At 56.2% G+C, this 115,343-nt stretch carries 96 protein-coding genes and 1 pseudogene (1 of these 97 running past the window's edge); 61 read left to right on the top strand and 36 right to left on the bottom strand.

Annotation, left to right across the window (positions count from 1 at the left end):
* From dgcA to etfB, 4 genes are all read left to right on the top strand, one after another.
* A protein-coding gene (gene dgcA, locus HALA3H3_RS10255; RefSeq protein WP_022521468.1) for a dimethylglycine demethylation protein DgcA crosses the window boundary here: on the top strand, positions 1 to 31 show its 3' portion. Its footprint begins 2,042 nt before the window's first position; the window shows 31 of its 2,073 coding nt (coding positions 2,043–2,073); the start codon falls outside the window, past its left edge; it ends in the stop codon at positions 29 to 31.
* A gap of 83 nt (positions 32 to 114) precedes the next feature.
* The gene (locus tag HALA3H3_RS10260; RefSeq protein WP_022521469.1) at positions 115 to 2,133 is read left to right on the top strand and encodes a (Fe-S)-binding protein; all 2,019 of its coding nucleotides are present in this window, start codon (positions 115 to 117) and stop codon (positions 2,131 to 2,133) included.
* Complete coding sequence (gene etfA, locus HALA3H3_RS10265) at positions 2,130 to 3,434, top strand: electron transfer flavoprotein subunit alpha (RefSeq protein ID WP_022521470.1); 1,305 nt, start codon at positions 2,130 to 2,132, stop codon at positions 3,432 to 3,434. Before HALA3H3_RS10260 ends, etfA begins: the two co-directional genes overlap by 4 nt.
* Positions 3,424 to 4,248 carry an electron transfer flavoprotein subunit beta gene (etfB, locus tag HALA3H3_RS10270; RefSeq protein ID WP_022521471.1) on the top strand — a complete coding sequence of 275 codons (825 nt, stop codon included), beginning with the start codon at positions 3,424 to 3,426 and terminating at the stop codon, positions 4,246 to 4,248. The genes etfA and etfB overlap by 11 nt, the downstream gene beginning before the upstream one ends.
* Positions 4,249 to 4,329: 81 nt before the next feature.
* Here etfB and HALA3H3_RS10275 read toward each other — a convergent pair whose 3' ends face one another.
* Both HALA3H3_RS10275 and HALA3H3_RS10280 read right to left on the bottom strand, forming a co-directional pair.
* Complete coding sequence (locus HALA3H3_RS10275) at positions 4,330 to 5,217, bottom strand: DMT family transporter (RefSeq protein ID WP_022521472.1); 888 nt, start codon at positions 5,215 to 5,217, stop codon at positions 4,330 to 4,332.
* 65 nt (positions 5,218 to 5,282) lie between these two features.
* Positions 5,283 to 6,863, bottom strand: a complete 1,581-nt coding sequence (locus HALA3H3_RS10280) for a BCCT family transporter (protein WP_022521473.1) — start codon at positions 6,861 to 6,863, stop codon at positions 5,283 to 5,285.
* Between the two features lie 386 nt (positions 6,864 to 7,249).
* On the opposite strand from HALA3H3_RS10280, the gene fdhA reads away from it, so the two are divergent.
* The 3 genes from fdhA (at position 7,250) to fdhF (ending at position 13,184) form a co-directional block, all read left to right on the top strand.
* Positions 7,250 to 8,440 (top strand): formaldehyde dehydrogenase, glutathione-independent, encoded by a 1,191-nt coding sequence (fdhA, locus tag HALA3H3_RS10285; protein WP_022521474.1) that lies wholly within the window; start codon positions 7,250 to 7,252, stop codon positions 8,438 to 8,440.
* A 129-nt stretch (positions 8,441 to 8,569) separates the two neighbouring features.
* Complete coding sequence (locus HALA3H3_RS10290; protein WP_022521475.1) at positions 8,570 to 10,288, top strand: NAD(P)H-dependent oxidoreductase subunit E; 1,719 nt, start codon at positions 8,570 to 8,572, stop codon at positions 10,286 to 10,288.
* 10 nt (positions 10,289 to 10,298) lie between these two features.
* Positions 10,299 to 13,184 carry a formate dehydrogenase subunit alpha gene (gene fdhF / locus HALA3H3_RS10295; RefSeq protein WP_238326080.1) on the top strand — a complete coding sequence of 962 codons (2,886 nt, stop codon included), beginning with the start codon at positions 10,299 to 10,301 and terminating at the stop codon, positions 13,182 to 13,184.
* On the opposite strand, the gene HALA3H3_RS10300 is transcribed toward fdhF, so the two are convergent.
* The 3 genes from HALA3H3_RS10300 to HALA3H3_RS10310 form a co-directional block, all read right to left on the bottom strand.
* Positions 13,181 to 15,217, bottom strand: a complete 2,037-nt coding sequence (locus HALA3H3_RS10300) for an NADH:flavin oxidoreductase (protein WP_022521477.1) — start codon at positions 15,215 to 15,217, stop codon at positions 13,181 to 13,183. The genes fdhF and HALA3H3_RS10300 overlap by 4 nt on opposite strands.
* A gap of 157 nt (positions 15,218 to 15,374) precedes the next feature.
* Positions 15,375 to 16,010 (bottom strand): TetR/AcrR family transcriptional regulator, encoded by a 636-nt coding sequence (locus HALA3H3_RS10305; protein ID WP_022521478.1) that lies wholly within the window; start codon positions 16,008 to 16,010, stop codon positions 15,375 to 15,377.
* 133 nt (positions 16,011 to 16,143) lie between these two features.
* Positions 16,144 to 17,430, bottom strand: a complete 1,287-nt coding sequence (locus tag HALA3H3_RS10310) for an aromatic ring-hydroxylating oxygenase subunit alpha (RefSeq protein WP_053856948.1) — start codon at positions 17,428 to 17,430, stop codon at positions 16,144 to 16,146.
* 362 nt (positions 17,431 to 17,792) lie between these two features.
* Here HALA3H3_RS10310 and HALA3H3_RS10315 point away from each other — a divergent pair, with 362 nt between their 5' ends.
* The 8 genes from HALA3H3_RS10315 (at position 17,793) to HALA3H3_RS10350 (ending at position 28,441) form a co-directional block, all read left to right on the top strand.
* Positions 17,793 to 18,899: an FAD-binding oxidoreductase gene (locus HALA3H3_RS10315; RefSeq protein WP_053857164.1), complete on the top strand. Its 1,107-nt coding sequence runs from the start codon at positions 17,793 to 17,795 to the stop codon at positions 18,897 to 18,899.
* Between the two features lie 282 nt (positions 18,900 to 19,181).
* On the top strand, positions 19,182 to 20,495 hold the full coding sequence (gene glyA / locus HALA3H3_RS10320) for a serine hydroxymethyltransferase (RefSeq protein ID WP_022521481.1): 1,314 nt from the start codon (positions 19,182 to 19,184) through the stop codon (positions 20,493 to 20,495).
* A gap of 47 nt (positions 20,496 to 20,542) precedes the next feature.
* Positions 20,543 to 21,793 carry a sarcosine oxidase subunit beta family protein gene (locus HALA3H3_RS10325; protein WP_022521482.1) on the top strand — a complete coding sequence of 417 codons (1,251 nt, stop codon included), beginning with the start codon at positions 20,543 to 20,545 and terminating at the stop codon, positions 21,791 to 21,793.
* A gap of 24 nt (positions 21,794 to 21,817) precedes the next feature.
* On the top strand, positions 21,818 to 22,159 hold the full coding sequence (locus HALA3H3_RS10330; RefSeq protein WP_022521483.1) for a sarcosine oxidase subunit delta: 342 nt from the start codon (positions 21,818 to 21,820) through the stop codon (positions 22,157 to 22,159).
* Positions 22,156 to 25,206, top strand: a complete 3,051-nt coding sequence (locus tag HALA3H3_RS10335) for a sarcosine oxidase subunit alpha family protein (RefSeq protein WP_022521484.1) — start codon at positions 22,156 to 22,158, stop codon at positions 25,204 to 25,206. The genes HALA3H3_RS10330 and HALA3H3_RS10335 overlap by 4 nt, the downstream gene beginning before the upstream one ends.
* Positions 25,199 to 25,828 carry a sarcosine oxidase subunit gamma gene (locus HALA3H3_RS10340; protein WP_022521485.1) on the top strand — a complete coding sequence of 210 codons (630 nt, stop codon included), beginning with the start codon at positions 25,199 to 25,201 and terminating at the stop codon, positions 25,826 to 25,828. Before HALA3H3_RS10335 ends, HALA3H3_RS10340 begins: the two co-directional genes overlap by 8 nt.
* Before the next feature lie 81 nt (positions 25,829 to 25,909).
* Positions 25,910 to 26,776, top strand: coding sequence for a formyltetrahydrofolate deformylase (gene purU / locus HALA3H3_RS10345; RefSeq protein WP_022521486.1), 867 nt, complete (start codon positions 25,910 to 25,912; stop codon positions 26,774 to 26,776).
* 282 nt (positions 26,777 to 27,058) lie between these two features.
* A complete protein-coding gene (locus HALA3H3_RS10350) occupies positions 27,059 to 28,441 on the top strand; it encodes an L-serine ammonia-lyase (protein WP_022521487.1) in 1,383 nt (460 codons plus the stop codon).
* 91 nt (positions 28,442 to 28,532) lie between these two features.
* On the opposite strand, the gene HALA3H3_RS26105 is transcribed toward HALA3H3_RS10350, so the two are convergent.
* From HALA3H3_RS26105 to mapR, 4 genes are all read right to left on the bottom strand, one after another.
* Positions 28,533 to 28,655: a DUF2474 family protein gene (locus tag HALA3H3_RS26105; RefSeq protein ID WP_082116842.1), complete on the bottom strand. Its 123-nt coding sequence runs from the start codon at positions 28,653 to 28,655 to the stop codon at positions 28,533 to 28,535.
* A gap of 36 nt (positions 28,656 to 28,691) precedes the next feature.
* On the bottom strand, positions 28,692 to 29,699 hold the full coding sequence (cydB, locus tag HALA3H3_RS10355) for a cytochrome d ubiquinol oxidase subunit II (RefSeq protein ID WP_022521488.1): 1,008 nt from the start codon (positions 29,697 to 29,699) through the stop codon (positions 28,692 to 28,694).
* Between the two features lie 17 nt (positions 29,700 to 29,716).
* Positions 29,717 to 31,123, bottom strand: a complete 1,407-nt coding sequence (locus HALA3H3_RS10360; RefSeq protein ID WP_022521489.1) for a cytochrome ubiquinol oxidase subunit I — start codon at positions 31,121 to 31,123, stop codon at positions 29,717 to 29,719.
* Between the two features lie 164 nt (positions 31,124 to 31,287).
* Positions 31,288 to 32,697 (bottom strand): GntR family transcriptional regulator MpaR, encoded by a 1,410-nt coding sequence (gene mapR, locus HALA3H3_RS10365; RefSeq protein ID WP_041159115.1) that lies wholly within the window; start codon positions 32,695 to 32,697, stop codon positions 31,288 to 31,290.
* 345 nt (positions 32,698 to 33,042) lie between these two features.
* Between mapR and ccoG the strand changes: the two genes are divergently transcribed.
* Entirely contained in the window at positions 33,043 to 34,491 is a 1,449-nt protein-coding gene (gene ccoG, locus HALA3H3_RS10370) for a cytochrome c oxidase accessory protein CcoG (protein WP_022521491.1), read from the top strand.
* A 104-nt stretch (positions 34,492 to 34,595) separates the two neighbouring features.
* Here the strand turns inward: ccoG and HALA3H3_RS10375 are convergent, their stop codons facing one another.
* From HALA3H3_RS10375 to HALA3H3_RS10405, 7 genes are read right to left on the bottom strand one after another with little or no spacing between them, the layout of a single operon-like run.
* Positions 34,596 to 35,879: an MSMEG_0569 family flavin-dependent oxidoreductase gene (locus HALA3H3_RS10375; RefSeq protein ID WP_022521492.1), complete on the bottom strand. Its 1,284-nt coding sequence runs from the start codon at positions 35,877 to 35,879 to the stop codon at positions 34,596 to 34,598.
* Positions 35,880 to 35,920: 41 nt separating this feature from the next.
* Positions 35,921 to 36,205 carry an MSMEG_0570 family nitrogen starvation response protein gene (locus HALA3H3_RS10380; protein WP_022521493.1) on the bottom strand — a complete coding sequence of 95 codons (285 nt, stop codon included), beginning with the start codon at positions 36,203 to 36,205 and terminating at the stop codon, positions 35,921 to 35,923.
* 2 nt (positions 36,206 to 36,207) lie between these two features.
* A complete protein-coding gene (locus tag HALA3H3_RS10385; protein WP_022521494.1) occupies positions 36,208 to 37,209 on the bottom strand; it encodes a sll0787 family AIR synthase-like protein in 1,002 nt (333 codons plus the stop codon).
* Positions 37,206 to 37,814, bottom strand: coding sequence for an MSMEG_0567/Sll0786 family nitrogen starvation N-acetyltransferase (locus HALA3H3_RS10390; protein ID WP_022521495.1), 609 nt, complete (start codon positions 37,812 to 37,814; stop codon positions 37,206 to 37,208). The genes HALA3H3_RS10385 and HALA3H3_RS10390 overlap by 4 nt, the downstream gene beginning before the upstream one ends.
* Before the next feature lie 33 nt (positions 37,815 to 37,847).
* Positions 37,848 to 38,942, bottom strand: coding sequence for an MSMEG_0568 family radical SAM protein (locus HALA3H3_RS10395; protein ID WP_022521496.1), 1,095 nt, complete (start codon positions 38,940 to 38,942; stop codon positions 37,848 to 37,850).
* The gene (locus HALA3H3_RS10400; RefSeq protein WP_022521497.1) at positions 38,935 to 39,927 is read right to left on the bottom strand and encodes a Nit6803 family nitrilase; all 993 of its coding nucleotides are present in this window, start codon (positions 39,925 to 39,927) and stop codon (positions 38,935 to 38,937) included. Before HALA3H3_RS10400 ends, HALA3H3_RS10395 begins: the two co-directional genes overlap by 8 nt.
* Before the next feature lie 14 nt (positions 39,928 to 39,941).
* On the bottom strand, positions 39,942 to 40,424 hold the full coding sequence (locus HALA3H3_RS10405; protein WP_022521498.1) for an MSMEG_0572/Sll0783 family nitrogen starvation response protein: 483 nt from the start codon (positions 40,422 to 40,424) through the stop codon (positions 39,942 to 39,944).
* Between the two features lie 359 nt (positions 40,425 to 40,783).
* Between HALA3H3_RS10405 and HALA3H3_RS10410 the strand changes: the two genes are divergently transcribed.
* Both HALA3H3_RS10410 and HALA3H3_RS10415 read left to right on the top strand, forming a co-directional pair.
* On the top strand, positions 40,784 to 42,181 hold the full coding sequence (locus HALA3H3_RS10410) for an aminotransferase-like domain-containing protein (RefSeq protein ID WP_022521499.1): 1,398 nt from the start codon (positions 40,784 to 40,786) through the stop codon (positions 42,179 to 42,181).
* Between the two features lie 295 nt (positions 42,182 to 42,476).
* On the top strand, positions 42,477 to 43,118 hold the full coding sequence (locus HALA3H3_RS10415; RefSeq protein ID WP_022521500.1) for a hypothetical protein: 642 nt from the start codon (positions 42,477 to 42,479) through the stop codon (positions 43,116 to 43,118).
* On the opposite strand, the gene HALA3H3_RS10420 is transcribed toward HALA3H3_RS10415, so the two are convergent.
* Positions 43,115 to 44,146 (bottom strand): zinc ABC transporter substrate-binding protein, encoded by a 1,032-nt coding sequence (locus tag HALA3H3_RS10420; RefSeq protein ID WP_022521501.1) that lies wholly within the window; start codon positions 44,144 to 44,146, stop codon positions 43,115 to 43,117. The genes HALA3H3_RS10415 and HALA3H3_RS10420 overlap by 4 nt on opposite strands.
* 118 nt (positions 44,147 to 44,264) lie before the next feature.
* Here HALA3H3_RS10420 and HALA3H3_RS10425 point away from each other — a divergent pair, with 118 nt between their 5' ends.
* The 6 genes from HALA3H3_RS10425 (at position 44,265) to folE2 (ending at position 49,194) form a co-directional block, all read left to right on the top strand.
* A complete protein-coding gene (locus HALA3H3_RS10425) occupies positions 44,265 to 45,011 on the top strand; it encodes a metal ABC transporter ATP-binding protein (protein WP_022521502.1) in 747 nt (248 codons plus the stop codon).
* Positions 45,001 to 45,834, top strand: a complete 834-nt coding sequence (locus HALA3H3_RS10430; protein ID WP_022521503.1) for a metal ABC transporter permease — start codon at positions 45,001 to 45,003, stop codon at positions 45,832 to 45,834. Before HALA3H3_RS10425 ends, HALA3H3_RS10430 begins: the two co-directional genes overlap by 11 nt.
* Before the next feature lie 73 nt (positions 45,835 to 45,907).
* Positions 45,908 to 46,570 carry a DUF1826 domain-containing protein gene (locus tag HALA3H3_RS10435; protein ID WP_022521504.1) on the top strand — a complete coding sequence of 221 codons (663 nt, stop codon included), beginning with the start codon at positions 45,908 to 45,910 and terminating at the stop codon, positions 46,568 to 46,570.
* A 123-nt stretch (positions 46,571 to 46,693) separates the two neighbouring features.
* A complete protein-coding gene (gene dksA, locus HALA3H3_RS10440; protein ID WP_082116916.1) occupies positions 46,694 to 47,173 on the top strand; it encodes an RNA polymerase-binding protein DksA in 480 nt (159 codons plus the stop codon).
* A gap of 6 nt (positions 47,174 to 47,179) precedes the next feature.
* Positions 47,180 to 48,295 carry a CobW family GTP-binding protein gene (locus HALA3H3_RS10445; RefSeq protein ID WP_022521506.1) on the top strand — a complete coding sequence of 372 codons (1,116 nt, stop codon included), beginning with the start codon at positions 47,180 to 47,182 and terminating at the stop codon, positions 48,293 to 48,295.
* Positions 48,292 to 49,194, top strand: coding sequence for a GTP cyclohydrolase FolE2 (folE2, locus tag HALA3H3_RS10450; RefSeq protein ID WP_022521507.1), 903 nt, complete (start codon positions 48,292 to 48,294; stop codon positions 49,192 to 49,194). The genes HALA3H3_RS10445 and folE2 overlap by 4 nt, the downstream gene beginning before the upstream one ends.
* A gap of 92 nt (positions 49,195 to 49,286) precedes the next feature.
* Here the strand turns inward: folE2 and HALA3H3_RS10455 are convergent, their stop codons facing one another.
* Both HALA3H3_RS10455 and HALA3H3_RS10460 read right to left on the bottom strand, forming a co-directional pair.
* The gene (locus tag HALA3H3_RS10455; RefSeq protein WP_022521508.1) at positions 49,287 to 50,027 is read right to left on the bottom strand and encodes an HIRAN domain-containing protein; all 741 of its coding nucleotides are present in this window, start codon (positions 50,025 to 50,027) and stop codon (positions 49,287 to 49,289) included.
* A 1-nt stretch (position 50,028) separates the two neighbouring features.
* Entirely contained in the window at positions 50,029 to 51,018 is a 990-nt protein-coding gene (locus HALA3H3_RS10460; protein ID WP_022521509.1) for a HipA domain-containing protein, read from the bottom strand.
* A 382-nt stretch (positions 51,019 to 51,400) separates the two neighbouring features.
* On the opposite strand from HALA3H3_RS10460, the gene HALA3H3_RS10465 reads away from it, so the two are divergent.
* Positions 51,401 to 52,675 carry an O-acetylhomoserine aminocarboxypropyltransferase/cysteine synthase family protein gene (locus HALA3H3_RS10465; protein ID WP_022521510.1) on the top strand — a complete coding sequence of 425 codons (1,275 nt, stop codon included), beginning with the start codon at positions 51,401 to 51,403 and terminating at the stop codon, positions 52,673 to 52,675.
* 57 nt (positions 52,676 to 52,732) lie between these two features.
* On the opposite strand, the gene speB is transcribed toward HALA3H3_RS10465, so the two are convergent.
* Positions 52,733 to 53,650 carry an agmatinase gene (speB, locus tag HALA3H3_RS10470; protein ID WP_258955968.1) on the bottom strand — a complete coding sequence of 306 codons (918 nt, stop codon included), beginning with the start codon at positions 53,648 to 53,650 and terminating at the stop codon, positions 52,733 to 52,735.
* Between the two features lie 173 nt (positions 53,651 to 53,823).
* Between speB and HALA3H3_RS10475 the strand changes: the two genes are divergently transcribed.
* From HALA3H3_RS10475 to HALA3H3_RS10485, 3 genes are all read left to right on the top strand, one after another.
* Positions 53,824 to 54,747: a LysR family transcriptional regulator gene (locus HALA3H3_RS10475; protein WP_022521512.1), complete on the top strand. Its 924-nt coding sequence runs from the start codon at positions 53,824 to 53,826 to the stop codon at positions 54,745 to 54,747.
* Positions 54,748 to 54,937: 190 nt separating this feature from the next.
* Entirely contained in the window at positions 54,938 to 56,509 is a 1,572-nt protein-coding gene (locus HALA3H3_RS10480) for a Re/Si-specific NAD(P)(+) transhydrogenase subunit alpha (protein WP_022521513.1), read from the top strand.
* Between the two features lie 16 nt (positions 56,510 to 56,525).
* On the top strand, positions 56,526 to 57,968 hold the full coding sequence (locus HALA3H3_RS10485; protein ID WP_022521514.1) for an NAD(P)(+) transhydrogenase (Re/Si-specific) subunit beta: 1,443 nt from the start codon (positions 56,526 to 56,528) through the stop codon (positions 57,966 to 57,968).
* Positions 57,969 to 58,164: 196 nt separating this feature from the next.
* Here the strand turns inward: HALA3H3_RS10485 and HALA3H3_RS10490 are convergent, their stop codons facing one another.
* Positions 58,165 to 59,667 carry a sensor histidine kinase gene (locus HALA3H3_RS10490; RefSeq protein WP_022521515.1) on the bottom strand — a complete coding sequence of 501 codons (1,503 nt, stop codon included), beginning with the start codon at positions 59,665 to 59,667 and terminating at the stop codon, positions 58,165 to 58,167.
* 56 nt (positions 59,668 to 59,723) lie between these two features.
* Entirely contained in the window at positions 59,724 to 60,380 is a 657-nt protein-coding gene (locus tag HALA3H3_RS10495) for a response regulator transcription factor (RefSeq protein ID WP_022521516.1), read from the bottom strand.
* 175 nt (positions 60,381 to 60,555) lie between these two features.
* Here HALA3H3_RS10495 and HALA3H3_RS10500 point away from each other — a divergent pair, with 175 nt between their 5' ends.
* The 13 genes from HALA3H3_RS10500 (at position 60,556) to HALA3H3_RS10560 (ending at position 76,053) form a co-directional block, all read left to right on the top strand.
* Positions 60,556 to 60,876, top strand: a complete 321-nt coding sequence (locus tag HALA3H3_RS10500; RefSeq protein ID WP_022521517.1) for a hypothetical protein — start codon at positions 60,556 to 60,558, stop codon at positions 60,874 to 60,876.
* Positions 60,877 to 60,941: 65 nt separating this feature from the next.
* Complete coding sequence (locus HALA3H3_RS10505) at positions 60,942 to 61,823, top strand: cytochrome b/b6 domain-containing protein (protein ID WP_022521518.1); 882 nt, start codon at positions 60,942 to 60,944, stop codon at positions 61,821 to 61,823.
* Positions 61,816 to 62,616: a molybdopterin-binding protein gene (locus HALA3H3_RS10510; RefSeq protein WP_053856949.1), complete on the top strand. Its 801-nt coding sequence runs from the start codon at positions 61,816 to 61,818 to the stop codon at positions 62,614 to 62,616. The genes HALA3H3_RS10505 and HALA3H3_RS10510 overlap by 8 nt, the downstream gene beginning before the upstream one ends.
* Positions 62,617 to 62,813: 197 nt before the next feature.
* Positions 62,814 to 64,580, top strand: coding sequence for an ABC transporter transmembrane domain-containing protein (locus HALA3H3_RS10515; RefSeq protein WP_022521520.1), 1,767 nt, complete (start codon positions 62,814 to 62,816; stop codon positions 64,578 to 64,580).
* 28 nt (positions 64,581 to 64,608) lie between these two features.
* The gene (locus tag HALA3H3_RS10520; protein WP_022521521.1) at positions 64,609 to 65,607 is read left to right on the top strand and encodes an aldo/keto reductase; all 999 of its coding nucleotides are present in this window, start codon (positions 64,609 to 64,611) and stop codon (positions 65,605 to 65,607) included.
* Positions 65,608 to 65,874: 267 nt separating this feature from the next.
* A complete protein-coding gene (gene katG / locus HALA3H3_RS10525; RefSeq protein WP_022521522.1) occupies positions 65,875 to 68,028 on the top strand; it encodes a catalase/peroxidase HPI in 2,154 nt (717 codons plus the stop codon).
* Between the two features lie 365 nt (positions 68,029 to 68,393).
* Complete coding sequence (locus HALA3H3_RS10530; protein ID WP_022521523.1) at positions 68,394 to 70,358, top strand: type VI secretion system Vgr family protein; 1,965 nt, start codon at positions 68,394 to 68,396, stop codon at positions 70,356 to 70,358.
* 3 nt (positions 70,359 to 70,361) lie between these two features.
* Positions 70,362 to 71,720, top strand: coding sequence for a DUF4123 domain-containing protein (locus HALA3H3_RS10535; protein ID WP_022521524.1), 1,359 nt, complete (start codon positions 70,362 to 70,364; stop codon positions 71,718 to 71,720).
* A complete protein-coding gene (locus HALA3H3_RS10540; RefSeq protein ID WP_022521525.1) occupies positions 71,717 to 73,651 on the top strand; it encodes a hypothetical protein in 1,935 nt (644 codons plus the stop codon). The genes HALA3H3_RS10535 and HALA3H3_RS10540 overlap by 4 nt, the downstream gene beginning before the upstream one ends.
* Before the next feature lie 15 nt (positions 73,652 to 73,666).
* Entirely contained in the window at positions 73,667 to 74,578 is a 912-nt protein-coding gene (locus HALA3H3_RS10545; protein ID WP_022521526.1) for a hypothetical protein, read from the top strand.
* Positions 74,575 to 74,838 (top strand): PAAR domain-containing protein, encoded by a 264-nt coding sequence (locus tag HALA3H3_RS10550; RefSeq protein ID WP_022521527.1) that lies wholly within the window; start codon positions 74,575 to 74,577, stop codon positions 74,836 to 74,838. The genes HALA3H3_RS10545 and HALA3H3_RS10550 overlap by 4 nt, the downstream gene beginning before the upstream one ends.
* Before the next feature lie 43 nt (positions 74,839 to 74,881).
* A complete protein-coding gene (locus HALA3H3_RS10555) occupies positions 74,882 to 75,793 on the top strand; it encodes a hypothetical protein (protein WP_022521528.1) in 912 nt (303 codons plus the stop codon).
* Complete coding sequence (locus tag HALA3H3_RS10560; RefSeq protein ID WP_022521529.1) at positions 75,790 to 76,053, top strand: PAAR domain-containing protein; 264 nt, start codon at positions 75,790 to 75,792, stop codon at positions 76,051 to 76,053. Before HALA3H3_RS10555 ends, HALA3H3_RS10560 begins: the two co-directional genes overlap by 4 nt.
* Before the next feature lie 73 nt (positions 76,054 to 76,126).
* On the opposite strand, the gene htc1 is transcribed toward HALA3H3_RS10560, so the two are convergent.
* The 4 genes from htc1 to HALA3H3_RS10580 form a co-directional block, all read right to left on the bottom strand.
* Positions 76,127 to 78,118, bottom strand: a complete 1,992-nt coding sequence (htc1, locus tag HALA3H3_RS10565) for a methyl-accepting chemotaxis protein Htc1 (RefSeq protein WP_053856950.1) — start codon at positions 78,116 to 78,118, stop codon at positions 76,127 to 76,129.
* 181 nt (positions 78,119 to 78,299) lie between these two features.
* The gene (locus HALA3H3_RS10570) at positions 78,300 to 78,965 is read right to left on the bottom strand and encodes a nucleotidyltransferase family protein (protein WP_022521531.1); all 666 of its coding nucleotides are present in this window, start codon (positions 78,963 to 78,965) and stop codon (positions 78,300 to 78,302) included.
* Positions 78,955 to 79,923 carry an XdhC family protein gene (locus HALA3H3_RS10575; RefSeq protein ID WP_022521532.1) on the bottom strand — a complete coding sequence of 323 codons (969 nt, stop codon included), beginning with the start codon at positions 79,921 to 79,923 and terminating at the stop codon, positions 78,955 to 78,957. The genes HALA3H3_RS10570 and HALA3H3_RS10575 overlap by 11 nt, the downstream gene beginning before the upstream one ends.
* Positions 79,923 to 82,193, bottom strand: a complete 2,271-nt coding sequence (locus HALA3H3_RS10580) for a xanthine dehydrogenase family protein molybdopterin-binding subunit (RefSeq protein ID WP_022521533.1) — start codon at positions 82,191 to 82,193, stop codon at positions 79,923 to 79,925. The genes HALA3H3_RS10575 and HALA3H3_RS10580 overlap by 1 nt, the downstream gene beginning before the upstream one ends.
* A 209-nt stretch (positions 82,194 to 82,402) precedes the next feature.
* Between HALA3H3_RS10580 and HALA3H3_RS10585 the strand changes: the two genes are divergently transcribed.
* Complete coding sequence (locus HALA3H3_RS10585; RefSeq protein WP_022521534.1) at positions 82,403 to 82,882, top strand: MarR family winged helix-turn-helix transcriptional regulator; 480 nt, start codon at positions 82,403 to 82,405, stop codon at positions 82,880 to 82,882.
* A gap of 44 nt (positions 82,883 to 82,926) precedes the next feature.
* Here the strand turns inward: HALA3H3_RS10585 and HALA3H3_RS10590 are convergent, their stop codons facing one another.
* The 4 genes from HALA3H3_RS10590 to HALA3H3_RS10605 are packed head-to-tail and all read right to left on the bottom strand — an operon-like array spanning position 82,927 to position 86,410.
* Positions 82,927 to 83,592 (bottom strand): N-carbamoylsarcosine amidohydrolase, encoded by a 666-nt coding sequence (locus HALA3H3_RS10590; protein ID WP_022521535.1) that lies wholly within the window; start codon positions 83,590 to 83,592, stop codon positions 82,927 to 82,929.
* Positions 83,593 to 83,642: 50 nt separating this feature from the next.
* Positions 83,643 to 84,392 (bottom strand): maleate cis-trans isomerase family protein, encoded by a 750-nt coding sequence (locus tag HALA3H3_RS10595; protein ID WP_445533562.1) that lies wholly within the window; start codon positions 84,390 to 84,392, stop codon positions 83,643 to 83,645.
* A gap of 42 nt (positions 84,393 to 84,434) precedes the next feature.
* Positions 84,435 to 85,253 carry an alpha/beta fold hydrolase gene (locus HALA3H3_RS10600; protein WP_022521536.1) on the bottom strand — a complete coding sequence of 273 codons (819 nt, stop codon included), beginning with the start codon at positions 85,251 to 85,253 and terminating at the stop codon, positions 84,435 to 84,437.
* Positions 85,250 to 86,410, bottom strand: a complete 1,161-nt coding sequence (locus tag HALA3H3_RS10605; protein ID WP_009286019.1) for an FAD-dependent monooxygenase — start codon at positions 86,408 to 86,410, stop codon at positions 85,250 to 85,252. Before HALA3H3_RS10605 ends, HALA3H3_RS10600 begins: the two co-directional genes overlap by 4 nt.
* Positions 86,411 to 86,873: 463 nt before the next feature.
* On the opposite strand from HALA3H3_RS10605, the gene HALA3H3_RS10610 reads away from it, so the two are divergent.
* The 5 genes from HALA3H3_RS10610 to HALA3H3_RS10630 all read left to right on the top strand — a co-directional run bounded on the left by HALA3H3_RS10610 (position 86,874) and on the right by HALA3H3_RS10630 (position 93,238).
* The gene (locus tag HALA3H3_RS10610; protein ID WP_022521538.1) at positions 86,874 to 87,362 is read left to right on the top strand and encodes a (2Fe-2S)-binding protein; all 489 of its coding nucleotides are present in this window, start codon (positions 86,874 to 86,876) and stop codon (positions 87,360 to 87,362) included.
* Complete coding sequence (locus HALA3H3_RS10615; protein WP_022521539.1) at positions 87,355 to 90,366, top strand: c-type cytochrome; 3,012 nt, start codon at positions 87,355 to 87,357, stop codon at positions 90,364 to 90,366. The genes HALA3H3_RS10610 and HALA3H3_RS10615 overlap by 8 nt, the downstream gene beginning before the upstream one ends.
* A gap of 21 nt (positions 90,367 to 90,387) precedes the next feature.
* Complete coding sequence (locus tag HALA3H3_RS10620) at positions 90,388 to 90,576, top strand: hypothetical protein (protein WP_022521540.1); 189 nt, start codon at positions 90,388 to 90,390, stop codon at positions 90,574 to 90,576.
* Complete coding sequence (locus HALA3H3_RS10625) at positions 90,569 to 92,077, top strand: sodium:solute symporter family protein (protein WP_022521541.1); 1,509 nt, start codon at positions 90,569 to 90,571, stop codon at positions 92,075 to 92,077. The genes HALA3H3_RS10620 and HALA3H3_RS10625 overlap by 8 nt, the downstream gene beginning before the upstream one ends.
* Positions 92,078 to 92,206: 129 nt before the next feature.
* Positions 92,207 to 93,238, top strand: a complete 1,032-nt coding sequence (locus tag HALA3H3_RS10630; protein WP_022521542.1) for a M29 family metallopeptidase — start codon at positions 92,207 to 92,209, stop codon at positions 93,236 to 93,238.
* A 53-nt stretch (positions 93,239 to 93,291) separates the two neighbouring features.
* On the opposite strand, the gene HALA3H3_RS10635 is transcribed toward HALA3H3_RS10630, so the two are convergent.
* Genes HALA3H3_RS10635 through HALA3H3_RS10645 form a run of 3 tightly spaced genes read right to left on the bottom strand, consistent with a single transcriptional unit; the run spans position 93,292 to position 95,704 of the window.
* Entirely contained in the window at positions 93,292 to 94,242 is a 951-nt protein-coding gene (locus tag HALA3H3_RS10635) for a 5-oxoprolinase subunit C family protein (protein ID WP_022521543.1), read from the bottom strand.
* Entirely contained in the window at positions 94,239 to 94,946 is a 708-nt protein-coding gene (gene pxpB, locus HALA3H3_RS10640; protein WP_370657679.1) for a 5-oxoprolinase subunit PxpB, read from the bottom strand. The genes HALA3H3_RS10635 and pxpB overlap by 4 nt, the downstream gene beginning before the upstream one ends.
* A 5-nt stretch (positions 94,947 to 94,951) precedes the next feature.
* Entirely contained in the window at positions 94,952 to 95,704 is a 753-nt protein-coding gene (locus HALA3H3_RS10645) for a 5-oxoprolinase subunit PxpA (protein WP_022521545.1), read from the bottom strand.
* Positions 95,705 to 96,115: 411 nt separating this feature from the next.
* Here HALA3H3_RS10645 and HALA3H3_RS10650 point away from each other — a divergent pair, with 411 nt between their 5' ends.
* From HALA3H3_RS10650 to HALA3H3_RS10665, 4 genes are all read left to right on the top strand, one after another.
* Positions 96,116 to 97,099, top strand: a complete 984-nt coding sequence (locus HALA3H3_RS10650; RefSeq protein WP_009286012.1) for a LysR family transcriptional regulator — start codon at positions 96,116 to 96,118, stop codon at positions 97,097 to 97,099.
* 36 nt (positions 97,100 to 97,135) lie between these two features.
* Positions 97,136 to 98,119 (top strand): TRAP transporter substrate-binding protein, encoded by a 984-nt coding sequence (locus HALA3H3_RS10655; RefSeq protein ID WP_027957166.1) that lies wholly within the window; start codon positions 97,136 to 97,138, stop codon positions 98,117 to 98,119.
* A 167-nt stretch (positions 98,120 to 98,286) separates the two neighbouring features.
* Positions 98,287 to 98,850, top strand: coding sequence for a TRAP transporter small permease (locus HALA3H3_RS10660; protein ID WP_022521547.1), 564 nt, complete (start codon positions 98,287 to 98,289; stop codon positions 98,848 to 98,850).
* A 113-nt stretch (positions 98,851 to 98,963) separates the two neighbouring features.
* A complete protein-coding gene (locus HALA3H3_RS10665; RefSeq protein ID WP_009286009.1) occupies positions 98,964 to 100,268 on the top strand; it encodes a TRAP transporter large permease in 1,305 nt (434 codons plus the stop codon).
* Between the two features lie 234 nt (positions 100,269 to 100,502).
* On the opposite strand, the gene HALA3H3_RS10670 is transcribed toward HALA3H3_RS10665, so the two are convergent.
* Positions 100,503 to 101,585: an HDOD domain-containing protein gene (locus HALA3H3_RS10670; RefSeq protein WP_022521548.1), complete on the bottom strand. Its 1,083-nt coding sequence runs from the start codon at positions 101,583 to 101,585 to the stop codon at positions 100,503 to 100,505.
* A gap of 195 nt (positions 101,586 to 101,780) precedes the next feature.
* Here HALA3H3_RS10670 and HALA3H3_RS10675 point away from each other — a divergent pair, with 195 nt between their 5' ends.
* From HALA3H3_RS10675 to HALA3H3_RS10715, 9 genes are all read left to right on the top strand, one after another.
* Positions 101,781 to 104,456, top strand: a complete 2,676-nt coding sequence (locus HALA3H3_RS10675; protein WP_022521549.1) for a bifunctional diguanylate cyclase/phosphodiesterase — start codon at positions 101,781 to 101,783, stop codon at positions 104,454 to 104,456.
* A gap of 102 nt (positions 104,457 to 104,558) precedes the next feature.
* Entirely contained in the window at positions 104,559 to 105,284 is a 726-nt protein-coding gene (locus HALA3H3_RS10680) for an HAD family hydrolase (protein ID WP_022521550.1), read from the top strand.
* Positions 105,277 to 105,987 (top strand): UTRA domain-containing protein, encoded by a 711-nt coding sequence (locus tag HALA3H3_RS10685; protein ID WP_022521551.1) that lies wholly within the window; start codon positions 105,277 to 105,279, stop codon positions 105,985 to 105,987. Before HALA3H3_RS10680 ends, HALA3H3_RS10685 begins: the two co-directional genes overlap by 8 nt.
* A gap of 119 nt (positions 105,988 to 106,106) precedes the next feature.
* Positions 106,107 to 107,141, top strand: coding sequence for a putative 2-aminoethylphosphonate ABC transporter substrate-binding protein (locus tag HALA3H3_RS10690; RefSeq protein WP_022521552.1), 1,035 nt, complete (start codon positions 106,107 to 106,109; stop codon positions 107,139 to 107,141).
* 46 nt (positions 107,142 to 107,187) lie between these two features.
* The gene (locus HALA3H3_RS10695; RefSeq protein ID WP_022521553.1) at positions 107,188 to 108,312 is read left to right on the top strand and encodes a putative 2-aminoethylphosphonate ABC transporter ATP-binding protein; all 1,125 of its coding nucleotides are present in this window, start codon (positions 107,188 to 107,190) and stop codon (positions 108,310 to 108,312) included.
* Positions 108,309 to 110,003, top strand: a complete 1,695-nt coding sequence (locus tag HALA3H3_RS10700; protein WP_022521554.1) for a putative 2-aminoethylphosphonate ABC transporter permease subunit — start codon at positions 108,309 to 108,311, stop codon at positions 110,001 to 110,003. The genes HALA3H3_RS10695 and HALA3H3_RS10700 overlap by 4 nt, the downstream gene beginning before the upstream one ends.
* Positions 110,004 to 110,066: 63 nt before the next feature.
* Positions 110,067 to 111,227, top strand: a complete 1,161-nt coding sequence (locus HALA3H3_RS10705) for a 2-aminoethylphosphonate--pyruvate transaminase (protein ID WP_022521555.1) — start codon at positions 110,067 to 110,069, stop codon at positions 111,225 to 111,227.
* A complete protein-coding gene (gene phnX / locus HALA3H3_RS10710) occupies positions 111,227 to 112,045 on the top strand; it encodes a phosphonoacetaldehyde hydrolase (RefSeq protein ID WP_022521556.1) in 819 nt (272 codons plus the stop codon). Before HALA3H3_RS10705 ends, phnX begins: the two co-directional genes overlap by 1 nt.
* Complete coding sequence (locus tag HALA3H3_RS10715) at positions 112,042 to 112,935, top strand: EamA family transporter (protein ID WP_022521557.1); 894 nt, start codon at positions 112,042 to 112,044, stop codon at positions 112,933 to 112,935. The genes phnX and HALA3H3_RS10715 overlap by 4 nt, the downstream gene beginning before the upstream one ends.
* 495 nt (positions 112,936 to 113,430) lie before the next feature.
* On the opposite strand, the gene HALA3H3_RS10725 is transcribed toward HALA3H3_RS10715, so the two are convergent.
* Positions 113,431 to 113,796, bottom strand: coding sequence for a hypothetical protein (locus tag HALA3H3_RS10725; protein WP_022521560.1), 366 nt, complete (start codon positions 113,794 to 113,796; stop codon positions 113,431 to 113,433).
* A gap of 36 nt (positions 113,797 to 113,832) precedes the next feature.
* Here HALA3H3_RS10725 and HALA3H3_RS26650 point away from each other — a divergent pair.
* Positions 113,833 to 114,121, top strand: a pseudogene (locus HALA3H3_RS26650) (IS30 family transposase); the annotation flags it as partial.
* A 67-nt stretch (positions 114,122 to 114,188) separates the two neighbouring features.
* Here the strand turns inward: HALA3H3_RS26650 and HALA3H3_RS10730 are convergent.
* On the bottom strand, positions 114,189 to 115,187 hold the full coding sequence (locus tag HALA3H3_RS10730; RefSeq protein ID WP_022521562.1) for a tetratricopeptide repeat protein: 999 nt from the start codon (positions 115,185 to 115,187) through the stop codon (positions 114,189 to 114,191).
* Between the last annotated feature and the right edge of the window lie 156 nt (positions 115,188 to 115,343).

Raw genomic sequence — 115,343 nt, forward strand, 5'->3', positions numbered from 1 at the left:
CGACGCCCTGCGAATCTGCAAGGACTTTTGACTTAGGCGAAAGCCAACAATAATGCGGGGCGCCAGAGCAGCCCCGCCGCCGAAGCCAATGGCACCAAAGATGAGGTGAGCACCATGCTCGAAACGCTCTTGCCGATACTGATTTTTACTGCCCTGGCCCTGGCAGTAATCGGCGCTGTACGCCGTATACGCCTGTGGCGTCAGGGGCGCCCCTCGCGGGTGAGCCTGTTCAAGGGGTTGGTGGCCCTGCCGCGCCGCTATTTGGTGGATCTGCACCATGTAGTGGGGCGTGACAAAATGATCTCCAACACTCACGTGGCCACCGCCGGTGGCTTCGTGGCCGCTGCCGTGTTGATGATCCTGGTGCACGGTCTGGGGATCGCCAATCCACTGCTAGGCGGATTACTGCTACTGGCTAGCGCCTCCATGTTCGTCGGTAGCCTCTTCGTGGCGCGGCGACGGCTTAACCCGCCCGCTCGGCTCTCCAAGGGGTCCTGGATGCGCCTGCCCAAGAGTTTGATGGCGTTTTCGCTAGGCGTTTTCCTGATCACCCTACCCACGGTGGGCCTACTGCCCGAAGGCCTGCTTGAAGGCAGTGGTAGCTGGCTTTTGGCGCTGGTATTAGCGGGCGTCGTGGCCTGGGGCCTGGGGGAGATGTTCTTCGGCATGACCTGGGGCGGGCCCATGAAGCACGCCTTCGCCGGTGCCTTGCACCTGGCCTTCCATCGTCGCGCCGAACGCTTTTCCACCAAGAAAGGGGGCGCTGGCCGATCAACGGGCCTTAAGGCGCTAAACCTGGAGGATGAAGCGGCGCCCCTCGGGGTAGAAAAGCCTGCCGACTTTACCTGGAACCAGCTGTTGGGCTTCGACGCCTGCGTGCAGTGCGGTCGCTGCGAAGCGGTCTGCCCCGCGTTTGCCGCCGGTCAGCCGCTCAATCCCAAGAAGCTGATCCAGGACATGGTGGTGGGTATGGCGGGGGGCAGTGATGCTGCCTATGCTGGCTCCCCGCACCCTTCACAAGGGCTTGGGGGCAAGCCGGTAGGTGAACACGCAGGCTCTCCTCATGGGCCCATTGTGGCGCTGCAGGGGAAGGCTCTGGTCGACGCTGATACCCTATGGTCGTGTACGACCTGCCGTGCCTGCGTGGAAGAGTGTCCGATGATGATCGAGCACGTGGATGCGATTGTCGATATGCGCCGCCACCTGACCCTGGAGCGTGGCAAAACGCCCAACAAAGGCGCCGAGGTGCTCGACAATTTGATCGCCACCGACAATCCCGGCGGTTTCGATCCTGGCTCGCGGCTCAACTGGGCGGCGGATCTTAGCCTACCGCTCATGGCAGATCTTAAGCAGGTCGATGTGCTGTTGTGGCTAGGGGATGGCGCCTTTGATATGCGCAACCAGCGCACCTTGCGTGCACTGGTCAAAGTGCTGCGCGCCGCTGAAGTCGATTTCGCGGTGTTGGGTACCGAAGAGCGCGATAGCGGCGACGTGGCCCGGCGCCTGGGCGATGAGGCGACGTTCCAATCCCTGGCGAAGCGCAATATTGCCACCCTGGCTCAGTATCGCTTCTTGCAGATTGTTACCTGCGATCCCCACAGCTTTCATGTGCTGGGCAATGAGTATGGAGAGCTAGGCGGGCATTACGAGGTACGTCACCATAGTACCTTTATCGCCGAACTGTTTGATGCTGGTCGGTTGACCTTTGCCTCTTGGAAAGGCGGCAGCGTCACCTATCACGACCCGTGTTACCTGGGGCGCTATAACGGTGAATACGAAGCACCACGCAACGTGCTTAAGGCGCTGGGCATCGAGGTCAAGGAGATGGAACGCTCCAGTTACCGCTCGCGCTGCTGCGGCGGCGGCGGCGGGGCACCGATTACCGATATTCCCGGCAAGCAGCGGATTCCCGATATGCGCATGAATGACGTCAAAGAGAGCGGCGCCGAGCTAGTCGCAGTGGGCTGCCCTCAATGTACCGCCATGCTGGAAGGGGTGGTGGATGCCAGCGCCGAAGTGCGCGATATCGCCGAGCTGGTGGCCGATGCCCTGGTAGAGCGTCCCGCAGGTGATGCGTCTGATGGGCCCCGCCGACCTGCTGCAACGACGACGGCTGAAGAGGTGACCGTATGAGCGAGATTATTCGCCGCGACCCACGTCGTGAGTGGATCGCCCGAAATCGTCTGCACCCCGACAACGCCGCGGTGCTGGCCTCCCTGGGTGTAAACAGGGGCGGCGGAGCGGTCAGCGAATGGATGGGCCCCAACGGCGTGGTGCGCAAGGATCCTCGTGCCATCGGCTTTATCGGCCCCAATGGCGTCAAACGGATTGACCGCAGTGGCCTCCAGCAAGGGGGGCAGGCCACCGCGACCACCACGGCGGCCCGCGATAGCCGCCGCACGGTGACCATTGATCAGCCCGCCTTCCTGGTGGCCGTGGTGCCCGACCTGACCGGCGGGCGTCTCTCCGGACATGACAAGGATCTGCTGGGCCTGGCCCGGCGTGTGGCGGATGCCGACGCCGAACAGCCCGGCGCTGTGGTGGCGATCCTATTTGGTGAGTATAAGGGCGAGGGTGGCGGCGAGCTTAAGGAGCAGACGCTGGGCGAAGCCGGGATCGATCGCGTCGTGCATCTTGATGATGAGTTTTACGCGGGGTTTGCGCCAGAAGCGCGTCTGGCGGCTTTAAGCGCCGTTGAGCGGGAGATGACGCCGCGCTTCTGGCTGTTTCCGGACTCACCCCTGGGCGGAGCCGATCTGGGGCGGCGGCTTGCCTTACGCCTGGGTGAACGCGCTGCCACGGGGGTGTGGCAGGTGGAGGCTGATAATGAGGCCTCTTTGGGTTGGCGCTGCACGGCCCGTGGCGCCGCTGGGAGCCTGGATATCCAGCGCCCTCTGCCGCGGGTTGCCCTGGCGCTGGCCGAGTGCGCCGAACCGGTGGACGAGACGCGGCATGCGGCCGAGCACCTGACCCTAGCAGCGTCAATTCCCACCACTCTATCGCGTATTGAAGATCTGGGGCAGGTGGCAGTGGATCCCGCCGGCGTGGCGCTGGCCGAGGCTGAGTTCATCCTATCCGGCGGCAACGGCGTCAAGCAGTGGGATGCCTTCCACCATGCCGCGAAAGTCCTCGGCGCTACCGAAGGGGCCTCGCGTGTCGCGGTGGACGACGGCTTTATGGCCCGCGATCGTCAGGTGGGCGCGACCGGCACCTGGGTAACCGCCCGAGTCTATATGGCGGTGGGTATTTCAGGCGCTATCCAGCACCTGCAGGGCATTCAGCGCTGCGACAAGGTAGTGGCGATCAATCTCGATCCGGGGTGCGACATCATCAAGCGCGCCGACCTGGCGGTGATTGGCGACAGCACGCAAATTCTGGCCGCGCTAGTGGCCATGGTGGAACAGCAGCGGGGAGGGCAGCGCAATGCAGCCTGATCTACACCAGAAGCAACAACAACAGGGAATCGATGTGGCGGTGCTGGTTTCCATCGGGCGTCACCCCACTACCGGACGCGCACGGCGCGCCGAACAGGATGCTCGAGGCCTGGAGCTGGCGCTGGCCATGGAAGCAGAACTGCCGGGCACCCGGATTAACGTCCTTCACGCTGGCCCCCAAAGTGATGATGGAGAGGTGGCCCTGCGTGGCTACCTGGGAATGGGGCTGGAGTCTATGACCCTGCTGGAGCAGCCTGAGGGCAGCGATGCCATTCTGGCCCTGGTGGAACATTTAGCCGCAACCTCACCGCAACTGGTGATCACCGGAGCACGGGCAGAGCGCGGTGAAGGTTCTGGGCTTTTGCCCTACGCGTTGGCAGAACATCTCGGCTGGCCATTGGTGAATAGCTTGGCATCGATAGAAAAGGTGGAAAATGGTGTGGTAACGCTGCTTCAGGCGTTGCCAAGGGGCCAGCGTCGCCGTCTCAAGGTGCGCCTACCTGCCATCATCAGCGTGGACGAAGCGGCGCCAGCAGCGCGTCAAAGCGCCTTTGGCCCGGCGCGGCGCGCGACGTTGGCGGTCACGCCTGGAAGCCCTGGAGCCGATAGCGAGTTGGCGCAGTGGCACCTGGCTCCCGCCCGTAAACGTCCCAAGCGCCTGAAAATCGTCAAGGCCGCTTCGGCCCGGGATCGCTTCAAGGCGGCGGCATCCAAGTCCGAGGGCAAAGGCGGGCAGGTGCTCACCGACGTGACCCCCGAGCAGGGCGCCGAGGCGATCTACAAGTTGCTTAAGGAGGAAGAAGTGCTGCGCTGAAACGCATCACGCCTCTAACCATCGTTCAAGCCCGCTTCCCTGCGGGCTTTTTATTGGACGAGGGCCCACACGACGAATTGGCTATTTGCCAACAAAACCCGGATAAAGCTGAAGGCGCTGTCTCTCCAGACGCAAGCCTATCCAGGCATGCAGTACCAGCACTAGGATAACCACACCACCGCCGAGTAGCGTCGAGGTCGTGGGTGTCTCACCTAATAACCACCACACCCACAGCGTGCCCAGTGCGGTTTCGACCAGATAGAACAGTGCCACTTCAGTAGAGGGTAGATAGCGGGTGGCGCTGTTGATCAGCACCGTCGCCAAGGGCATCTGCACCAGCCCCATCAGTGCCAGTACGCCATAGCGCTGGGCATCCAGATCCAGCGGCGAGGCCATGGGCAGGGCAACCGCCGCCGAGAGCAGCCCGCCACCAGCAATCACCGTCATAGGATCAATCGCTGGATAGCGGCGCAGCAGGGTCAGGTTGCCGCCGATAGCTGCCGCGGCTGCCAAGGCATAAAGATTACCTACCAGCATCCCCATGGCCCCCTCGCCCATGAATATCGGGCCCATGCCCAGCATACAGACAGCAATGGCCACTAGTGTTCGCAGCGCGACTTTTTCACCCAGGAAAACCCGTGAAAACAGCGCAGCAAACAGCGGCGCGGTACTCAGGATCACCACCACATTGGCCACATTGGCGTTCATGACCGCCAGCACAAACAGGCTGGATATCAGGCCCAGCAGCAAGGCCGAGGCTAGCGAGGAAAAGGGGGTGTTTCTCAGTGTTGCCAACCGTTTGCCAGCACTACACAACAGCCCGAGCACGCAGAACATCAATAAACCGCGCCAGAATACGATGGTCCAGCCATCGGTATCGGCCAGGCGTATCAACAGACCGTCGAAGCTGAGAAACAACACGCCCAGGATGACTATAAGCAGACCGCGCTGGTAAGGGGTTGCCTGCATTCTTGTGACTCCCTGCTGGCAAAAAAGAAAACCGCCCGCCGGATAGGCGGGCGGTTTAGAGATGATTAACTAGCGGTTTTTGGCACCGCGTTAAGTTCACGCCACTCCTTGTGAAGCCCCATATAGAGACTAAAGCACATCAGCAAGAGAACCAGCGTAAAGGGGAGCCCCGTGGCCACCGCGCCCGCCTGAAGTGCGCTGAGGGCGGTATTTCCCCCACCATAGAGCAGCGCACCGGCAATCACACCTTCCAGGGCGGCCCAGAATACCCGCTGACCCTTGGGCGCATCGGTCTTGCCACCTGCGGTGATATTGTCGATGACCAGCGAGCCTGAGTCTGATGAGGTAATGAAGAACACCAGCACCAGAATAATCGCCAGCGTCGACGTTATGCTGGTCAGGGGCAACTGCTCCAGCATATGGAACATGGCCAGAGAGACATCGCTAATGCCGTTGGCCAGTTCACCCACGCCATTTTCAGCTTGATAAAGCGCCGTGCCGCCAAAGGCGCTCATCCAGACCAGTGTGACCAGCGTTGGTACCAGCAGTACGGCGATAAGAAACTCACGAACCGTGCGCCCCCGGGATACGCGGGCAATGAACATGCCGACAAACGGAGACCAGGAGATCCACCACGCCCAGTAAAAGATCGTCCAGCCGTGGTACCAGGTATCGTCCTCGCGGCCAATCCAGTTCGACAGCGGCAGAAGGTGGCCCACGTAGTCCAGCGCCGTGGTGCCAATGCCTGTCAGAATCATCAAGGTAGGCCCCGCTATAACCACAAACAGCAGCAGCGCCGCCGCAATGACCATGTTGATATTCGAGAACAACTTAACGCCACCGTCGATTCCCCGCCATACCGAGAACAGCGCGATCACCGTGACCACTAGGATGATCGCCAGCTGTGTGCCAATGGTATTGGGAATGTCGAACAAATAGGCGAGGCCTCCAGCTGCTTGGGTAGCGCCAAAGCCTAGCGAGGTGGCCAGGCCAAAGATGGTGGCCAGCACGGCAAGAATATCGATGATATGGCCTGCCCAGCCGCGGGTTCGCTCGCCAAGGATCGGGTAAAAGGCGGAGCGAAGCGTCAGTGGCAGGCCTTTGTTATAAGCAAAGAAAGCGAGTGAGAGTGCCACCACGCCATAAATGGCCCAGGGGTGCAGTCCCCAGTGGAACATGGTTGCCCCCATGGCGGCGCTGGCGCCTTCCGGCGTTCCCGCTGGCGTATTCAATGGGGTCCCATACCAGTCGGTATAATAGGCTACTGGTTCAGCAACGCTCCAGAACATCAAACCGATGCCCATACCCGCCGCAAACAGCATGGCGAACCAGGAGGTGCGCGAGTATTCCGGCTTGGCATCTTTGCCGCCTAGCCGAATCCGCCCGAGTGGCAGGCAGATCAGTACAAGACAAAACACCACAAAAATATTGCCAGCAATCATAAATAGCCAGTCGAAGTGTTCAATCGACCAGTTCTTGGCAAGCCCTAAGTGAGTATTAGCAGCATCTGGATAGACCAGTGCGTAGATAATAAACAGTAGGATGGCTAGAGCAGAAAGCGGAAAGACGGGGTTATGAAAGTCCAACCCCAAGATCTGTGTATTGTCCTGTCCGGGCGACAGAACCGGGTCGTCGTTGTTCTTCATCGGGTTTCCTTGGTGGCTCTTGTTAGATGTCGGGTATGCATCACATCGCCGACTCTAGGCTTTGTACGAAAACTGCTTGCGCTCGCCCATACGTTGTTAAAAGTCGGCTCAAAATACTCATTTACACTCCGTAAACTCCGTTTTTTCGCCGATTTTTGCCTAGCCTGGCCTTCGCTCAGCGACTTTTCGTGCAAACCCTAGGAATTGTTGAGCCTGTTGCAAAGGAGGAGTGTCGTGAAAGCGACCTCTATCTATCCATCTTGGTTAGGATGTCTTGAATAGATACGTGAGTGCCTTTTTGGGGTAAGTCTCCAGGCGCGGAGGGGATAGGGTGGGATAGCGCAATCAACCATCATGAACAGAACAATAAGCCACAGGAGCCAGCCATGAATGCAGCCAACCGCGGAGTGGTCTACAAGGGGCCGGGAGAGGTCGCCGTTGAGTCCATTGCCTATCCTGAACTCGCCCTCGGCAATCGCAAGTGCGATCACGGCGTGATTCTCAAGGTAGTTACCACCAACATCTGTGGCAGCGACCAGCATATGGTACGCGGCCGCACCACCGCACCATCGGGCCTGGTGCTTGGCCACGAAATCACTGGCCTGGTCGTCGAGTGCGGGCGCGACGTCGAGTTTATTCAACCCGGCGACCTGGTTTCTGTGCCGTTCAACATTGCCTGTGGTCGCTGCCGCAACTGTAAAGAAGGCCGCACCGGTATCTGCCTCAACGTTAATCCAGCTCGTCCTGGCGCCGCCTACGGCTATGTGGATATGGGCGGCTGGGTCGGCGGCCAGACTGAATATGTCATGGTTCCCTATGCTGACTTTAACCTGCTGAAGTTTCCGGATGCCGATCAGGCCATGGAGAAGATCAAAGATCTGACCCTGCTCTCTGATATCTTCCCCACGGGGTTCCACGGCTGTGTCACTGCCGGTGTCGGCCCTGGCAGCACTGTCTATATTGCCGGTGCTGGCCCCGTAGGCCTGGCGGCTGCGGTTTCCGCTCAGCTGCTGGGCGCGGCCTGCGTGATCGTCGGTGATATGGTCGAAGAGCGTCTGGCCCAAGCACGTAGCTTTGGTTGCGAGACCATCGACCTGACTCAGGACGGCGACATGGCCGATAAGATCGAGGTGATCCTCGGTGAGCGTGAGGTCGACGCCTTTGTCGACTGTGTCGGCTTCGAAGCCCACGCCTGTGGCTGCAACCACGGCAAAGAAGCACCCGCGACCGTGCTCAACTCGGCGATGTCGTTGACCCGTGCAGGTGGCCAGATCGGCATTCCGGGGCTATACGTGACGGAAGACCCCGGCGCGGCTGACGATGCCGCCAAGCAGGGGGCTCTGAGCATGCGTTTTGGTCTTGGTTGGGCCAAGTCCCACAGTTTCCATACTGGACAGTGTCCGGTGATGAAGTACCATCGCCCACTGATGCAGGCTATTCTGTTCGGCAAGGTCAATATTGCCGATGCGGTCAATGTCCAGATGATCACTCTGGATCAGGCACCCCAGGGCTATGCCGACTTCGATGGCGGCGCTGCTAAGAAATTCGTCATTGACCCCCATGGCAGCGTAGCTTAATAGTGTATTAACTCAATAAAGACCCTGCCCCAAAAGAAGGGCAGGTCAGTGCGACCCTAGACGGCGCCCCGCGGGGTGCCGTCTTCGTTCATTCGGCCTAAAGCTGATCAAGATAATAATGAGTACCCCATGACCGTCCAGACCGTGATCCCCAAACGCCGCTTCCGCGGCAAGCCCCGCGGCCGTGAACTCGACCCCCGTCTTCTAGAGGAGTTGCGTGAGCTGCTGGGCGACGAACGCCAGGACGCCTCGCTGCGCCGCCGCGACCTACTGATTGAACACCTGCATGCCATCCAGGATAACCGCGGCCATCTGCTGTTGGCGGAACTGCGTGCCCTGGCGGCTTACATGAACCTGCCCATGGCGGCCGTTTACGAAACCGCCACCTTTTATGCCCACTTCGATGTCATTCACGACGACCAGTTGCCGCCGCCCGCGGTGACCATTCGCGTTTGCGACTCCCTCACCTGCCAGTTGGCCGGTGCTGAGACGCTTAAGGCACAGCTGGAAGCGAATGTGGATATCGAGCAGGTGCGAGTGCTGCGCGCTCCTTGCATGGGGCGCTGCGACACGGCGCCGGTGGCGGAAGTGGGGCACTATCATGTGCCGTTCGCTACTCAGGAGCGTATCGCGTCGGTGATCGAGGAAGCACACTTTCATCCTGACCCCGTCGATTGGCAGCGACTGGACGACTATCGCCGCGAGGGCGGTTTCGCGTTACTGCAAGCCTGCCGCGAGGGAGAGGTCACGGTGGAAGCGCTGATGGAAGCGATGCAGCAGGCCAATCTGCGCGGCCTGGGTGGCGCGGGTTTCCCTACCTTCAAAAAATGGACGTTCGTGCGCCAGGAGGCCGGCCCCCGTTACTGCGCTATCAATGCCGACGAGGGCGAGCCCGGTACCTTCAAGGATCGCTATTACCTGGAAAATTCGCCCCACCAGTTCCTTGAAGGCGCCTTGGTCAGCGCCTGGGCGGTAGAGGCCGAGGCGCTGTATATCTATCTGCGCGATGAGTATCCGGCGTTACACGGCGTGCTGCGCGAGGCCATTGGCGAACTGGAGGCTGCTGGTCTGGTGGCGCCGGGTTACATTGTGCTGCGTCGTGGTGCGGGGGCTTATATCTGCGGCGAAGAGTCGGCGATGATCGAATCGTTGGAAGGCAAACCGGGCAAACCCCGCCACCGCCCGCCGTTTGTGGCTCAGAAGGGGCTCTTTGATCGGCCGACGCTGGTCAATAACGTCGAGACCGTCTACTGGATCCCCATGATCTGGCAGCGTGGCGCGGAGGCTTTCTCCAGCCAGGGTCGCCATGGCCGCGTAGGGTTACGCAGTTTCTCTGTCTCGGGTCGGGTCAAGCAGCCCGGTGTGTATTTGGCGCCCGCAGGGATAACCCTTCATGAATTAATTGACGAGTATTGCGACGGCATGGCCGACGGCCACCGCCTGGCGGCCTACCTGCCCGGCGGCGCCTCCGGCGGCATTCTGCCCGCTGCCAAGGCCGATATTCCCCTCGATTTCGACACCCTTCAGGAGCACGGCTGTTTTATCGGTTCCGCAGCGGTGATAGTACTCTCCGATCAGGACGATCTGCGCGGGGTGGCTACCAACCTATTGGCCTTTTTTGCCGATGAGTCCTGTGGCCAATGCACGCCCTGCCGGGTGGGCACGGAAAAAATGCTCACCCTGCTCGAGCGGAATGAGTGGGACGCCGGGCTGATGACGCAGCTCTCCCAGGTCATGATCGATGCCTCTATTTGCGGACTCGGCCAAGCGGCACCTAATCCGGTGCTGGGGCTGTTGAAGGATTTCCGCGGCGAGCTGGCCGCCCAGAACGTAATCGTCAAGGGGTAGGGGGATGAACATGAGCATGAGCGAACAAAACCCAGGCAAAAGCTTTACCTTGACGCTGGATGGCGTTGAGGTGAGTGCAACCCCCGGTGAAAGCCTCTGGCAGGTGGCCAAGCGCGCCGGCGAGACCATTCCCCATCTCTGTTTTAAGGACACAAGCGGTTACCGCGCCGACGGCAATTGCCGCGCCTGTATGGTGGAAATCGAGGGCGAGCGCACCCTGGCCGCCAGCTGTCTCCGTGAGGCAGCCCCTGGCATGGTGGTCAAGAGCGCCAACTCCGAACGGGCGCATACTGCCCGCAAGATGGTCATGGAGATGCTGCTGGTCGACCAGCCTGAGCGGGAAGAGAGCCCCGACAGCTCAAGCCACTTTTGGGCCATGGCTGACCAGTTGGCCATTGATGCCACGGCGGTGCTCCGTAAACTGCCCAGGCGCGAAGAGCGCGAGGCGCCCACCGTACATCATGTGGCGTCCCGGGTGGAAAGCCTGGAACAAGACAGCAGCCACTCCGCCATGCGCGTCAATCTTGACGCCTGCATCGAGTGCAACCTGTGTGTGCGCGCCTGTCGCGAAGTACAGGTTAACGACGTGATCGGCCTGGCCCACCGCGGTGCGGCATCCAAAATCGTGTTTGATTTCGACGATCCCATGGGGGATAGCACCTGCGTAGCCTGTGGAGAGTGCGTTCAGGCCTGCCCCACCGGCGCCCTGATGCCCGCTACCCTGGTCGATCAGGCGGGCCGCGGCGATTCTGCGGTGGCTGACCGCAAGGTCGATTCGGTATGCCCCTACTGCGGGGTGGGTTGCCAGCTTACCTACCATATCAAGGATGATGAGATCCTTTATGTGGAGGGTCGCGACGGCCCCTCTAACGAGAACCGGCTATGTGTCAAAGGCCGCTTCGGCTATGACTATCCGCGCCATCCATCCCGGCTTGTTACTCCGCTGATTCGTCGCGAGGGTGTCGCCAAGGGGCTCGACCCGGACTTCGATCCCGCCAAGCCGCTGACGCATTTCCGCGAGGCGAGCTGGGACGAAGCCCTTGAGGTTGCCGCCAGCGGGCTTGTGAACCTTAAAGCGGCCCATGGCCCTGATGCCCTGGCGGGATTCGGTAGCGCCAAGTGCTCCAACGAAGAGGCGTGGCTATTCCAGAAACTGGTGCGTACCGGCTTCGGCTCCAACCATGTGGATCACTGCACCCGCTTGTGCCATGCAAGCTCCGTGGCGGCACTCATGGAGTGTATTGGCTCAGGCTCGGTCACCGCCTCCTTTATGCAGGCAAGCCAGGCCGATGTGGTGATTCTTACCGGCTGCAACCCGGCTGTGAATCACCCGGTGGCGGCCACTTTCTTCAAGCAGGCCGCCAAGCGTGGCACCAAGATCGTGATCCTCGACCCCCGTGGCCAGTCGCTGGATGCCTATGCCCACCTGAGCGTACGTTTTTCGCCGGGCGCCGACGTGGCGCTGTTCAATGCCATCCTCAATGTGGTCATCAGCGAAGAACTGTATGACACGGCCTATATCGCCGAGCATACCGAGGGCTTTGAGGCCCTTAAATTGCACACGGTGGATATGACCCCCGAAGCGATGAGCGGCCTATGCGGTGTTGAGCCCGAGACCATCCGCGACGTGGCAAGGCTGTATGCCAACGCTGAGCGGGCGATGATTTTCTGGGGCATGGGCATTTCCCAGCACACCCACGGCACCGATAACGCCCGCTGTCTGATCTCGCTGGCGTTGGCCTGCGGCCAGACCGGTCGCCCCGGCACCGGCCTGCACCCTTTGCGGGGGCAGAACAACGTTCAGGGGGCTTCTGATGCCGGGCTGATACCCATGGTCATGCCCGACTACCAGCCGGTCAATGATGATCAGGTTCGTGCGGCGTTCGAAGAACTGTGGAATACCAAACTGGATCCCACGCCCGGCCTCACCGTGGTGGAAATTATGGACGCTATCACCGCGGGCACCATTCGCGGCATGTATATCCAGGGTGAAAACCCGGCGATGTCCGACCCGGATCTCGCTCATGCCCGGGCCGCCCTGGCCAAGCTGGAGCACCTGGTGGTGCAGGATCTGTTTGTCACCGAGACTGCCCAGTTTGCCGATGTCATTCTGCCTGCCTCCGCCTGGCCTGAGAAAAATGGCACCGTCACCAACACCAATCGGCAAGTGCAGATGGGGCGCGCGGCGTTGCCGCTACCGGGCCAGGCCAAGCCGGACTGGTGGATTATCCAGGAAATCGCCAAACGCTTTGGCCTGGACTGGGATTACCAGCATCCGCGGGACGTCTTCTCCGAGATGAAGCAAGGCATGGCCTCTCTCGACCATATTTCCTGGGAGCGTTTGGAGCGCGAGCAGTCGGTGACCTACCCCTGCCCAGCGGAGGACGCGCCAGGGCAAGACGTGGTCTTCAGCGATGCTTTTCCCACCGCCAGCGGTCGGGCGAAGTTCGCCCCCACGCGCCCGCTGCCACCGGATGAGCCGGTCGATAACGACTACCCAACGGTACTGACCACCGGGCGTCAGTTAGAGCACTGGCATACCGGTTCGATGACCCGGCGCGCCAAAGTGCTTGATGACCTGGAGCCGGAAGCCGTAGCCAGCCTGGCCCCCGCTGAGTTTATTCGATTGGGAATGGCGCCGGGCGATGATCTGACGATCGCCACCCGGCGGGGTTCCATCACTCTCAAAGCGAGGACGGATCCGGGAATGCCGGAGGGGATGGTTTTCGTGCCCTTCTGTTACGGGGAAGCAGCGGCGAACTTGTTAACCAACCCTGCACTGGATCCTTATGGCAAGATTCCGGAGTTCAAGTATGCCGCCTGTCGCCTTGTTTCTGCCGGAAAAGAGCCCGTCGATGGAGGAGCAATGGAGGTGGAAAGTAGGACGCTGTATTAAATGTCCTTGACCAACCTGAGCGCGTCGTAGATGGCCGCGTGGGTGTTCCGGGACTCGACGGCATCGCCGATCCGGAACAGCTGGAAATGGCCATCCGGATTGTTGATGACGCGCTGAGGGTTGCCCACGATCAGGTCATCGTAGTTCACCTCGCCGCCATTGCTGGCGTGCGGTTTGAGCTCGAAATAGATGTCGGCCATGGGCGTGATGCCGTAGTTGACCACTACCTGGTCGATGCGCCGTTCGTGCTCCAGATCCATGTAGTCGCTGGTGATCTTGGCCAGTAGCTCGCTTCCATTACGCTGCACGGACTTCAGCCGGTAAGTGGTTGTGAAGGTGACGTTGGGGCGCTGTAGGGCACGCATGTAGGGCACCAGGTTCATGGCCATGATCTCTGCGGAGAAGGTGCGATCCGGCGTCATGATCTCCACTTCGCCCCCCGCGGCGGCAATGATCTCGGCCGCCTGCAGGGCGGCATGGTCGCCTGCATCGTCGAACAGCAATACCCGTTTGCCAGGCGGCACATGCCCTGAGAGGATATCCCAAGTGTTGACCACCAGATCGTGCCCGACCTCAGGCTGATCTTCCATGGGATAGCCGCCGGTGGCCACGATCACCACGTCCGGCAGCTCGGCGAGCACGTCCTCCACCTCGGCCCAGACGTTGTAGCGGATCTCGACACCCAGCGCGTCGCACTGCGCTAAGCGCCAATCGATGATGCCCAGCATCTCGCGTCGCCGCTCGCTCAGGGCTGAGAGTCGCACCTGCCCGCCTGCATCGCTGGCAGCTTCCAGTACCACCACCGAATGGCCCCGCTCGCCGGCGACCCGGGCGGCTTCGAGCCCCGCTGGCCCGGCGCCAATGATCACCACCCGACGTTGCTGCGCTGCCCTAGGGATAGTGTGGGGCATGCTGGTTTCGCGCCCGGTGGCGGCGTTGTGGATGCAGTAGGCGGCGCCACCCTGATAGATACGGTCCAGACAGTAGTTGGCACCGACACAGGGGCGAATATCTTCTTCGCGGCCTTCTATGATCTTGCGCACGATGTGCGGGTCGGCCATGTGGGCGCGAGTCATGCCGATCATGTCGACCTTGCCTGAGGCGATGGCATAACGGGCAGTGGCGACATCCTGGATCTTGGCGCCATGGAAGGTGGGAAAGTCGATCTCGCGACGTATTTTACCGGCGAAATCCAGGTGCGGGGCGCTGGGCATGCCCTGGATGGGAATCACGTCGGTGAGCCCCGCATCTGTGTCGATGTGGCCACGAACCACGTTGAGAAAGTCGACCAGACCGCTGTCCTTTAAGCGCCGTGAGATCTCCATCCCGTCGCCGGACGTCAGCCCACCCGGCAGCATCTCGTCGCCGGTGTAGCGCACGCCCACGATGAACGCCTCGCCAACCCGCTGGCGAATGGCGCGCAGCACCTCGAAGGTGAAACGCAGCCGATTATCGAGATCCCCTCCATAAGGCCCCTCAAGGGTATTGGTCAGTGGCGACCAGAACTGATCCATCAGGTGGCCATAGGCCTGCAGCTCGATGCCATCGAGGCCGGCGGCGTGCATGCGTTCGGCGGCATCGGCGTAGTCGCGGATCAGGCGCTCGATATCCCACTCCTCGACCTGCTTGGGAAAAGCGCGGTGGGACGCCTCGCGACGATGCGAAGACGATACCGCTGGCAGCCAATCGCCCTTGTCCCAACGGGTGCGCCGGCCCAGGTGGGTCAACTGGATCATCACTGCGGTGCCGTGCTCGTGGCAGGCGTCGGTCAGCTCGCGCATCCACGGCACCACTTCATCCTTATAGGCGAGGATGTTGTTGAACACGGGAGGGCTGTCCTTGGCCACCGCCGCGGATCCAGCGGTCATGGTCAGGCCAAGGCCTGCCTTGGCGCGCTCGACGTGGTAGGCACGGTAGAGTGCCTTGGGCATCCCGTCCTCAGGATAAGCGGGCTCATGGGCTGTCACCATAAGCCTGTTTTTCAGGGTCAGGTGCTTTAGCTGAAAGGGCTGCAGTAGCGGATCGTTAAACATGGACAGGACGCCATTTTGTTGTGTATTTGATAAATCTAGGCGCTAGTGTTCATTGATGTCAATATAATGTTCATCAATGTACATTGAGGGGCGAGCATGTTCGACCGTTAAGACGGCGGCGGGGTGGGTGGCGTTAGCCGATTAGGCTTGCCGTGGGCTAGCCGGTGCCGGTTGGAGAATATCCATGGCGGGCATAGAAGCGTTGCAATTCCCTGGAACCGGGCGGCTGGCCGGTGAAAATTTCGACATAGGCGGGGATGCGCTGCATGCGCACTTCGAGCGGTTCCTGGGTCTTCATCGAGATATAGCCGATCTGGGTTAGGTAGATGGTGCGGCCCCGAACGTTGGCCGCCAGCGGATCATAGCCGTAACGCTGGAACATCCGCGCCAGTGCTTCGATACGGGTGGCATCAGCCGTATCGATTTCACTCACTACTGATGCTGACTGTAGCGCCCAACTACGCATGGCGAACTCTAGCGGGGAGTCGAACAGCTTAGGATCCAGCCAACAGTCGAAGACATTGAGCATCGCCTCGACGATATTCTCGGCATAGGCTTCGGTCTGATTTACTAGCCCCTGGGTATTCTTTTCACGCCAGCGTGCGATCAGTGCCTCCAGTAGTGCCTCGCGATCCTTGAAGAACCAGTAGAAGCTGGTGCGAGAAAGCTTTAGTCGCTTGGCCAGGGGAAGAATGCGCACGCTGTCGACGCCCGATTCGAGTAGCAGCTCAAACGCCGCGTCGAGCCAGACGTCTTGAGAACCCTTGGCAGCGGGAATATCGGTGGATGGCATTGAGCAGGTCTCTAAGAATAGTCCAGGAATAGCGTGGCAAAGTGTACACAGGTGTCTCTTATGTGTACACGTTGCCAGCTACTCTGGCTAAGTCCTAGTGGCGGTAAACGTCGCTGCCTGGATCCTTCAAGTTTTAACCTTGGGCTAAGTGCAACGTCGGAGCCTCATATCCTAGGTTCTCAAGCACCCGGTTGGCGTACCAGTCGACAAAATCGATAACCCCGAACTCATAGGTTTCAGAGTAAGGGCCGGGTTGGTAGGCCTTGGAGTTGATGCCGCGCTGGTTCTCTTCGGCCAGTTGGCGATCCTGGTCGTTGGTGGCATCCCAGACGCGGCGCAGCTGTTCGGGGTCGTAGTCAACGCCTTCTACCGCATCCTTGTGAACCAGCCACTTGGTGGTCACCACGGTTTGCTGCGGGCCAAGGGGAAGTACGCGGAACACCACCGCGTGATCACCCATGAAGTGATTCCATGAATTGGGCAGATGCAGGATGCGCAGAGAACCCATGTCGGGACTTTTCAGGCGACCCATCAGCTTCTTGCAGCCGGGTTTACCGTCCATTGTCATGGAGACAATGCCATCCAACAGCGGCGTGCGGGTCAGACGGTTCTGATGGCCAAGCCGCGTCAGTTGGTAGGGCACCCGCTCCTGATCCCAATCTGCCTGCTTGCGGGCCACCAGCTCCTTGTAGGCAGGCGTTGCCCGCGGATCCTCGGTGTCATCAAACTCTTGCAATGAATTCAGCAGCTCAGGGTGTGCGCCGTTGCAGTGATAGCACTCGCGGTTATTTTCGATGACCAGCTTCCAGTTGGCTTGCTCGACGATACTGGACTCGGTGGCGACCTTAACGTTGTCCATCTGGTAGGGCTCAAGATAGTGCTCAAGCGTTTCCAGAAAGTCATCCATGGGAGGCGGGTTGTCGCTTAAGTTGATAAAGATGAAGCCGCCGGCGGTGCAAATGCTGACCGGCTTGAGGCCAAACTGATCCAGGTTGAAATCAGTGCCCATATCGCTGCCGGCAAACAGCAAGCGACCATCAAGCTCGTAAGTCCACTGGTGATAGGGGCAAACAAGTTTTGCCACTTTGCCTTTATCCTTTACGCAAAGGCGCGAACCGCGGTGGCGGCAGACATTGTGAAAGGCATGAATGGTACCTTCACCACCGCGTACGATGACAACGGGGTTGTCACCGATATCCAATGTCATGAAGTTACCCTTGGTGGGGATCTCGCATGTCATTCCTGCGAATAGCCACTCTTTCTCGAAAACCTCTTGCATATCAATCGCAAACAGGCGGGCATCGTTATAAAACGGCTGCGGAAGTGAAAAGGTGCGCTCCCTCGTTTGCAGCATATTGGCCGTTGACTCACGGGCCGCGACGAGCGGGTCATCCATTGTGTTTAACACGTACTTTTGCATACCAGTATCCTCGTAAACCACCGCTTTCCCCTCTAGGACTGCGAGTCGGCCGTTAGTCAAGATTGTTTATCTTGTTGTTCTGTTGCGTAACCTGGCGTTTTATTCAAATGTGGTCTGACGTCAGGGACAGATTGTGTTGCAGGCTACTCCCTGCCAGTTATCTGCCCGCGACATTAGGTGGCGTAGTGGCGACGAAAAAAGAGGTTTCTAAGCGATAAAGAGTGGCACGAGGTAAGTGCGAGTCGCTGTCAGGTAAGTCGGTCGGCAGGCGCGTCCCCAAAATGCAGCTCAAAGGTGCTGACCGTATCGCAAATACGGTTCGGCGATGCATGGTGATGAAGGCTGGTCAGGCAGAGGCGACAATGACAACTAATTTTTTCAATCCGGTCACGACCCAAACCTGGACCAACGGCCGCCACCAGGTGCGTTGCGTCAAGGTGATTCAAGAAACCCAGGATGTGCGCACGTTCTGCTTCATGGCCGAGCAGCCTGTACTGTTCTTCTTCAAGCCCGGTCAGTTCGTGACGCTGGAGCTGGAGATTGATAATCAGCCGATCATGCGCTCCTATACCATTTCCAGCTCTCCCTCCATCCCTTACAGCTTTTCAATCACCGTTAAACAAGTGCCAGGGGGCAAGGTATCCAACTGGCTGCATGCGAACCTAAAAGTGGGCGACGAGCTGGTCGTGCATGGCCCGGTAGGCAACTTCAATTCCATTGATTTTCCTGCCGAAAAAGTGTTGTTTCTCTCTGGCGGGGTGGGCATTACCCCATTGATGTCCATGACGCGCTGGCTGTTTGATACCAACGCCGCTGTTGACGTTGAATTTATACACAGCGCCCGTGCCCCTCGCGATGTGATTTATCATCGTGAACTGGTGCATATGTTTTCGCGTATTCCCGAGTTCAAGCTGCATATTATTTGCGAGAACAAAGAGGATATCGGCGAGGCCTGGGCCGGCTACCGTGGCTACCTTACCCAGCCGCTGTTCGAACTCATTGTGCCGGACTTTATGGAGCGGGAGATATTCTGCTGCGGCCCGACCCCTTACATGAACGCCATCAAAAATATTCTTCGTGCCAACAACTTCAACATGGATCACTACCATGAGGAGTCGTTTGGCGCTACGCCGGTTGAGGTACGTGAAGATGTCCTTGAGCTGGCCGAACAGGCAGAGGTTGATGCCGAAAATGTCGACACCAGCGACTTGTTTAGTATCGAGTTTGCCTCTTCAGGGAAAAGTGTGCGTATTCAGCCGGGGGAGACGGTTCATGCGGCGGCGGCCAAGCTGGGTCTGCATATCCCCAAAGCTTGTGGCATGGGGATTTGCGGTACTTGCCGAGTGGAGCTCAAGTCGGGAGAAGTGGAAATGGAGCATAACGGCGGCATTACCGATGAGGATGCCGAAGAAGGCTATATCCTGTCGTGCTGCAGTCGGCCGAAGGGGGATTTAATCGTCGATTTTTAGCCCCGGCAAGCACCTTGCTGCCTAGTTTTAAGCGCCCTAAACGGTTAATTCCCGTCTAGGGCGCTTTGCTTTTTGGGCGGCGTCAGCCGTGTTATTGGCTAAATCTTGCCGATGTCGCAAATACATCGCGTGGTGACGTCGGCAAGCATCTTGGGCCCGGACTCCAACGATAGTATCGCGGTAAGAACGCGTTGATAGGGACTTTGGTTAGCGGCCGGGGTTTATCAGCATTAAAGAGTATATCCAGCACTTAATAAAAAAGTGACTAATGAGGAGGCGGTAATGCTTCAGAATAATTTTTCCCCCAATGCACGTTTGGCCAGTTACGACACGTTGCTTGCTGAAGCAATTGCTGAAGAAACGGTTCGCCAAGAAGCGCATATTGAATTAATCGCCTCCGAAAATTATACCAGCAAACTTGTCATGGAAGCGCAAGGTACACAGCTGACCAACAAGTATGCAGAAGGCTATCCAGGTCGCCGTTACTACGGTGGCTGTGAGTTCGTTGACAAGGTTGAAGCCTTGGCAATTGAGCGGGCTTGCCACCTTTTTAGTGCCAATTATGCCAATGTGCAGCCGCACTCCGGCGCCCAGGCCAATGCCGCTGTGTTCATGGCACTGGTATCGCCGGGCGATACGGTATTGGGTATGAGTCTGGCCCACGGCGGCCACTTAACCCATGGTGCTGCACCCAACTTTTCGGGTAAGCATTACAACGCCGTGCAGTATGGCCTCAAGCCGGAAACCGGCGAGATCGATTACGAAGAAGTCGAGCGCTTAGCTCGCGAGCACCAGCCGAAGATGATCATCGCGGGTTTCTCCGCTTACTCTCGCGTGGTGGATTGGCGGCGTTTTCGCGCCATCGCCGATGAGGTAGGCGCCTGGTTGATGGTCGATATGGCCCACGTCGCTGGCCTGGTAGCCGCTGGCCTCTATCCGAGCCCGCTCCCTTACGCTCATGTGGTAACTACCACCACCCATAAAACGCTGCGCGGCCCCCGCGGCGGCTTGATTCTCTCCGCCGATGGCGACGAAGCGCTGTATAAAAAGCTTAATGGCGCGGTTTTCCCAGGCCAGCAGGGCGGCCCGCTGATGCATGTTATTGCCGCTAAGGCGGTGGCGTTTAAGGAAGCCATGAACCAGGAGTTTGTGCGCTACCAGCAGCAGGTGATCGATAACGCTCAGGCCATGGCCAAGGTGTTTATGGAGCGTGGCTACGACGTGGTGTCCGGCGGCACCGACGACCACCTCTTTTTGGTTTCGCTTATCCGCCAGGGCATTACCGGTAAAGATGCGGATGCAGCCCTTGGCCGCGCGCATATCACCGTTAATAAGAATACGGTGCCTAATGATCCCCAAAGCCCCTTCGTGACTTCCGGCCTGCGTATCGGCACCCCTGCGGTCACCACGCGCGGCTTCGATGCTGAGGAGTGTAGCGAACTAGCGGACTGGATTTGCGACATCCTGGACGAGCTGGCTGCAGGCAAAGACACGGCTTCCATTGAAGCCGAGGTGCAAGCCAAAGTGACCGACGTGTGTGCCCAGCATCCTGTCTACGCTGAGTCCGCCGCTGAAGCCGTCGAATCCATTGCTTGAATCGGCTTGCCGGCAGGGCCCGGCGCGGCTGAACTGAGGAGACCACTATGCAACGCTATTCCGGCTTCGGCCTGGTCAAGCACGCGCTGAGCCACCACGAGAACTGGGAGCGCCAGTGGCGCAACCCCACACCCAAGAAGCAGTACGATGTAATCATCGTCGGTGGTGGCGGTCACGGCTTGGCCACGGCCTACTATTTGGCGAAAGAGTTCGGCGTCAAGAACGTGGTGGTGATTGAGAAAGGCTGGCTGGGCGGTGGTAATACCGCCCGTAATACCACCATTGTGCGTTCCAACTACTTATGGGACGAATCCGCTGCGCTTTACGAACACGCCATGAAACTGTGGGAAGGGCTTTCCCAAGACCTTAACTACAACGTCATGTTCTCCCAGCGGGGGGTGCTCAACCTGGGGCATACCCTGCAGGACATGCGCGATATCCAGCGTCGGGTGAATGCCAATCGGCTGAATGGCATTGACGGTGAAGTTTTAGACGCCAAAGGAGTGCAGGAGCTAGTGCCGATTATGGACTGCTCCAAAAGCGCGCGTTACCCGGTAATGGGTGCCTCCTGGCAGCCGCGCGCGGGGGTGGCTCGCCACGATGCCGTGGCCTGGGGCTATGCTCGCGGTGCCGATGCCCACGGCGTGGATATTCTCCAGCAGACCGAAGTCACCGGCTTCAAAATTCGTGATGGCCAGATCTACGGTGTACACACCAACCGTGGCGATATTGAAGCCAAAACCGTCGGTTGTGTGACTGCCGGTAACTCCTCCGTGCTGGCCAAAATGGGCGGCTTTAACTTGCCGTTGGAGTCCCATCCGCTGCAAGCCTTAGTCTCTGAGCCGATCAAACCTATTCTCGATACGGTGGTGATGTCGAACCAGGTGCATGGCTACATCAGCCAGTCCGACAAGGGCGACCTGGTGATTGGCGCAGGCATCGACGGTTATAACGGCTATGGTCAACGCGGCAGTTATCCCACCGTGGAGCACACGCTCCAGGCGATCGTTGAAATGTTCCCGATCTTCTCTCGGGTACGCATGAACCGTCAGTGGGGCGGTATCGTCGATACTTGCCCGGATGCCTGTCCGATTATCTCTAAAACGCCGGTGAAGGGTCTGTACTTCAACTGCGGCTGGGGTACCGGCGGCTTCAAAGCCACACCAGGGTCGGGGCATGTATTCGCTGCCAGCCTGGCCAAGGGGGAAATGCACCCCATCGCCGAGCCGTTCTCCATGTTCCGCTTCCATAGCGGTGCGCTGATCGACGAACACGGCGCTGCCGGCGTGGCCCACTAGGGTTCATACGAGAGGAGTATTCGCATGTTCTATATCTACTGCCCCTACTGCGGCGAACACCGTGAGGAAGAGGAATTCCACCCCAAGGGCCAGGCGCATATCGAGCGCCCCAAGGAGCCCGAGGCGTGTAGTGACGAAGAGTGGGGGGATTACCTGTTCTTCCGTGACAACCCCCGTGGCGTTCACCATGAAATGTGGGTGCATGCGGTGGGTTGCCGCAAGTTTTTCAACGTGACGCGTCACACCGTGAGCTACGAGATTCTCGAGACTTACAAAATGGGCGAGCAGCCGTCGATTACCGCTGATAGCCAGAGCCAGGCCCGCGAGGGCGCTGCGGTAAGCCAACAAGAAGGAGTGCGGGCATGAGCCAGTCCAAGCAACAAGTGTACCGCCTTAACACGGGTGGCCGTATCGATCGCTCCCGCACGTTGAGCTTTACCTTTAACGGCCAGCGATACCAAGGGCATCCCGGGGATACTCTGGCCTCGGCGCTGTTGGCTAACGGTGTGGATATCGTTAACCGCAGCTTTAAATACTCGCGGCCCCGCGGCATTGTCGCTGCGGGCGCCGAGGAGCCCAATGCCATCGTACAGTTAGGCAGCAGTGAAGCGGCCCAGGTGCCCAATGTACGCGCCACCCAGCAGGCGCTATATGACGGCCTGACCGCCAGCAGTACCAATGGCTGGCCGAACGTACAGCGCGACCTGATGGGCCTGTTCGGCAAGCTGGGCGGGCAGTTCATGCCGCCGGGCTTCTACTACAAGACCTTTATGGCGCCGGCCTCGATGTGGCTGACCTACGAGAAGTACATCCGCAAGGCGGCGGGGCTGGGTCGCAGCCCCATGGAAGCCGATCCGGATAACTATGATCACTTCAATCAGCACTGCGATGTGCTGGTCGTCGGCGCAGGCGCCGCGGGTCTGGCGGCAGCGCTGGCCGCCGCGCGCAGCGGCGCTCGGGTGATGGTGGCCGATGAGCAGGAAGAAATGGGCGGATCGCTGCTGGCCAGTCGTGAAACCCTGGAAGGCAAACCGGCGGATCAGTGGGTTGCCCGGGTGATGGACGAATTGGCGGGCTGCGAGAACGTCACGCTGCTGCCGCGTACCACGGCCAACGGTTATCACGATCACAATTTCGTTACCCTGCATGAGCGGCGCACCGAACACCTGGGCGATACGGCGCCGGTGGAAAATGGCCACCGTCAGGTACGTGCGCGCCTGCACCGGGTACGCGCTGGTCAGGTGATCCTGTCCACGGGCGCCCACGAGCGTCCGCTGGTCTACGCGGGCAATGACGTGCCGGGCAACCTGCTGGCTGGCGCTGTGTCGACCTACATCCGACGCTATGGCGTGGCACCGGGCCGCAAGCTGGTACTCTCCACCAGCAACGACTACGGCTACCGCGCTGCCCTGGACTGGAAAGAGGCTGGCTGTGAGGTCGTCGCTATCGTGGACGCCCGCGAGGCGCCGGCGGGCGATTGGGTCGATGCCGCTCGCGCCCAGGGCATCAAGATTATTACGGGCAGCGCCGTTATCGAGGCGAAGGGCAGCAATAGGGTTACTGCAGCCCGGGTCGCCAAGATTGATATTGGCGCTTTCAAAGTGACCGGCCCGGTTCAGGAGTTGGCCTGCGACACCATCGCCAGCTCCGGCGGCTACAGCCCGGTGATTCACTTGGCATCCCACACTGGCGCGCGGCCTACCTGGCGCGACGATATTCTCGGCTTCGTGCCGGGGTTGGTGAAGGGCGTTCAGGCCTGTGGCGGTGCCAACGGCTGCTATGCCCTGGGTGACGTGCTGGCGGAAGGTGTCGAGGCGGGCATCAAGGCAGCGGCCGCCATGGGCCATGCCGTTCAGACGGTTACTCTGCCGAGCGCTGAACGTCTGCAGCAAGGGCCTGCGGTGGCGCTCTTCCAGGTGCCTCACGAGAAGCCCACGCTGCGCGGCCCCAAGCAGTTCGTCGACCTGCAGAACGACGTCACCGCGGCGGGCATCGAGCTTGCGACCCGGGAAGGCTTCGAGTCCATCGAGCACATCAAGCGCTATACCGCGATGGGCTTCGGTACGGATCAGGGCAAGCTGGGCAACATCAACGGCATGGCGATTGCCGCCCGTTGCTTGAATCGCTCCATTCCCGAGGTGGGCACCACGGTGTTTCGCCCCAACTATACCCCGGTGACCTTCGGCGCCATCGTCGGTCGCCACTGCCGTGATTTGTTCGATCCCGAACGCTACACCGCGCTTCACCAGTGGCACGTGGAGCGTGGCGCCGAGTTCGAGGACGTCGGCCAGTGGAAGCGCCCCTGGTACTACCCACAGAAGGTGAATGGCAAAACCGAGACGATGCACGAGGCAGTGGCTCGCGAGTGTCTGGCAGTGCGCGAGAAGGTCGGTATTCTCGATGCCTCGACGCTTGGCAAGATCGATATTCAAGGGCCAGATGCGCGTGAGTTTCTGGCGCGGATTTATACCAACAAGTGGGAGAAGCTGGCAGTCGGCAAGTGCCGCTACGGCCTGATGTGCAAAGACGATGGCATGGTCACCGACGACGGTGTGACCAGCTGTCTGGCTGAAAATCACTTTTTGATGACCACCACCACCGGTGGCGCGGCGGCCATCCTCGAGTGGCTGGAGTTGTGGCATCAGACCGAATGGCCGGAACTGGATGTCTACTTCTCTTCAGTGACTGACCACTGGGCCACCATGACGATCACCGGCCCGGAAGCGCGCAAGCTGCTCGCTGAGATCAGTGATCTCGATCTTGACCGCGATAGCTTTAAGTTTATGGATTGGCGATCTGGGAAAGTGGCGGGGGTGCCTGCACGGGTCTTTCGCATCTCCTTTACCGGCGAGCTGACCTTCGAGATCAACGTTCAGGCAAACTACGCCATGCATGTGTGGCAGACCCTGTTCAAGCATGGCGAGAAGTATGGCTTGACGCCCTATGGCACCGAAACCATGCACGTTCTGCGCGCTGAAAAGGGCTTCATCATCGTGGGTCAGGAAACCGACGGCTCCGTTACGCCGGAAGACTTAGGCATGCAGTGGTGCGTTGGCTACGACAAACCCTACTCATGGATTGGTAAGCGGGCCCTGACGCGCAGTGACACCAAACGCGAAAACCGCAAGCAGTTGGTGGGGCTCCGGCCCAAGGATCCGAAGGTGATCCTCGAAGAGGGCGCTCAGATCGTGCTTGATCCTAAGCATGCGATTCCTATGCCCATGGTGGGGCATGTTACCTCCAGCTACTACAGCCCGATTCTGGATTCAGGGTTTGCGCTAGCGGTGGTTAAGGGTGGCCATCAGAAGTTGGGTGAAACGGTTTACCTGCCCATGGCGGATGGGCAAACCCATGAGGCTGAAATCGTCAGCACCATTTTCTACGACCCCAAGGGAGAGCGCCAGCATGTCTAACGCGGCCACTTTCGACACCCGTACTGATACCGCTATCCCGGTAGAATCCCCGTTAGCCTATAGCTATCGTCGCAGCGGTGCGCCCCAGACCGGCGGCCCAAGCCGGCTTCAGCTGCGCGAGCGGGCAATGCTTGGGCATTTGATCCTGCGGGGTGGTGCCATCGTGCTCGACGAGGCGGTGCGCGACGTGCTGGGAATCAGCTTGCCTGGGCAACCCCAGGCGTTGGTACAAGATGCCAGCGGTGAACGTTCTATCCAGTGGCTCTCCCCGGACGAGTGGCTGGTCATCGTGCCAGGTGGCGAAGAGTTTCCACTGGAGACCAAGCTGCGCGAGCAATTGGGCAGTGCCCACTTCGCGATTAGCGACGTCAGCGGCGGCCAGACGCTATTAGAGCTTTCCGGCGAAGCAGCCCGAGAGCTGTTGATGAAAACGGTGATCTACGATGTTCATCCCAGCAATTTCCCGGTGGGGAAAGGTGTCACTACCGTCTTCGCTAAGGCGACCACTATTCTTCGTCGTCCCAGTGAAGAGCGCTGGGAGTTAGTGGTGCGGCGCAGCTTTGCCGACTACTGCTACCGCTGGTTGCTGGATGCCGGGGCAGAATTCGGCATTAACGTATAACAATAAGCGGGCAGGCCGGAGCGCTGTTCCGGCCGTTATGATCTTCCGCAACGGTCTGCCGCTAACTGAGAAGCATGCACTATGAGCCGAATGAGCGATACCTGGATACTTGCCGCCCAATGCCCTAGTCGCTTGGGAACGGTGGACGTCGTCACCCGCTTTCTAAAAGAGCAGCAGTGCTACATCACTGAACTCAACTCTTTCGATGATCGGCTCGGCGGGCGCTTTTTCATTCGCGCCGAGTTTCGCCCAGAGCAAGATGAGTTTCATGAAGAGCGCTTTCATACCGATTTTTCAGCGCGGGCAAGCGAATTCGATATGCAGTTCGAATTGACGGCCCCTGGCAAACGCACCGGCACCGTGATTATGGTCTCCAAGGCCGATCACTGCTTGAATGATCTGCTCTACCGTTATCGGACAGGGCAGCTTCCTCTGGATATCAAAGCGGTGATTTCCAATCATCCTGATCTGGAGCCATTGGCAGCATGGCACGATTTGCCCTACCACTACCTGCCGATCACGCCCGAGACGAAATTGCAGCAGGAAGCCCAGGTACGCGAAATCATCGCGGATACCGATGCTGAATTGGTGGTGCTAGCAAGGTATATGCAGGTGCTTTCCCCCTCTATGTGTGAACTATTAGCCGGACGGGCGATCAATATTCACCACTCGCTCCTGCCCGGTTTTAAAGGCGCCAAGCCTTATCATCAGGCATATGAGAAAGGGGTTAAGCTGGTCGGCGCAACGGCGCACTACATTAATAATGACCTTGATGAAGGGCCGATTATTGCCCAAGGTGTCGAGCCTGTGGATCACACCCACTACCCGGAGGATCTGGTTGCCAAGGGGCGTGATATCGAGTGCCTCACCCTGGCTAGAGCGATTAGCTATCACTTAGAACGCCGCGTGTTCTTTTATTCAGGGCGCACAGTCGTTTTTGGCAACTAGTTTTTTGGTAACCAATGCTTTTTGCCTAATGCTGTTGTTAATAAACGCAAACAGTTTGAGCGCGCTTTTATAACTGGGTTGCTGTCGTTGCTAAGCTTTTGCCAGAGCGATACGTAACCATTTGTTATTTTTGATAAATCGTGCCTAAAAGTATCATTTTATAAATATAAAAATATCATCAATAAAAGATAGATTAGTTTTATTTATCATCACGTCAATAACTTATTGAAATTGTCAGGCACCGCCTGATTTTCCCCTGTTTATACGTCAAGAGGTGCTCCAATGCCTATCAGTGTTTTCGACCTTTTTAAGATTGGAGTAGGCCCCTCCAGTTCTCATACCGTCGGGCCCATGCAGGCGGCTTTTAAGTATGTCACAACCCTGCGCGAAAACAGCCAGCTCGATGAGGTAGGGCATCTTGAAGTCCATCTTTATGGCTCGTTATCTGCCACGGGTATCGGACATGCTACCGATAACGCAATTATTATGGGATTGATGGGTGAACGCCCTAGCACAATAGATCCCTCGATTATTGAGCCAGCCATTCAGGCGCTTAAAGAGAGTCAGTCATTACAGCTTGGTCGACAAAAAGAAGTGAAGTTTGTTTGGGAGAGTGACCTGTATTTTCATGAAGAGAGCTTGCCACATCACCCTAATGCCATGAATCTGGCGGCTTTTACGCATCAGGGCGACTTGGTGTATGAAAATACCTATTACTCGGTGGGCGGCGGCTTCGTGGTTGAACAGGCCCAGGTGGATATGCCACTGGACGATTTGGGTGGCGTTACCATTCCTTACAACTTCGATACGGCAGACGAGCTCTTGGCGCTATGTAAAAAAGAGCAGCTAAGTGTCAGCCGGCTGATGCTGGAAAATGAGAAAGTCTGGCGGACGGAGGAGGAGGTCAGAAACGAACTGTGGCGTATCTGGAAAGTGATGTGTGAATGCATCGACAATGGATTAACCCACGAAGGGGTATTGCCGGGGGGGTTAAACGTTAAGCGCAGGGCTAAGCTGCTTCACCAGCATCTTCAAGCGGCAGAGCAGAACGATTGCCTGATCGCCTCAACGTTCTCAGCGATGGAGTGGGTGAACATTTTTGCCCTCGCCGTTAACGAAGAGAATGCCGCAGGGGGGCGCATGGTCACGGCGCCCACCAACGGCGCCGCAGGCATCATCCCCGCCGTCTTACACTACTATATGAAGTTTCAGCCCAATGCCTGTGAGAAAAACGTGGTGGATTTTTTGCTGGCGGCAGGCGCCATTGGCATTCTGTGTAAGAAAAATGCCTCAATCTCCGGCGCCGAAGTGGGCTGCCAGGGGGAGGTTGGATCAGCTTGTGCCATGGCAGCCGCTGGCTTGGCTGATGTGATGGGGGGCACTCCCGAACAAGTAGAGCATGCGGCCGAAATCGGCTTGGAGCACAATTTAGGATTAACCTGTGACCCTGTGGGTGGGTTAGTTCAGATTCCCTGTATCGAGCGCAATGCCATCGCAACGGTAAAGGCGATCAATGCCGCTCAGATGGCATTACGCGGCGATGGCACTCACTTTATATCGTTAGATAAAGTGATTCGTACCATGCGTGATACAGGGAAAGACATGTTGGATAAGTATAAAGAAACATCTAAAGGTGGATTAGCGGTTAATGCTATTGAGTGTTAACAAGCCGCTGTTGAAGTAGATGTAAATGCTGGATCCTTGCTGAGAAAGGATTCAGCATTTTCTTTTTGAGCTATGGGTGCAAAAGAGGTCGTTAGCTGGTCAATCCCGCCATTCCCATCACAAACTTAAGTCCCAATGAAATCAGCAATAGAACACCCACACTCGAAAGCCAGATGGTGACTAACCAGCCCAGGCGCTTGGCGAGAGGCTTCATTGTCTTACTCCTCAATGCAACAGGGGATAGGGGGGGTTAATGATAAGCGTCGCCAGGTTTTACCTTGCCGCGAAAGACGTAGTAACTCCAGGCGGTGTACATCAAGATAATCGGCAGAATAAACAGCGTGCCTACTAAGGCAAAGCCTTGGCTTTGGGCGGGGGCGGCGACCTGCCAGATAGACGCATCGGGCGGTATAATCGTTGGCCACAGGCTAATGCCCAGACCGCTGTAGCCTAAAAATACCAGCGCTAAGACCAACACAAAGGGCGGGGCGGTGTCTTGAAAGGCGATAGCACGCCATAGCCACCAACCTACCAGCATGACTAACAGCGGTACCGGTAAAAACCACAGCAGGTTGGGTAGCGAAAACCAGCGGGCGGCAATGTTCGGGTAGGCCAGTGGCGTCCATATGCTGACTAGGGCGATCATCACGAGTAGCCCAAGTATCAACGGCTTGGTGATCTGGTACATCCGCTGTTGTAGGGCACCTTCGGTTTTCATAATCAGCCAGGTGCTGCCCAGTAGCGCATAGGCAAACAGCAGGCCAACGCCGCAAAACAGCGAAAAAGGGGTGAGCCAGTCCAGCGCACCACCGCTGAAATGAAGGCCATCGAAGGCAATGCCCTGAATATAGCCGCCCAAGGCAACCCCTTGTGCAGCGGTCGCCAGCAGCGAGCCGCCAATAAAGGCTTTATCCCATACGTGGCGCCGCTCGGGGGATGCTTTGAAGCGAAACTCAAAGGCGACGCCACGAAAAATCAGCCCCAGCAGCATCACGATTAGCGGAATGGCCAACGCTTCCAATACCACTGCGTAAGCGAGGGGAAAGGCAGCGAATAATCCCGCCCCGCCAAGCACCAGCCAGGTTTCGTTGCCGTCCCACACGGGGGCAACCGTATTCATCATAATGTCGCGTTCCTGTTCGTCATGCACGCGCAGAAACAGCAGACCAATACCCAGGTCAAAACCGTCCATGACCACATACATCATCAAACCAAACAGGATGATAACGGCCCAGGTGAGCGATAGATCAATTCCCATAGTGCACCCCGTATACTTTAATGAGTCGACAATGTTTCGTTAGCCGCCGAGAGAGGCCGGGCGGGTGTGCGGTGATGGCCTGGGCCACCTAAGGCGGGCGCAGAGGGATCGCCTGGGCCTTTGTTCACCAGGTGCATCATGTAGATAACGCCGGTACCGAAGACCGCCAGATAAACCACCACAAAGGCGGTTAAGCTAATGCTGAGGTGGAGGGCGCTGTGTGCTGAAGCGGCATCGGCGGTTCTTAATAACCCATAAACCACCCAGGGCTGGCGGCCCACTTCGGTGGTAAACCAGCCCGCCAGCAGTGCCACTAGCCCTGCTGGCCCCATGCATAAAGTAAAGAGTAGAAAGCGGCGAGACTCAAATAGCCGCCTTTTGACGCGCAGAGTATTGCCCACGATGGCAAGCACAATCATCAACACCCCCAGCCCCACCATCAGCCGGAAGCTCCAGAACACGATGGTCGAGTTGGGGCGATCTTCTGGGGCGAACTCCTTAAGGGCGGGAATTTGTTCGGTCAAACTGTGCTTTAACAGCAGGCTGCCCAGCACAGGTATTTCCAGCTTAAAGCGGGTCTCTTCACCCGCCATATCGGGCCAGCCGAACAGAATGAGCGGAGTGGGTTCGCCGCTGCTGTTATCCCAATGCCCTTCGATAGCGGCGATCTTGGCGGGCTGATGCTCCAAGGTATTAAGGCCATGAAAGTCACCCACCACGGCCTGCAGTGGTGCGGTAATCGCCAGCATGACCAGCGCCATGGAGAGCATGGTGCGCACTTCAGGCGATTGTCGGCCTCTTAGCAACAGCCACGCGGCAGAGGCCGCGACAAACAGCGCCGTGCTTAAAAAAGCTGCTAGCGCCATATGGGCCAGGCGGTATGGGAAAGACGGATTGAAGACAATCTTCATCCAATCAACGGGGATCACCACACCGTTGACGATGTCGTGGCCTTGCGGGGTTTGCATCCAGCTATTGGAAGAGAGAATCCAAAACATCGACACGAGGGTGCCGAGTGCGACCATGCAGGTCGCAAAAAAGTGCAGGCCCCGGCCGACGCGCTCCCAGCCAAAGAGCATGACGCCCAGAAAACCGGCTTCCAAAAAGAAGGCCGTGAGCACTTCGTAGGTGAGCAGAGGCCCCGTGACGCTGCCCGCAAAGGCGGAAAAGCCACTCCAGTGAGTACCGAACTGGTACGCCATCACAATGCCCGAGACCACGCCCATGGCAAAATTGACGGCAAATATTTTTGACCAGAAGTGGTAAAGGTGACGATAGGTATCCCGCTGGGTCTTTAACCATAGCCCTTCCAACACGGCCAGGTAGCTGGCTAAACCGATGGTGATGGCGGGAAAAATAATATGAAAGGAGATGGTAAAGGCAAACTGCACCCTGGCCAGATCAATGGCCGCGATTCCGAACATGGCGCTTCCTCCGCTGACAGCCACTGTCTTAACTAAATAGTGGGCCGGTATAGCCGCTGTGTGGCTTCATCGGAACAGTCTATCTTTCGCTGTGTTTCATAACAGACTCAGTTTTTCACTAAAAAACCGGATCAGTCGAAAGGAGATGGCGTTTGGAGTACCCGCTAAAAGAGGCTTAATAACCTGCCTAGTGTTTCCATGCCGCGCTCACTGTTAGGTGTCCAGGGGTGGCCGTAACTCAGGCGCACGCAGTGGCGAAACTGCTGGGTCGCGGAAAAGATTGGGCCCGGCGCTAAGCTAACGCCATGGTCGAGCGCCGTATTGAATAGCCGCAACGAATCTACCTGCTCGGGAAACTCCACCCATAAAAAGTAGCCGCCCGCCGGACGGGTGATGCGAGTATTGGCAGGAAAGTAGCGATCTGCTGCTGCCAGCATGCTGCCTTGTTGGGCTTCCAGGGCATGGCGGAGCTTGCGCAAATGGCGGTCATAACCGCCATGCTGCAAGTAGTCAGCGATGGCTGCCTGAGCGGGCACGGAAGGCGAAATCGTCGTCATTAGCTTTAGCCGCGAGATGGCCTGAGCATAGCGACCGCCCGCTACCCAGCCTACCCGGTAGCCCGGCGCTAAGCACTTTGAGAAAGAGCTGCAGTGGATGACCAAACCCTCATCATCGAAGGCTTTGACTGGCACGGGCGGCGTGCTGCCAAAATACAGCTCGGCATACACATCATCCTCTAGCATCGGCACTTGGTGCTGTTTTAGCAGCTGATAAAGCACTTGTTTGCGCTCTTTACTCAGGCTGGCGCCGATTGGGTTTTGCAGATGGCTCATAAACCAGCAGGCTTTGATCGGAAGCGTCTCTAGCCGCTCTGCCAGTACCTCTAGGTCGATGCCCTCCCGTGGGTGAACGGGTATCTCCACCGCACGAAGTTTTAGCCGCTCCAACACCTGCAGGCTGGCATAAAACGCTGGGGACTCGATTGCCACCAAGTCGCCCGGCTCGGTAACGCACTGTAGGGCTAGATTAAGGCCCTCCATCGCGCCGTTGGTAATCACCAGCTCTTCCATCGGCAGTTGAATGCCGCCCAGCATGTAGCGCAGGGCAATCTGCCGACACAGATCGGTATGCCCGGTGGTCATGTCAGCCACCACCTGTTGGGGCGAAAGCGCCCGTAACCCCCGCGTCATACTGATACTCAAGCGCGAAAGCGGAAACAGCTCAGGACTGGGAAAGGCCGATCCAAAGGGCACCGTGCGGTCATCCTGAAGCGAGCCAAGCACCGAGAACACCAACTCGCTGACTTCTACCTCTGCTGGGTCGGTGGGCTGCAGCGTTACACGCGGTTCGTCCAGCAGACGCCGGGCGTGTTCACGCACAAAATACCCCGAGCGTGCCCTGGCAGTGATAAGCCCACGGTTCTCAAGTAAATAGTAAGCCTGGAACACCGTAGAAGGGCTAATGCCGTGATGGCGGCTAGCCTGGCGCACCGATGGGATTCGTTCCCCTGGGCCAAGCACACCTTGGCGAATCAGCGTCGCTATCTCATCGGCAAACTGTTCGTAGCGTTTCATGGGATAAACCGTCGGTGCATTGAGTAAAACGCCCGAATGCTCCATCACAGTGTTAGCTGGCACAGCGCGCCTCTCTGCTGATAGAAAGCACCACTGTGCCGCATGTGCGAAGCGTAAAACAGGCTCAAATATAGTAATAAACAGCATATCAGAAAGCAGCTGTATGAGAGGCTAGTGCTAACTGATACGCCTTATTTCTCTAAAACTGCATCTGTTTGTGCCATCCCTGTATGAGCATAGTAGCGGCTAACTTAAAAGTCGCGCCTTCTAACAAATGCTTAATCATCTACCTCGCGACGCCCCTCGACCGCATAAACCTCCATTCTCTCTTTTTTGGATATCGGTATGACGCAACGCATTCCACTGCAAGACCTGACTACCGAGGCGGCGGTTGAACACCATACGCCTCCGTCTAAGTCGCCCAACTCTCGTCCTCCCAGTAGCAAGCCACCGAAGCTCGGGCATATTTATGTGCGAGAAATAAGCGGCTTTTTTCAGCGTATCCGGCGCTTTTCTAACTGGCTGTTGATGGCGCTCTATTTCGGCTTACCGTGGATCAATTGGGGTGATCGGCCGCTAGTGTGGTTTGACCTCTCAGCCCAGGAATTTCACCTGTTTGCGGCGACGTTTTACCCACAGGACTTTATCTTGCTCACCTGGATTCTGGTGCTGTGCGCCTTTGGTCTGTTTTTGATCACGGTGGTGGCTGGGCGAGTGTGGTGTGGCTACAGCTGCCCGCAAAGCGTGTGGACGTTTCTGTTTATCTGGTTCGAGCATCGCCTGGAGGGGCCACGGCACTGGCGCATTCGGCTTGATAAAGCACCGCGTAGTTTGGATACGCTATGGCGAAAAACCGCCAAACATGCGGCTTGGCTGCTGATTGCGTTGGCAACGGGAATAGCCTTCGTTGGTTACTTCACGCCGATAAGAGCGTTAGTGGTGGATATGTTTACCCTGGACATGCACCCTTTAGAGCTGTTCTGGATCGGTTTCTTTACCCTGTTTACCTACTTGAATGCCGGTTGGCTCCGCCATCAGGTATGCCTGCATATGTGTCCCTATGCGCGCTTTCAGTCAGCGATGTTCGATGCTAATACGCTGATTGTTTCCTACGACGCTGCCCGTGGTGAGCCGCGCCGTCACCATTCTCAAAAGGGTGTTGAGGCAACTCGAATCGGTGACTGTATCGACTGTGAACTCTGCGTTCAGGTATGCCCCACCGGTATCGATATTCGTGACGGGCTGCAATACGAGTGTATTGGCTGTGCGGCGTGTATCGATGCCTGCGACAGCGTTATGGCGCGGATTGATAAACCGCTGGGCCTGATTCGTTACACCACCGAGCGTGTTCTGGAAGGTAAAGCGACCCGTTTTTGGCGCCCCCAGCTGTTGGCTTATACGGCGGCGTTATTCTCCATGGTGGTACTGTTAGTCGGTTTCTTGAACGCCCGGGTGCCCATTGATGTAGAGATTGCCCGCGACCGTCAGGCATTGTTTGAAAGCACGGTAGAGGGTCGCATTATCAATTACTACAACGTGACGCTGCGCAATCAAGATGGCCAAACCCATCATTACGCGGTATCAGCCTCGGGGTTGCCAGGGCTTCGTCTGCAGGGAGTGGATACCTTAGAGGTGGCGGCGTTTGAAACACGCAGCCTGCGTCTAGCACTCACCGCCGATGCGGACAATCTTTCACAACCTAGCCATCCCATCGAACTGCGCTTTATCGCATTAGATAACCCTTCCATCACGAAGGTCAGTGAAACACGTTTCCTGGGGCCTTCAGGGGAGTAGTGGGTACGGGTAGCCACGATCTAAAAAGCGAAAAAACCTGCGATCAAAGCGAGTAACGATGCAGTAACACTCTGATAGCAGCCCAATGGCTAGTGTGAACCGCGTCAGGCTGACGCTTGCTCCGAGAGCGGTTGTAACGCCGCATCCTGTTGTCGCTGATAAGCTTTGATGCGTTCAACCAAGTATTCAGCGTCAGCCGCCACCCCAGAGAACCTCCCAGAGCCCCAGGTATGCAGCCATGGCAGGCCAATAAAGTAGAGGCCGGGCTGTTGGGTGACACCGCGTTTGTGTATGGGATGGCCCTGACCATTGAATACCGAAGCATCAAGCCAGTGAAAGTCAGGGCGAAAGCCGATGCACCAGATAACGGCGCTAATCCCTGCGTCGACCAGATTTAGCTCGGAACGCTCTTGGTTCGGTTCCCAGCATGGCGTGTACTCGGACGCTGGTGGGGCCTCGATACCCTGGGAGGCGATATAGGCATCAATTCGCTGGTTTATGTTGCAGTAAACACTGTCGGCATGATCGAGGTTGGCTTGCAAATTATCGCGAAAGATAAAGTCCCCATTGCGGTACTCTTCTAATAGCCCGAATAGCTCCATACCTTCGAGAGCGAACTTGCGCAGGTCGATCTCCCGGCCCCCGTCACGTCCTGTGACATAGTGGTTGGTGTTATCTCTTACTCCCTCACGTAATGGGTGCTGATCGACCAACATCTCGTAGTAGCCCATTTCATCAAGCCATTCGACAACATCTTTGCCGCGATATTGACGCGCCACGCGCGGGGCATCACCAGTGGCGAGGAAGACTTTTCGCCCAGCAATGTGCAGGTCTTCGGCAATCTGGGCGCCAGATTGGCCGGAGCCCACCACCAACACCGCCCCCTCGGGTAACTGTTCAGGGCTTCGGTATTCCGCGGAATGTAGCTGGAACAACCGATCGGGCAATCGCTCTGCCATACGTGGAATGATAGGGAGATGATAACCGCCGGAGGCCACCACGATCTGATCCGCGCTAAACTCACCCGCGGAACTCTTCACTGCGTACTTCCCGTTGCTATTCAGACTGACGCGATTAACGGCAACGCCTTCGAGGGCGGGAGGCTGAACCTTGGTGGCAAAGCGGTCAAGGTAAGCGACGACGTCGTCTCGTTTCATAAAGCCTTTAGGATCATCCCCGTCGTAGGGATGATCGGGTAGCTGGCACTGCCAATTCGGCGTCACTAAGGTGAATGAATCCCAACGCGCTGTCTGCCAGCTATGCATTAAGCTGTGTTTCTCTATAACGAGATGGCCGATTGCCTGTTGTTGAAGGTAGTGGCTGACGGATAGCCCCGCCTGACCGCCACCGATGATAATGGCAGAATAGTGCTTACGTAGGTCTTTCATATCGCTCTCTCTTTGCAACGATTGATGAGATGTTTGATGGGCTAGTCGATGCGGATAATTTCGACCATGTCCTGCGGATTATTGCCAAACTGCTGGGCTTTGGCCTTGATAGCCGTCGACTGATCCATGGCACTGGAGCAGAAGAAGCCGAATTTTTGTTCGACGCGCTGGCTGGCCGCCTCTAGGGCTATGTCGGCGCGTTCCACAAAAGCATCGACGCTGAGACGCTCGCCGACCTGGAAGTACTCCTTTAAAACGGTGGAGGGTGAGTAACACTGGTCTTCGCTGCCGTCTGGCCAGCGAACGTGGAAGTGTATGGCTGGCATGCTCAAAGCTCCTGTTGGGGAATGGGCATTTGGGGACGACTCAGACCGGTTAATGGAGTCGTTGAAAGGTCATGGAACAACTGGCGATCATTGTCGGTTTCTACCCAGAGCTGCGGTGAGGAAACGATCTCGCCGACCTGCGCGGCGGCGATGCCACGGGCATGGAAGCGCTCCAGCAGCATGGGGAGGTGTTCATGATCCGTGGTGAGCAGGTAACCGAAGCTAGGAAAGGTGCAAAGCCAGTCCTGCCAAGTGACTTTCTCGGGTTTCGGGATGGCGTCAAGGTTAATGCTCACGCCTACATCAGCGCTCTCCATGAGCATTAAGGTGGTACCGAGGAGACCGGCCTGGCTGATATCTTTGGCTGCGATAGCCAAGCCCGCTTCAGCAATACAGGGAAGCAGTTCGATGTCGTCACGCAAACGCTCAGCGGGCGCCGTTGTGGCCGCGTTCCAATTCAGATAGGGCGCTTGATAGGCGCCGCGCAGGTCGATAGCCGCCACTAATAGCTGCCCAGGCCGCGCCGCAAAACTGCTCAGCAGGCATTGGGCTCGACCCAGGATGCCGACCGCCAATTGCGGCTGATTGGAGCGAAGGTTGGTGTGGCCACCGACGATGGGAATGCGGAAGGTGTCGGCGGCCTCACGCATGCCTTTGGCAATTAGTTCAGCGCTTTCTGGGTCATGGCTCCATAGAGCATTGACGATTGCCTGGGGCCGCCCGCCCATTGCGGCGATATCACTGACGTTAACCATCACCGAACACCAGCCAGCAAACCAAGGATCCTCGGCGACGAAGGCGGTAAGTAGCCCTTCCATCGCCAACAGTGTGTAGCCTTCGCCGCTGGGAATGGCCGCGGTATCGTCGCCGTTGGGATGCCAGCCATCGGGCAGTGCTGTCAGGTTGGGAGCGATCCGCGCGATATCGGCCTTATGGGCAAGACCACTATAATCGTGCACTTTCTGGAGCAGTTCTGTTAGGTCGAGTCGTTGCTTTTGGCTCATGATGCTTGTCTCAGTGCGGGGGCTGAAAGGATCTTAAGCAGCCCAGGCGCCAGCTCAGCGAGAGGTTGGCGTTGACGCCCAGGCACAACAAAGCCGCTAAGAGGAGAGTGGCAAGGGGGGTAGTGGGTAAGGTCGGCCTCCATGACGACATGAGGTCGATCAAGGATTAACTCCTCTCCAATGCTTCGCCAGTGCAACTGTTGGAAAAGAGCCTCATTCTGGGCCTGTACCCGGGCCAAAAAGCGTTGGCAGCCCAATGCATGAGCGCTGGAGACGGCCAGCCGAATCAGCGTGGAGCCTAGGCGGCCTTGGGCGCGGAAGGCTGGGTCAACAGCAAGACGCGAACCATGCCAGAGTCCAGGTTCTGATTCGTGAATACGCACTGTCCCCACCACTTGCTCATACCATCCTCCTGTGCACCCTAAAGCGACGAGTAGGTGGGCTGATTCATCGATGGCATCTCGGTCGTCCTGATCAAATATTGCCTGCTCATCGCAGAAAACGCGCCGCCGCAATGCCATTGCTTCATCGGTTTCCCAAGGCAGGCTCGCCCACTTGATCCGGTAGTTGGAATAGGCCGAATAGGCGTCGGATGTTGACATCATCGGGCACTCCTCTATTAAGCGTTTCGCGTGCTGTTAGCGCTCGTACTCAGACAACGTTGAACAGGCACCGCAACGCCCGCAGCCCGCTTTGATATCGCTAGAGCGCAACGCTGCGAGCTTGAGACGTCTGCCCAACGGCGCCAGGATCGACTCCATAAAGTCGGCGCTGGGCGGCTTATGATCTTCTAATGGCGTGCCGTTAATCGGCACGAACGGCACTACAAAGGGATAAACGCCGATTTCGATTAGGTGTTGGCAGGTTTCCAGAATGACCTCGCGGGTATCCCCGAGCCCGGCAAGAATATAAGTGCTGACTTGCCCGCGGCCAAAGACGTCAACAGCATCGCGAAACGCCTGCATATACTCTTCGATGCCAACCTCTGCCTTGCCTGGCATTAGCGTTTTTCTTAGCGAAGGTGTGACCACTTCGAGATGCATGCCCAGGCTGTCAATGCCAGCTTCCTTCATGCGGGCATACCAAACGGGATCCTTCGGTGGTTCGCACTGCCCTTGCAGCGGAAGATCCACGGCCGCTTTGATGGCCCTGGCACTTTCGCAAAGGACGCTGGCTCCTCGGTCAGACGTGGCTGGCGTTCCGGTAGTCATGACCATATGTTTGACACCGTCGAGCTCGACAGCGGCCTTAGCCACCTCGGCCAGTTGGTCTGGGGACTTATGCGCAATGGTGCGCCCGGCTTGGAGTGATTGACCAATCGAGCAGAATTTGCAGGCTTTGCGCCTGCTCTCATAGCGGATGCATGTTTGCAGTACCGTCGTGGCCAGTACATCGCGGCTATGCAAGGTGGCGATATGCGTGTAGGGGACGCCGTCAGCGGTTTGCAGGTCGTAGAAGTGGGGCGTATCTGCAAAGGTAATATCGGCCATAGGAATCGTGTTTTCAGTCAGCCTATGCCCTTCATCACCTGACACTACGCTAAACGGTGAACGCCATGCCGACTGGGTATAGACGGGCACCATCATAGTGATTCCATCGATGGTTATTGCCTGATGGTCAGAAGGGCCAGCGCCGCCCCGTCGGCTGACATGCTCTTGTGATGCATCCTGCAGGCGTACGCCATGGGTTTGAAGTTCGGTGAACAAGCGTGAGCGATCGGCGAGCTTACTCATCTTCATCTCCTTGGGCATTATGGCCCTGAGCGGAAGTGGCCAGTGGCTGGCAGCAGTGGGCGGGCATATCGTTAATGGCTAAGCTCAACAGTTCAGGGCGCGCATAGTGGCCCACCGAATCCATCATTCGCTTACGCTTGGTAATCAGGGCGAAATCCAGGTCGGCAATGACGATGCCTTCTCCTTTGCGCAGCGGCTCGGCCAAGTGCTTACCTTCTGGCGAGATAATGGCGGTGTTACAGCCATCACGCAGAGCACGTTGTAGCGTGGTGTCGGGGGTAATGGATTCGATTTGGGAGTCGGTTAGCCAGCCGGTGGCGTTAACCACGAAACAGCCCGCTTCAAGGGCGTGATGACGGATGGTTACTTCAATTTGATCCGCAAAGACTGGGCCGACCAGCGAGCCAGGAAACTGGCTACAGTGGATCTGCTCGTGCTGGGTCATCAGGGCATAACGTGCCAACGGATTGTAGTGCTCCCAGCAGGCCAGGGCGCCAACACGGCCCACGGCGCTATCCACCACCTTCAAGCCCGAGGCATCGCCCTGGCCCCAAATCATGCGTTCGTGGTAGGTCGGCGTGAGCTTTCGGCGTTTCAGCAACAGATGCCCGTCGCTATCAAAGATCAGTTGAGTATTGTAGAGGGTGCCATGATCACGCTCATTAACGCCAAGCACGACGACGATGCTCAGGGTGCGAGCGCGCTCAGCGACAGCATCAGTGATCGGGCCTGGTACCACCACGGCCTGTTCATACAGCCGTAAGTGCTCGGCGCCACAGGCCACGGCGGGGTAGACAAATGAAAAGTACGGATAGTAGGGAACGAAGGTTTCGGGGAACACGATCAGCTCAGCCCCCTTGCTGGCCGCTTCGTCGATTGCATCCAGTACCTTGACCAGCGTGCCGCCAACACTCTCAAGATCGGGAGAAAGCTGAGCGGCAGCGGCCCGCACTATGGTCGTTCCTGTCATGTTTGCTTGTGCCATGACCGCTGCTCCCCTTAGACAGTCCAGGTATCGATGATCAGTGCATCGTCGCGCACGTGAAGCAGCTTGAGGTCAAGCACATCCAGTGGATTGATCGCGCGGATGCCCTCAATGAGTGACGGTTCGCCATGACCATAGAGTGCTTGAAGAGCAAAGCGGCAGGCGTAGACCTTGCCTCCCTCGGCCATAAACTTGGTCAACTGATTGTTGAAATTCATGTGGCCGGGAAACGCTTCATCGCCCAGGGTCGGGAAGCCACGCTGGACACCCAAAGTGACGCCAGGGCCATACAGTAAGATGGAGGTTTCAAAGCCTTTACGCAGCAAACGCGTTGCCTGCAGCATATTCACGAAGCCGATCGACCCCTCAAAGGCAACCGTATGAAAAGTTACCAGGGCTTTTTCGCCTGGTTTCGCTTTTACGTCTTCAAAAACCTTCTCTTCGTAGTCGACCAGAAAATCGCCTTTCTTGTTGAGTGGTTGCGTCACTGTAGGCATGTCTAAGCTCCGTTTATTGCGAGTGGGAGAGTCGTTAACCGCCGTGCTTACACAAGCGGTACGATCAATACGGAGCAATCGACGTGCCAATTGATATGCTTATTGATCCAATCAATTGTCGATCATGTAGGTCGCTCTAAGCCTAAAAATTGACCAAATTTTTAGGCTAAAAAAATAATAAAAGGCTAATGTTTCAAAAAAACTGTGTTTTTCACCTTATTTGTGCAATAAAAGTGTGTTTTGCACCATTAAGTACATATGCAATCAATTTTTTATTTGTGCAATCTTTAGCCCATCAGTGATAAGTTTTGGTCGATAAGAAGAGTAGGTAACAATGTTTATTTAACGACGGGGAAGATATGCATACATCTGAGCTGGAACGCTGGCGAAAACGTTTAGACAAGGAGGTCAGCCAGCCAGCTTATCGTCTGGTCGCTGAATTGATTGCTGAAGATATCGGTAGTGGTCGGCTGCAGCCCCGCGAGCGACTGCCCCCGCTGAGAGAACTGGCGGGGGCTTTGAGTATCAATTACACGACGGCGGCGCGTGCCTATAACGAAGCTAAGCTGCGAGGCTTGATTGACTCGCATCCGGGCTCGGGCACTTTTATTAAAGGTAAGGCAGTGTCAGTGAAGCCGAGCAGTGGTTATGAGATGACCATGAACCTAATGATTGAGCCCGCGATACCGACGTTGATTGAACGAGTACGCGATAGCGCTATCTCGGTGTTGGCCCAGCGTGATCTTTACTCACTGCTGCGTTATCAAACCTTTGGTGGCAGCCATCATGACCGTGTGGCTGCGCTCCAATGGCTGGATCGGCGGCTGGACAACACGACACTGGAACAGGTCTTGATATGCCCCGGTATTCACAGCGGCCTGGTTGGGCTACTGATGCAGTTGGTAGCCCCAGGTCAGCTAATTTGTGTCGAAAGCCTGGTCTACCCCGGCCTAAAGGCTATTGCGGCCCAGCTCGGGCTGACCCTGCATTCATTGGAGCGTGACTCCGATGGCCCTCTTGTTCGCTCCTTCGAGGATATCTGTAAGCAGGGTCAAGTGGCCGTTTTGTACATTAATCCCACCATCCAAAACCCCACGACGACGACTATTCCCTTGGGGCGTCGTGAAGCTTTGGCCGATGTTGCCTTGCGCTATAGCATCCCGATTATTGAAGATGATGCTTACACCATGCTCAGCGAAGAGAAGATCGTCCCTATTGCTAACTTGGCCCCTGAGCTCACTTACTATCTGACGGGGACTGCCAAGTGTTTTGGCCCCGGTTTGCGATCAGGATTCCTACACGCCCCCACCAAGCGACAGGCGCAGAGAACCGCTGGGGCGCTTCGAGCCACCTCGGTGATGTCCAGCCCGCTGATTGACGCCCTGGTCACTGAGTGGATAACCGATGGGACGGCAGATGCCATGCTTAAAGCGATCCGTATCGAGGCCATTGCCCGCCTTGAAATAGCCGAGAAGATTCTGGGACGTCAGCGCATCGTGTCTGCCAAAGGTGCTTTCCACCTATGGCTCAAGCTGCCCAAGCACTCTGGCTGGAACCCTTCAGAGCTGGCGGTGCAATTACGTTCACATGGCGTTAGTGCGGTTGCCAGCGCTGCTTTTAGTACCGACAACCATCCCCCTGAAGCTCTGCGCTTGTGCTTCGGTGGTCAACTGACAAGAGAGGACTGGGAGGAAAGGCTGCATTATGTGGCGGATATCATCGACCAGCCTGCCTATCTGTCATCTCTGACGATGTAACCTTGGTCAACTGTCCTCGTGACGGTTTGGTATTGATTAGCCAGACGAATAGTAAAAGCAGTTTAACGCCCATTATCTTCGGCGATAAGTGGCTAGGGGTTCTTATCTCCTTAGTTTAATGCACGCTGTAGAGCACTACCACGGTTGCGATCCGTCGTCTGATCCGGCTTTTTTGAGGCTTTCTGAGCCTGTACTTGTCAGCTGTGCATAGGCATAGTCCTTAAGTTAGTTTGAACGCTAACAAAGCTATTTATCGCCTAGCTGGTTCGGTTTTGTTTAGGAGGTGCCCGTTAATATGTTGATATATATTGTCTTTTTGATGATCTTTGTGGGCGTGACCGCAGCTCTGTATCAGGTGTATGAAATTCATTACAACATCAACGTCGGCAACGATAAAAAGTTGTCGAAGGCTGATAAAAGCCACTTACAAGCGCTTTCTGACCAAGCCAAAACCGCCACGCAAACCCATGCCCGGCCAGACTTTGATCAAGCGGCAGCCAATGCCTTGAGCCCTAATCTCGATCGGGATATCGCACTGAAGGCTTTTGCTGAAGAGGAAAAAGGCGTCTACGCGATTCCTTTGTTGCGGCGTAAAGCGCGGTTGTGTTTTAACGGCGATAGCAGTGCGAATGTAAACAGCGTAAAAGTGCGTCACTTGCCGTTTTGGAAAACAACGCTGCCGCGTACCAATATACGCGCAGCGTTGATTACACTGGTTATTTTGAACTGTTTCTTGGTTCAGCTACTGGCTGCCATGAGTGTTTATACGCTGGGTTATCCAGTCTCGACACCTTGGCTGGCTTGGTTAAACGACCCCATGGCAGTAATGCTGCTGATTTATGCCTTTATCTTTGCGTCACTGCTTATTACGAAGTTTGATAGATATATGCACGACCTCTATCAACTCGGCAAGCTGTTTAAGAAAAAAGCTGTTTAGCCGTCAGTGCAGCGCGTAATCTCATCGGCCAACTGCTCCAGCAGCGCATCGTAGAGACCTGCATCCAGCGTCAGACCTACGCCCAAGGGATCCATGACGCCGATATAAGCGGACGTATCCCCAAAGACGTTATTGACCATCTGCGGATTGAACTGGGGTTCACTAAACACACACTGGATATTTTCATCATTCACCAGCGTTTGCAGCTTCTCGATACGCGCAGGGCTAGGTGAAGAGGCATCGCCAATGGAGATGGCGCCAGCCGCGTGCACATTAAAGGCCTCCTCAAAGTACTGGTAAGCATCATGGAAAACAATAAAGCGTGTGTCGGCGCTGCTGGCCAAACGATCCTGAACGTGTTCCTGAAGGCTGGTTAATTCCTCTTTGCCCTGGGCGGCGTTGTCGCGATAGTACGCTGCGTTATCAGGGTCGATCTCACTTAACTGCTCGGCAATGGCATCCAGCCAACGGCGGGCATTGACAGGATCCAGCCAGGCATGGGGATTCATGCCGGTATGGCTGTGATCATGGCCGTGGTGGTCATGATCGTGCCCACTTTCGTCATGGCTGTCTGCATAGTGGTGGTGTTCGTGATCGCCGTGATCATGCTCATGATGATCGTGATCATGGTGCCCGTGACCGTGTTCATCCCCATCGTTGAGCGCAAAGGTCGAGCCTTCGCGGTATTCCAATGTGGTGATGCCAGGCACATCCATTAGCTCAAGGTGGCGTGCATCACCCGCCAGGCTGTCGATGGCGCCGGATAGCCAGGGCGTCAGCGCGTCGCTTACCCATACCACCAGGTCCGCATCATCGAGGGATTGTGCTTCAGAAGGGCGTAGCGAATAACCATGCGGCGAAGCACCGGGCTGAATAAACAGCTCAGGATCGCCGCGCTCCCCCATCACCTTAGCGACAAGCGAATACACCGGCGGAATATCCACCGCCACATGCGGCACTTCTGCGGCGGCAACCAGCGGGAAAGCCGCTAATAGCGGCCAAGACAAACGAGCTAAACGGTTATTCATCAGGGTTCTCCTCATCATCAACTATGGCTTTTCTGGGTTCGAACATAGGCATCGACACTCGCCTATGCGATATAGACATGTTATAACATAACAAATACAGAAAAGACGACCTTCAATTATGCGGCTTGCTCAGCCTCCTGATCACGATGCGATTCTGAACGTTCGCCAACTGAACGTTCGTTTCGGCGGACAGCATATCCTCGAGAACATCAATCTCGATTTATATCGGCAACAGGTGGTGACCCTGATTGGCCCTAATGGCTCGGGGAAATCCACACTAGTGAAAACGCTGATCGGTGCGGTAACGCCCACCACCGGCCAGGTGACCATCGCCCCGCAGCAGCGCATCGGTTATGTGCCCCAGCGGCTTCACCTGGATCCTACCTTGCCCATGACGGTCAAGCGTTTTATCAACTTGCCCCGTCGCCACCCCCATCGCAGTGTGCAAAAGGCGCTGGAAGATGCCGGCGCCGAGGCATTGATCAAGGCGGCAATGAGCGAGCTATCGGGCGGCCAGTTCCAACGCGTGCTGTTAGCCCGGGCGCTGCTGGCAAAACCCGATATTCTGATTCTCGATGAAGCGACACAAGGGCTTGATCACCGAGGTACCGCTGAGTTCTACCAGCATATCGAAAGCGTGCGCCGCAGCTACGGCTGCGCTGTACTGATGGTCAGTCACGACCTCCACGTCGTGATGCGTACCGCCGATCATGTGCTGTGCCTGAATCGTGTTATCTGTTGCGAGGGCAAGCCCGAGCAGGTGGCCTCATCGCCGGACTATCAGGCGCTGTTTGGCGATCAGACCGCCCAGACCTTAGCCTTCTACCGCCACCATCAGCATGAGGAGGCCGCCAATGCTGGATGATTTTATGTGGCGGGCGATGATCGCCGGTGTATTAGTGGCCATGGCCGCCGCCCCGTTGGGGTGTTTCGTGGTGTGGCGGCGTATGGCCTACTTCGGCGATGCGACCGCCCACGCCGCCATTCTGGGCGTGGCGTTAGCGCTGTTATTGGACGTCTCCATCTTCTTAGGCGTACTGACGGTCGCCCTTGTGATGGCAAGCTGTGTGTCAATGCTCAGTGGGCGTGGCTATGCCATGGATACCTTGCTCGGGGTAATGGCGCACTCGGCTCTGGCCATCGGCCTGGTCGCCGTGTCGTTTCTGGCCGGCGTACGCATCGACCTGAGTGCCTATCTGTTTGGCGATATTCTGGCCGTTGGGAAAACGGATATCTGGATTATCGGCGGCGGAGTGGCGCTGGTGCTGACGCTGCTTTTCTGGCGCTGGTCATCGTTATTGACCGCCACGTTGAGCGACGAGCTGGCCTATGCCAGTGGCATCCAGCCCCGGCGCGAACAGTTAGTGCTCACTTTGGCACTCGCGGTGGTCGTCGCCGTGGCGCTGAAAGTGGTGGGCGTGCTGCTGATAGCTGCCTTGTTGATCATCCCGGCGGCCACCGCCCGGCCATTTTGCCGCACGCCAGAAGTCATGGCATTGGTAGCCGCCGGGGTCGCCATGCTGGCGGTGACAGCAGGGCTGAGAACTGCATATGTGATGGATACCCCGACCGGCCCAACGATAGTCACGCTCGCCGCTGTGCTGTTTACCCTGGCGACGGTTGTGACCCAAGGCTGGCGCTTATTGCGTCAGCGCCTCCAGCCCGCGTCCTGTCATTCCGGTAAATAGTGCGGTGGAAGCAGTGACAACCTCCTTTGCCGTATACCCCCTTAGTTCATTAACAGCGCTTATGGAGTCATTGATGTCTTCGCTTATGCCTGCAGTACCTGCTGCTCAATTGACGTTGCCAGACCATGCCGCCAGGGGTCACGACATCAGCGTGTTGCCGCGTATCTTTGAAGACGCCATTAACATCGCGATCTTCCAGCGCGCGCTGCCCACCGATATTGCCTTTAGCGCCCAGGCGCAGTGCCAAACGGATCGTGCCTGGCAATATAGCTGGCTTGGTCACCCCGATGAAGCCTTCATCGCCGATTTGCGCCGTCACATGCCCGCCCCGGACGCGGCTTCCTCGCTGATTGAGGATATGGCGACGATCGCCGAAGCCATCGCCTTTCTGTTTGACACCCAAACCGTCGGCATTCGCCTGCGCCTGCTCAATAGCGCCATGTGCCCGCGCTTTCACTGCGATAACCTCCCCGTGCGCATGGTGACTACCTATTTTGGGCCGGGCAGCGAATGGCTGCCCGAGCACGCCATTAACCGCGAGGGCCTGGGCGCGCCGCACCCCGAGCGACCCGATATCGCAACCGATACCAGCGCTATTCAACACCTTTCGCCGGGGGACATAGCGTTAATCAAAGGAAGCGGCTGGGTAGGCTGCGAAGAGCGGGGCCTGGTGCATAGAAGCCCTGCGCTGGAAAACGGTAGCAAACGACTACTCATGACCATTGAGCCTGCTTAATAGCCGCTATCTCAGCAGCTATCTCGACCACTGGGAACGATCATCGACGAGTGCGGTTATGTCTTGATCAGGTCAATATCGCGAGAACAATGAATGGGTAACCAAAGTATGAATGTGCAACATATGAGTAACCAAAATACGGATGAAAAGGCGGTCAACGTTGACTGGGAGAATGAGTCATCTGAAAAAGCATGGGAAGCCAAGCTATTAGCCATGCCCAACAGTGACTATATGAACGATGAACAGCTGCAGTTCTTTCGTCATCTCCTACTCGCCGAGCGAAGTGAACTTGAGGTGCACTTAAAGGAGATCAAGACTGCAATTGCCTCCCATGAGCGAGATAGCGATGAAGCGGATCAAGCCTCGTTTGAAGAGGAGTTGCGTCTAGCTCTTCGCCAAGCCGATCGGGAAAGCCGCTTGCTTAGCAACATTGAGGCGGCATTAAAAAGAATTGAGAACGGCGAGTACGGTTACTGCGAAGAGACCGGCGAACCTATCGGGCTCCCAAGGCTGTTTTTTAGGCCTACAGCGAAACTATGCATTGAGGCCAAAGAGCGTCAGGAGAGTAAAGAACACCACTATCGTAAAGCCAGGTGGGAGTGAGCCGTTATGCGGGAGCCACCATTAATCCCGATCAATGTACTGACCGGTTTCCTCGGCAGTGGAAAAACCACGCTACTCAACCGCTGGGTACACCAAACCTCCATGGGCAATACCCTGGTGGTGATCAACGAGTTTGGCGCCATCGGGTTGGATCACCAACTGATTACCCAAAGCGATGAGCAAGCGGTGATCGAAATGAGCAGCGGTTGTTTGTGCTGCACGTTACGGGGTGACCTTAGTCGCACGCTACAACAAGCATTGGAAGATCTTGAGGCCCAAGACAAAGCCCTACCGTCTCGGGTCGTGATCGAGACCACCGGGCTGGCGTCGCCTACCTCGCTGCTGCAACTATTGATGACGGATCACTGGCTGGCGCACCGCTTTAAGCTGGATAGTGTGGTTTGCTGCGTCGATGCGGCGAACGGCATGGGGACTCTTGATGCACACCGGGAGTCGCAGCAGCAGGTGGCGGTGGCCGAAAAGCTATTAATCACCAAAACTGACCTGGCCAGCGAGGAGACGGTTTCCCAGTTGGCTAATCGACTGGCTCGACTCAACCCAGCGGCTGAGCAGTGGCAGGTAGTCAACGGCGAACTTTCGGCGGACTTGTTAGTGGGGGCAGGGCTGGCCCGCCATGCCCCTTATGCCGGCACGGACAACGACGCTCACAAGGACTCCCAGGAGTATCAGGTCGAGAAGTGGCTCAAAGCCGGCAGTTACGCCGTGCATCAATCAGATCCTTTAACACCCAGGCTGCTCACCGGCGCGCCGCTCGGTTCTTATCAGCCCGAAGGCTCCTCCCACAGCGACAACATTAAATCGTTCTGCTTTAGTGTTAACGAGCTTATTGAGCCTGAGGTGCTGGAGAATTGGCTGGATATTTTGATGTCGCTAATGGGCGATAAAATGCTGCGCATCAAAGCCATTGTCCATCTTACTGACCGGGATACGCCACTCGCACTGCACGGTGTGCAACATATTTTTCATCCACCCGCGCCGCTGCCCAAGAACAGCGTGGGAGACCGTGTATCTCGCTTTGTATTTATTACCCAAAACGTGACGCCGGAAACAGTGGCTGAGTTGTACCGCTTTTTTCATGCATCCCAAGAGGTGGCCCAATGACTGTTTTAACCCTGCCTGATGTAGCCAGACAAACCGCCCGCTCACCGGCCGCTTTGACCTGGGTAGGCATGGAGGGCATCGCACTCCCCATCCGACTAGGCAGCCGCAGTGTGACGGCCAAACTCAACGCAGGGGTCAGCCTGGATGACGCTGATGCACGGGGAATCCATATGTCCCGGCTGTATTTGGCGTTGGCACCGCTTGAAGAAGCACCGCTGACACTTCAAGCGGTTAAGGACGTATTGAATGCATTTTTAACCAGCCAAGATGGCTTATCGCAGCATGCTTATCTAAGCGTCGAAGGCGAGCTTCCGCTTAAGCGGCAAGCCTTGATCAGCCCTTTAGCCGGGTGGAAAAGTTACCCCTTCACCTTGCGCTGCCAATTAACGCCCGCTGGCTTTCAGGCTGAACTCGACCTTACAGTGGGCTATTCGTCCACCTGCCCCTGCTCGGCGGCACTGGCAAGGCAACTGATTCAGCAGGCCTTTGAGGAAGATTTTGCGGAAATCCCGTTAACCAAATCTGCGGTATCTGCGTGGCTAGGCAGCGAAGAGGGGATACTCGCAACGCCCCATAGTCAGCGCAGCAGTGTCGAATGCAGTTTGCGGTTATCTGAAAGCGAAAACGGAGAATGGCCCCTCGCGGATTCTATTGAAAACTCGATTGACCGTATCGAGCGAGCACTCGGTACCGCGCTGCAAACCGCGGTAAAACGTATCGATGAACAGGCCTTTGCCCTCGCCAATGGACAAAACCTGATGTTCTGTGAAGACGCGGCCAGGCGGCTGGATAAAGCACTACGGCAAGCGCCGGGGGTATCTGGGTTTCAGCTCAAGGTCGTGCATGCTGAAAGCCTGCACGCCCATGACGCGGTGGCGCGCAGTGAGTGGAATTGGTAAACGTGTTTGGACTGTTTCTGGCCTACTCGCGCTATACAAAGCGCAAGCAGCAAGGGGAGCTCCAGATAATGGAGTATTCAGCATCAATGGGTCTAAGCTTGCATTTTTAGCGCTTGAAAGGGTAGGTCGCCTCTTAAAATACGCGTCAGAATATAGACAAGCGGGCGTTCTGATGTCCCGTTGGTGCGAAATACTTCCCCTTCGAGGGTCGCGCCTTCTTTTAACATGCGGTGCAGCATGTCGAGGTTTCCTCTCGGGACATAGCCCAGTTTGCACCCAGCGCTTTCGATGCGGATAGCATCAGCATCCACAGGGTTCTCAGGTTCGGGGACAAATTGAACACTGCTGCCTACCTGTAAATCTGTTATCTCAAGCTGTGATTCGTGCCGAAAGCCTGCTATTTCGATTAATACCTCGAAGGTTTCAGGTGGGTTGTCGAAAGGGTGAACAAGTTCAAAACCGTCATTGGGTAGCTTGGCGCCACTGTAACCCAGTAAAGCGAAGTCGCTAATGTTGGCATCCTCTGGGATAGCGCGCAGTTCCAGATAACGCCCAAAATCACGACGACTGCGTGGCGGCAAGCGGCGAGTGAAAGCTTCCAATACTTGATGATTGTGCTCTGCTTGCCTCATAGAAAATGCCGGGTAGCCTCGAAAGCCCAAAAGCTTTGCTTCTGCCATCTCTGAGCTATCCAGGGCATACACCAGAACCACGTTATTGTCCCGCTTGACCAATTCTCCCACTAGATAGCGAGAGCGCATTTTGCTCTCGCGTGCCTGCCAATAAAGCAGCAGCCGGTGTGGTTCCACCAAGTGTTCGATTAAGCGGGTCATATCAGTTCTCCAGAGCCTGTAAAAGGCGCTCTCTCCTTGTCAGAGTCAAAAACGCTATGAAGTCAGCACGTTCTTGGGTAATGGGATGTGGGGTGTCAAAGTAAGTTAAGTCATTCAGGATGTCTCTAAGGTCATCATCGCACCAACGTTGTAAGCGTTCTATCAGTATTGGTCGAATAGCAGGGAATTGCTGACAATACTGAGTAACACCCTGAATAAGCGGCAGGCGCTTTTTGTCGCCTTTGGCCCAGCGCATGTGGTGCTGCCCTCTGTTAAGGTAGGCATTGAATTCATTATGGTCGCGCATCATGCGCTGCATTTTCTGGGGCTGCAACTCGTGACCGAGGCTGGTGCCATTATCAAAGTAGGGCGTGTAACGGGCAGTTGGGCCGTTTTCTCCCCAAATCAATCCCCAATTCTCTTGATGGCGATCAGTGTTGCCAATTAACGCATCAAAACATAGGCAAAGCCCCCAGTATTGTCGCCAATCATGGGTAAGCCATCCGCCTCTCTCTAGCACACGGCTTAGTTCGATAATGGATGTTAAATTATGCTGCCTGCCTTTATCTATATCAAACGCTGGTATAAGCCGTTGCAAGTAATCTACGCCAGCAACATAGCGATCTTCCCTGCTATCGGCATAGCCAATAAACCACTCGTTGACTGTACCTGGCTCGTTTCGAGACGAGTCAAAGGCAACAAAAACGGGTGGTAGGGTAAGGCCCATTAATCGGCCGATATGAAAAGCGATTACCTCCGCCCAATATTGATCGGGGTATCGTGGCTCAGAGCTTTTCGCGCTTTTAATAGCTTCTTTAAATAAATATCGATGTCCAGGAACACAGAAATCATATGGGGCGGGGTCGGGACAGACGCGGAGTGATTTGTCACGAGCGCCTACTGGGAAGACTTCATAATCTTGGTGAACATCCCAGCCTGTGATGTCAATCACCTGGTCTGGTCGTTGATGAATGTCTTCACGGTTAATCATGGTGTCATTCCTCTTCACCTGAAAATAAAAAAGTCCTCCCGTAGCTTCACCATATTGCAGATCAACTGATCGAGGGCACGATACCTTTAACCTCACTTAAACACTAAATTAAACATATAGCGTACAACCATGAAATACCCTCAGACGCCGCAAGGCGGAGGAATAAAACGCTTCGTTAGATGCCTAGCGTAGCCAGGGATACAGCTTAAGGTTGTGCATACGGGAAGCTTGCACGCCAACAATGCAGTGGCGCGCAGTGAGTAGTGTTGGTTAACGTGTGTGGTCTCGCCTGGTAGATCGGAGACGAACGATTGTTGGCCTTCCTCGCAGCGCTTGTTTAGGATCAATAGCGGATCTCAACAAAAACTAGCGAGCCGTTCTCATGAAGCCAGAAACCATTGCCCTCCACCATGGCTATTCGCCTGATTCACAAAACGCCGTGGCGGTGCCGATTCATCAAACCACGTCGTTTTCCTTCGACAACGCGCAGCACGCGGCGGATCTGTTTGATCTTAAAGTCGAAGGAAACATTTACTCGCGCATTATGAACCCGACCTGCGCCGTGTTGGAGCAGCGGGTAGCCGCGTTGGAAGGCGGTATCGCTGGGCTAGCGGTGGCATCGGGAATGGCAGCGATCACCTATGCGATTCAGACCATTGCTGAAGCGGGCGATAACATTGTCTCGATCAGCGAGCTGTATGGCGGTACCTATAATCTGTTTGCCCACACCTTGCCGCGCCAAGGCATTCAGGTGCGTTTTGCCGATAAAGACGATATTGATGGCATCGAAGCGCTGATCGATGAGCGTACCAAAGCGGTTTTCTGCGAAAGCATTGGTAACCCCTCGGGTGGCGTGGTCGACCTAACAAAGCTTGCTGAGGCGGCGCATCATCATGGGGTGCCGGTAATAGTCGATAACACCACGGCGACGCCGTTCTTATGTCGGCCGATTGAGCACGGGGCGGATATTGTCGTCCACTCGGCGACCAAATATATCGGCGGCCACGGCACCACGGTGGGCGGTGTGATTGTTGATTCGGGCACCTTTCCCTGGGCCGAGAATGCCAGCCGTTTTCCGCTGCTCAATGAGCCTGATGTCTCCTATCACGGTGTGAGCTATACCCGTGATGTGGGCGATGCGGCCTTTATTGCCCGCGCCCGGGTGGTGCCACTACGCAACATGGGCGCGGCGCTTTCTGCTCAGGCGGCCTGGAACCTGCTCCAGGGGTTGGAAACGCTGTCACTACGGATTGAGCGTATCTGTGCCAATGCCTTAGCGGTTGCCAAGCATCTGGAAAGCCATCCGTTGGTCACCTGGGTGCATTACGCTGGCTTGGAAAACCATCCGGATAATGCGCTGGCCCAGCGGTATATGAATGGCCATGCTTCGGGGATTCTTAGTTTTGGCATTGAAGGCGGGCAGGCCGCTGGAGAGCGCTTCTACGATGCGCTGGCGCTGATTCTCCGCTTGGTGAATATCGGCGATGCTAAAAGCTGCTCTTCCATTCCCGCCTCTACCACGCACCGCCAACTCAACGAGCAGGAGCTAAAAGCCGCTGGCGTCACGCCGGATATGGTGCGGCTGTCGATCGGCATTGAGCATATTGATGATCTGCTGGCGGATATTGATCAAGCGCTGGCGGCCTCTCAAAGATAGTCTATTCCGCCCCCGCCATCTCAATACCATCAGCCTAGAGATGGCGGAGGCTAACTGTTAAACGCCCTTAGATGCCGCCAGGGTATACAAAAACTCAAGCCCCAGCGTCGCGGCGGCAAGCGAGGTAATGTCGCCGTGATCGTAGGCGGGGTTCACTTCCACCACGTCCATACCGACCAGTTCCATGCCTACCATACCGCGAATTACTTTCAGCATCAGGTCGGTGGACATGCCGCCGCAGACCGGCGTGCCTGTGCCGGGGGCGTAGGCGGGGTCGAGGCCGTCGATGTCCAAGGTTACGTAGGCGGGGTGATAACCCACGCGGGCACGAATGCGTTCAAGCACGGCCGCTGTACCGTGGTCATTGACCCAGTCCGCATCCAATACCTCGTAAGGGTGGTTGTGGCGGTCGTAGCTTGTGCGAATACCTATTTGCAGCGAGTGCTCAGGCACCACCAAGCCTTCTTTTAAAGCGTGGTGAAAAATAGTGCCGTGGTCAAAGCGCGTGCCTTGCTCGTAGGTGTCTGTGTGGGCGTCAAAATGGATCAGCGCCAGCGGGCCGTGTTCCCGGGCGTGGGCGCGCAGCAGCGGCAGGCTGATGTAGTGGTCGCCGCCCAGAGTGAGCATCTTTTTGCCCGCACTTAACCAACGATTGGCGTGCGTTTCCAGGTTATCGACCAAACTTTCGGGCTCACCATATGCGTAATCAACGTTGCCTGCATCGCACACCTTGAGTCGCTCTTCCAATGCGAAGTCCCATGGCCAGCGCTTGCCTTCCCAAATCAAATTAGCGGTACTTTGACGAATAGCATTTGGCCCCATACGGGTGCCCGCACGGCCAGAACAAGCAAGGTCAAAGGGAACGCCACTCACCACAACGTCGGCGTCGGTTGCCTTAGGATCCGATGCTTTTGCTACGCCCATAAAGGTAGAAATCACATCGCCATAAAGGCTGGGCATGGTTTGTGCGGACATAGCTTGTGCAGACATAGCTTGTGGGTGGGTCACCGGTGTGCTTCTCCTTGAGCGCTGGATTATCGCTGATAGTCGCTGGTGGGCGAATGAGAGGCAGACAATAAGCAATTCCTGGTGATAAATTAAATGAATGTTTAGAATTTAATCATTCGTGATATGAATAATGAGAAGCTATGCGCTCGCTACGCCATTTCGACCTGAACTTGCTGCTGGTATTTGAGGCGCTGATGCGCGAGCGTCACGTCACTCGCGCGGCAGAAACGCTGCATTTAAGCCAACCCGCCTTGAGCCATGCCTTAAAACGGCTGCGTGAATCGCTGGATGATCCGCTGCTAGTGCGCACCGAAAACGGTATGCAGCCGACACCCCGGGCACTCGCGCTGCTACCCGTGGTGCAACAGGCGCTAGCGATGCTTCGACAAGGTCTTGCGCCCCCCGCGATGTTTACGCCTGCCAACAGCACGCGACGCTTTACGCTCGCCACCACGGATTACTTTGAAGAGGTCATGTACCCGCTCTTTTTAAGTCAGCTGCTGGCCTATGCACCGGGCATTAGCTTTTCCATTGAGCTGATTACCCCAGATGTGCTGAGTGAGGGGCTGGAACAGCGCCAAATTGATATGGTGGTAGGGCTGGATAGCCAAAGCGCGCTGCCCAGCGGCGTGATTCAGACTCCCTGGATGGATGAGGAACTTGTCTGTCTGGCTGCTACCCATAATGTTCGCGTGGGCGATGTACTGAATATTGGTCAGTTTGCGGATGCGCTCCATGTGGAGCTGGCGGATATTAGCGGTCTGCGCCCCAGTAATATCGACAGCTGTCTTGTTCAACACGGCTTAACCCGCCGTGTCATCTCTAAAAATCTCAACTATATCGCCGCGGCGCGGGTAGTGGCGCTGACGGAAGCGATCATGACGCTCCCACGTCAAATGGCTGAACGGTTCGTTGCTATGCTGCCGGTGCGTTTGGTGGAGCCGCCTAAAGAGCTCCCCGCACTAAAAATGACGTTGATTCAGCATGGGCTCTATGCCAATGATCCTGCTAACAGGTGGCTCTACCAGGTGCTTACTGAGTTTGCTAACGACTTTAGACGTTAAGGGAACCATCATGCACACTAGTGGATGTTGTAATTAAACAACCCTGTTGTATCAAAGGTTGAATAGTATCTGGCAGCCACCCCGTTAGATCCTAGACTGCTATTAAGGCGTTATCACGGACGCCGTTAAAGGTGCAGGGCCCATTGAGCAACTGCGGCACTGCAATAAGGTTAAGCAAGGGAGAACAAGAGTGAAAATAGGCGCACCGAAAGAGAGTGCCCGGGGGGAAGCGCGCGTCGCGCTGACCCCTGAGAGCGCGAAGCAGATCCAAAAACTGGGCCACGAGTGCTTGGTAGAAACCGGCGCTGGCTTGGCAGCGGGCTTTAATGACGACACTTATCGTGATGCAGGCGTTACCGTCGTGGACGGGGCTGATGCGCTCTGGAACGACGCTGAGGTGGTCATTAAAGTTCGAGAGCCCTCTGATGAAGAGGCCGAGCGGCTGCGGGAAGGCCAAACCTTGATTGCCTTCTTCTGGCCAGCGCAAAACGAAGCGCTGCTCGAGAAGTGCAAGTCCCAGGGCGCCACCGTTATTGCTATGGATATGGTGCCGCGTATTTCACGGGCGCAGAAAATGGACGCGCTCTCCTCCATGGCCAATATCGCCGGCTACCGGGCGGTGATAGAGGCGGGCAACAACTTTGGCCGCTTCTTCACTGGCCAGGTAACGGCGGCAGGTAAAGTGCCCCCGGCCAAGGTGTTGGTCATTGGCGCTGGCGTGGCGGGATTGGCGGCGATCGGCACGGCCACCAGCCTGGGCGCCGTAGTGCGCGCCTTTGACGTACGCCCCGAGGTCTCTGAACAAATCGAATCCATGGGCGCGGAGTTTCTGTTCCTCGATTTCGAAGATAGCCAGGACGGTTCCGAAAGCGGTGGCTACGCCTCGCCCTCAAGCCCGGAGTTCCGCGAAAAGCAGCTTGAGTGTTTCCGCGAGCAGGCGGCCGATGTGGACATCGTGATTACCACCGCGCTGATTCCCGGCAAGCCCGCACCTAAGCTGTGGTTGGAAGATATGGTCGAGGCCATGAAGCCGGGCTCGGTGGTGATCGACTTAGCGGCTGAGAAAGGCGGCAATTGCGATCTCACTAAGCCAGACGAGCGGGTGGTGTCGGATAATGGCGTGGTGGTGATCGGCTACACCGACTTCCCCTCGCGCATGGCAACGCAATCATCGCTTCTCTACGCCACCAATATCCGCCATATGTTGACCGATCTGACGCCAGAGAAAGACGGCGTGATCAATCATAATATGGAAGATGACGTGATTCGTGGCGCCACCGTGACGCACCAGGGTGAGGTCACCTTCCCACCGCCGCCGCCCAAGGTGAAAGCGATTGGCGCGGCCAAGCCGAAGAAGAAAGAAAAAGAGCCCACGCCGGAAGAGAAAAAAGCCGCCGAACATGCGGCGTTCAAGGCGCAAACCAAGCGTCAAATCGGATTGCTGGCTGTCGGCGGTGCGCTCATGCTGCTGCTTGGCCAGGTGGCGCCGACCTCATTTATGCAGCACTTTATTGTCTTTGTGCTGGCCTGCTTTATCGGCTTCCAGGTGATTTGGAACGTGAGTCATTCGCTGCATACGCCTTTAATGGCGGTGACTAACGCGATCTCGGGCATCATTATTCTCGGTGCTATTTTGCAGATTGGCACGAGTAGCGTGATCGTGGGCATATTAGCGGCGATTTCGGTGCTGATCGCGTCAATCAATATTGTGGGTGGCTTCCTGGTGACACGCCGGATGCTGGCCATGTTCCAAAAATCTTAAGCGGCGGAGAGACGATATGTTAGGACAAGGATTCGTATCTGCCGCGGCAATCGCGGCGAGTGTGCTGTTTATTCTGTCGCTGGGCGGCCTGAGTAACCAAGAAAAAGCCAAACGAGCCGTGTGGTACGGCATTGTGGGCATGGCGGTGGCGGTGTTCTTTACCGCTTTAGGCCCGGATATTGGCGGCTACTGGTGGCTGATTCCGATGATGGTGATTGGGGCAGGCATCGGCGTGTACGTAGCGGGCAAGGTCGAGATGACCGAAATGCCCCAGCTAGTGGCGGCGCTGCACAGCTTTGTCGGTTTAGCCGCGGTGTTTGTGGCCTGGAGCGCGGACTTAGAGCGCCGCCGAGTCATGGCGGCGCAGGCAGTGGATGGCGCCGCACAGGAGTTTTCCGCTTTTGCCGCGCTGGTGGCCACCAAGGCCCCAGACGAACTTACCTTTCTGCAAATTGAGGTGGTTTTCGCCATCTTTATCGGCGCGGTGACCTTCACCGGCTCGGTAATAGCGTTTGGAAAGCTGGCAGGTAAAGTCGACGGTAAACCACGCCAACTGCCTGGCGGCCATTTGCTCAACGCCGGGGCGGCCGTGCTGTCACTGCTATTGGCGATTTTGTACCTCAACGGCGCAGGCTTCTGGACGCTGCTAGTGCTCGCAGCGCTGGCATTCTTTATTGGCTACCATCTGATTATGGGTATTGGCGGTGCCGATATGCCGGTGGTGGTCTCCATGCTCAACAGCTACTCCGGCTGGGCGGCGGCGGCGGTCGGCTTTACGCTCTCCAACGACCTGCTGATTGTCACCGGTGCGCTGGTGGGCTCCTCCGGTGCGATTCTTTCTTACATTATGTGTAAGGCGATGAACCGCAACTTCGTCAATGTGATCCTAGGCGGCTTTGGCGGAAGCACTGGGCCAGCGGCGGAGATCGAAGGCGAGCAGGTGGCGATTGACGCTGGTGGTGTAGCGAGCGCCCTGAACGATGCCGATAGCGTGATTATCGTGCCGGGCTACGGCATGGCAGTGGCCCAGGCGCAAAGCGCAGTGAGCGACCTAGTGCGTAAGCTGCGTGCAGCGGGCAAGACCGTGCGCTTCGGTATCCACCCGGTCGCGGGTCGCTTGCCAGGGCATATGAACGTACTGCTGGCAGAAGCCAAGGTGCCTTACGATATCGTGTTGGAAATGGATGAAATCAACGACGATTTCGCCACCACCGACGTGGTGATCGTGATTGGCTCCAACGACATTGTGAACCCTGCGGCCGAGGAAGACCCCAATAGCCCCATCGCTGGTATGCCGGTATTGAAGGTATGGGAAGCCAAGCAGGTGTTTGTCAGTAAACGCGGCCAGGGCACCGGCTACTCCGGTATCGAAAACCCGCTGTTCTTCAAAGAGAACACGCGGATGTTTTATGGCGATGCCCGGGATAGCCTGAATACACTGCTGCCGTTGATTGATTAGGCCTTTGCAACTTTTAGCTACCCATGCAACTTAGCTAGACGCTAGGTTACTAAGAGTCATTAAGTACTGAGCCCGCGAGCAATCGCGGGCTTTTTAGTTGCGCGACTGCCCATGGGGCGATGTCGATCAGTTCAGCGTCCATGTCGCGTTTCTCCAGCGTATTGACCGCATAGCGGGCGAGTCGAATGTCAACTCGTCAGCCCGGGCGGATCGCCCTCTCATCGAGTACCGTCCTCGGCAGCGTGAACCAGATACAGGTGCCTTTTCCCGGTCTGCTCTCGATGACGAGTTGGGACTCGTGGCGCTTCAGCACTTCGGAGACGATGGCGAGCCCCAGCCCGGTGCCTTCACCCCGTTCACGTCCAATCTTGGTGCGATAGAAGCGCTGCGAGATGAGGGGGATTTCTTTTTCGGGGATGCCGACGCCGGTATCTCTGACCCCAATCTTGAGTCGGGCATCGTCGAACTCGAGAATCCGGATCGAGACCGTACCACCAGCATTGGTGGCGGTGATGGCATTGTCGACCATATTGGTCAGCGCGTGATCGATCAGTTCGATGTCGGCGGAGACCTCGGCTATCGCCGCCTGGTTTTCCACACGAAGCTCGATGCCTTTCTCCAGCGCGCGAGGGTGAAATTTACCCAGAATGTCGTTGGCCAGTTCGGCGAAGGAGAACGTGCTTGGGCATAGCGGTCGGCCAGCGATATTGGCGCGAGACATCTGAGAGAGCTGGTCGGCCAGCTGGGCCAGTCGTTCCACGTTGGTGCGAATGGCGTCCAGACCGCTGCGTGTTTCATCGTCGAGAGGCCTGCGATCCAACTGTTTGGCGTAGCCCAACAGGGAGGTCATCGGCGTGCGGAATTCGTGGGACAGGTTGGCGATGAGCTCCCGACGCTGGCGGTCGGTATCGTGCAGCGCCTCGACCTGGGCTTCGATGGTGGCCGCCATGTCGTTGAAGGCACGCCCGAGCCGGCCGATTTCGTCGTCGATCGACTCGGGACTGCGCTGCCGGTAATCGCCCTCGGCAAAGTGTTGGACGGTGCGGGTCAGCCGGGAAAAGCGTCGCGTCAGAAAAGCAAAGAGGGCCAGCCCCACCGCCAGCGTCAATGCCAACGCCACGCAGCCTGCGATGAGCAGCGTGCGCGAGATGCTGCTCGTCTGCCAGATGTTGGCCATCGAGACGTCTGTGTTGGCCTCCAGTTGCACCATCAGATAGCCCGATTGCTGCTGCGGGCCGTAGGTGATCGGGGCAACCGAAAAAACGCCCTCGTCGCCCCGACAGGGCATGTCTGCGTATACCGGCAGCATGGGCATGTCGGAAAGCAGTTCGTCGATAGCACCCCGGTCGATTCGGCGGCCGTGTCCACAGCGGTCGGGGCCGTAAGCTCCAACCACCGTGCCGTCGGTGTCGAGCGCGTAGAGCGAGAGCGCCGGATTGATGGTCATGACCCGCTCTACGGCCGCTAGAGTCGAGGGGGCGTAGACGCCATCGTCGAGCGAATCCTGCAGTACGCGGGTCAGGTGATGGGCCATGTCGATCTCATTGCGCTGCAGCCATTCGCGTCCCAACTGGTTGAACTGATCGACTGCCACCAGCGTGGTCGTGGTGGAGAGTGCGATCATGCTCACCAGATAGACGAACACGATGCGCGCGAACAGGCTGCGGTAGGTTCTGCGCAGCGATTGGCCGAGGCTCATGGGTCGTTCTCGTCGGAGGCTGATGCCGGGGCGTCGGTGAACCGGTAACCGGTGCCTCATACGGTGAGAATGTACTCGGGCTGTGCCGGGTCTGGCTCTATCTTGCTGCGCAACCGATTGATGTGCGTATTGACGGTGTGATCAAAGCCGTCGAATTCCGGGCCCCATACGGCATCGAGCAACTCGCTGCGGGAAAATCCCTTACCAGGGTGGCGGGCAAAGAACACCAGTAGGGCGAACTCCCGGGTCGTGAGTTGAATCATGTTTCCGTCGAATTTGACGCTGTAGCCGTCGATGTCGATCTCCAGCGCCTTTATCTTCATAAGCGTCGACGACGTACGCGCCTCCATCGCCTTTCGACGACGCAGAAGCGCTTGGATTCTCGCCAATAGGATGTCGGTGTCGAATGGCTTGGTGATGTAGTCGTCGGCACCGATTTCCAGACCGACGACCACGTCCCGCGTTCCGGCGAGCGCCGTCAGCATGATGATCGGAATGGTGGCGTCGTGAGTGCGAATGTCTCGACACACGGCGAGACCGTCGATGCCCGGTAACATCAGATCAAGAACGACGAGCGAGGCATTCCGCCATCGATGCAAGGCTTCTTCCCCGGTCGAAACCCAGGTCGGCTGATGGCCCGCCTGTACGAGAATGCTCGTTAATAGCCGACCGATATCGGGATCGTCCTCGACGCAAAGTATCGGGCACGACATATCGGTTCTCCTTTAAGTGAGCTGTGAATCCTAGCCCAGTGTACCTCGTCAATCATCACGGAAACGTTATCACCGAACGTTATGATTCCGTGATGATTGAGCTGAATTTCCTGTTTATCTTGGGCAAGCCGTGTCGGACCGGACACGGTTTGCCTAGATAAATCAGGAGAGAATCATGACCCGCACGACACCCAAATATCTACTCGCCTTGAGTGCTGTACTGCTGAGCGGCGGCCTTGCCTTCACTACGCTCGCCAGTGCCCAGACCGACAATATGTCCCAGGACTCGATGAGTCAGGACGGCATGAGCCACGATGATGGCATGAGCCACGATGATGGCATGAGCCACGAAGATGGCATGAGCCACGACGACGGCATGAGCCACGACGATGGCATGAGCCATGACGATGGCATGAGCCACGACGACGGCATGAGCCACGACGATAGCATGAGCCATGACGAAATGAGCAGCGACTCCATGGAGCATGCCAACTAAAAGTTGCGGTCCGGCAGCCAAGCGCTGTCTGGTTTGCCGGACGCTTTCGTTTCGAGGTCAATATCATGTCTGAGTCTGTCAAAGCTACGATCGATAGTGACTCGACCGGTAATGTGCCCGGTGCGCCGGCCACACGAGTGATCAAACGACATACGTTGGCGACTCGTCTGTGGCATTGGACGAATCTCGTCTGCCTGATCGTGTTGCTGATGAGCGGTTTGCAGATATTCAATGCACACCCCGCGCTCTATTGGGGGGAGCAATCCGATTTCGCCAACCCTTTCATCGCGATCCATGCGCGCACCGCTGAGGACGGCGAGCGCATGGGCGTGGTTCGCATCGCGGGGCAGGCGTTCGACACCACCGGTGTACTGGGGCTCTCCGATGACAACGGCCAACTACGCGAACGGGCCTTCCCCCGCTGGGCGACGCTGCCGGGGGACAAGTGGCTGACGATGGGGCGCAACTGGCATTTTCTGGCTGCGTGGATCTTCGTGCCGCTGGTTGTCGCGTATCTGCTCTATATCCTGCTGGTGCCCCAACGACGACGGGCGCTGTTTCCAACGTGGGTGCAGTTGAAGAACATTCCGCGGACACTACTTGATCATGCGCGGCTGCGTTTTCATCACGAAGCTGACTACAACGGTATCCAGAAGCTGACCTATCTTCTGGTGCTGTTCGGGTTGCTGCCAGTAATGATTCTGTCGGGGCTGACTATGGCACCCAGTGTCAACGCTGCCTGGCCGTGGCTCACCGAACTTTTCGGCGGACGACAGAGTGCTCGCACCTTTCATTTTCTCTGTGCAACGGCTCTCATTGGCTTTTTCGTCGTGCACATCGCGCTGGTGCTGGTATCCGGCGTTTTCAACAACCTGCGCTCGATGGTAAGCGGTCGCTACCGTATCCAGGTAGAAGCGCATGACGGATCGGAGCCGAGGCATGACTGACTCGAACACCAGACTCTCGACATCATCACCGCCTGACCGCGCTCGACGGCGACTACTGGGTGGCCTGTGCGCGTTGGGGGCTGGCACCTTCCTCACCGGTTGCGATCGACTGTCGGAAAGCGCGCCTGTGCGCGCGGCGCTGAGCAACGTCGAGCAACTCTCTTACAAGGCCCAGCGTCTGATCGCCTCGCGCCAGGCACTCGCCAAGGAGTTCGACGAGAGTCAGATCGCGCCGGTGTTTCGTCCCAATGGCACCACCAACCCGCAGGAGGATTACTATCGTGCCTGGGTCGAAAATGGATTCGCCGACTGGCGTCTGACCATCGACGGGCTGGTCGAAGAGCCGATGACGCTGTCGTTGCCGGCGCTTCGGGAGATGGCCTCGCGAACCCAGATCACTCGTCACGATTGCGTCGAGGGTTGGAGCTGTATCGGGCAGTGGACCGGCGTTCCTCTGGCGGATCTGCTTGATCGGGTGCGTCCGGCAGATACCGCGCGCTTCGTGGTTTTTCACTGTGCAGATCACACCTACGGTGGGACGGATCTGTACTACGAGAGCCTCGACATGATCGAGGCGTATCATCCGCAGACGCTGCTTGCCTACGATCTCAACGGCGAACCGCTACCAGTGGCCAACGGGGCACCGATCCGTCTGCGCGCCGAGCGTCAGTTGGGTTACAAGCAGGCCAAGTACGTGATGCGTGTCGAACTGGTGGAAAGCTTCAAACAGCTCCACGGCGGCAAGGGAGGATATTGGGAGGATAGGGGTTATGACTGGTGGGCGGGCATCTAGGCGACGGCCGGGCCTGATCTTGGTACTCGATATGGTAAGAGGGCTTACACGTTCTTCATGAACCATCGTCTACCTAACGGTACGTACGGTGGTGTGCGAGGACGGGGGAGGTAACTCCCCTGCTACTCGATTCTGTGCAGGGCACTGCTACTCCTGCTATGGTCGAATACCCCCTTATGTATTGAGCAATCGCTACTATGAATCAACGCCCCAATCCCCGAGTGCTGCTGCGTTTGTTGGGTTTACTGCGCCCCTACCGCATGCGGTTGGCTCTGGCTGGCCTAGCGCTACTCATGGCATCGGGAAGCGTGCTACTGCTGGGGAATGGGCTGCGCTTAATCATCGACCGCGGTTTTCTGGACGCGGATGCGCAGGCGCTAGCGCAAACACTGGCCTTTATGCTGGTGGTAGTGGCTGTGCTGGCGTTTGCCTCCGCACTGCGCTACTACCAAGTGACCTGGATTGGCGAGCGCTTGGCTGCCGACCTTCGCCAGCGAGTGTTTGATCATTTACTCACTTTAGAACCCAGCTTTTTCGAGAGCGCAAGCGACGGCCGCGCCGCGGGGGAAATTGCCTCACGGCTGACGGCGGACACCAGCGTACTGCAGAGCCTGTTTGGCTCCTCGGTATCGCTGGCGCTGCGTAATCTGGTCATGCTGGTGGGCGCCGTGGTGCTAATGCTGGTCACTCAACCGTGGCTCTCGGCAATGGTGCTGATTGGCATCCCAGCCACTCTGCTGCCCATCGTGTGGTACGGCCGCCGGGTGCGGCGGCTTTCGCGCACCAGTCAGGATCGCGTGGCCGAACTAGGTCGCTATGCTGAGGAGGCGCTGAGCGGTATTAAAACGCTCCAGGCATTTACCCACGAGGCGGTGGATAAAAGCCACTATGGCCAGCGGGTTGAACAGGCCTTTGGCAGCGCCGTAGAGCGCACCCAGCAGCGCGCCTGGTTAACCGGTGTCGCTATGCTAGTGGTGTTTACCGCGGTTGGCTTAATGCTCTGGCAGGGCGGTCAGGCGGTGCTAAACGGAACCATGAGTGCGGGCGAGCTATCGGCGTTTATCTTTTACGCCGTGCTGGCAGCAGGGGCCATTGCCACCCTGGCCGAGGTAGCCGGGGATGTGCAGCGGGCCGCAGGCGCGGCGGAGCGTTTATTGGAGCTAATCGATACCCAACCCGCTATTCAGTCGCCGGTGAATCCCCAGGCCCTACCCAACCCTTTGCGTGGTGAGATTACTCTGGAGAACGTCACCTTTACCTACCCTGGTCGGGAAACCCCAGCGCTGAACGGGTTTGACCTGCATATCAAGCCGGGAGAACGAGTAGCGGTGGTGGGGCCTTCCGGGGCAGGTAAAAGCACGCTGCTGGCGCTGCTGCTACGCTTTTATGACCCCAGTCAGGGGCGCATTACCTTGGATGATAGGGATGTCCGTACGCTAGATCTTGCCGCCTTACGCAATGCCATGGGGTTGGTAGCCCAGGAGCCAGTGCTGTTTAGCGGCTCGGTGGCCGAGAATCTGCGTTACGGAGACGCCGAAGCGGATATCGAGAGATTGCGCACTGCCGCTCAGGACGCCAGTGCCCTCGACTTTATCGACGCGCTGCCCCAAGGCTTTGATACGCCCCTGGGGCCCGGTGGGGTGCAGCTCTCCGGTGGACAGCGTCAGCGGCTCGCTATTGCTCGGGCGCTGCTCAAAAATCCTGCGGTACTGCTGTTGGATGAAGCCACCAGCGCCTTGGATGCGGAGAGCGAGCGGCTGGTACAGCAAGCACTGGATCGGTTAATGGTGGGGCGCACCAGTATCGTGATCGCCCACCGGCTGGCGACGGTTATTGCTGCCGACCGCTTGCTGGTGCTTGATGGCGGCAAGCTAGTGGCGGCGGGCACCCACGCGGAATTGCTCACCACCAGCGCGCTCTATCGTCATTTAGCCGCGTTGCAGTTTGGCGGTGAAACGTTATAAAACGATTCTTTTAATGATGGGAATACCGATGTCGAGCTTCTTTCAGCGCCTTAATGCCGTAAATGCCCCTTCGATTGGTCTGGGCTGTATGAACCTCTCCCACGGTTACGGCAGCATTGTGCCGGAAAGCGCAGCCCTACGGGCGTTGGATGAGGCCTTTGATATGGGCTATCGCCACTTCGATACCGCCACGCTGTATGGCGCCACGGCCAATGAGAAAGTGGTCGGGCGCGCCCTGGATGGCAAGCGGCACCAACTCTTTCTGGCCAGCAAATGCGGCATGGCGATGGACCCTGAGTCAGGCAAGCGGGTCATTGATGGCCGCCCGGAAACCCTGCGAAAACAGTGCGAAGCGAGCCTTGCGCGCCTGCGTACCGACCATTTAGATCTCTACTACCTGCACCGCTTGGATCGCCAAGTCCCCATTGAAGAGAGCGTGGGTGCGCTGGGGCGCCTGGTGGAAGAAGGCAAGATTGGTGGCGTGGGGTTATCTGAAGTCTCTGCGCTAACGTTGCGGGGCGCGGTCACCGAATATCCCATTGCCGCGGTGCAGTCGGAATACTCGCTGTGGACGCGCAACCCGGAAATCGCCCTGATCGATGCGTGCCGCGAGGTGGGAGCAGCCCTGGTGGCGTTTAGCCCTCTGGGACGAGGCTTCCTAACCGGTGCCATTCAAGATCCCTCGCGTCTCGAAGAGGGCGATATGCGCCGTAATATGCCGCGCTTCAGCGCCGAAAACTACCCGCACAATTTGCAGCTGTTTGAACATTTCGCGGCGCTGGCGCAGGCCTTAAGCGTCACGCCGGGGCAGCTGGCACTGGCGTGGCTGAAAGCCAAAGGCGGCGATATTATCCCCATTCCCGGCACTCGCTCCGCTGACCACATGCGCGAAAATTTAGCCGCGGAAACGCTGCACCTGGATGTCACCAGCTTGTCTCAGTTGAATGCCATGATGATGCCAGACCAAGTGGCAGGCGCCCGCTACAACGAGGCCCAGCAGGCAGATATCGACACCGAAGAATTTTAACCACTGTAGCGCCAGCAGACTGCCGATGTATAAAAGCTATTAGATCGGTCACAAAAAGCAAATTGTGCCTATGAGGGATCTGCTTTAAAACAGTACCAAGTGAGTGAAGCGCCCTTCCCCTGCACAGCAGGCAGAGCGATAGCACTATCGTAAGCGTTAGGGGGCTCACCGTCAGTCGACTTGGTAGCCGCTCTTTTCAACATACCCAAGACGAACGCAACCAAGACAAAAGCCGTTAAGACACACTGAAGTTAGAGGGAGAGAGCTATGAGTGGTAAATGTCCTGTAATGCATGGTGGTAATACCTCCACAGGCACGTCTAACAAAGACTGGTGGCCGGAAGGGATTAACCTGGATATCTTGCACCAGCATGACCGCAAAACGAACCCGATGGATGCTGATTTTGACTATCGGGAAGAGGTCAGAAAGCTCGATTTTGACGCGCTCAAGCAAGATGTTCACACGCTGATGACAGATAGCCAATCCTGGTGGCCTGCCGATTGGGGCCACTACGGTGGTCTAATGATCCGCATGGCGTGGCACTCTGCGGGTACTTATCGTCTGGCCGACGGCCGCGGTGGCGGCGGTACCGGTAGTCAGCGTTTTGCACCACTCAACTCCTGGCCGGATAACGTTAGTCTTGATAAAGCGCGCCGTCTGCTGTGGCCGATCAAGAAAAAGTATGGCAACAAGATCAGTTGGGCCGACCTGATGATTCTAGCCGGTACTGTTGCCTACGAATCAATGGGACTGCCTGCTTACGGCTTCTCGTTTGGTCGTGAAGACATCTGGCACCCGGAGAAAGACATCTACTGGGGCGATGAGAAAGAGTGGCTGGCACCTTCCGATGAGCGCTACGCGGACGTTGAAAAGCCGGAAACCATGGAAAATCCGCTAGCTGCGGTTCAGATGGGTCTTATTTACGTTAACCCTGAAGGTGTTAATGGTGTGCCCGACCCGCTGAAGACCGGCCAGCAGATACGCGAAACCTTCGCTCGTATGGCGATGAACGACGAAGAGACCGCAGCCCTGACTGCCGGTGGCCACACCGTGGGTAAGTGCCACGGTAACGGCGACGCGGCAGCACTGAGTGCTGAGCCCGAAGCGTCGGACGTTGAAAATCAGGGGTTGGGCTGGGGCAACCCCACCATGGGTGGCAAAGCGAGTAATGCTGTAACGTCTGGCATTGAAGGCGCCTGGACCACTCACCCCACCAAGTTCGACATGGGCTATTTCGACCTGTTGTTTGGACACGAGTGGGAGCTACGCAAGAGCCCAGCAGGCGCTCACCAGTGGGAACCGGTGAACATTAAGGAAGAGGACAAGCCGGTTGATGCCAGCGACCCCTCTATCCGTCACAATCCGATCATGACCGATGCGGATATGGCCATGAAAATGGATCCGACCTACCGCGCCATTTGTGAAAAATTCATGGCGGATCCGGAGTACTTCAAGCAAACGTTCGCTAAAGCATGGTTCAAACTGACCCACCGTGACCTAGGCCCGAAATCGCGCTACATCGGCCCGGAAGTGCCCGCTGAAGACTTGATCTGGCAGGATCCTATTCCGGCTGGTAGCACTGACTACAGCGAAGAAGTGGTTAAGCAGAAAATCGCCGAGGCCGGCCTGAGCATCAGTGACATGGTCAGCACCGCCTGGGACAGTGCCCGCACTTACCGCGGCTCTGACATGCGCGGCGGTGCCAACGGTGCCCGCATTCGTTTGGCGCCTCAGAAGGATTGGGAGGGCAATGAGCCTGCGCGTCTCGCCAGCGTATTAGCAGTTTACGAGAAGATTTCTGCCGACACCGGCGCAAGCCTTGCCGACGTGATCGTTCTGGCCGGTAGTTTCGCCATTGAGAAAGCCGCCAAAGCCGCAGGCTACGACGTTCGCGTACCTTTCCTGAAAGGGCGTGGCGATGCTTCTGCTGAAATGACCGATGGCGAATCGTTCGAGCCGCTAGAGCCGCTGGCTGACGGTTTCCGTAACTGGCAGAAGAAAGACTATGTAGTGAAGCCGGAAGAGCTGTTGCTGGATCGCGCTCAACTGATGGGGCTGACAGGGCCGGAAATGGTCGTGCTACTGGGCGGTATGCGTGTACTCGGCACCAACTATGGTGGCACCAAGCATGGCGTGTTCACCGACCGTGAAGGCCAACTGACCAACGACTTCTTCGTCAACCTGACCGACATGGGCAACACTTGGAAGCCGGTGGGCAAAAATGCCTATGAGATCCGCGATCGTCAAACCGACGCTGTTAAGTGGACCGCTTCCCGTGTTGACCTGGTGTTCGGATCTAACTCGCTGCTGCGCTCTTACGCGGAAGTCTACGCCCAGGATGATAACGACGAGAAGTTTGTCAAAGACTTCGTCGCCGCCTGGACGAAAGTGATGAACGCGGATCGCTTTGACGTCGCCTAAGCACTAAGCGCTGTAGTACCCATGTATAGCCCGCGTCCTAGGATGCGGGTTTTTTTACGATGGCGTAGTACTAAATGAGGTCGTTATCCTGCTGATATTTTTGAAAATATAAAAATATATTGGAGGTATTTTTGTAAGCTATTTCGGAAAATTTTGTAAGAGATTTCTTACAAAGATAGTGCTGACAATAAGTCTTTATTTTTTAAGTGGCTGATTTTTATATTTTGTTTTTGCTTTGGTAGGCTCTAAAACACCGAGCAGTGCTCAGATCATCTCCGCTTCGTAACTGCCAGCTGTTGCGCCCTCACGGTATCTCGCTACGCTAGCACCTCTCATTCGTAATCGACGATCCAAGGAGGGAGGCGATGGCAAACGGCAACGGTCTGTCCTTTACGCTCACACTACCCGGCGTAGACGATGTCGCCGTCGTGGACTTTACCCACCGCGAGGCCCTTTCCGCCCCCTTTGAGCTAACGCTCAATTTTGCCAGTCGCAATGGCCAACTCAATGCCGCCGAGCTGCTGGATCGCAACGCCACGCTTACCGTGTGGCATAGCGGAGAAGCGCTGCGTCACATCCATGGCATAGTTAGCGAATTTTCCCAGGGCGATCGCGGCCACCGCCGCACCTTCTACTCCCTGGTACTGCGCCCTGCGCTGTGGCGGCTTTCGCTACGGCACAACTCGCGTATTTTCCAAAAAGTCACGCCCATCACGATTATCACCACCCTCTGCCAGGAACGCGGCATTAGCGACATAACGTTTGATGTTACGCGCGAGCCCGTCGAACGTGAATATTGTGTTCAGTATCGCGAGACCGACCTCGCCTTTATCGAACGCCTCGCGGCTGAAGAGGGGCTGTTCTACTACCATACCTTTGAAGCAGGATCCCACCGGCTGGTCTTTAGCAATGATCCTAAAATGCTCAGCAGCTTGGGCGAGCGCACCTACCACAGCCGCGCGGGGGGAACACCGCCCACCCGCCATGTGCGCAAACTGCGCCAGACCGCGCGAGTGGCCAGTTCTTCGGCCACGCTAAAGGACTACACCTTCAAGAACCCGGCGTATGCACAGCTGCATGAGCACCAGGGCCGCGACGTTGAGCAACACGGCCAGCGCACCGACTATGAACACTACGACTACCCGGGGCGCTATAAGCAGGATGCCTCTGGCAAACCGTTTACCCGCACGCGCTTAGAATACCTGCGCCGAGAGGCGATAACGGCGCACGCCGAGAGTGACCTACCCGAGCTTGCCCCAGGCGCGCGCTTTACCCTCACCGACCACGACGCCGACGCCCTCAATCGCGACTGGCAACTGATCGAGGTCACTCACTTCGGCGAACAGCCCCAGGCGCTGGAAGAAGACAGCATTTCCAGCAGCGATAAGGGCGGGATGACCCGCTACCACAACACACTGGTGCTGGGGCCAGGTAGTACCGCTTGGCGGGCAACGCCGAATCCCAAGCCGCGGGTGGATGGCCCCCAGGTGGCGTTTGTGGTCGGGCCACCAGGGGAGGAGATCCACTGTGATGAATTCGGCCGGGTCAAAGTACAGTTCCCCTGGGATCGCTACGCGGAGCCAAATGAAAAAGCCAGTTGTTGGGTGCGGGTATCCCAAGGCTGGGCAGGGGCCGGCTACGGCAGCATCGCCATTCCGAGGATCGGGCATGAGGTCACGATTTCGTTCCTTGAAGGCGACCCTGATCAACCGCTGATTACCGGGCGTACCTACCATGCCGTGAATACGCCACCGTATCTCCTCCCGGAGCACAAAACCCGCACCACGATTAAAACCCAGACCCACCAAGGCGAAGGCTTCAACGAGCTGTGCTTTGAAGACAAGGCCGGGGAAGAGTTTATCTATATGCATGCCCAGAAAAACCTGGAGCTGCATGTCCTAAACTCCCGCCAGAAGCGGGTCGAATTCGACGACACCGCCACCATTGGCAATAACTCCCACCTGGCCGTCGCCAAGGATCGCGTCGAAACCATCGACGGCAATCGCGATATCACCGTGCACACTAACCACACCGAGCAGGTGGACGGTGATCGCGGGCTAACGGTAGGCGGCAGTTACCAGACCCACGCCAATGGCGATATTACTTTCAAAGCCGATGGCGAGCTGATACTTGATGCCAGCAAGATCACCCTGGTTGCCGGTGGTGCCGCGCTGGTGGTCGGCGGTGGCAGTGTGGATGTCACCCCGGTACTCAATGTTGGCTCTGCATCGCCCAGCGCGGCGGCACTGCCCAGCATACCCGCCGTGCTGGAAGCCGCTGCAGGGGAAGGCAGCCCGTTTGTCTCCCACTGCCCGCTCGGAGAGGAATAACCCATGGCCATGGCCGACTACTGGCTGGCCCGCTGCCATGTGATGGCCTATTCCCCCAGTGCCCGCCGCTGGGAAGAGGAGGCCGACGAAGCCGTCACGGTGGCCGCGGTACTGGCCGAAGACGAAGCCCAGGTAAGAGCGCTGTTACAGCAGCAGTGCCACGCTGATGGGCTAGGACTGATCCGCCTTGATGCTATTGAAACCCTGCTTCAGCGCTGCCGCCGAGAAGGTATCGCCCACGGGCTGGTGGAACTGGCCCACACCACCTCGTCGCAACACCCGGTGGCTTATGGCGAGATGCTGCCCCTGTTACCGGAGAAAGTGCCTGAGCCCCCACCGGCCGTGATTCTCCCACCGGTGAATTACCAAGAGACCACCTGGCAAGCGCTGTTTGCCCCCCATCAGCCACCGTTATGGGCCGTGATTGACGGTGTTAACTGCCGCGAAGCAATGCAGCGCCTTAGCCAAGCCGATGACCAGCATACCTGTCTCTACGCCTCCACGGACACCGCCACCCAGGCCAACGCCCCGTGGCTTGTGCGTATTGACGCCGATAGCGAGATTCGCACCTGGCTGGAAGGCCTTCCCCAGGATCAACACTGGGGGATATTGCTGCAATCCAACGCCACCCTCAAGCAACTACGCAGTCACCTGCGCAAGTTCACCATGCTCTGGACGCCTGCCAACGACCAAGCCCCGGTCTACTTCCGTTTCTACGACCCCCGGGTGGCGCTGGATATGAGCCAAGCCCTGGAACCCTGGAAGCTGGCCGCTTTTATGGCGCCACTCGAAACGGTGATAGTGCCTGCCTCGCCCTTAATGGTATTCCCCACTGAACTGGCACTAACCCCTGAGATTGAGCTCGACACCGATGCGAGTGAGGTGAAAGGGCGCCTAGTGCGCATCGAACTCAGTGACGATGCCCGCGTCGCCAACGGCCAGGGGCGGCAGTTTGCGATAGGGGGGACGGAGTATCAGCGCTTTGGGGAGCTTGCGCAGTCAAGGGCGAGCCAAGCCCTCGCTAGGTCACTCAAAGAACGTTACCCCCAGGTATCAGAAGGCGAGCGGATGCGTGCTGTTATCGACGCCACACAGCTAGGGCAGCGGTATGGGCTTGCCTCTAAAAAACAGATCCAAACGCTGGTCATCTGTGTGCTGGAGGTGGGCGCTGATTTTGCCCACCGCCACCCTGATGCTCAGCGGATCCTCGACAACGCTAAACTCGCTGGCTGGCGGAAGTGCCAGTTACTGGAAGAGTGGCTACCCCGAGGGCGTATACGGCATGCGCTATTGGCTCCCTATCAACAAGCCGGTCAGCATGAAGACAACTATCGGCCCATCGCTGACGAGGAACGTCCATGAGCTATCAACCCAGTATTGAAGACATTGCGTATTTAGCGCAGAACCAACCGGAGCACTTCTCCAGTCCTGCGACAACGCTAAGGTCGATCCAGAATGCTATGCAGGCAGACGAGGTTCAGCGTGAAACACTGGAGGCGATAACTGCCCAAAACCACTACAACGACTTCTTGGCAAATGATGGGCAAGCACTCACTGAAAGCCCGATTCCCTCTATGCCTCTACCCGTACTTGAAGGGAGACCCCAAGCCCAAGATCCCGAGTTCGGTGCCGTTTGTACTGTGTGTGCATCACAAACCCCCTGCATTGAGAAAGTGGAGGTGGTATGTCACACCCACGCCAAGAGTAATCAGCGTGTGACTCTGCAAGGTGAAAACGAGTTAGTTGATACCGAGTGCAAAATTTATTTTGTCGCTGATAAGTTCGTCACGGGGGAAGGAACCCTTGAAGACTTTTTTGAGGGCACACAGCTTAAAGATGAAGGAAATGTAGCGATTACGATAGCCGGTGACTGCTCGCACGGGCAGCACACGCTATATTGGACCGACGAACTTAACGGCACTGAGCTTCCCCCAGGAGCGACCACGACCCTCGATTTTACGGTGATGACACGGCCAGTGCCGCCCATTCCTATTCCTAATCCAGTAATGGGGATGTCTCATGAAGCCAAGATGGCTTTCAAAGTGGCCGTGATGCTATTGCAAGTGCTTATGCGGCGCTCCCATATGGTTAATGAACAATCTTTCCGCATTACTTATGACGGTACCAACGATTTTTGCTTCACCACTGTCACGTTACCGCAGTTCAAGATAGATGGCAGCGTGACCGTCGTACCGCCCAACCTCGAAAGGCACCATGTTGAAAAAAGTGATGGGCGCTCACTGGCCCAGGAAATGGGCATGGGGTCGCGGGTAAGACAGGAAACACAGCGCCAAGGGTGGGGAGTCGAGGCCGCGCTGAACATCGTCTGCGGTGCAGCAACACCGACCATTACGGTGGGGAACGAAGCGAGCACGACCACCACCTACGATACAGGGCCCTCGCTACGCAGAGCCAACAATCAACAGCAACAAAAAAGCGCGGTCGAGCGGTTTATCGACACCTTGACCGATGCGTCTCAGCGTATTGCCAAAAATCTTAGCGCTACGGAAAGTGATGACGACCAGCTGCTGAGCTTCTTTACCCATGGGCCGGCGATAACGGTGGGTGCCACTACTGAACAGGTGGAGGAAGAGGGTGGCCCTGGGTTAACCCATAAAATAACCCCCGGTATTTCTCTCATTTATGAGTTCGGGATCAGGCTCGATATTTATTTAGCCTTGAAAATGGCTGCTAGAAAAACTCCCCATGGGCGAGCGCTAGTCCTCTTTCTGGAAAATCTCGAAGAGGGCATTGACACCTATATGGTGCAGGCTGGGCTTAAAGCCAAGCTGTATATGGAGGTTGCCCTGGGGGTGGGGCCTTCGCCCACGGAAGATGGGCTGGGCAATCATACGCTTCGTGTTACCTATGACTTTCAAGAGCAGGCGTTTGACTCCCCTGAAGGGGAAATCAGTATCACCTTACGCGCGGTGGTAGGCGGAGGAATCATCGGTTACTTCGACTCCGTGGTGACGGAAGAAACCGTCTTTAACTACGAGGTAACGTTAGCCACTAGCGGCAGTATTTCGCTCACCATTGAGGATGGCCAGTGGGGCTATCGGCTTTCGCATACCGGCGCGGTGCTGCGCGTGCAGGGCTATAAAAAGGCGGATGTGGAATCAGGAGGAAATGAGCCAGTTGCTGGTGGTCGACCAACTCCAAACCATCACACCCAGCATAGCAGTGCTCAGGTGATCGAAACCGCCGATGGTCAAGGCTGGGTAGCAGATGGCGAAGCCCATGCCTACCGATTGGCGGATAGCTGGCAGGGTGCCTTTCATCCATTCACATAACGGAGGCTTACTTAGATGAAGTCACTGATTGCACTTATTTTATCGCTATCACTCAGCATGGGAGCACAGGCAATGGCGCAAGAAATCGAGTATCAGTATGGCGTTCGCTGGAGCGTGAATGGCTTGGCATCATCAGTTGACATACAGGACATTATGCTCGATTTTCAAGGAGTGCCGAGTGAGCAAAACAGAATGTTGCCCATTACTCAGTATGTTCGTAATGGACGCAATGCTCTGCAGTTTTACGCTTGGCCCGTTCCTTCTGCTGAACCATTTGAAGAGCAGCATGAACTCCGCCTCTCCATCGAGTATTGGGAGCCTGGCGAGAATCCTAATATCGATGCTAAAACTGCATTTGAAGTAGTGATGATGCCTAGTGTAGAAGACGCCAAGCCTGAAGTTGTGTCAATCAACTCGGCTGCCCCCGTTCAGCCGCGAGAAAGTGGTATTAGCTGGGATCAAGACTATTTCAAATTAACTGTGCCTTTCAATAACCGCCAACCGATGCCTACCTGGTGCTGGGAAGAGGGTGATGTGCTGCGCGATAACGAGGCCACTCGCAATAGCTTGGCTCGCGAGTACCGTCGCCTCCATGCACTGTTTGCGGCGGGGGATAACGAAGCCTTATTGAACGCTGCCGCCACGAGAACAAAAGAGCTGGCGTTAGCATCGGGAACACCGGAAGAGTATGTGCGCCATCGGTTCAGCTACGACATGTTCTTTGATAACCCGGATGTCTATCAGTTGAACGACTTCCCCGAAGAGCCTATGACGTTAAACTTGGCAGCAGATAATCGCGTAGCTTGGCTAACAACAGAAGGGGTGCAAGTTCCTATAAGGTTTAATCATATTCAAGAGAATGATGTTTCAAGCAGAGTAAGACCTTATTTCATCCGCCGCGACGGTCAGTGGGAAATCTGCCGATGAAGCCTGTTGCCCGCAAAGGCGATCTCCACCGTTGCCCCATTCCCGGCCACGGCACCACGGAAATTGTCACCGGTTCGCCCTCTAACGTAGAGGGCCAGCCCGTGGCGCGGGTGGGCGACAAGACCGGCTGCGGCGCCACCATTATCGAAGGCTCCAGCCACTCCAACCACGATGGTAGGCCCACGGCATACTTGGGCTGTAAAACTGATCATGGTGGCGAGATTATTACCGCTTCGAGCAGTGCCAAGGTGGAGCCTTAGTGCATCGCGTTAGTTTATCGAGTTGCTGAAGGTATAAAACAGCATGAAAAAATGGGTAACTTCTTACTTCTGGATTGTGGCGCTGACGCTAATCAGTGCGCCCTTAATGGCACAGGAAACAGAATATCACTTTGGCGTACGCTGGTCTGTGAATGGAGTTCCTAGCTCGTTACGCATTCACAACATCATGTTGAATTTTTCAGGGACACCGAGCCATTTAGATACACGATTGCCAATTTCTCAGTATATTAAAAATGGTAAGAATAAAATTAATTTAAATTCGTGGCCGCTTGAATATGAACCCGATAGTGAGTTGAAGGTTTCATTGCTTTACTGGCAGCCCGGTAAAAATCCTAATACCGAAGCCAGCACTGCCTTTGAAGTAGTTATGATGCCTGGAGAAGATAATGCTGATCCTGAAGTTGTCTTTATAGACCCTGGAGCGCCTTTGCAACCGCTGCAGAATGATATTCGCTTTAACCGCTATGAAGAATACGACACGCTAGAAGTCAATTTTAACAACCGTCAGTCAATGCCCACTTGGTGCTGGGAGGAAGGCGACGTATTAAGCGACAGTAACGCTACCCGTGATAGCCTGGCCCGGGAATATCGTCGGCTATATGCTCTATTTGAAGCACAAGATAACGATGCGCTAATGGATGCCTCGAAAACCATGATTGAAGAGCTTGCTTTAGCTTCAGGAGAATCCGAAGCCTACGTGCGCCAGCGAGCAAGCTTTACGATGTTCTTCGATAATCCAGGGCTCTTTCAGTTAAGAGACTTTCCAGAAGAGCCGATGACACTAAATCTTGCGGCGGATAATCGGGTAGCTTGGTTAACCACAAAAGGGGTTAATGTTCCTATTCGATTTATGCATGTCCAAGAAGACGATGTTTCAAGCAAAGTAAGACTTTACTTCATCCGCCGCGATGGTCAGTGGGAAATCTGCCGATGAAACCCGTTGCCCGCAAAGGCGACCTTCACCGCTGCCCCATTCCCGGCCACGGTACCACGGAAATTGTCACCGGTTCACCTTCTAAAGTAGAGGGCCAGCCCGTGGCGCGGGTGGGTGATAAAACCGGCTGCGGCGCCACGATTATCGAAGGCTCAAGCCACTCTAACCATGATGGTAGGCCTACAGCGTACCTGGGCTGCAAAACCGATCACGGTGGTGAGATTATTACTGCTTTGAGCAGCGCCAAAGTGGAGCCGTAGCGTTTGGCCTTGGGGAATGTAGCGCTAGAAGGCACCTAAACGGGTGCCTTCTAGCCTCATCCATAATGAGAAATTAGAACTCTTCCCACTCCGCCACTTCGTGCTTTGGCTTGACTGCCTGAGGCTGGCGGCTAGGCGTTTGAGGTAATGCAGTACCTACTGTTGAACGCGCTTTATGTGCTGCCGTATAGGGTAGCGCAGAGTTCTCAGCGCCACCTTCACTAAGCACAAACTCGCTCATCAGTTGATCCAGCCGCTGCGCATTGTCGCGCATATTGGTGGCAAGCGTGGCGCTCTGGCTGACCATGGCAGCATTCTGCTGGGTCATCATATCCATCTCTGCCACTGCGGTATTGACCTGTTGGATGCCAGTGGTTTGTTCCCGGGCGCCGGCAGCAATCTCGGCGATCACATCCGACACTTGAGTAACGCTGTGCCGAATCTCCTTCATGCGATCAGCCGCCGCCTTGACAATATCACCGCCTTCTTTTGAATGACTCACGGACATATCAATCAGTGCACGAATATCATGTGCCGCAGATGCCGAGCGACTGGCGAGTGTGCGGACTTCGCTCGCTACAACAGCAAAACCACGGCCCTGCTCGCCAGCGCGGGCAGCCTCCACCGATGCGTTCAGTGCCAATATATTGGTTTGAAATGCAATCGAGTCAATCAAGCCAATAATGTCGCTTATTTTATTGGCCGAATCACTAATCGCGGCCATCTTGGCTTCCATTTGATTCATCGAATCGGTGCCACGTTCTGAGGCATTGGCGGCTTCTAGCGCGAGGCTATTCGCCTGTTCGGAGGCCTGGGAAGTATGCGCTACCGTGGAGTGAATTTGCTCCATTGAGGCAGACGTTTCCTGGAGGTTAGCCGCCGCTTGTTCGGTACGCGATGAAAGCTCATGAGTACCATCCGCCATATCGCTGGCATCGGATAATACCGTGCGAGCGTTTTGGCGCACTTCCTGAAGGGTAGACTGCATACGCTCGACAAAGGCATTAAAGCCGTGGGCGAGGTCGCCAATTTCATCCTGGGTTTTGGCTTCTAAACGGCGCGTTAAATCACCTTTTCCTTTGGCAATATCAGCCATGGCACTGGCGGTATGCTTGATGGGGGCAAGTGAGCGCCGCGCCGCATAGGCAACCACCACCAACAGCAATGCCAATAGCAGTCCACCCGCCAACAACAGCGACTGCAGCAGGCTATTAGTCACGGTGGTAAAGGCAGTGATGGGCACGGTGACCCCGACCACCCAGGAAGTGCCTTCCACTGGGCTCCACATGAGCACGGTCTGCTCACCGCTGGGCATGGTTATTTCACCGGAGCCTGCCGTGCCGCTGAGTATTTGCTGACTCAATGCATCCAGGCCTTGGTAGCCCTGCTGGTCGGCATCGGTGTAATTGAGCGACATGCGATACTCTTCAACCGGATGAGCAATGACTTGCCCCTGGCTGTCGATTAGCCAGCCGTAGCTGCCATCGCCAACATTAATATCGGAGGTAATATCAGATACGGCGGCCATGGAAACGGTCATGCCCAGCAGTCCCGCTCGATTGCCACGCTCATCGAATACAGTATCAGCGACAATAGCCGTTGGCAGGCCACTCACCATGGAGATAACCGGATCGCTTAGCAAACTATCCTGGGTGCCGTCAGTCACTAAGGCTTTGAAATAAGGACGTTCGGCTATCTCCAAGTTGACGCCTGCGTGAGTTAGGGTTGCTCCGGATGCGTCAGCAAAGAACAGTGACTCGATGGTGCCCCCTGGTGGGTAGCGCTTTTCGAGCCAAGCGCGGTGAGACGCAAGCGGCACGTCTTCCACCAAACGCTCATCCTGAGCAAGTACGGAGATCCAATTACGGTACCCGGTAATCCAGCGGCTGATTTCATCTGCCCGTGCTTCTACCTGCCGCTTACCGGCATTATCGATTAACGCTGGAATAGCCTGGTTAAGCTGTTGATTGACGACAAAGCCTAAAATGACGGCTACCACTAAGAGAGGTATAGCGACAGCGACCAGCAGTTTCTGCGTCAGTGAAAGACGAGAAATTTTTTTCATTTGTTGCCTCGATATGTTGGCCAGAAGCAAAGCACGAGGATGTTGATGAGTGCCATGCTTTGACTGTTTAATGGTTCCCTGGGTGTTATTCTTGCTACCGCTAATCATTAACGGCCGATCCTGCACTTGCTTAAATATTTGAGTTTTTTAATATCTTTTTGGCTTACATAGTAATGTTAAGCTAAAAGTCTGTTTTGGCTTTTAATGTAATTTTTGTTGTATTTTTGTATGGCGCTTGCGCGCTTCTTGTATTTTTTAGTGATTTTGTTAAATCATCGGGGTAGTCGACGTCAGTGCACACGCCTGGGTCGTTGAGAGAGACATAAATAACACGTTTGCTATGCTTTTTGATGACAGGACTTGCACCCCTGTCGTTTTCTAAAAGTGCCAGTTCGCTCCAGAATTTTCTTCCAAACACAACAGGATGCCCCGGATTTCCTTGGTGTAGCGGCTGTACAATACTGTCTGGAGTGGCCGTTTTTGTTAATACATTGCATGTTTCTTCGCTTACCCAGGGGAGGTCGGCCAACCATACTGCGGCAGCACGAAAATGATGTACGCTTTCATCGCTGCAGAGTTGTCTAAAAGCATCGCTAATACTGTAACCAAGGCCTAAATGACTGCGCTGACTAATAATAATGTGATTCGTTGGTATAAGGCCGAGTGACTGGGCGTTATCTTCGGGTTTGATAACAACACGGCTATTAGAAAAAGTTTTCTGAATAGTTCGTAAAGTGGAGCTAAGCAGCGTTTCCCCATTGCCTAACTTGGCGACTCTTTTATCGCTGCCAAAGCGGCTTGATTGCCCTGCCGCCATCACGATGACTATGATATCGCTACAAGGCATGGCGTTCTTTTCCGCGAGAGAGGCGAGCAATATCGGCCATCACGGCTAGCGCAATTTCAGCCGGTGTTTTGCTACCCAGATTAAGCCCAATGGGCATGGCAATTCTTGCTACTTGGCTTTCCGTCAGGCCGCCAGAACGTAGCAGTCGTTCGGCACGCTGCTGTGATGTCTGCTGAGAGCCCATAACGCCAATGTAAAAGGCTTCCGTTCGGACGGCTTCGATCATCGCTAAATCATCGATACGCGGGTCATGGGTCAAGGCCACAACGGCGGTATTGGCATGGCAACCGCCAGAGGCAATAAACACTGAGGGCAGTACCGCCTGCACCTCCACTCCGGCGACAGCAAAATTTTGCCTAGGCGCGTCTCTGGGGTCGCAGACAATCACTTCAAAACCAAGCGTTTGGGCAAACAGCGCACAGGGCGCAGAGACTGAAGAGATCCCCGCGATAATCAGCCGTAGCGCAGGGCCTATGCGAATATTGACGCTATCTGTATCGAAAGTAACGGTGGGCTCGGTGTTATTCGATGGGTTAAAGCGCTTGCCGCTGCCATCCAGTGTGATGCAGCGGGTTAGCGGTTGGCGACCCAGTAGCGTGGCATGCATCACTTCTAGGTGAGTGAGGTTTTCGGTGTTGGGCGCTAGCCGTTCAACCAACACTTCAAGGCGACCACCGCAGGGTAAACGAATATTCGCTGAACCAGCGTCACCGCCATAGCGCACCCGTTGAACCGGTTCGTTAAACTCACCCTTTTGAAGCCTTACGATAAAGTCTTCTTCGACACAGCCACCTGACAGTGACCCCAGATAGTCGCCTGTCGAACATGCGACCAGCATGGCACCCGGCTCCCGGGGGGCCGAGCCAAAAGTTTTCAGAACTGTGCATAGCCAAACGGTCAGCCCCTGGTTGGCCCATTTCAACGCACGTTCGATAACCTGTAGATCAAGATGGTGCATTAAATCGCCGCCTCCATGGGGAGTCGAAGGGCGGCTTTCAGTGCATCGCGAATGGTGTCAGGGGTAAAAGGGGGATGGGTAAAGCGTACCCCCGTGGCATCAAAAAGCGCGTTGGCAATCGCGGGAGCGCCGGGCAGTGAGGCGGACTCCCCAACACCGAGTGGGGGCAGTTCAGGGCGATCAAGCAGCATGACGTCGATGGGAGGCAACTCCGAGAAACGCAGAATAGGGTAGCCGCCCCACTCTCTGCTGGTTGGTAAACCATCCTCAAAGGTTACCCGCTCCTTTAAAGTGCGGCTGAGCATCTGGATCACATTACCATGCACCTGATGGCGAACGCCGGCGGGGTTCACCATCAGGCCCGCATCCTGACCTACATATAGGTTCTCGACGATAACCCGTCCACTCTTCACATTGACTTTAAGCTCAATCACCCAGGCGGCTAGCGCGGCACCAAAGCCGGGGAATTTACTATGTACGTACTGGGCGTAAGCGAAGCCTCGGCCGTAGCGCCACTCGCCATCGCTACTCGGATTGGCGTTAGCGGTGCAGGGCTTCCAGTTCGCACGTTCGGCTAGCGCTTCGACAAGCTCGCAGGCGCGGTTATCGGCTAAGTAGCGCAACCGATAGGCGACAGGATCTTCACCCGCCAAATAGGCGAGCTCATCAATATAGCTTTCGTGGGCGAAGGTGCTGGGCAGCGCCGAGACACCACGCAGCCAGGAGGCGCGCACCAGGGTCGGGACGTCGTCGCACACTATTTGGCGATGAGGGTAGCGGTAGGGCGGCACTGATGTTCGATCCCCCATTTCAAAGGGGATATCAATCGGTGAGGCAGCGCCGGTCAGCAGTAGTGCCAGGGTGGGCGCACTGTTAGAGGGGTAGCGCGTATTAAAGCGATAGCCTGCTGGGCTGCCATCTGCGTTCAAGCCGCCCTGGATGGCCATATACTGAGCAGCCCCTTTAGGCTCCCAGGTGTGCTCCTGCTCACGGGTTAGTTGCACACGAACAGGTCGACCCACCGCCTGAGAGAGCAGCACTGCATCCGCGCCAACGTCGTCGGCGCAGTTGCGGCCATAGCAGCCTGAGGTTTCCATGCGGGTAATGGTGATAACGCCTTCATCCAAACCGGTAAGGCGGGCGAGGTCGGCGCGCAGGCTGTGTGGATTTTGGGTGCCCGACCATACGTAAAGGCCATCTTCGTTGGCATCGGCGACAGAGCACGAAGGGCCGATGGAGCCATGCAGCTGGAATGGCCACACATAGTGACGATTGAGCGGATGCTGTGCGGCAGCCAGAGCGTTATCGAGATCACCCTCTTCGAGGAGTATGCGCTGCTTGCTGGGCAGGTCGAGCAGTGCTTGCTCTATGTTGTCCAACTGAGGCAAGCCTTCGATTGGGCGCCACTGGATCTTTAGCTGTTTGGCTGCGGCAGCAGCCTGCTCTTCACGCTCGGCCACCACGCCAACAAAGTCACCGACCACCACGACGCTTACCACACCTGGCAAATGCGCCACAGAGCTTTCATCTACCGCGATTAAACTGTTGCCAATAAAGTCGCCGCTATCATGGCCTACATAAGGCGGGCGAATCACTCGCCCATGCAGCATGTTGGGCAGGCGTAGGTCGTGGATAAAGGTCAATTGCCCGGTGGCCTTGGCGGGTATATCCACGCGGGAGGTCGATTGGCCGACCAGGGTATAATGGCTGACCGGCTTAAGCGGCACCTCATCGGCAAGCTTTAATGCATGACGGGTGCCTAGCAGTAACTCCCCAAAGCTAACGGATGAGCGGTTATTATCACTTGGCGTAATAGCGCCGTTCTGGCAGCTAAGTAGTGAGCGCTCAGTGTCAAAGTGCTTTGCTGCCAGGGTTAATAGATACTCCCGCGCCTGAGCCGCAGCTCGGCGTAAAGGCTCGGCAGTAATCTGAATCGATGCACTGGCAATGGTGGGGCCTTGGTTGGGGGCTTCAACGGAGTTGCCCAGCACCATAGTGACGCTGTCGAACGCGACGCTAAGCTCTTCTGCGACAATTTGAGCGAGCGCCGTGCGTATGCCCGTGCCCAGGTCTACGTGGCCGTTGAAAGCCACGATATGACTATCGCTCAGTACGGCAATGAATATCTCAGGCTCATGTGGGGTGAAGTTTGAGTGTGTACCTGGCTGTCCGGGCGCGGGCTTGGGGGGTGTAACCGGGTCGCGATAGATCACCAGAACATCAGACCCATACAGCAGTGACTCTCTTGTATAGTCTGATTTATCAGCCATGTCTGCCTCCCACGCTCGCGTTTACGATGATCAGTGCGGATGAATTTTAGGTGATGAAAGAGCGATAACTAAGGTAAAATTATAGCGTGTACGCCATAAAAGCATGATGAATTGATCCAGCGCAAGGAGTATTTCATACGTTGATGCATCATTTTGTTAACCAGTGCCATACTCGATACACGACGTCGCCAATAGATTAAGGATATGGAATGACAACGGATAGTGCGTTCAAACACTCGTCTTCCGGCGAGCACTCTACGCCTTCAGAGCAAGGGTATGATTTTTCTGAGCAAGTAGGGCATCTACTGCGTAAAGCCTACCAGCGGCATACGGCTATTTTTCAGCGCTACAGCAGCGATAAACAGCTCACGGCCATTCAATTTGTAACGCTGTGCACGGTGATGGAGCGCGGCCCCAGCTCGTTAACCGATATCGTCAACGCCACGGCGATTGATCCCGCCACTATCCGTGGCGTCATTAAACGTCTTAAAGCGCGGGGGTGGATCTCGCTAACCACCGACCCTAATGATCAACGCAAAGTCATGGTCGTGATCACTGAGGCCGGGGAGACATTAGTCGAGGCTATGGTGCCCAGTGCCAAGCAAATTAGCGATCAGACCATGAAAAATCTCAACCCGGCAGAGCGGGTTGCCTTAATGCATCTGCTGGAAAAAATGAACGCGGACTGATGACTCAACAGAGACGTCCGCTTCACCTGCGTTTTCGGATACTCCTAACGCTTCATTAAGTATCCCAGTGTTTCATCCAGTCCAATCACATCGCCATATTTGCTATCGATATCAAACAGGTTAGCTTCATGGGGCGCGGGGTGACGGTCACCCACGCAGTCACGCACGACCATCACCCGAAAGCCGTGCTGTACTCCATCAACGGCGGTGGCGCGAATGCAGCCACTGGTGGAACAGCCGGTAATGATGAGTGTATCGATACCCATGGCGACCAGTGTGGAGGCAAGCGAAGTTCCAAAGAACGCGCTGGCATACTGCTTGGTCATTACCAGCTCATCTTCACGGGGGGCCACCTCGGGGCAGAACTCGGCGTAAGGGTTGCCCGCCACCATCGCCCGCATGACCGGCGCCTTCTTGACCCAAATGCCACCATCGATTTGATCCGGGGCGTGATACAGGATGTTGGTGTGGATAACAGGCGTGCCAGTGCGCCGTGCGGTATTGAGTAGCGGCGGCATATTGGCCACCGCATCCACCACGCCCTGGGCAAATAGCGGCGAACCCGACGTGGTGTAGCCTTGCATAAAATCAACCACCAGCAGCGCAGGCGTTTTGCCAAAACCGATGCGCCCATCCCACACGCCTCGGTAGTTGTCCGTGGCAGTGTTATCGCTAACGCCATCGCTGTTATCAGTCGTGTGTGGCGACATGGTCGTCTCCTTAATCAGCACTCTATATCGTCAATAAGTACCTGATCTTGTTAGTAAGCCCCTGACAAGAGGGCGCCCGCGCCCGGTACGATGGGCTCAAGGTCGAGTGCCTTGAGCATGGCATAGGTGGTCGCGATAGCTGCGGTAACCACCGGCTTGCCGGTCAGGGCTTCGACCTTGGCGACGGCCGGTAGTGATGGCATTTGCACACAGGCTGACAAGACGATAGCGTCCACGTTACTTAAATCGAGACTGGCGACGATCTCGGGAAGATTAGCGGGATCGTGGCGAGCGACATCCAGGTTATTGGGGATCTCAAGCGCTCGGTAGTCGAGCACGTCAATGCCTTCCTGACGTATGTAGTCGACCACCATTTCGGTCAGCGGCTTCATGTAGGGGGCCACTACCACCACGCGCTTGGCTTTCATCACACCCAGGGCATCAACCAGAGCACCGGCGCTGGTGACCACCGGCGTGTCGCAACCGTTCTCTTCGGTGCGGCTGCGCAAACGCTTTTGCGACTCTCGGTGGTAGCCGGGCCCCATCGCCATAATGGCAACCAGGCAGGCATACCCCATCACATCCACCGCTGCATCAGAAAGCTCCAGGGCGCAGCGATCCGACTCTGCATCCATGGCAGCCAGTTCGTCCTTGCTGACGTTCTTCATGCGCATGCGGCTGGAGTGAAAGGTAAAGCGTTCCGGGCGGATTAACTGCCGCGCCGTAAGCATGGCGGGTATTTCGGTCTCCATGGTGATATTGGAGCTGGGGACGATCTGGCCGATACGGTAGCTTTTGATCTCGTTCTTTATATAGTTGCTGGTCATGGTATTTGGCCTCTCTTAGAGCTCGCTGCCCAGGAAGTCTTCAAACGCGGCAAAAAAACCGTCGAAGTCATCCCAGGGAATCATGTGACCCGCTTGTTCCGCGGTAGAAATACGAACCGTCGGTAGAAGGGCGCGTATTTCGGCGCGATCTTCATCCTGGATAACACCGCCTTTGCCTGCACACATCAGCAGCGTGGGCACTTTGATAGCGGGGAAATCCTGGTGGATATCGACGCTGTGGAACTCTTCAAACGCCTGAACAATGGCGGGCTCAAAGCAAGTATGTAACCACTCGGCGCGTAACCGCAGTTGCTCGTCGCTCCAGGTGGGGCAGTAGTGGCGCATGGTCTCGATATCGGCACCACGTGTGCAGTCGCGAATCGAATCCACGTACCAGGGCAGCTTGCTGGGGTACTCACGGCGTCCTGGCCCTGAAACCGGTGGGTCGATAAGTACCAGTTTGTCGATTCCCGTGGCGCCGCGACTCATGGCGCGTAGCGCAAAGCGCGCACCCATGGAGTGGCCCGCCAGAATGACATTGCTCAGACCCAGCGCATCAATAAAGGCGATCACATCGTCGGCGCAAGTGTCGGTGTCATAATCGAGCTCGGGTCCGGTAGACGACAAGCCGCGTCCACGAACATCCAGCACATAAGTGTCGAAATGCTGGCCGAGCCGCTCGGCCACAAAACGCCAGGTGATGGCTGGGCTGGTAATGCCCGGTATCAGTACCAGCGGTTGGCGCGAAGTCTCGGCGCTGTCGGCAAAGCGCAGGTAGTGCTGACGAATACCATTGGCGTGCACGTTGGCGCCATAGAGATAGGTGCTGTTCATGCTGGGCTCCCTTGACTGGTTGGTTGCTTCAGCGGTACTTCAAAGGGGTCATAGGCGAATACCCAGGCCGGGTCTTCGTCTTCCCGTAACCAGGTATTGTCGTGGGAAACCTGCTGAACCCGCGAGGCGCGTTCAAAACGGTTGGTGCGGTAAAGTTCGAATGCCTGCTGGTAGTGCTCGGCGCCCACTTCCTCCAGGCAGCGTACCAGCATGGCGGCATCCTCGATGGCCATGGCAGCGCCCTGGGCCATATGAGGCTTCATCGGGTGGCAGGCATCGCCCAGCAGCACCAGTCGATTTTCATGCCACAGTGGCAGCGGGTTGCGCTCCAGCAAGGGCCATTTGGTGACGGTTTCAGTGCAGTCAATCAGCGCTTGTACGGTGGGGTGGTAACCCTCGAATGCTTTGCGCATCTCTTCCCGTGAGCTGTCGACGAAGGAAGTGCCGTGGTTCCAATCGGGTTCAGGCACGCCGGTCACGTAGTAATACTCCTTCTCGTCGCCGGTCACGAAGTACACCATCATGTGCCGGTCTTCCGACCACCACTTCACGCAGGCTTCGAAATCCAGGTCATATGCCTTGAGTTTTTCGGCAGAGATAATTGCCCGGTGAGCGACCCAGCCGCTATAGATCGGAGCCTCTGGGCCCAGTAGCTTCTCGCGCAGCCGAGAATTGACACCGTCTGCGCCGATTACCAGGTCGGCCTCTTCCGTCGAACCGTCAGCGAAGGTCATGACGACCTTGTTGCCGCTGTCGTCGACATCGACCAGGCGCTTATCGAAATAGAGGTTGTCCTGGTCGAGCGTGCTGACCATCAATTCGTGCAGATCACCACGGTGTACGGTGATGTAGGCCGCCCCATAGTTTTCGCGAGCAAACTCGCCTAGCGGGATGCGAGACTGATACTCGCCGGTCATACCGTTGCGGCTAAACCAGTAATCGGGGTGTGAGCCCATGGCATTGAGCTTCTCCTCAATGCCGATCCGGCGCATTACTTTCATCACGTTGGGGCCAAGGTGAATGCCTGCCCCAAGGCGCGCAAACGCTGGTGCCTGTTCGTACACCTTGGTGGGGTAACCCGCTTTCTGCAGTAGTGCGCCTGCAGCGGCGCCGCCAAGGCCCGCGCCAATAACGGCTATGGTGGGTTTATTGTTCATATCCTGGTTTCCTCGCTGTTTTATTCGCCTATCACTCTTTTCTGAATGCGTTCGTGAATGCTATAAAACAACGTATACACCATTTATTTTTTGGTCAAGAATTAGTTTCGAAATTATTTTTTAACGAAAACAAGGCGATATTTTTAAATAAATACATGAATTTAATGGATTTATTTCTGTTTTTTTGGTTTTATGCAAAAACTTGAACAACGTGTACATTGAGTGCTATACGTTTATTAGGCTTATTTTTATAGCGTACGCACCTTTAATGCTCGATGGGTATTAGCTCTGCACTCAGCTGGTGCAAGTCGATTGGCCGTATGTGAAAGGTAGATGAAAATAGGCTGGTTTAAGGTGCTACGAAGCGTGTTTGGCAGGCAGTATTTATTAGTAATATCTAAGTCATATCCAAGCCCTACTCAGAGCAAGAGGGCGGGCTTAACAATAACGATGATGATCCCCTATGACGCTAAAGCTAACTATCAATGGGCAAGAACGCGAGCTGGCCGTGCCGCCGCAGACACCATTGCTCAATGTGTTGCGTAACGACCTGGCGCTCAATGGACCCAAGTATGGCTGTGGTTTGGGCGAGTGTGGGGCATGCAGCGTATTGATTGATGGCATGGCCGCACGCACCTGCGTGCTGCCCGTGTCCGCTGCCGTTGGCCATGAGGTAACTACCCTTGATGGTCTTTCCCAGGGCGGTGAGCTTGACCCTGTACAACAAGCCTTTATCGATGCTCAGGCAGCCCAGTGTGGCTACTGTTTGAACGGCATGATCATCACTATTCGTGCGCTGCTAAATCATAATACCCAACCCTCTACGCAGCAGATTCGCACCGCTTTAGAGCATAACCTCTGCCGATGTGGCACCCATGTTGAAATTCTCCAGGCAGCGGAGCGTGCCGTGGTCATTAACGCGGCCGCGTTGCAGGAGGCTTCTCATGAGTGAAGGGTCGATGCTCCATGGTCAGCAAGAACAGGCCGGCATCCCCGCGCTGCTAGCGAAGGCACGTTTTGGTGTCGTCGTGCGTCCACCTTACTACCGGTGGAATGGTGAGCGTTTTGAGAGTGATCGCTTAGTTGGCGTCGATAGCAGCCGCATTGCCTCACTATCTGGATCTATTGAAGTCGTGGTGGAAGGGAATTTTGTGGGGGTGGTTGCCGATAGTTTGGCCTTGGCGACCGATGCCGCTAAACAACTGAAGGTTGAGTGGCAGGCCGTTCACCAGACGCCCGAACAAGCGCCTGAAAGCGATCAAGCGCCCTCTGATTCGCCTCTTGTTATGCCTGGCCAGTCGTACATGCATTCGAACCATGGGTATGGCTGGCCGAGTCGCATGCGCTGGGGCAGTCACCCCAGCTGGGTAATTGCCGATTGTTGCGACCAACAATTGAGTGTATGGGGGCAAACCGTCACCCCAGCGGCGCTTAAACAGGATCTAAGCCGGTTAACCGCGCTGAATATTAGCCAGATTGAGCTTTATAGCGCCGATGGTAAACACGCATCAAATCAGGCCTCAGGGCTGGGTCGCCATTGCGGTGACGATGCCGCGGTGGATGCGGCGTTGATGTCGCGGACGGTGGGCGGCCCGGTAGCCGTCTGGCTTGATGCCCGCTACACCAAAGATGTTCAGGCATTGGGCCAAGCGCAGCGAATTAGCCTAAACGCGGATATTGCCAGTAGTGGTGAGATAGCCCGTTATCACTATCAGCAGGCCAATCTCACTGGTGAAGTGGCTGCCGTAGGGTTGTTGTTGAGTGGTAGGGCCGCGATAACACCGTCTAGCGCTGAGGCCTCCGCCGGCGAGCAAGACACAACGCCGTTCTCGCCCTATGTATTTCGTGACCAATACCTTGCCGCACGCTCCCAGTCAGACTCGCTCTCCACCAATTCCACCTTGATGGGTATACAGCAGACGTTCGCTCGAGAATCTTTTTTAGATGAGGTTGCCCGCGAGAGTGACCAAGACCCTGTCGCGCTGCGACTTCGACATCTTGACGATGCGCGTGGTATTGAGCTGATTGAGTCCGTTGCTAAACGGGCCGAGTGGCAAAGGGCGTTCAATCCATCAGCGGACTCTTTACCCCAGGATCTATTGCGCGGGCGGGGTTTTGCCTACTCCCAACTACCTGACCGCGAACAACGTGTGGAATCGGGAGTGCGCTCTGCCTGGATTGCCGATGTGGAGGTCAATCGCGTTACCGGCGATGTTCAGCTTACCCGTTTGGTCGTTGGTCAGGACGTCGGCTCTGATGTGGATACTGATCGCCTTCAGCAAACGCTACAGGCCCGGATCTTGGGTGAAGCGCGCCCCCTTTTGGGGCAGGCACCCAGTTTCGACGAGTGGGGTGACGGCAGTCGTACGCTGACTAAAAGTGAATATTCAGCAGGATTACCAACCACCGCTTCTTCGCCAAGCCCTGTTGAGGAAGGTGTTAATCAAACCGCCGGTGAAGACGTATTAACCGGTGCGGAGCTATCGCCGGGTGTTGCGGTAATAGCCAATGCGCTTTTTGATGCCACTGGCCTGCGTTTTCGCCAACCACCGTTTACCGCCAATCGCGTGCGCCAGGCACTCGAAGCTTCGTCCACCGAGGAGGCAGGGAGCCCATCTAAATTGAAACCGCCGCGGTCAACGAAACGGCGCTGGTTAGCCGCCGCAGCGTTTACCACCATTGCGGGCACTGCGGCCATGGCATGGCCGTGGAAAGGGGCCATTGCGCCTGTCTCTCGGCCAGCCGCCAATCTCTATTCTGCCGAGACCATTGAGCGCGGGCGACTCGTTGCGGCTGCAGGCGACTGCGCGGCGTGTCATACCACAGAAGGTGGCGTGACCAATGCCGGTGGGCGTGGGTTTGAGACACCTTTCGGGACGCTCTACAGCACGAACATTACGCCGGATGAGGCGACGGGGATTGGTCAGTGGTCTTACGCAGCCTTTGAGCGCGCCATGCGCCACGGCATTAGCCGTGATGGCAGCCACCTGTATCCCGCGTTCCCCTATACGGCGTTTGCCAAGACCAGTGATGCCGATTTACAGGCGCTTTACGCCTACTTAATGGCTCAGCCCCCCGTGTCGACTGAAAAAAAAGCCAATGCGCTCACTTTCCCCTTCAGTGTGCGTAGCTTAATGGCAGGCTGGAATACGCTTTATCACGACGCAACTCCTTTCCAGCCTGACCCCATGCAGAGCGAACTGTATAACCGGGGAGCCTACCTTGCCGAAGGGTTGGGCCACTGCAGCGCTTGCCATAGTCCCCGCAATGCCATGGGCGCTGAGAAAAGCGGCGAGGCGTACTTTGCCGGTGCCTTTGTAGATGGTTGGGAAGCACCACCGCTTAATACGCTGTCGCGTGCGCCCATCCCGTGGAGTGAAACATCGCTTTACGACTATCTGCGCCACGGTGAATCTGAGCTTCACGGCGTTGCCTCTGGCCCTATGGCCCCGGTGGTAGCGGGGCTGGCTGAGCTGCCTGAATACGATGTGCGGGCTATTGCTCACTATGTGGCCGCCCAGATGCAGGCGCCCACAAGTAATAGCGATGCGGCTGTGGCGGAAGCTACGCAGCGCGTGACCAGTGCAGCCGTTAGCTCAACAGAAATGGAGGCAGGGGAGCGGCTCTTCGAGGGCGCCTGTGCGGCGTGCCATGTCGATTCTGGCGTTCCTACCTTTTCGAGGGCGGGCACTAATCTGGCGCTGAATACCAATTTACACAGCGATCATCCCGATAACGTTATTCAGTCAATTTTGGGGGGTGTCCACGCCGAACACATTCCCGGTATTGGTAGCATGCCCGGCTTTGCCGACAGCTTTAGTAATACCCAGGTCGCTGATTTGACGACCTATCTCCGAGCGCGTTTTGCCCCAGAGAAAGCGCCTTGGCAAAAAGTAAAACAACGTATCGCAGATATACGCCAGCCTCACCACAACAACACTCACTCTTCTCCCTGACGTAATAAAACGAGGTGGATTATGAAACGCAGTAAATGGATATGGCTAGTATGGGCAGTGGTCCTGCTGAGCTACCTGGTGCCTTATACCCTCTTGAGCGGTGTCGCGCTTTGGTACGGCAGCTTCCTGTTCTGGATGTTGGCAGGGTTGGCCATCATTGCGCTGAATGTGTTTATCACTAAAGATTTTGAGGAGCACAGCAATGACTGAGTCACTTATCTGGTGGTCCATTGCCATCTACTTATTAATCGCTATTGGCATTGCGATTATGTCTCGCCAAGGCCCTTCCGAAAGTATGTCGGGATACTTCCTGGGTAACCGACAAATGAACGGCTTTGTCTCGGCGCTGAGCTACAGTGCCACTACCTACAGTGCCTTTATGATGGTGGGCTTGGCAGGTCTTACCTATGCCGGCGGCGTTGGCGCGCTCGGTTTTGAAATCATCTATTTCGCCGGTGTCTCTCTGGTGGCTGTTTTCGGGCCTAAATTCTGGGCAGTCGGCAAGAAGTTCGGCTATGTGACGCCCAGCGAGATGTTGGGCCACCGCTACAACAGCAAACATGTGGCCATGGCTGTCTCGATTGCCAGTTGTATCTTCCTGATTCCCTACTCGGCCGTTCAGCTCGCGGGTGTCGGTTACCTGTTGCAGGGGATTACTGATGGCGCGATTACCTTTACTACCGGGGTGGTGCTGGCCACGGTGATCGCTATCTTCTTCTCCTATATCGCGGGGATTCGTTCGGTGATGTGGACCGACTCGCTCCAGGCCATCATGATGATTGTTGCCTCAACCCTGGTGGCCTTCCTGGTGATCCAGGGCTTGGGTGGTTTCGGCGCACTATTCGATACGCTGGCAACGGAACATCCGCAGTCACTCACGGTGCCTGGCCCTGGCCTGTTCAGCTTTGTCACTTTCCTGGGGCTCACCATTCCCTGGTTCTTCTTTAGTATCTCCAACCCACAGGTCAGTCAACGCCTGTTTATGCCCTCCTCGCTGCGCTCCATGCGCCACATGCTGATTGGCTTTCTGGTGTTTGGTTTTATCTACACCATGGTCTCCGTACTGTGGGGTTTCTCTGCCTTAGCCGCTTTCCCAAGTCTTGCAAGTGCAGATTTAGCCACGCCCACGCTGCTGGCCTCGGAGTTTGTTCCGCCAGTATTAGGGGTGATCGTAATGATCGGCATCATGGCCGCCGCCGTCTCCACCATCGATTCGATCATGCTGACCCTGGCGTCCATGGTCTCCCGCGACGTCTATGCGAACGTTAAACCGAACGTCAGTGAAAAGCGCCAACTGCTGGTGGGCAAGTTCGTGGTGCCGGTGATCGCACTGATGGCGCTGGCCTTTGCCGAGCTGCAGCTTGACCTTATTGCGGTGCTGTCGGTGGCTGCTTCCTCTGGTCTGGTAGCCATGGTGCCCGCCCTTATCGGTGCCTTCTATTGGAAGCGCGGTACTGGCGTCGGTGCACTGGTAAGCGTGGTGGGCACCAGCGCCTTTGTACTGCTGATGTATGCCACTGGTAATTCACTGCTGGGCCTGCCCGCCGGTGTATGGGGCATTGTGGTCGCTAGTGTGCTGTTTGTTGGCGTTAGTTTAGCCACCAAGCCTCATCAAGCCACCACGGATGCTTTCTTTGCGGCTATCTCTGAAGAGCTGAGCAAAAAGCGCAGTACTACCACCGATCAAGCGACGAAAGAGGCGGCTGCCTAATTGACGTTCAGCTTTGACCCGATAACACCATAGAGCGCTTGGTGTGCCCAAAGGCGAGCACGAGCGCTCTCAGCTAACACTTCCCGGTACGTTACAGCTGTGCTTTCGCCTGGGGAGTTAGGAGACTTTATGGATCACGCAAGCTTTGCCGAAATTTGCCTCCATCAGCTAAAAATGTCCGGCGTACATGAAGGCGAAAAACTCGTCGTACTGACCCAGGGCAGCGAACGCCTTGATTATGCGGATGCCTTTATGGCGGCGGGGCAGCGTTTAGGCGCCAATATGTACCACATGCGGTTACCCGCGCCGTTACCTACCGGCGGCTGGGCCGTGGGAGCAACGGGGCTTGCTAGCATGCCCGATGCGGTGGAAGCGCTTAAAAACTGCGACATGTTGATCGATTGTATTTTCCTGCTGTTCTCTCCCGAACAAATGGCGATCCAAGCCGCGGGTACGCGTATATTGACGGCGGTTGAACCGCCAGAACTGCTGGCCAGAATGTTGCCCACCAAAGAGCTAAGGGAAAAGGTCGAACTGGCCGCCGCGCTGCTGGAAAAAGCCAAAGTGATGCGCATCACCTCGCCCCACGGCACGGATGTCACCTACCAACTGAATACTTATGAGACGGTTGCTGAGTATGCCTGTACCGACGAACCGGGGCGTTGGGATCACTGGCCCTCTGGCTTTGTGTTTACCGGCGGTGATGACGATGGCGTTGATGGCACCATTGTGGTGGCGCCGGGCGATATTCTGCTTCCCCAAAACATGTATGTTCGAGAGCCTATTACCTACACCATTGAAAAGGGCTGGATTACCGATATACGTGGTGGGCTCGATGCGGAGCTAGTGAAATCCTATATGGATAGCTTTAACGACCCGCGCGGCATGGGCATGAGCCACGTAGGCTGGGGCATGAACCCTAATGCCAAATGGCACCGCATGGTGCCGGGGGAGTTCCCGGGTGGCATGGGGATGGAACCACGCAGCTTCTATGGCAACGTGATGTTCTCCACCGGCCCGAACAGCGAGCTGGGCGGGTCTAACGATACTGCCTGCCATCTGGATATTCCCATGCGCAACTGCTCGCTCTTCCTGGACGATGAGCCCATCGTCATTGATGGCGATATCGTCGTTAAGGAACTGCAAATGGCTAGAAGCTAGCGCGCTTGAGACAAGAGATACTGATAAAGCCCCTGGTTCGGGGCTTTTTTACTTTAGTGCCAAACCGTTAGCTGATGTCGATAATCATCTTGCGCTTGGCTGGCGCTGGCAGGGGTTAACCAAACCTGGGTGCCGGGCAAACACTGGGCCAGCGTAGCGCAGGCGACGGGGGTGAGGGCGCCTAGGCGCGGGTAGCCGCCGATTGTCTGGCGGTCATTCATCAGCACGATTGGCTGGCCGTCCGGCGGTACTTGAACTGCTCCCAGCGGAATGCCTTCGGAAATAATGCCCTTGAGTGAGCCGTGTAGGGCTGGGCCGGTGAGGCGTACGCCCATCCGGTCGGCGCGATTATCCACTGTCCAGGGTTGGTTGAACGCCTGGAAAAGTGCATGGCCACTGAAGGAGGCAATTTGCGAGCCGAGCACGATGGGTAAGCGGCAGCCAGACGCAGGCATGCGCGGGCCCTGGCTTTCAGGAATGCGCCGCACTGCCGGAGCGGTGCCTTTCCAGGTTAACCGGTCGCCCACGTTTATCGGTTTGCCATCTTCATGTAAGCCCCCCAATTGCTCGCGGGCAGTGCAGGCGCGGCTGCCCAGCACTTCTGGCGCATTTAGCCCGCCGGGAAAGGCGAGATAGGCGCGCAAACCCTGGCGCGGTTGGCGAAATACCAGGCGCTGGCCCGGCAGTAGCTTGAAACTGGTATTGGGTGCAAGCGGTTTGCCATCCAACTGGGCGTCTAGATCGGCGCCGGTCAACGCCAGGCGCACCTCGTGTTCGGTTTCAAAGCTCAAGCCGCCGCCCATGACGATTTCCAGCGCAGCGCTGTTTAAAGCGTTGCCCAGCAACCAATTGGCCCAGCGAAACGAGATCCAGTCGGCAGCGCCACCCTGAGTAACGCCTAAGTGGCCGACGCCAAACCGCCCGGCATCTTGGATAAGCGCCAGCGGTCCCGCCTGTTTAACCACTAGCCCCTTTTGTGTTTCATTCATGGCAGCGTGACTCATGGGCGCTCCTCCATGGGCGTGGTATCGCCACCATCTGCTTCAAACTCTTCCCGGGAGATCGCTCTAAAGCGCACCTTGTCGCCGGGGCGAAACAGTGGCTCGCCACGTTTGGCGTGCTCGAATAGCGGCACGTTGGTGCGGCCCAGAATATTCCAGCCGCCCGGCGAAAGCAGCGGATAAATCGCGGTTTGGCGATCAGCAATGCCCACGCTACCTGCGGCGACTTTGCGGCGCGGCGTTTTCAAGCGCGGCGTAGCGAGAGATTCGTCTACCAAGCCCATAAAGCCGTAACCGGGGGCAAACCCCAACGCAAATACGCAGTAATCGTGGTTGCAGTGCTGCTCGATAAGCTCGTCGACGCTCAAACCAGCGCGTTTGGCGACCAGTGGTAACTCGGGGCCCACGCTTTCGTCGTACCACACCGGGATATCGTGCAGCTCACCGGCTTGAGTATCCACAGGGGTAAGACCAGAAAGCGCCTTGTGAATAAGTTGAATCGCCTCGCTATGGGTTAACTGCTGGCAGTCGTAATGCAGCAACAGCGTGGTGTAAGAGGGCACTAGATCAATTAACGCTGAACCAAAGGTGCTACGCAACTTTTGGTCGGCAGCGATGACCCAGGCCATATTGGCCTCATCGATGGTGTCGAACAATCGCACCATCAGGGCGTCCATCGCGGCAGTTTCAACTCTTCTTTCACTAATGGGTTTCACGCCTGCTCCAGCGCCTGAAAGGCCTCGCGAATAGCGCGCACGGCGGCCACTGACTCGGGGTTATCGCCGTGAACGCAGAGCGTATCGCAGGCTAGGTGCAGCGGTGTTCCATCAAGCGCGGTGAGCGGCTCGCCTTTGGCCAGCATTACCGCTTGATTGACGATAGTGTTTTGGTCGTGGTGCACAGCGTTAGGCAGCCGTCGTGAGGCCAAGTGGCCGTTACCGTCATAAGCGCGGTCGGCAAAGGTCTCGAACCAGAGGGTAATGCCTATTTGGGCGGCCAGCTCGCGATGTGGTTCGGGGTCGGCGGTGGACATAATCATTAACGGCAGGCTGGCATCATAAGCACGTACTGCGCGCATGACGCCTTCGAGCAGCGCCGAGTTGGCGGCCATATCGTTGTACAGCGCACCATGAGGTTTGATATAGCTCAGTTGGGTGCCTTCCGCTTGGCAGATGCCCGCCAAAGCCCCCACTTGGTAGAGCACCATATCTTCCGCTTCTTCCGGCGAGCAGGCCATTGAGCGGCGGCCAAAGCCCATCAAATCCGGGTAACCCGGGTGCGCGCCAACGCGGACGCCATTTTGAACCGCTAGTTTGACGGTGCGGCGCATGACATGGGGGTCGGAGGCATGGAAGCCGCAGGCGATGTTGGCGCAGTCGACGAAAGGCATCGCATCGGCATCCAGGCCGAGGTGCCAGTTGCCGAAACTTTCGCCCATATCGCAATTAAGCAGGGGGATGGCCATAGCGACTCCTATGTCGATGCAGTGGGTGCGCTTGATTGGTTAGCGCTGAATTGTAGTCCACCACCAATATATGAACATGGCTTGCCCAGTGCCAATCGTTTTTGACGATACTAACTATCGGACGCTTCTATCATATTGTTATTTATTGGAAAAAGGGTTGACGCTTGGGCACGATACGCTTATCACATTAGGAGCGGGGCGTGATAATAACGTTGGTGAGATAGCGCTGCTGGGAGTGGCCTTAAAGTTGCATAGTGGTCTTGAAGTTGCGTAGTGGTGGTCAAGTTGCGTAGTGGTGGTCAAGTTGCGTAGCTATCAGGTCGTCATGAGCCGTAGCACTCCGCCGGTCTCTTTGCGTATCAGCACAGCAGTGTTTTTACTCCAGTAAGTCATATTTGTAGGCGAGTCACTATGCTCGATTTTAAAGAACTTGAGGCGTTCGTATGGGCAGTGAGGCTCGGCTCCTTCCGTAAGGCGGCGACCCGCCTGCACCTTACTCAGCCCTCTGTTTCTGAGCGTATTTCACGCTTGGAAACCACGGTAGGAGAGTTGCTGCTGGAGCGTGCCGCCAGGCCTATTCAGCCTACTATGCGGGGCCGCGAGTTCTTTGTGCACGCTGAGCGGATGCTGCACCAGCGTGATGAAGCGATGAAGCTTTTCGATGACGAAGAGGCGTTTTCTGCACCATTGCGGCTCGGCACGATTGAAACCATCGCCCATAGCTGGTTTCCCGAATTTATGCGCCGTTTAACCGAGCGGTATCCGCGTTTGACCATTGAACTGACGGTCGATTACTCGCCGGTGCTCAATGAGCGGCTACTGGGCAACGAACTGGATATTGTATTGGCGATGAATGGCTATTCACCGCAAAAGCAGATCGAGTACGAGTCCTTGAGCCCTTATGAAATGGGCATGTTTGTCTCTCCGCGGCACGTCAAGCAACTGGGCGAAAGTGCCGACACTTGGGGCAAGCAGTTGCCGTTTATTTCATTTGGTAAGCAGGCTCGTCCCTATGCAGAGTTAGTGAGTTATTTGGCAGAGCAGGGAATCGCTAATCCTCGTATCCATAGCGTCAGCACACTAATGACCATTGTACGCATGACCACCGAAGGGTTGGGGATTGGCGCGCTGCCTGTCGCCACTGTGCTGGATGAGTGGCAGCGAGGGGAGCTCTACCGTCTCTCGCTACCGGTGCCGTTACCGGCCATGCACTATGATGTGATATGGCGCAACGCTAACCACCCGCGCTTTTGTCGTGGCGTTGCCCGATTGGCTCAGCAGTGTGCCTGCAGCTATGCTCAGGCGCGCCGTGCCGATATGACAACAACACTTTTCTCCGGGCGCTGGGTTACTGCCAGTGCCTCCTCTGGTACCACCGAAGCAACACACTATTAGCACCATACTATTAATAGAAATAAGAGGGTTCTTATGATGCGCAAGACAATAACGACTTCATTGCTCCTGGCGACCGCCTGCGGTTTAACGGTGACGGCTCATGCCGCGGAATGGACCATGGCCACGCCTTACGGTGATGCCAGCTTTCATACCCAAAACAACAAGCAGTTCGCTGAGGACGTGGCCGAAGCTACCGATGGCGAGTTAACCATTACCGTACATAGCGGCGGCTCGTTGGTATCGCATGGTGAAATCAAGCCGTCGGTTCGCCGTGGCACCATTGATGCGGGTGAAGTATTCCTCTCCGTTCTTTCCAACGATGATCCCATTTTCGAAGTGGATACACTGCCTGGTGTGGCCGGCAGCTATGACGACGCCTACGCGCTGTGGGAAGCCACCAAGCCGATGATCACAGAGCTGTTTGCCTATGAAGGGTTGATTCCGCTCTACGCCGTCGCTTGGCCTGCGCAAGGTATCTATACCTCTGAACCTCTTACTGACCCTGAGCAGTTTGAAGGCTTGCGCGTTCGTGCACCTAACATCAATACCCAGCGCTTTGTCGATAATCTGGGCGGTAGCCCCACCGAAACCGAAGAGTCTGATATACCCACTGCGTTTAGCACTGGCCGTGTGGATGCCATGATCACCTCAAGCTCTACCGGTAACTCCATGGCAGCGTGGGATTACGTGACTGATTACACCGACGCTAACCTGTGGCTGCCAAAAAATATCGTCTTCATTAGCCAACGTAGTTTTGATGGCCTGGATGAAGCGACTCAGGACGCTCTGATGGAAGCCGCCGCTGAGGCTGAAAAACGTGGTTGGGAGATGAGCCGCGAAGATAATCAGGCGAGCTTAGAAGCTCTGCAAGAGAACGGTATCTCTGTTTCAGAGCCTAACGAAGCCGTTTCAGAGGCACTCCAGGCAGCCGGTGACAAACTGTTTGAAGATTGGCAGTCCCGTGCTGACGACGAAGCCAAACAGGCGCTGGAATCCTATCGCGAGCAGCGCGACAGCTAAGCGCTATTTAGCCTAAACACGGTTTAAGCTAAGTACTTTTTAACTAGGCTCTATCGTGATGGTTTCCGCAGGGGCGGTGATTTTGGCGCTGCCCCTGCTTTTGCTACGCGCTTTTCCTAAGTACGTTTTATAAGTACGTTTCCCGCGTGCTTCGTGAGGCTGCGAACATGACGTTTAAATTCGACAAGCTCTATCGCCTGGGTGCTTGGGGTGCGGCGGCCTGCATGGTTGCCATTTGCACGCTGATAGCGCTTCAGGTGACCTTCCGCCTGGTAGATGCCCTGCTGGTGCTCGTGGGACTGAGCCGCCTGGGCATGAGTATTACCGGCGTTTCGGAAATCGCTTCTTATCTATTGGTGGGGGCGACCTTTCTGGGGTTGGCCTACACCTTTGTGCATCACGCCCATATTCGCGTGACGCTGTTGATTACCCGGCTACCATCGGCAATTCGTGTGTGGTTTGAAGTGTTTTGCCTCATCATCGCCCTGGCGATCAGCCTAATGCTCAGTTACGGCCTCATTGGGTTGGCGAGGGAGAGCGTGCAATACAACGATGTCTCTTCAGGCTTTGTGTCGATTCCGCTCTGGATCCCCCAGCTTGTGCTCGCGACCAGCGTAGGACTGCTCTGTTTGGCGCTGGCTGAAGCCCTGTTTATGGCGCTACGGATTGCCATTCGCGATCCTGCGAGTTTTCGTGAAGCGTCTGCCCCAGATGAAAGCGAGGGCCACTAAATGGTGACGATAGCTATGTCTTGGTTGAGTACGTCGCCTGTTGTGTTGAGTACGCAGCGGTTAACGGGGCCACTGTTAACACTGCTTCTGCCTTTTAAATTGGAGAGATCCTTGTGCTGCTACTAAGTCTCGCCACCATTTTCACCCTCGTGGTTCTGCTAGGGAGCGGGGTGTGGATTGCCTTTGCGCTAATCGGCACTGCCTGGATAGCGCTAGAGTTCTTCAGCTCTTTCTCGCCAGGCGCTATTTTAGCCTCCGATTTTTGGGGCGCCAGCTACGGTTGGGATCTCACCGCGCTGCCTATGTTTATCTGGATGGGGGAAATTCTGTTTCGCTCCGGGCTTGCGGACAATATGTTTCGTGGCCTGTCGCCCTGGCTGAACCGACTGCCGGGACGTTTACTGCATACCAATATTATTGGCAGCGGCATGTTTGCAGCGGTGTGCGGCTCTTCGGCGGCCACCTGTGCCACGGTGGGCAAAATGACCCTGCCAGAGCTCGAGCGGCGGGGTTACGACAGCAATATGGCGATTGGCACCTTGGCCAGCGCCTCCACTTTGGGACTTTTGATTCCACCCTCCATTGTGCTCATCGTTTACGGTGTGGTCACCGAACAGTCGATCTCCAGGCTGTTTATGGCCGGTATTGGCCCGGGACTGATGATCCTGGCCATGTTTATGAGCTACCTCATTTTGTGGGCGTTGCTCAAGGGCAACCGTGAAGGGCTGACCGGCGAAGATGAATCCGGTATGAGCTTTGCTGAAAAGCTGCGCAATACCTGGTCGCTGGTACCTATTCTGCTGTTGATCGGCGGGATTATCTTTTCGATCTATGGCGGGTTAGCGTCGCCTACTGAGGCCGCGGCAGTCGGTGTGGTATTGTCAATCGTGATTGCGCGCTTTAACGGTCACTTTGATCGCGACATTTTTAAAAGCTCGCTGTTTGCCGCCGTGCGTACTGCTTGCATGATCGCCTTTATTATTGCCGGTGCGTCGTTTTTAACCTCGGCCATGGGCTTTACCCAGGTGCCCATGAAGCTGGCGCAGGCGATTGGTGAGATGGGGCTTTCACCTACCATGCTGCTGATTGCGCTTACCTTGCTGCTGCTGGTGATGGGCTGTTTTCTCGACGGTATCTCGCTGATCCTGCTAGTCACCGCGATTATCATGCCGCTGGTGAGCGCCGCTGGGTTCGACCTGATCTGGTTCGGTATTTATCTGGTCGTGGTGGTCGAGATGTCCCAGATTACCCCACCGGTGGGCTTCAACCTGTTCGTGATTCAGGGGCTAACCGGTAAAGATATTCTGACCATTACCAAAGCCACGTTGCCGTTCTTTCTTCTCATGCTGTTGGCGATTGCCTTAATGCACATCTTTCCGGGTATCGCTCTCTATCTACCTGAGGCAATGACTCGGTGAGGTGCTTATAAAAGAAAGACGGTTAAGCATGAACTAGGGAGCCTCTGATTAACGTAATGAGCGCAGGCCAGACAAGGCAAAAATCAACGAAAAAGCGGAGTTTACGTGGGTGTAAATGAGCATTTTGAGGCGATTTTTAACGCCGTATGGGCAAGCGCAATAGTTAATCAGAGGTCTCCTAGAAAAAACGCTCTGGCCGGAACGCCTGCTGGCATGCATGTTCTGGCCAGAGGTTTAAGATTTAGCGCGGGATTGGGGGTTAAGTTTTTTGAAAGCAATGTTTTTGTTGAATCCATCCGGGTCGCTGTACCCTTTACGCAACATCGTTAATGCTTCGTGTTGGGCTTCTCTACGGCTATTGAGTATAAGCGTATGATTTAGCAAGAGCTGCTGAGCATTTTCAAGCAGCTCTTTGGGATCAATAGCCGCGGGGGTGTCAATCATCAGCGTTTTAGCGATCAACTCCATTTTGGGCTGAACTTCTTGTAGAACGCTTTTAAATGAGAGAGAGGGCACATCCGCTTTCGTGCTTATATCGGCTATCAGGGCGGCCAGCTGTTCTTCAGGAGCTTTTGATAGGCAGGCATCCGCCGTGGGGCCGGATAGACGAACACACATATCCATTAAACTATCGCTTTGATAGCAGGCGTGACTAAAACGTATGGTGTTGACCATCGCCGATGGGAGCCCCCATTTGGCTGCCAGCCATGCCCCAATAACGGTGTGGTCACCACCAAAGTAACGCTGCTCCTCCGCAATAAGCTGGGTATGGGAGATAGCACTATCACTATAGAGTTCGTCTGCTTGCTCGGGGTAAGTCGCACTCAGTGCCAATATGCCAATATCCTGTAGCAGCGCTGCTGTAAACGCATTACCTGCCTGTTTAGGGCACGCTTGTTCAGCAAGTTGGCGCGCTATCAGCGCAGACATGATAGACCGTCGCCAAATATGAGTATGCTGCGGCCCTTTACTGGGGTGCTGAAAAAGGTTAAAGCTCAACACGACCGTTAACGTTGCATCTAGTCCTAGCCGCTGGATAGCCTCCAGGCATGTTTGTGTCGGATTGGCGGAGCGGGTGTGGTGGACGCTATTGGCGAGAGATATTAACCGAGTGGTCAACGCTGGATCGTGTTCAATGGTGTCGGCAACATCGTTGATAGTCGCTTTTGACGATTGCGTTAATCTGAGGATGCGTAATGCGACTGAGGGAAGCGAAGGTAAGCGTTGGCACTTGAGGAAATCGCTGATCAGAAAACCAGGCAGTGCTTCAGTTAGCATTCCATACAGTGCTTCATCCTTGGTCGATGTATTAGTCACGTTATCTCCTGCGCACTTTGTAGCGTAGCCGCCAGCCATTATGAGGCGATACCTAATTTTACCATATATCCAGCTACTGTTGACGTTGTTATAGTTGGAAAAGAGCGGTTTGTGCTTTGTAGGCCGCTATATATACTTTATGAGGTTAGTGGCAGGCGTCCAAGCCGCTTCAGAATTAAAAAAGTGAGTGCAACAATGCACACAAAGAACGACGCGGCCGATATATTCCGCCAATTGGCAGAAGGCGTAGGGCACAGTGGGAGCCCGCGTTTTTATGCAACGTTGGTTGAACGTTTAGCGACGATACTAGGCGTTGATCATGTGTTAGTCGCCGATGTAACTCAATTGCATCGGGCTGAGACGTTGGCCGTTTGGTCAAATGGCAACTTGCTGAGCAATGTTACTTACACGCTGACCGGTACCCCTTGCGAGACTGTGTTAGGACGCGAAACCTGCCTTTATGACCATGATGTTCAGTCACGCTTTCCTGACGATAAACTGCTTTGTGAACTGGGTGCCGAGAGTTATTTGGGGCGGGCGCTCTATGCGGCGGATGGTTCGCTAGTTGGTTTGTTAGCGGTACTCAAAAACGCCCCCATGCAGTTGGACGATCTAGCCAATGAGATATTGCAAATCGCCGCCGCCCAGGCGGGTGCAGAGCTGTGCCGACAAAAAGCAGAGCAGGCATTAAGAAAGAGCGAAGAGGTCGCGCGGGAAAGTGAACGCCGTTTGGATACGCTGCTCAACCATCTGCCGGGCATGGCCTATCGCTGCCTGAATGACCGCAATTGGACTATGCAACTGGTGAGCCAAGGGGCCGAAACGCTGACCGGGTACCGGCCTGACGAATTACAGGGTAATCGGCTGATCAGTTTTGCTGCCCTGATTCATCCTGATGACCAGGACAAGGTCTTCCATGAGGTACAGTCGGCCATTGCCAACAGATGCCCTTACCGTGTGATCTACCAGCTGCGCCATCGCGACGGTGGTTATCGGTGGATGTGGGAGCAAGGCCAGGCCGTCATGGATGAGGCGGGCGAAATCGTATGCTTGGAAGGGTTTATCTCGGATGTGACCGACCAGCAAGAATCGCAGCGGGTGCAAAACGCCGTGGTTCAAGTGGCTTCTACGGTCACGACCCAAGTCGGGGATGGTTATTTTCAGCAGTTGATTGTGACCTTGGTCAAGGTGCTGGAAGCCGATGCAGGCTTTATTGCGTTGCTGCATACTTCACCCCAGGGCGATGAAAATGTCTATGGGCAGGCGACGACTGTCAGCATGGTGGTTGATGGGGCTCAGCGAGAACAGCACACCTTTGCGCTGCGAGGCTCGCCCAGCGAGCAGGTAGTGTTGGAGCGTGAAGCAGTCATGCATGATGGTTCGCCGCTGTTATTACCAGGCACACTGCTACCCACAAGAGCATGGATTGGGCGGCGTTTGGATAATGCCAACGGCGAGGCCATTGGCGTGATGATGGTATTTTATCGACAGCCGCTGACCACCAATGCGTTCGCCACCTCTGTGCTGCAAATTCTTTCGACCGGTGCTGCAGCAGAGCTTGAGCGTCGGCGCGACCATCGGCACATGCACCAGTTAGCCTATACCGACAGTACCACCGGTTTACCTAACCGCGTCCGTTTTATGGAGTTGCTAGCGCAAATGTGGCAAGAAGCCCAGCAAGGCGAGCATGGGCTTTCACTGCTGTTATTGGATATCCGCCGTTTTAAAGAGGTCAACGATCTGCACGGTCACCAAGTGGGCGATCAACTGCTGGTGACAGTGGCTGATCGTTTAGCGAAGATCAGCCACTCATACGGCTCGTTGGCGCGTTTGTCAGGGGATGAATTTGCCCTGCTGGTGGCCGATACCACCCCTCGTGACATTGGCAGCCTTGTGGAGCAGCTACGCTTAGTGGTTAAGCCGCCGCTTCATCTGGAGCGGCGTGTCTTTCACCTCGATGTCAGCATCGGTTTTGCTCATTATCCGCAGCATGTGAGCGAGGCGGGCGAACTATTTAACGCTGCCAGCATTGCTCTCCACCACGCCAAGCGGCGCGAAAATAGTATCTGCCCCTATTCCCAAACGATGCGCCACGCGCTACATCGACGCCAACAGATGACCGAGCGACTCAGCGCGGCAATTACTGAACACAAGTTAGAACTCTACTTTCAGCCCCAGGTGAACCTTACCAGTGGTCAGTTGACCGGTGCAGAAGCCCTGTGCCGCTGGCACGATGCCGAGTGGGGCTGGGTGAGCCCCGGCGAGTTTATTCCCCTGGCTGAAGAGCGCGGTTTGATTCGTGCCTTGGGAGACTGGGTGCTGGAAGAGTCCGCAAGGCAGCTACTGGCATGGCGTGAACAGCCTGAGGGTGGGCTGCCAGGGAGGCTATCGATCAATATTTCCGCCCAACAGTTTGCCGATCCTGAGCTTACCCACCACATTGCGCAACTCACCGCCGGCGTTTCGTCGAGCGCTATCGCCCTGGAGCTCACTGAAAGTGATTTTATGCGCGACCCAGATCAGGCCGTTGAGATCACCCACGCCATGCGACAAGCGGGCTATGCTCTCTCTATCGATGATTTCGGCACCGGCTATTCTTCGCTTTCCTACCTACGGCGCTTCGCTGCCGACGCACTGAAAATTGATATTTCCTTTGTGCGTGAAATGCTCGAAAACAAAAATGACCGCACCATTGTTCAGGCCATCATCGCCATGGCAAAAGCGCTAGAGATGAAAACCGTGGCGGAAGGCGTTGAAACGCGCGACCAAGCGAATCTGCTTGCCGCAATGGGTTGCAATGAGGCACAAGGGTACTGGTTTGGCCGCCCGCTGCCTGCCGATGAGTTTGCGACGCAGTGGTTAACTACTTAGTCTTCTAGTTTGCTCAGCGTCGTCTTCTATTAGCGTCATCGTCCTGTCATCACCTTTGGCATACCCTACGCGCCGCCAACCCGCGATGAAAGGAGTGCTCCCATGCGCCTGGCCCTGTTTGATCTTGACGACACCCTCCTGGACGGAGACTGCAGCGACCGCTGGAATTTATGGATGATAGAGCAAGGCTGGATCAGCGATGCCGAAGCGTTTATGGCGCGGGCGGAGAAAATGCACCAGGCCTATCACGCGGGGAAGCTAAAGCTTGAAGAGTATTTGGCCATGACCCTAGCACCGCTGCGAGGGCGCAGAGTGAGAGATGTGCAAAAAGAGGTCGAGCGCTTTGTTGCCACGCACCTGCAACCGCGTATTTTTGAACAAGCTTGGGCCTGTCTGGAAGCGCACCGCCAGGCAGGCGATACCCTGGTACTGATTTCCGCCTCGTCACGGCATCTGGTCGAGCCGATAGCGACCACTCTGGGTATTGAACACGTGCTGGCGGTAGAGCTAAGCGTGGAGCACGGCATCAATGAAGACGCGCGCTATACCGGCGGCAGCGAGGGTATTTTTTCTTATCGTGGCGGTAAGGTGCTGCGCTTAAAACAGTGGTTGGCCGAGCAGCAGTTCACCCCTAGCCACACTACTTTCTACTCAGACTCCCGCAACGACCTCCCGCTGTTGCAGTACGTGGATTGCCCTGTAGCGGTCAATCCCGATCCAGTACTCGCTGAGGTGGCTAGCGTTGAAGGTTGGCGGCGATTAGACTGGCGGGCGCCCTCAAGCGCTTCGTCACCTAATGCTCTGCCAGGAAAATCGGCGCATGTCTGATGCCTACTATCTAAAGTTAACCGAACAGCTTCGTACCTTGATCGACCAAAATGCTGCCTTGTGGGAAGGAAAGCTCCCTGCAGAGCGGTCATTGGCCGAGCGCTTTGCCACCACTCGTGTGACCCTGCGCCAAGCGCTTTCACAGTTGGAAATGGAGGGCTTAATCCACCGCAGCAACCGGCGCGGCTGGTTTATTTCCCCCGCCCGTTTAGTTTACGACCCCACCCGTGACGCGGGCTTTAACGACTATGTACGTGCACAGGGGCGGCAGCCACGTACGGCAGTATTGAAGCTGGAAACCCGTGCCCATCTGCCTGCCGCGCGGGCACTGAATCTGCCGGATGACCAGCCGTTTCAGCATATTCGCCGCCGCCGCTACGTGGATGACCGCGCGGTGCTGGTGGAGTCGCTGTGGGTGGTGCCCGAGCGTGCCCCAGAGTTGCTAGATATCTATAGTGGGCAATCGCTTTGGGGGCTGTTGCGCGAGCGCTGGGGGCACTACCTGGCCAATCGCTCTATTCGCATGGTCTCAGAAGCGCTTTCGCCAATGGATGCCGAAGAGCTATTCGTTGCGCCCGGCACTGCCGGGTTAAATATTAACCGTGCCATTTTAGACGACCAGCAGCGCCCTATTGAGTTTGATGAAGAGCACTGGCTGCACGATTCGCTGTGTATCAGTGTGGAGCTATCCGGTCAGCGCTAGCGGAAACGACCTAGTCGTGGTCATCATCAGTTAAAAAAACGGTCAAACAAGCGTCATCGCAGTGTCATTTAAAGCCTGCAGACTTCTGGTCTATACCAATTAGCCAGGAGCCCACCATCATGATGCCACGCCGTTTATTCCCCTCCACCTTGCTTGCAGGTGCCGCAGCCGTTGCACTTGCTTCAAGCGCCCAGGCCACTGAATTAACCGTGTATACCGCCGTTGAGTCAGATGACCTGCAAAAATACGCCGAACGCTTCAGCGCGGCGCACCCGGATATCGAGATTAACTGGGTGCGCGACTCCACCGGCGTGATTACCGCCCGCCTGCTGGCCGAGAAAGACAATCCCCAGGCTGACGTGATCTGGGGCCTGGCCGCTACCAGCCTGCTGGTGTTGGAAGAGGAGGGCATGCTGGAGCGCTACGCTCCCGCTGGCGTTGAGAATCTCGACCCCAAATTTGTCGATGTGGCCTATCGTGATGGTGAAGACCCAGCTTGGGTGGGTATGGACGCCTGGGTCGCTGCTATTTGCTACAACACCATTGAGGGCGAGCGCCAGGGCGTGCCGATGCCGACCTCTTGGGAAGATCTCACCCAGCCAGAGTTTGAAGGCCATGTGATTATGCCTAACCCCAACTCGTCGGGTACCGGCTACCTGGATGTGGCCAGCTGGCTGCAGCTATGGGAAGAGGATCAGGGCTGGGATTATATGGATCGCCTGCATAACAACATTGCCCGTTACACCCATTCTGGCTCTGCTCCCTGCAGCCTGGCGGCCACCGGTGAAACCGTGGTGGGCGTGTCATTTGCTTTCCGCGGTGCGCGCTTGAAGTCCCAGGGTGCGCCTATTGAAGTTATCTTCCCTGAAGAAGGGCTGGGCTGGGATATGGAGGCCGCCGCTATTATGACTGGTACCGACAAGCAGGAAGCCGCGCAAACGCTTATGGATTGGGCAATCTCCCGCGATGCCAACGAACTCTATAACGAAGGCTATGCAGTGGTTGCCTACCCAGGTGTGGCACAGCCGATTGAAAACTACCCCTCCGATATTACTGACCGCATGATCGACGCCGACTTCCAGTGGGCTGCCGTCAATCGCGAACGCGTGCTGGCCGAGTGGCAGCGTCGCTACGATGGTAAAACCGAGCAATAAGCCGCGATCAGTTGCCCCGGCCAGTGTGCCGGGGCATGGAGATGTTATGCACACGACAATGACATCGCTGCTGGCGGCCGACGCGCCGATAGTGATGACCCCCACGACGCCCCATTTACGCATTGAAGCGGTGACCAAGCGTTTTGGTACCTTTACTGCACTGGACAACATTTCCCTGACCATTAACGAGGGGGAGTTTGTCTGCTTTTTAGGTCCCTCCGGCTGTGGCAAAACCACCCTGCTGCGCACTATTGCGGGGCTTGCCCGGCAAACCGCGGGCACGCTTATTCAGCGCGACAAAGATATTTCCACGCTGCCTACCCAGGCGCGTGACTTCGGCATTGTGTTCCAGTCCTATGCGCTGTTTCCCAACCTAACGGTGTTTAACAACGTGGCCTATGGGTTGCGCAACCGGCGGGTAGAGCGGTCACGCATCCAAGCACGGGTGAGTGAGCTGCTTGCGTTGGTGAACTTGACGGGTAGCGACAACAAGTACCCGGCGGCACTTTCCGGCGGACAACAGCAGCGCGTGGCGCTGGCGCGGGCACTGGCCACCGAGCCTGGCCTGCTACTGCTGGACGAGCCGCTTTCGGCGTTGGACGCCCGGGTGCGGGGCCATCTGCGCAGCCAGATTAAAGCCCTGCAGGCGCGCCTCGGGGTGACCACCATCATGGTGACCCATGACCAGGAAGAGGCGCTCACCATGGCCGACCGCATCGTGGTGATGAACCACGGCGTGATCGAGCAAGTGGGCACCCCGGCCGAGATCTACCACCAGCCTGCCAGCGCCTTTGTGGCCTCGTTCATTGGCAGCATGAACTTCCTGGAAGTGACCGCTCAGGGCGATAACCAAGCGCTGCTGGGTACCACGCCCTGCGCCTGCCTATCGCATACCCTGAAAGTGGGCCAAGCCGCCCAACTGGCTATTCGGCCCGAGGCGGTGGCACTTAGCCGTCAAGCGGGAGCGCTGAATGGTGAGGTGATCGGCATCGAGTTTTTAGGTCCCTTTCAGCGGGTCACTTTACGCCTAACGGACGTTGACCAAACGCTCATTGCCGATGTGCCTAGCCGCGATAGTACCGACCTAAGCCTTTACCAGGGGCAGGTTCTAGGCATTCACCTGCCCGCCGAAGCCGCTCGTCTTTACCCCGCCGGGAGCAGCCAGCAATGATGGCCGAGAGCTTTGTAAAATCGGCGACCAGGCCGTCGCTAGAGTCGTTGATCCGTTTATTGGCGTTACTCGCTGGCGTTGCATTGCTGGTGGTGGGGCTACTATTCCCACTCGTGACCATGCTGATCAAGAGCCTGCAAGACCGTGCAGGCGACTTTATCGGCCTGGCCAACTTCGCGTACTATTTTCAAACCCCTGCGCTGGTCAATTCGATCGCCAACTCGTTGCGGGTGGCGCTGATGACCACCGGTGTGGTGGTCGGGTTAGCGTTTTTATGCGCCTACGGGATCACTCGAACCTGCATGCCGGGCAAGCGGCTATTTCGCATGTTGGCGATTTTGCCCATTCTGGCGCCATCGCTGCTGCCCGCGATTAGCTTGGTCTATCTGTTTGGCAATCAGGGGTTTCTGCGCGATTTACTGGTCGGCCACTCGGTTTATGGGCCTATCGGCATTGTGATGGGCATGAGCTTCTGGATATTTCCCCACGCGCTAATGCTGCTGACCACCGCGCTGACCAACAGCGATGCGCGGCTCTACGAAGCGGCCGAAGCGCTGGGAACCCCCAAGTGGCGTACGTTTTTGACTATTACGTTGCCCGGCGTGCGCTACGGGCTGATTTCCTGCCTGTTTGTGGTGTTTACCCTGGCGATTACTGACTTCGGCGTGCCTAAAATTATCGGTGGTCAGTTCAGCGTATTGGCCACCGACGTCTACCGCCAAGTGGTAGGGCAGCAGAACTTTCAGATGGGCGCGGTAGTCAGCGTGATTCTGCTGCTGCCCGCGGTGCTCTCGTTTATCGTTGACCGCTGGATACAGCGGCGCCAAGTGGCGCAACTCTCGGCACGGGCCGTGCCGTGGCAGCCTAGCCCCAGCCCGCTGCGGGATTGGATATTTACACTGCTGTGCTACGCGGTGGCGGGGGCCATTGTGCTGGTGATCGGCACAGCGGTGTATGCGTCGCTGGTGCAGTTCTGGCCCTACAACTTATCGATAACCTTTGAGCATTATACCTTCCAAGGCATGGCCGATGGTGGTTGGGGGGCGTGGTTTAACTCGCTCAAGTTAGCGTTTAGCGTGGCCTTGGTGGGCACGTTAGTGATCTTCTTTAACGCCTGGCTAATCGAAAAGAGTGAAGGCTTTCGCCCGCTGCGCCAAGGGCTGCACTTTATGGCCATGCTGCCCATGGCGGTGCCTGGCATGGTGCTGGGGCTTGCCTATATCTTCTTTTTCAATCAGGCGGGCAACCCGTTTAACTGGCTGTACGGCACTTTGATGATTCTGGTGCTCAACACGTTGGTGCACTTTTATACGGTGTGTCACCTCACCTCGGTAACCGCGCTTAAACAGCTCGACCCTGAGTTTGAAGCCGTCGGGGCCTCACTGAAAGTACCGTTTTGGACAACCTTCTGCCGGGTAACGCTGCCGGTGTCGCTGCCCGCGGTACTGGATATATCGGTTTACCTGTTCGTCAATGCGATGACCACGGTATCGGCAGTTGTGTTCCTCTATAACAGTGACACGCGGCTGGCCTCGGTGGCGGTGCTGCACCTGGATGAAGCCGGTTACTTTGCCAGCGCTGCGGCCATGGCCGTGCTGATTTTCCTCACGTCTCTGGTGGTGAAGCTGCTCCACACCGCACTCACCCATGTTTTATTAAATAACGCCCAGCGCTGGCGCCATGCGTGCTAGCTGACACCTAGACAGCCGCTGTGCTTACTATTAAAGTGTTTTAAAAATCTGGTATATACCAAAATGACCGATAACGTGAGCAAGGACATAAAAGACCCCTATTTACTAACCCCCGGGCCGCTGACTACTTCCCATGCGACCAAAGCCGCCATGCTGCGTGATTGGGGCTCCTGGGATGACGACTTTAACCAAGTGACTGCCGGCATTCGCACCCAGCTGCTTGCCATGGCCGAGGCAGCAAGCGACGAGTACGCCTGCGTGCCTATGCAGGGCAGCGGCACCTTTGCTGTTGAGAGTGCGCTGGCTTGCGCCACTGATCCCAACGGTAAAGTACTGGTGCTGATGAATGGTGCTTACGGCAAGCGAGCCGGCCAACTGCTGGATACCATAGGGCGCGTCTATATCACCTTGGATAAAGGCGACTATCTGCCACCCCAGCCCAATGAGGTGGCGGCGCTGCTGGAGCAATATCCTGATATTACAGCGGTATTTTTAGTGCACTGTGAAACCAGCTCGGGCATTTTGAACCCGTTAGAGGCGATTGCAGAGGTGGTGAACGCTCATGGTAAAACGCTCATCGTCGATGCGATGAGTTCCTTTGGCGGCGTACCCATCAGCCTCGCGAAAACACCCATCGATGTGCTGGTTTCCTCTGCCAACAAGTGCATCGAGGGCGTGCCTGGATTTGGTTTTGTGATTATTCGCAAAGCGCTGCTTGAAGCAGGAGAGGGGTGCGCCCACTCACTGAGCCTGGATCTGCACGACCAGTGGTCGTATATGGAATGCACTGGTCAGTGGCGCTTTACGCCGCCCACTCACACCGTGGTGGCCTTTCAGGCCGCACTTGCCCAGCACCGGGAAGAAGGCGGTGTGCCAGGGCGCTGCGCGCGCTATACCCGCAATCGTGATGCGCTGGTAAAAGGCATGCGAGCGCTAGGCTTCAGCACGCTGTTAGAAGACGAATGGCTATCGCCGATCATCACTACCTTCTTAAGCCCAACCGATCCAGCGTTTGAGTTTAACGCTTTCTACGCGGCGCTAAAGGCGCGCGGGTTTTTGATCTATCCCGGCAAGTTGACTGAAGTGGAGAGTTTTCGTATCGGCTGCATTGGTCAGCTAGGCACCACGGTGATCGCGGAACTGCTAAGCGCCATTCAAAACACACTTGCCGAGATGGGCGTTAGCCTTTTTCCAGGCCTATCTTCACAATCAGGGAGCGCCTAATGCAGTATCAATCTCCCCAATGCTTGCAAGCGGTTATCTGTGACTGGGCAGGCACGCTGGTCGACTTTGGCTCCTTTGCGCCTACCCAGATCTTCGTCGAAGCGTTTGCTGAGCTGGGCGTGGCGATTAGCCTGGAAGAAGCTCGCGGCCCCATGGGTATGGGTAAGTGGGATCATATTCGGACACTCTGCAACCATCCGGACATCGCCGAACGCTTTGTTCAGGCGGTAGGCCACGCGCCTTCTGATGACGATGTAACGGCGCTTTATGAGCGCTTTATGCCGCTGCAGATTGCCAAAATTGCCGACCACTCGGCGGTGATTCCCGGCGCGCTCGACACCTTAACTACGCTGCGCGCCCAGGGGCTGAAAATCGGTTCCTGCTCTGGCTACCCGGCGGTGGTGATGGTAAAAGTCGTCGCTTTGGCTGCGGATAACGGCCTGCAAGTTGATCACGTAGTGGCGACGGATGAGGTGCCCAATGGCCGTCCGTATCCTGCTCAGGCGCTGGCCAATGTGATCGCGTTAGGCATCAGCGATGTGGCAGCGTGTATTAAAGTGGACGACACCACGCCGGGCATTCTTGAAGGGCGCAGCGCGGGGATGTGGACGGTGGCGCTTACCTGCTCGGGCAATGCGCTGGGGCTAACCTATGCGCAATATCAAGCGTTGAGTGATGCCGAGCGCCACGCCGCCCACGAGCGGGTGGCCGCGCAATTTGCCCCCTCAGCACCACACTACTGCATTGAGACCATTGCCGAGCTACCTAGCGTGGTCGATGCCATTAATACACGTCTTCAACAGGGAGAGCATCCTTGAGTCCAGCCGCGCTTGCTCTGGTGCTGGTCTCGGTATGCATGCACGCCGGATGGAACGTGTTGGGCAAACGCAATGCGCCGTCGCTCTCTTCTTTTACCCTGGCTTACGGCGCGGGCGGGGCGGTGATGCTGCCGCTGGTGTTGCTTGGGCCGTCGCTCACAGCATTACCAAGTGCATTCTGGGGCTGGTTGGCGCTTTCTGGGCTGTGTCAAATGCTCTACATGGGCGGGTTAGCCTGGGCCTACGCTAGAGGGGACGTTAGCGTACTCTACCCCATCGCCCGTGCATTGCCGGTAGTGTTAGTGCCGCTGGTATCCATTGTGCTGTTGGGTAGTCGGGTGCTGGATCGCTGGGACGGCCTTGGCATGGTGCTAGTAGTGGCAGGCGCGCTCTGCCTGCCGCTTAGCCATCCGCAGGCGCGCAGGATATCCACCTATCTCACCCCGGCCATGGGGTTTGCGCTACTAGCGGCAGCAGGCACCGTTGGCTATTCGCTGATCGACAAGCAGGCCCTGGCGCTAATGCAGGGGGCAGGGCACAGCGGGTTAACCGCAGGGGCGGTGTTTATGGTGCTACAAGCGCTGATGACGCTAAGCTGGTCAGTACCGCTACTGGCGTTGCTACCGGCAGAGCGCCGCCGCCTGCCTGCACTCCGCCAGCAGGGGCTGACCATGCTGGTCGTTACCGGGCTGATGATGACTTGCACCTATGGCCTGGTATTAATCGCCATGGCGCTTACCAAAGAGGTGAGTTATGTGGTGGCGCTGCGCCAGCTCTCCATTCCAGTGGGGGTGCTAATGGGTGTGCTGTGGCTGAAGGAGCCCGCATCCAGGGCAAAAGCCATCGGTACGCTGGTGATGTTGGCGGGGCTGGTGCTGGTGGCGCTTTAGGCCATTACGCTGGCGGCGCTATTGGCACTGCCAGCGTGAGGTGATCTAGCCGGCCATCGTCGTTGTTTTCGGCTGCCAGCGGATTGTCAGGTCTTCGATGCTATTGGGCATCCCCAGCCGATTCCGCTTGGGGGCTGACAGTTGGTTGATAAGCATTGGAATATAAGATGGTTAGAATAATCGCAGTGAATACATATATAAACGTGTTCACTAGTGGGGTTATCAAAGCAAAAGATATCAGGCTAAAGAATTGACCGCCAATCAAGCTGGAAAAAAGTCCAATGCAATATTCAAAAATAAATAGCAGAGCGATTAATAAGGCAAGTGAAAAGAATAGCGACCACTGGCAATTTTTAGTCATGCTCAAAGATTCTCTCAACGATATGCTTCTGTCAATCGCTACACCTACAAAAATAAGCGACAGCCTTAATGTGAAAAATAAAGTGATTAAGAAAAAAGTTAAGGGGATAACGCCCATTAAGACGTTATACATAATTAGGTTAAAGAAGCTCCGATAAACATGCTTGGTATTATCCATAAGGCCAGGAATCCAATGCTATACAGGAGATATTTTATTTCTCGCTTTTTGAATTTCAATTTAAAAGCTTCTGGCTGTTCGTCGAGTAAGATTATCCGCATTGTATTTATTGAGATAATCGTCAGAATGGCCATGTCAGCAATAAAGAAAAGTATATATAAAAGTGAGCTGGCACTGCCGTATGAAAGCCCTGTATAAGCTGATCCGTAGCGCACCAATTGAAGCAAGATATACAAAATTAAAGGCAAGATGACGCCTTTTAATATAGCGCTACGATATTGGTTCATAAGGTACAGTGAACCGAGGGTGAATTTTGCAAACATACGACTTTCCTGGCGTTTAAGGTGTTGTTAAAGTATACCGAGATCACTCAGAATACTGGTACAGGGATTTACTTAGCTGATCCGCATAGCCCATGGCAACGGGGTTCCAATGAGAACACTAACGGGCTGTTGAGGCAGTACCTGTTAAAAGGCTCAGATCTATCGGTCTACAGCCAGCAAGAGCTTGACGAAATAGCTAACTCACTGAATGTAAGACCACAAAAGACGCTTGAGTAGCGAACGCCGCTGGCAGCCTACTCCGAAGTGCTCTAGAAATCCGTCGCCGGGCCGAGCGCCCTTTAACAGCGATGCGCTTGGAACTTGAGGCCGCCTTTATAGAGTAAGCAATACGTTAATGAATATTCATGAACATGACATCTAAAAGCTTACTTCTATTGTAGCTCCTGAAGCGCTGTATTTGCCTCTTCGACTCCCTGTTCAGCGAGTTTTTGTAAATCCCCTTTTGCGTCGTTATCGCCATTCTGTGCCGCTCGCAAGTACCAGTGAACTGCTTTCGAAAAGTCTTGGGAAACCCCTCTGCCTTCTGCAAAAGCTTCGGCCAAAAAATACTGAGCATCGGGCTCGCCCTGCTCAGCCGAAAGTCGATACCACTGAGTTGATTTTTCCATACTACGCTCGACGCCGCGGCCCTGATAATACATATTTCCAAGGTTAAACTGGGCTCCAGGGTCTCCTTGTTCAGCAGCCAACAAATACCAAGAAGCGGCCTCAGTATCACTTTGAGTTACTCCAGTACCCACGGAATAAGCAGACCCTAAATTGAACTGTGCGGTAGCACTACCTTGTTCGGCCGCTTGTCGGGTCCACATCACACCTTTATTATAATCTTGTTGCACACCCACGCCACGGTAGTATAAATCACCTAAGATCTCTTGAGACTTTAGTAAGCCTTGCTCCGCAGCCAATTCAAACCATCTTGCTGCTTCCGAATAATCTCGTCTTACTCCCTTTCCGTAGTAATACATTAGCGCTATGTTCTGCTGCGCTCCAGCCATTCCTTGCTCTGCTGCTTGGCGGTACCATCTCATTGCTTCTTGAAAGTCTCTTGACACTCCGCGCCCATTTTGGTGTAGCCACCCTAAGCTATTTTGAGCTATGGCGTCGTTTTGATCTGCAGCTAACTTTAGCCAATCAGCGGCTTCCTCGAAATTTTGCTCAACACCTCTACCTCTAAGATACATGTCGCCTAAGAGTGCTTGTGCATCTGGATTGCCCTCTTCAGCCAATGGTCTAAAGTTCTCAAGTGCAACAGTGTAGTCTTCGTTTCGTAAAGCCTCTCTGCCTTCCTCTAGAGAGCTGGCTATTACACTGAATGTTGTCAGTAACAAAGATAAAGGTACTGCAGCTATGATTTTTTTAAATAAATTCATTCGCTTGACCAATTCAGGGGTTAGGTTCTTTAATTTTTTAAGCTAAAATGATGATATCTATATTTTATAGAGTTTTACCTTCTTTTGCATCGTCTTATGAAATATCTTTTAGCGCCGATAGTAGATTGTTAGCAATATTTATCTTGGGAGCATCAA

Source organism: Halomonas sp. A3H3, assembly GCF_000982975.1.
In the GTDB taxonomy this organism is placed as follows: Bacteria; Pseudomonadota; Gammaproteobacteria; order Pseudomonadales; family Halomonadaceae; genus Vreelandella; species Vreelandella titanicae.

What these genes read in the sequence shown, in the direction of transcription:
- HALA3H3_RS10260 (WP_022521469.1), top strand. Translation starts at nt 115, where the DNA reads ATGCTCGAAACGCTCTTGCCGATACTGATTTTTACTGCCCTGGCCCTG.
- etfA (WP_022521470.1), top strand. Translation starts at nt 2,130, where the DNA reads ATGAGCGAGATTATTCGCCGCGACCCACGTCGTGAGTGGATCGCCCGA.
- etfB (WP_022521471.1), top strand. Translation starts at nt 3,424, where the DNA reads ATGCAGCCTGATCTACACCAGAAGCAACAACAACAGGGAATCGATGTG.
- HALA3H3_RS10275 (WP_022521472.1), bottom strand. Translation starts at nt 5,217, where the DNA reads ATGCAGGCAACCCCTTACCAGCGCGGTCTGCTTATAGTCATCCTGGGC.
- HALA3H3_RS10280 (WP_022521473.1), bottom strand. Translation starts at nt 6,863, where the DNA reads ATGAAGAACAACGACGACCCGGTTCTGTCGCCCGGACAGGACAATACA.
- fdhA (WP_022521474.1), top strand. Translation starts at nt 7,250, where the DNA reads ATGAATGCAGCCAACCGCGGAGTGGTCTACAAGGGGCCGGGAGAGGTC.
- HALA3H3_RS10290 (WP_022521475.1), top strand. Translation starts at nt 8,570, where the DNA reads ATGACCGTCCAGACCGTGATCCCCAAACGCCGCTTCCGCGGCAAGCCC.
- fdhF (WP_238326080.1), top strand. Translation starts at nt 10,299, where the DNA reads ATGAGCATGAGCGAACAAAACCCAGGCAAAAGCTTTACCTTGACGCTG.
- HALA3H3_RS10300 (WP_022521477.1), bottom strand. Translation starts at nt 15,217, where the DNA reads ATGTTTAACGATCCGCTACTGCAGCCCTTTCAGCTAAAGCACCTGACC.
- HALA3H3_RS10305 (WP_022521478.1), bottom strand. Translation starts at nt 16,010, where the DNA reads ATGCCATCCACCGATATTCCCGCTGCCAAGGGTTCTCAAGACGTCTGG.
- HALA3H3_RS10310 (WP_053856948.1), bottom strand. Translation starts at nt 17,430, where the DNA reads ATGCAAAAGTACGTGTTAAACACAATGGATGACCCGCTCGTCGCGGCC.
- HALA3H3_RS10315 (WP_053857164.1), top strand. Translation starts at nt 17,793, where the DNA reads ATGACAACTAATTTTTTCAATCCGGTCACGACCCAAACCTGGACCAAC.
- glyA (WP_022521481.1), top strand. Translation starts at nt 19,182, where the DNA reads ATGCTTCAGAATAATTTTTCCCCCAATGCACGTTTGGCCAGTTACGAC.
- HALA3H3_RS10325 (WP_022521482.1), top strand. Translation starts at nt 20,543, where the DNA reads ATGCAACGCTATTCCGGCTTCGGCCTGGTCAAGCACGCGCTGAGCCAC.
- HALA3H3_RS10330 (WP_022521483.1), top strand. Translation starts at nt 21,818, where the DNA reads ATGTTCTATATCTACTGCCCCTACTGCGGCGAACACCGTGAGGAAGAG.
- HALA3H3_RS10335 (WP_022521484.1), top strand. Translation starts at nt 22,156, where the DNA reads ATGAGCCAGTCCAAGCAACAAGTGTACCGCCTTAACACGGGTGGCCGT.
- HALA3H3_RS10340 (WP_022521485.1), top strand. Translation starts at nt 25,199, where the DNA reads ATGTCTAACGCGGCCACTTTCGACACCCGTACTGATACCGCTATCCCG.
- purU (WP_022521486.1), top strand. Translation starts at nt 25,910, where the DNA reads ATGAGCCGAATGAGCGATACCTGGATACTTGCCGCCCAATGCCCTAGT.
- HALA3H3_RS10350 (WP_022521487.1), top strand. Translation starts at nt 27,059, where the DNA reads ATGCCTATCAGTGTTTTCGACCTTTTTAAGATTGGAGTAGGCCCCTCC.
- HALA3H3_RS26105 (WP_082116842.1), bottom strand. Translation starts at nt 28,655, where the DNA reads ATGAAGCCTCTCGCCAAGCGCCTGGGCTGGTTAGTCACCATCTGGCTT.
- cydB (WP_022521488.1), bottom strand. Translation starts at nt 29,699, where the DNA reads ATGGGAATTGATCTATCGCTCACCTGGGCCGTTATCATCCTGTTTGGT.
- HALA3H3_RS10360 (WP_022521489.1), bottom strand. Translation starts at nt 31,123, where the DNA reads ATGTTCGGAATCGCGGCCATTGATCTGGCCAGGGTGCAGTTTGCCTTT.
- mapR (WP_041159115.1), bottom strand. Translation starts at nt 32,697, where the DNA reads ATGAAACGCTACGAACAGTTTGCCGATGAGATAGCGACGCTGATTCGC.
- ccoG (WP_022521491.1), top strand. Translation starts at nt 33,043, where the DNA reads ATGACGCAACGCATTCCACTGCAAGACCTGACTACCGAGGCGGCGGTT.
- HALA3H3_RS10375 (WP_022521492.1), bottom strand. Translation starts at nt 35,879, where the DNA reads ATGAAAGACCTACGTAAGCACTATTCTGCCATTATCATCGGTGGCGGT.
- HALA3H3_RS10380 (WP_022521493.1), bottom strand. Translation starts at nt 36,205, where the DNA reads ATGCCAGCCATACACTTCCACGTTCGCTGGCCAGACGGCAGCGAAGAC.
- HALA3H3_RS10385 (WP_022521494.1), bottom strand. Translation starts at nt 37,209, where the DNA reads ATGAGCCAAAAGCAACGACTCGACCTAACAGAACTGCTCCAGAAAGTG.
- HALA3H3_RS10390 (WP_022521495.1), bottom strand. Translation starts at nt 37,814, where the DNA reads ATGATGTCAACATCCGACGCCTATTCGGCCTATTCCAACTACCGGATC.
- HALA3H3_RS10395 (WP_022521496.1), bottom strand. Translation starts at nt 38,942, where the DNA reads ATGAGTAAGCTCGCCGATCGCTCACGCTTGTTCACCGAACTTCAAACC.
- HALA3H3_RS10400 (WP_022521497.1), bottom strand. Translation starts at nt 39,927, where the DNA reads ATGGCACAAGCAAACATGACAGGAACGACCATAGTGCGGGCCGCTGCC.
- HALA3H3_RS10405 (WP_022521498.1), bottom strand. Translation starts at nt 40,424, where the DNA reads ATGCCTACAGTGACGCAACCACTCAACAAGAAAGGCGATTTTCTGGTC.
- HALA3H3_RS10410 (WP_022521499.1), top strand. Translation starts at nt 40,784, where the DNA reads ATGCATACATCTGAGCTGGAACGCTGGCGAAAACGTTTAGACAAGGAG.
- HALA3H3_RS10415 (WP_022521500.1), top strand. Translation starts at nt 42,477, where the DNA reads ATGTTGATATATATTGTCTTTTTGATGATCTTTGTGGGCGTGACCGCA.
- HALA3H3_RS10420 (WP_022521501.1), bottom strand. Translation starts at nt 44,146, where the DNA reads ATGAATAACCGTTTAGCTCGTTTGTCTTGGCCGCTATTAGCGGCTTTC.
- HALA3H3_RS10425 (WP_022521502.1), top strand. Translation starts at nt 44,265, where the DNA reads ATGCGGCTTGCTCAGCCTCCTGATCACGATGCGATTCTGAACGTTCGC.
- HALA3H3_RS10430 (WP_022521503.1), top strand. Translation starts at nt 45,001, where the DNA reads ATGCTGGATGATTTTATGTGGCGGGCGATGATCGCCGGTGTATTAGTG.
- HALA3H3_RS10435 (WP_022521504.1), top strand. Translation starts at nt 45,908, where the DNA reads ATGTCTTCGCTTATGCCTGCAGTACCTGCTGCTCAATTGACGTTGCCA.
- dksA (WP_082116916.1), top strand. Translation starts at nt 46,694, where the DNA reads ATGAGTAACCAAAATACGGATGAAAAGGCGGTCAACGTTGACTGGGAG.
- HALA3H3_RS10445 (WP_022521506.1), top strand. Translation starts at nt 47,180, where the DNA reads ATGCGGGAGCCACCATTAATCCCGATCAATGTACTGACCGGTTTCCTC.
- folE2 (WP_022521507.1), top strand. Translation starts at nt 48,292, where the DNA reads ATGACTGTTTTAACCCTGCCTGATGTAGCCAGACAAACCGCCCGCTCA.
- HALA3H3_RS10455 (WP_022521508.1), bottom strand. Translation starts at nt 50,027, where the DNA reads ATGACCCGCTTAATCGAACACTTGGTGGAACCACACCGGCTGCTGCTT.
- HALA3H3_RS10460 (WP_022521509.1), bottom strand. Translation starts at nt 51,018, where the DNA reads ATGATTAACCGTGAAGACATTCATCAACGACCAGACCAGGTGATTGAC.
- HALA3H3_RS10465 (WP_022521510.1), top strand. Translation starts at nt 51,401, where the DNA reads ATGAAGCCAGAAACCATTGCCCTCCACCATGGCTATTCGCCTGATTCA.
- speB (WP_258955968.1), bottom strand. Translation starts at nt 53,650, where the DNA reads ATGTCCGCACAAACCATGCCCAGCCTTTATGGCGATGTGATTTCTACC.
- HALA3H3_RS10475 (WP_022521512.1), top strand. Translation starts at nt 53,824, where the DNA reads ATGCGCTCGCTACGCCATTTCGACCTGAACTTGCTGCTGGTATTTGAG.
- HALA3H3_RS10485 (WP_022521514.1), top strand. Translation starts at nt 56,526, where the DNA reads ATGTTAGGACAAGGATTCGTATCTGCCGCGGCAATCGCGGCGAGTGTG.
- HALA3H3_RS10490 (WP_022521515.1), bottom strand. Translation starts at nt 59,667, where the DNA reads ATGAGCCTCGGCCAATCGCTGCGCAGAACCTACCGCAGCCTGTTCGCG.
- HALA3H3_RS10495 (WP_022521516.1), bottom strand. Translation starts at nt 60,380, where the DNA reads ATGTCGTGCCCGATACTTTGCGTCGAGGACGATCCCGATATCGGTCGG.
- HALA3H3_RS10500 (WP_022521517.1), top strand. Translation starts at nt 60,556, where the DNA reads ATGACCCGCACGACACCCAAATATCTACTCGCCTTGAGTGCTGTACTG.
- HALA3H3_RS10505 (WP_022521518.1), top strand. Translation starts at nt 60,942, where the DNA reads ATGTCTGAGTCTGTCAAAGCTACGATCGATAGTGACTCGACCGGTAAT.
- HALA3H3_RS10510 (WP_053856949.1), top strand. Translation starts at nt 61,816, where the DNA reads ATGACTGACTCGAACACCAGACTCTCGACATCATCACCGCCTGACCGC.
- HALA3H3_RS10515 (WP_022521520.1), top strand. Translation starts at nt 62,814, where the DNA reads ATGAATCAACGCCCCAATCCCCGAGTGCTGCTGCGTTTGTTGGGTTTA.
- HALA3H3_RS10520 (WP_022521521.1), top strand. Translation starts at nt 64,609, where the DNA reads ATGTCGAGCTTCTTTCAGCGCCTTAATGCCGTAAATGCCCCTTCGATT.
- katG (WP_022521522.1), top strand. Translation starts at nt 65,875, where the DNA reads ATGAGTGGTAAATGTCCTGTAATGCATGGTGGTAATACCTCCACAGGC.
- HALA3H3_RS10530 (WP_022521523.1), top strand. Translation starts at nt 68,394, where the DNA reads ATGGCAAACGGCAACGGTCTGTCCTTTACGCTCACACTACCCGGCGTA.
- HALA3H3_RS10535 (WP_022521524.1), top strand. Translation starts at nt 70,362, where the DNA reads ATGGCCATGGCCGACTACTGGCTGGCCCGCTGCCATGTGATGGCCTAT.
- HALA3H3_RS10540 (WP_022521525.1), top strand. Translation starts at nt 71,717, where the DNA reads ATGAGCTATCAACCCAGTATTGAAGACATTGCGTATTTAGCGCAGAAC.
- HALA3H3_RS10545 (WP_022521526.1), top strand. Translation starts at nt 73,667, where the DNA reads ATGAAGTCACTGATTGCACTTATTTTATCGCTATCACTCAGCATGGGA.
- HALA3H3_RS10550 (WP_022521527.1), top strand. Translation starts at nt 74,575, where the DNA reads ATGAAGCCTGTTGCCCGCAAAGGCGATCTCCACCGTTGCCCCATTCCC.
- HALA3H3_RS10555 (WP_022521528.1), top strand. Translation starts at nt 74,882, where the DNA reads ATGAAAAAATGGGTAACTTCTTACTTCTGGATTGTGGCGCTGACGCTA.
- HALA3H3_RS10560 (WP_022521529.1), top strand. Translation starts at nt 75,790, where the DNA reads ATGAAACCCGTTGCCCGCAAAGGCGACCTTCACCGCTGCCCCATTCCC.
- htc1 (WP_053856950.1), bottom strand. Translation starts at nt 78,118, where the DNA reads ATGAAAAAAATTTCTCGTCTTTCACTGACGCAGAAACTGCTGGTCGCT.
- HALA3H3_RS10570 (WP_022521531.1), bottom strand. Translation starts at nt 78,965, where the DNA reads ATGCCTTGTAGCGATATCATAGTCATCGTGATGGCGGCAGGGCAATCA.
- HALA3H3_RS10575 (WP_022521532.1), bottom strand. Translation starts at nt 79,923, where the DNA reads ATGCACCATCTTGATCTACAGGTTATCGAACGTGCGTTGAAATGGGCC.
- HALA3H3_RS10580 (WP_022521533.1), bottom strand. Translation starts at nt 82,193, where the DNA reads ATGGCTGATAAATCAGACTATACAAGAGAGTCACTGCTGTATGGGTCT.
- HALA3H3_RS10585 (WP_022521534.1), top strand. Translation starts at nt 82,403, where the DNA reads ATGACAACGGATAGTGCGTTCAAACACTCGTCTTCCGGCGAGCACTCT.
- HALA3H3_RS10590 (WP_022521535.1), bottom strand. Translation starts at nt 83,592, where the DNA reads ATGTCGCCACACACGACTGATAACAGCGATGGCGTTAGCGATAACACT.
- HALA3H3_RS10600 (WP_022521536.1), bottom strand. Translation starts at nt 85,253, where the DNA reads ATGAACAGCACCTATCTCTATGGCGCCAACGTGCACGCCAATGGTATT.
- HALA3H3_RS10605 (WP_009286019.1), bottom strand. Translation starts at nt 86,410, where the DNA reads ATGAACAATAAACCCACCATAGCCGTTATTGGCGCGGGCCTTGGCGGC.
- HALA3H3_RS10610 (WP_022521538.1), top strand. Translation starts at nt 86,874, where the DNA reads ATGACGCTAAAGCTAACTATCAATGGGCAAGAACGCGAGCTGGCCGTG.
- HALA3H3_RS10615 (WP_022521539.1), top strand. Translation starts at nt 87,355, where the DNA reads ATGAGTGAAGGGTCGATGCTCCATGGTCAGCAAGAACAGGCCGGCATC.
- HALA3H3_RS10620 (WP_022521540.1), top strand. Translation starts at nt 90,388, where the DNA reads ATGAAACGCAGTAAATGGATATGGCTAGTATGGGCAGTGGTCCTGCTG.
- HALA3H3_RS10625 (WP_022521541.1), top strand. Translation starts at nt 90,569, where the DNA reads ATGACTGAGTCACTTATCTGGTGGTCCATTGCCATCTACTTATTAATC.
- HALA3H3_RS10630 (WP_022521542.1), top strand. Translation starts at nt 92,207, where the DNA reads ATGGATCACGCAAGCTTTGCCGAAATTTGCCTCCATCAGCTAAAAATG.
- HALA3H3_RS10635 (WP_022521543.1), bottom strand. Translation starts at nt 94,242, where the DNA reads ATGAGTCACGCTGCCATGAATGAAACACAAAAGGGGCTAGTGGTTAAA.
- HALA3H3_RS10645 (WP_022521545.1), bottom strand. Translation starts at nt 95,704, where the DNA reads ATGGCCATCCCCCTGCTTAATTGCGATATGGGCGAAAGTTTCGGCAAC.
- HALA3H3_RS10650 (WP_009286012.1), top strand. Translation starts at nt 96,116, where the DNA reads ATGCTCGATTTTAAAGAACTTGAGGCGTTCGTATGGGCAGTGAGGCTC.
- HALA3H3_RS10655 (WP_027957166.1), top strand. Translation starts at nt 97,136, where the DNA reads ATGCGCAAGACAATAACGACTTCATTGCTCCTGGCGACCGCCTGCGGT.
- HALA3H3_RS10660 (WP_022521547.1), top strand. Translation starts at nt 98,287, where the DNA reads ATGACGTTTAAATTCGACAAGCTCTATCGCCTGGGTGCTTGGGGTGCG.
- HALA3H3_RS10675 (WP_022521549.1), top strand. Translation starts at nt 101,781, where the DNA reads ATGCACACAAAGAACGACGCGGCCGATATATTCCGCCAATTGGCAGAA.
- HALA3H3_RS10680 (WP_022521550.1), top strand. Translation starts at nt 104,559, where the DNA reads ATGCGCCTGGCCCTGTTTGATCTTGACGACACCCTCCTGGACGGAGAC.
- HALA3H3_RS10685 (WP_022521551.1), top strand. Translation starts at nt 105,277, where the DNA reads ATGTCTGATGCCTACTATCTAAAGTTAACCGAACAGCTTCGTACCTTG.
- HALA3H3_RS10690 (WP_022521552.1), top strand. Translation starts at nt 106,107, where the DNA reads ATGATGCCACGCCGTTTATTCCCCTCCACCTTGCTTGCAGGTGCCGCA.
- HALA3H3_RS10695 (WP_022521553.1), top strand. Translation starts at nt 107,188, where the DNA reads ATGCACACGACAATGACATCGCTGCTGGCGGCCGACGCGCCGATAGTG.
- HALA3H3_RS10700 (WP_022521554.1), top strand. Translation starts at nt 108,309, where the DNA reads ATGATGGCCGAGAGCTTTGTAAAATCGGCGACCAGGCCGTCGCTAGAG.
- HALA3H3_RS10705 (WP_022521555.1), top strand. Translation starts at nt 110,067, where the DNA reads ATGACCGATAACGTGAGCAAGGACATAAAAGACCCCTATTTACTAACC.
- phnX (WP_022521556.1), top strand. Translation starts at nt 111,227, where the DNA reads ATGCAGTATCAATCTCCCCAATGCTTGCAAGCGGTTATCTGTGACTGG.
- HALA3H3_RS10725 (WP_022521560.1), bottom strand. Translation starts at nt 113,796, where the DNA reads ATGTTTGCAAAATTCACCCTCGGTTCACTGTACCTTATGAACCAATAT.
- HALA3H3_RS10730 (WP_022521562.1), bottom strand. Translation starts at nt 115,187, where the DNA reads ATGAATTTATTTAAAAAAATCATAGCTGCAGTACCTTTATCTTTGTTA.